Here is a 115,343-nt window from a genome sequence, read left to right on the forward strand (position 1 = left end):
TATTTGAAAACACCGGCAAGCTGATCCGAAACCGCTACACCAATACCTACAAAGATCAATATAAAAACCAATGATCTTAATTTGTAATTTTTGAATAAAAAATAACAGAAAATAATATAAAGCGGAATCCATATCCATGTACTGGAAATGAGCTGCCAAAACTGATCGAAAGACGAGTCTCCCAAGTTATTGAGAAACAAAAAAACTTTTTTATCTTCCTGAATGATCTCCTCCATCCTATCTGCTTACAGGACCTTCGTAGGTTTCGTCTTCAGAAGGTTTTGGTTTTGGAGGTTCATTGGATGCCTGAGATGTCTGAGGTTCGTTCAGGATGTCTTTCTCAACATCATTCATCGGATTGAAATCTTTTGCAGCATCTTTTACTTTCTCAATTTCGCGCTTGATCTCAGAAACAGGATTGTCTGTTTCTTTCATGATCTCGGTTTTGATGTCTTCCACTGCACCACGCATTTTTCGTACACCCGAACCCAAGTCGCGTGCAATCTGAGGAAGTTTATCCGGTCCGAATAATACAACGATTGCTATGGCAATCAGTGCCATTTCTCCAATGCTTAATTCCATACTGTAAAATTACGAAAGATATACGAAATTGGATGTTAAATATTAACTTTTAATAAAATATTAAGCTGTATTAAAAATTATTCAAATAATCAACTTTATGTAAATATAAGATAATTAAATAATTACATCACGAAAATATTGTTTTATATTATTGAAACTATGTAATAATTCTTTCTTTAAATGTAGACTACAGTTCTTCTTTTTTGATATTTTTTTTCCTAAAATTAATATAAGTAATAATCACGCTGATCGTCATTAAAATGAAAGCTAAGAAAAAAGGCGCACCCGAAAATTTAAAAGGAGCTTCGTCGTGGGTGAAAAAGTAAAATAAATTCGTCATCATCGGAGGACCAATAATTGAAGTGGCACTCATCAGACTTGTTAATGCACCCTGTAATTCCCCCTGTTCATTAGCAGGAACACTTTTCGTAATTACCGACTGCAAAGCCGGTCCGCAGATTCCTCCTAAACAATAAGGAACTAAAAATGCAAACATCATCCAGCCTTGTGTGGCAAATGCAAAGAGAAGCATCCCGAATGCATACAAAGCAAGACCGTAATAAATACTTTTTTCTTCTCCCAGTCTGGGCGTTGTCCATCGGATCAAGCCTCCCTGGACCAAACCGACAAGCAAACCAACCACTCCTAAAGAAATTCCTACCATTCTTTCATTCCAGTTGAATTTATACATGGTGAAGAAACTCCAGTTGCTTTGTACGGCGTGTCCTGAGATATAAATTAAGATCAAAGAAACAATTAAACCTGAGATTTCGGGATGTTTTCCCAAAAATTTAAAAGAACCGACAGGATTTGCTCTTTTCCAGTTGAATTCTCTTCTTTTATCTTTATCTAAACTTTCGGGAAGGATAAAATATCCGTAAAGGAAATTCAGCAGACATAATCCTGCAGCCGCATAAAAAGGAACTCTGGAACCATATTCTCCCAAAAGACCACCCAAAACGGGACCAATGATGAATCCCAGTCCAAAAGCAGCTCCAATGAGTCCGAAGTTTTTTGCACGGTCTTCATCTGTAGAAATATCCGCAATATAAGCACTCGCCGTAGTTACACTTGCGCCTGTAATTCCGGCAATAACGCGGCCTAAAAACAGCCAGACAATGGAAGGAGCCAAAGCAAGGAAAATATAATCTATTGAAAAACCGAAAAGCGAGATCAGAATAATAGGTCTGCGCCCGAATTTATCGCTGAGATTTCCTACAATCGGAGAGAAAATAAATTGCGTAAACGCATACGCAAAACCAAGCCAGCCACCATATTTTGCAGCCTCACTTATGTTACTATGAATAAGTTCTTCAATAAGTTTCGGAACCACCGGAATGATGATTCCCCACCCCGTAATATCAATCAGTAATGTAATAAAAATGAAGCCGATTGCGGCTTTTTTTCTAGAGTTTTCCATACACCTGCAAAATTAGAAAAATAATGATTTCAAATGATATTAATTATTTATTGAATACTATTTGTTGTTGTTGTAATTGGAAATTTCATGTTTTGCGTGACAGGAATTTTCCCGACTGCAACCCTAGTCCTGATTGCAGCATTTGTTTGAGCTCATTTTATAGTTTTGGCTTTGGGGGCGCGGCTTCGCCGCGCCCCCAAAGCCAAAACTATAAAATAGCGAGTGCGGAAAGCAGGAAATAACTCCTGATTAAATAAAGAATTTAAAAGAATAAAAATTCTAAGGAGAAGTTTTCAATATCCACAAAAAAAGCCTCCCGAAATCGGAAGACTTTTATTCTTATTTATTGTAGTATAAGTTATTTTGAAGCAAGTACTTCTTTGTTGGTTGTTGATTTACCATGTACTTCATCTTCTTTTCCTGTTTTCAGGAAGTCGTAGGCAATTGCGGATGCCACGAAGATGGATGAATACGTACCGAAACCAATACCGATTAACATGGCAAACATAAATCCTCTAAGATTATCTCCACCGAAAATGAAGATTGCCAGAATTACAAGAATTGTTGTAAATGAGGTGTTGAATGTTCTACCCAAAGTACTTGAAATAGAATCATCAAATAATCCTGCTAATGTTAATGATTTCTTCTCTCTTAAATATTCTCTGATTCTGTCGAAAATAATTACGGTATCGTTAATTGAATAACCCAGTACAGTAAGAATCGCAGCAATGAAGTCCTGATTGATCTCCATATTGAAAGGCATATACTTGTGAAGCAATGAATATGATCCCAAAATAATGATCGCATCGTGGAATAATGCAGCAACCGCACCCAAAGAGAACTGCCATTTTCTGAATCTTAGTAAAATGTAGATAAAGATAATTCCTAAAGCTCCTAAAACAGCGTAGATACCGTGAGTCTGAATATCATCAGCTACAGAAGGTCCAACTTTCTCAGAAGAAATAATTCCTGCATGCTCTTTATCTGCAGATTTGAAATCTTTCAACGTTGTTCCTGCAGGTAAGTTTGATTTTAAACCTTCATATAATTTTTGCTCAATTACCTGATCTGCTTTTAAAGATTCGTCTTCGATAAGGTAATCTGTAGAGATCTTTACCTGGTTGTTGCTTCCGAAAGTTTTAGCTTCAACAGAAGAGTTTTTACCGTCTTCCGTTTTGAATAAAGCGACTAATTTGTCTTCAACATCTTCCGCTTTTACATCTTTATCAAATCTTACCACATAGTTTCTACCACCTGTAAAGTCGATACCGTATTTGAAACCGTGTGTTGCAATTGAAATGATACAAGCAATCGTTAAAACAGCTGAGAAAATGTATGCATATTTTCTTTTCCCGATAAAATCGATCCATGTGTTTCTGAATAGATTTTTCGTTGCCGGAGTCCATACAGAAAGTCCTTTTCCTTTAGACAGCCTTGAGAAGATCATTACTCTTGAAAGCAATACGGACGTGAATAAGGTCATTGCAACCCCGATCATCAAGGTCAATGCAAAACCTTTGATAGGTCCTGTTCCGAAGAAGAACAATACAACAGCCGTTAAGAATGTAGTTGTGTGACCATCGATAATCGCATTCAATGCGTGTTTGAAACCATCTTTATATGCTTCAAGAATACTTTTTCCTGCGAATAATTCTTCTTTTGTTCTTTCGTAAATGATAACGTTTGTATCAACAGCAACTGCCATTGTTAAAACGATACCCGCGATACCCGGAAGCGTAAGCGTAAAGTCGCCCGAATCCATAATACCGAAAATATAGAATAAGTTGATGATCATGGCAATTACTGCATAAACACCTGCTCCACCGTAGTAGAAAATGATGTAAACGATAATAATCGCAAAGGCAATCATGAACGACATTAACCCTGCATCAATCGATTCCTGACCTAAAGACGGACCAACAACCGTAGCCTGAACTACTTTTGCTCCTGCCGGTAATTTACCCGCTCCTAAAACGTCAACCAGTTCTTTTGCTTCCTCCTGAGAGAAGTTCCCAGAAATCTGAGTTCTACCATTTGGAATAGCACCTACAACGTTCGGCGCAGTGTAAACTCTGCCATCAAGTGTTACAGCAACAGGTTTTCCAACGTTTTTCTCTGTTAATGTTTTCCATTCTTTAGCTCCTTTAGAATCCATCTGCATATCTACCACTACTCTGCTCAACTCATCATAGCCGATGTTTGCACTTTCTACAGCACCATCTACCGGAGCTTTCTGGTTGATATTTCCTCTGATGGCATATAATACTAAGCTTTCAGCATCGGAAGCTTCCGGCTTATATCCCCACATAAACTGGGTATATTTAATGTTTGCAGGACGTAAAGACTGTGCAACTTTGCTGTTTAAAATTTTGTTTACAACAGCGGTATCAGACAATTTTACGCTTCCTACAGCACTTTGGCTCATAGATTTTCCACCCTGCAAGATATTCATCAAGTTTACATTTTTTGCAACTCCCATAGAATCTCCTTTTGCAGCGATCATGGTAGCTAATGTCTGGAAATAAGGATAAACCTCAGGAGATTGCTGTACTTCCCAGAACTGAAGTTTTGCAGAAGTCTGAAGCATTTTCTTTACTTTATCGATATCCTTCATCCCCGGCATTTCAACAGAAATCCTTGCAGTTCCCGGAACTCTCTGAACGTTCGGCTGGATGGCTCCAAGCTTATCAATTCTGGTTCTGATTACCTCAAAAGCGGTTCCTACAGATGCATCGATCTTTCTTTTAACAATTGCTTTTACCTGATCATCAGGCGTGTTGTACTTCACTTCAGTAAGCGTTGTATTTCCGAAAAGTTCCGGATCTGCCAACTTCAGGTTTGTACCCTTGTTTTTGTTAATTGCATCGAACTGATCGAAGAAATTGTCGATGTAAGCTTTTGTAGAATTCTTCTGAACTTCATCTGTTTTGTTTAAAGCCTCAATAAGGATCGGATTTGTAGAATACCCTGTAAGATCATTCACAAGATCTCTCTGGTTGATTTCCAAAAGAACGTTGATCCCCCCTTTAAGGTCAAGACCAAGTTTCATTTCCTTGTCTTTGGCTTTTGTGTAATAAAGTTTAGTGAATCCCAGATTCAGAGTATCCTTAGAAAGTTTTGCAATTTCTTTCTGATACTTCTCCGGATTGTCTCCTGCAATAGCAGTCGCCTGCTTTTCAATTTTGCTGGCGTACCATGTTGGTAATAGCTCATTTAAGCAAATTAACCCTAGTACAATAGCAACAATTGTAATAAGTCCTTTTCCTTGCATTTTGTTATAACTACGTTAAATTAAGTCGGCAAATATAATCATTTTCTTGTATTTTATGAATTTTTAACAACAGAAATCGTTTATTTTCAGATATATCGGCATTCTTATTTTCATTTAAGATTTAATAATTATTTCGTGGTATTTTAATGAATTTTTCAATGGTTCATTGGTATGGAATTTTCATTCAGATTTAATACACTAAATATCAAAATATTATGAAAAAACTACTTTTTTACGCAGGTATTTTTTCTTCTCTCATCCTGAATGCCCAAAGCATTACTCTGGAAGAATTTGCGACCGGGTTTACGGCACCCGTAGAAATTGCCCACGCGAACGACAGCCGGATGTTTGTTGTTCAGCAAAACGGAATCATTAAAATCTTACAATCGGACGGAACAGTAAATTCTGCTAATTTTTTAAACATCAGCTCAAAAATCACTTACGGAGGCGAAAGAGGACTTCTCGGACTGGCCTTTCACCCGCAATACCCTTCAAACGGGTATTTTTTTGTGTATTACAATGATACCAGCGGAAATATTACCGTAGCCAGATATACCAGAAGTTCCACCGATCCTGATGTTGCCGATCCTGCAAGTGAAAAAATTATTCTGAATCTACCTAAACCTTTTGATAACCATAATGGCGGAAGTATTCATTTTGCACCGGACGGATATTTGTGGATCGTTACAGGCGATGGCGGAAGCGGCGGCGATCCAAATAATAATGCCCAGAATAAAAATTCTCTCTTGGGTAAATTACTGAGGTTGGATATTAATTCCACAGGAGCCTACAATATCCCTACCGGAAATCCTTTTGTAGGAATTGACGGAGCCGATGAAGTCTGGGCTTACGGATTAAGAAATGCATGGAAGTTTAATTTTGATACCGTTTCAGGTAATGTAATGATTGCGGATGTGGGACAGGGACAAATTGAAGAAATCAACAGAATGCCTTTAACACAGGCAGGAATTAATTACGGATGGCGGTGTTACGAAGGCAACAATACCTACAATACGACAGGATGCGCCGCACAATCAACAATGACTTTTCCAGTTGCAGCTTATGATCATTCGGGAGGAAAATGTTCGATAACGGGAGGTTATGTTTACAGAGGGACACAGTTTCCGGCGCTACAGGGAAGATATTTTTTTGCAGATTACTGCTCCACGCAGATCGGCAGTCTGAATTCCGATGATTCGATCACGTGGACTTCTGCTTTTTCAGGCAATAATTTTTCAACATTCGGCGTGAATAATCAGAATGAGCTTTTTGTAGCTGCTGTTACTAGCGGTAAGATTTTCAGAATTACGACTACCACTTTGGGAGTTCAGGAAAATGACCTTTCAAACCAAATCAAGGTTTACCCTAATCCTGCTTCGAAAAAGGTTTTCATCGAGGGTGTAAAAGATAAAAACACAACAGTTGAAATCATCAGTTTTGAAGGAAGAAAGGTTTTAGAACAGGGAAAAATTGAAAGTGACAACAGCGTCAATATTTCGGGGATTCCTGCAGGAGTTTATTTTATCAACTTAAATTCAGGAAATGAAAAATCTTACAGCAAAAAAATAATAATTAAATAAATTTCAGACAGCTAAAAAGCCTCACTTCAAAAATGGACTGAGGCTTTTTGATTTATTTAAAAAATATTATATCGTCATCGAGAAAATTCTCGTTTCCGGTTTGTTTCTCATCATTCTGAGATCAAAAACCATTGCTACATTTCTCGTAAAGGCTCTTCCTTTTTCTGTAATCTGGATATGATGACCGTTAATTTCCACCAACTCATCATTTTCCATTTCTTTCAGCATCTCAAATGCATTTTCAAGCTCCGGAAAAGAATTATTGATGTCAAAAGTGGTTTCCAACTGACACATCAGGTTCAGAATATGTCTTCTTACCGTAAGATCTTCATCATTCAGAATATGACCTTTCACGACAGGAATTTCTCCTTCTTCCACCATTTTCTGGTATTCTTCCACGGTTTTTATATTCTGGGCAAAAGCATACCATGAATCTGAAATAGCAGACATTCCCAAACCAACCATTAACTGAGTTTTACTTGAAGTATAACCCATGAAATTCCTGTGTAATTTCTTCTGAATCAGAGATTGGTACAAATCGTCATGTTCCAGAGAAAAATGATCCATTCCGACTTCGATATAGCCTAATTCTTCCAGTAATTTTTTACCGTCTTCGTACAAACGGCGTTTTTCTTCACCACTTGGCAAATCGTTTTCATCAAAACCTCTTTGTCCGACACCTTTCACCCACGGAACGTGCGCGTAAGAATAAAATGCCAATCGATCCGGTTTTAATTCCATCGTTTTGCGGATGGTGCTTTCCATAGCTTCCCAAGTCTGATGAGGAAGTCCAAAAACCAAATCATGACTGATTCCTCTGTAACCGATTTCTTTCGCCCACTCCGTTACTTCTCTTACTTTTTCGAAAGATTGAATTCTGTTGATCGCTTTCTGCACTTTCGGATCGTAATCCTGAACGCCAAAACTTACCCTTCTGAAGCCTAAATCGTATAAAGTCTGAAGATGTTCTTTCGTGGTATTATTCGGATGCCCTTCAAAAGAAAATTCCTGATGTTCGGCAATTTCTACGGTTTCAAAAATTCCTTCCAGTAAGGTTTTTAAGTTTTTCGGAGAGAAAAAAGTGGGAGTTCCGCCTCCCAAATGCAATTCCTTCAGTTTTGGTTTTTCATTAAACAGTTTAAGATAAAGCTGCCATTCTTTTAAAACACTTTCAAGATAAGGAATTTCAACGCTGTGTTGTTTTGTGATCCTTTTGTGACACGCGCAAAACGTACATAAAGCCTCGCAAAAAGGAAGGTGAATGTATATGGAAATCCCCTCTTCTGCATTACTTTCCTTGAATGTTCGGATGACACTCTGCTTCCACAATTCCGGAGTGAAAGAATTTTCATCCCAATAAGGAACGGTAGGATAAGAAGTGTAACGAGGTCCGGGAATATTATATTTATCGATTAAAGAATTCATTTTCTGTTTACAATTTTAAGGTGAACCAATATCTGGTCTCACAATGCAAAATTAACTATATCTGATGAATTTTGTATCATGAAATATATTAGTCGTTTTTATGAAATTTATAATGAGTCTAAATATTCAGAATTTAAATATGTTTAATCTAATTTCGGAATTAACCACAAAAGTGGCAAAAGACATCATACTGCATAATCAGAATATTCAAAGTGCTCAAAAGAATAAAAATCAAAGATTTTAAAAACTATTGTGAACTTTTTCATTTATAATTGTCAGCTTTAAATAAAAGTTTAGTTATCTTTTATATCTTTTGCGGTTAAATAAAAAGTTTAAACAGACTCCATATAAAAACATCAAAGATAAGTTCAAAAAAATAATCGTTTTTGGAATTTCTGAAGTTAAATTCTATTCTTTAGATTCAGAATTTCAATTTCATGACAGAAATTTTACCATTTCCTGCAAAAACAACAGTACTTTCATTGATCCACTGACAAACAAAAAAACCTTTCTCCTCCGAAATTTTCTTCCACGTTTTTCCGAAATCAGAAGAATAACTGATATGTTGATCTCCCACAGAAATAATCTCTTTTCCTTTGGAATTTGGTTTTATCTTCACACAGGTTGTGTATCCTGCATTTTGTCCGGAAGCCTGAATTTGCCATGTTTCGCCGCCGTCATTGGTTGTGGCGATATTGTTGATATTGGCTTCCTGTTTTTTGTAATCTCCGCCAACCGCGATCCCGAATGTATCGTCTAAGAAATCGATGGAGTAGATTCCCTGAGAAGATTCTCCCTGAATAATGGGAGTATTAAAAATTTTAAACTGATTATTCTTAAAATTAAATTTTAAAATTCTTGAAGCTTTTCCTCCTGTCGCAATCCATAAATAATTTTTGGTGGATGAAATATTGGTATTGCTCGCCGCAAAAGCTGCTTCTCCTTCATTTAATACAACATCATTTTTAAGCATAACCCACTTTCCGTTATCAAATTTGGCAAGTTTTAATTTACTGTCCTTATCTGCATCACTGAAGGTATAAGCCAGTTTATCATTCACAAAATGAAGCGCATCATAAAAAGCCGTTTTCACAGTATCTCTAAAAACCACTTCATATTTCAAGCTTTTTTTATCAATCTTAAAAAATTCAGCAGGACTTTCAATATTAATGGCATAAAACGATTTTTTATCCTGTCCCAATGTTCTAAACTGTAATTTCTTTTCAGACAGCCTGATCTGTTTTTGATTTTTTGAATTCTTTAAATCAACAAAACCAAATTTGGAGTCCGTTCCGCTATACCAGACTTTGTTATCGTAGATTTCAATAGCTCTGATGCTGATTTTATCGTTTAAAATAATCTTTGAACTTTCGATCTGTTGAGAAAATGTAAAAATCCCGGAGAATGACAGTAAAAATGGTAAAAGCTTTTTCATATTCACAAAAATAAAAAATCCACAGAATTCTGTGGATTTTATTTGATCTATTTATAAAATTTTAATCTAAATCAGGTTTTTCTAACGGCTCCTGCTCTGCTTTGAACGTTTCGCCATAACCCACTTTGTGAAGTTTACTGTTTCTTAAACTATAGGTAAAGTAAATGACTACACCAAGCGCTAACCAACCCATAGAAAGGTATTTTGCTTCGTGGCTTAAGTTCCAGATCAGATAAAGGTTGATGCAGATTCCTAATGTTGCGATTATAGGAAGTGCAGGAACTTTAAATGTTCTTGGCATATTCGGTTCTTTTTTTCTTAAGATCCAAACCGCTACGCAAACCATTGTAAATGCGAATAAAGTACCGAAACTCGTCATATCTGCCAGTTTACTAATTGGTGTAAATGCTGCTACGGTAGCAATGATGATTCCTAAAAGCATTAAACTTTTAGCCGGTGTTTTTCTTACCGGATGAACATCGCTGAACATTTTAGGGATAAGACCATCTTTAGACATTCCTAAGAAAATTCTGGATTGTCCCATAATCATTACCATCAATACGGAAATTAAACCTACAGTTGCTGCAATCGTGATGATGTATCCAGCCCAACCCTGTCCTGCGATTTCAAATGCATACGCTACAGGTGCTTTAATTGCATCCGGATAATTTCCATGAGGATCAAAGTCTGAATAGTGCATCATTCCTGTTAAAACAAGAGATACCAAAATATATAATCCTGTACAAACCAAAAGTGAAACAATGATCGCAAACGGAACATCTTTTTTCGGATTGATCGCTTCTCCCGCCTGTGTAGAAACGGCATCGAAACCTACATACGCAAAGAAAATTGCCGCCGCTCCGGAAATAACTCCCTGAATACCATACGCTTCCTTTACATTTTCACCTTCGTGAACCATTTTAGCAGCAGGAATGAAAGGATCCCAGTTATCTGCATTAATGAAGAATGCTCCTGCAATAATGACAAAAAGAACCGCAGAAACCTTCATGATTACGATAAGATTGTTCGCTTTTGCAGCTTCTTTAGTTCCTTTGATAAGAATAGAAATTACAAAAATTACGATAAGAAAAGCCGGTAAATTCATCGAAAAACCTTCTCCAGTATAACTTGCAGGATCTGAAGTAAGATAATCCGGAAGATGAAGACCGAACATTTTTAACAACTTATTAAAATATCCCGACCAGGAAACGGCTACTGTCATAGATCCCATCGCATACTCAAGGATGAGCCCCCAACCGATGATCCATGCAAATATTTCTCCCACAGTTCCGTACGCATAGGCATACGCTGAACCTTCAACAGGCAGGATAGATGCAAATTCTGAGTAACACAATGCTGCAAATACACAAGCAATTCCGGCAATAATGAAGGAAAGAGCCAATGCAGGTCCGGCATGATAATACGCTCCGGTTCCTGTAAGTACGAAAATTCCTCCACCAATAATAGCCCCGATTCCGATAGCTGTAAGACTCCATTTACCGAGTACTCTTTTGAGCTGACTGCTTTTCATATCATTTTCGAAAGCACTCATCGGTTTTTTGGTCCAAATTTTAGACATATTTTATTATTTATTAAAGATTTACGAAAATATAAAAAATTTAGAAACATTAACGTTTATTAATAATTTTTCCGTGTTAATTTTATATTCTGAAACTTAAAATTCTGATTTTCATAATATTTAAATCATTGCAAAGTAAGTGTTTTTTTACTTATTTTTGACCGCATGAATGTATACGATCTTTTCTTAAAACCCTATGAAACCTACTCTGCCACGCAGATTCTGCTGGAAGCATCCGCTACGGTATTCGGAATTTTAAGTGTTTATTTTTCCATAAAAAAAAATATCTGGGTTTATCCTACAGGAATTGTTTCAACTTTAATTTATGTGTATATTCTTTTCAATTTCGGGTTGCTCGGAGACTGTATGATTAATGTTTATTACACCATAATGAGCATTTACGGATGGATTCTTTGGGGAAAAAGTTCGCAGGATCATGTTCATGTGGAAGTAAGCTGGGCATCCAAAAAAGAATGGCTGTACGGAATTTTACTTTTTGTATTAAGCTTGGTTCTGGTAACTGTAGTATACTATTTCAAACCTTATATTGATAATCATTTTTCTATGAAAGGTGTAGATTTAGGTTTGTATCATTTAGACTGGGGAAACTGGCTGGATGTCATTACAACTTCTATTTTTCTTGTGGGGATGTGGTTTATGGCGAAAAGACGCATAGAGAACTGGATTTTCTGGATCATCGGAGACTTTATCTGCATTCCGATGATGATTTATAAGGAACTCGGAATCACTTCGGTTCAATATTTGGTATTTACTATTATGGCGATCCAGGGATACGCCAGTTGGAAAAAAAGTTATAAAGAAAAAAAGTACAATTAAAAACATGAAAAATTTATTTAAAATAGCGTTCAGCTTAATTACAATGGCAAGTTTAACCTCTTGTGCGATATATTCGGATCCATATGCCAACAATTATGGAGATCCTTATTATGATAACGGATATTACTATGCGCCTCAGGGATATTACGGAAACGGCGGATATTGGGGAAATGACGGATATTATTACAGAAACGACTACACATATTATTATGATAACGGGATGCCGTATTATTACCAGAACTATAATAATTCCAGAAGAAAAGTTTATGTTGAAAGAAGATCAGGATCAAACGGAACGACTTCCGCAAGACCAAACAATGGCTTCAGAGGCGGTGTAAATGACGGAACTTCAAACGGAAGCTTCAGACCGAACAACGGACAAAACACGAACCAGAGACCGAATAACGGATTCAGAAATCAACAACAGAATACGGTATCGCCACAGCCTCAGAATAACGGCGGATTCAGAAACAATTCCGGTAACGGTAATTCAAACAGCGGGTTCAGAAATAATTCCGGAAGCAATATGAATTCAAACAGCGGAGGATTCAGAAACAGTTCGGGAACTTCGACTCCTCAACCGCAGCAAACTTCTCCTCAGCCAACGAGAAGCGGAGGCGGATTCAGATAAAACCATTATAAATAAGGAAACGGACAGCTAACACTGTTCGTTTTCGTTTTAATTATAGTAATTTTGCAGTTTCAATTTTTAAAACAAACATTCTATTAAGAAATAAACATGGAATTTTATAAATATCAGGGTACAGGAAACGATTTTGTAATGATAGACAATCGTTCCGGAGAATGGGATGATCTTTCCATTGAAAATATTCAGAAGCTTTGTGACCGCCGTTTCGGGATCGGTGCAGACGGACTTATCAAAATAAACACAGTGAAAGGGTATGATTTTGAAGTCGATTATTACAACTCAGACGGCTCAAAAAGTTTTTGCGGAAACGGGGCGAGATGTTCTGTAGCTTTTTCTTTTTTTCTTGATATTTTTGAAGGCAGTTGTAAATTCACGGCTATTGACGGAGAACATATTGCCGAAATCCACAACGGAATCGTAAAGTTAAAAATGAGTGATGTACATACGATCTCCAATGACGGAGAGGATACGGTAATGGATACGGGTTCGCCACACTATGTGAAATATGTAGAAGATATCGTTAACTACAACGTTTTTGCGGAAGGAAACGGCATCAGAAATTCTGAAAATTATAGGGAAAAAGGCATCAACGTAAATTTTATGGAAAAAATTTCTGATGATGAGATTTTCGTAAGAACCTATGAACGAGGGGTTGAGGATGAAACCTACAGTTGCGGAACGGGAGTTACGGCTTCGGCTTTAACTTTTCTGCAAAATAACAATCTAATCTCTGTAAAAGTTAAAACTTTGGGCGGAAATCTGAAAGTATATGCTGAAAAAAACGGAGACACTTTTCAAAATATCTGGCTCGAAGGTCCTGCAAAGCAGGTTTTTAGAGGTAAAATAGACCTTATTTAAAAAAAATAAAACTTTTAATCACCATTTAAATGAAGAAAGCTATTCTTATCATCATCCTGCTTGTTTTTGTAGTAGGCGGATTTTTTGGATTTAAATTTTATAAAAAATATTACGGCAACAACATCAAAAAGGATGGATATGTTTTGATTCCTCATCAGGCAAATTTTAAACAAATCCTTGATTCTGCGGCAAAATACGTCGATAATAAAGAAGCTTTTGAAGCCGTTGCGAAAGAAAAGGATCTTGAAAAATATTTCAAACCGGGACGCTATCATTTCCAGAAAGGTTTAGGGAACGCGAATTTGGTTAATATGATTAAAGCAGGAAATCAGAGTGAAAACAGTTTCAGAATTGGTGATTTTGGGGATGTTTATCAGATGATCGGTAAAGTAACCAAAAAAACAGAACAGGATTCTTTACAGTTTGTAAACGAATTCAATTCAATTGCTGCCGAAAAAGGATATAACAATGCGGAAGATTTAAAAAAGTATTTTTTTATTGATACGTACAATTTTTTCTGGACGGTAACTCCGAAAGAATTTTTCAAAAAATTTGATGATCAGTACAATGAATTCTGGAACAGCGAAAGAAAGTCTAAAGAACAGCAATCCGGTTTAACGAGAGATCAGATTTATGCTTTGGCTTCTATTGTATACAAGGAATCGGGAGGAAAAAAGGATGAACAGAAAACGATTGCAGGATTATATCTTAACCGTTATAAAAAAGGGATGAAACTTCAGTCTGATCCCACAGTAATTTATGCAATCAACAAGCAGACAAATTTTAAGGAGCAGATCAAAAGAGTTTTTTATAAGCATCTGTCTACTCCATCGCCATACAACACGTATGCTAATAAAGGAATTCCTCCGGGACCTATTTGCGTAGTAGATAAAAATTCTGTGGATGCAGTGTTAAATGCAGAAAAGAACGATTATATTTTTATGTGTGCTGATCCTGCGAGATTCGGATACCACAAATTTACAGCAAGTGCAGAAGAACACGCTGTTAATGCTAAAGCTTATCAGGACTGGCTGAATTCAAAAAATATAAAATAATAATCATATTAACTTTTTTTTAACAATTCTATAACTAACATTTGGCTTTTTAGTCCGACATATACCTTACAAATAATAAATTAAACTTAATATTCTGAAATTTAAACAGATTAACAATTTCATAATATTAGGCAAAATCTTTTACGATTTTACACAAAAAATACCTTATGAATCAGACGGAAATCATTAACATTTTTACAAAGAAAACCTTAGGGCTTACTTTTGTACTTTCGGCAGCAGCATTGGCTTTTGCACAGGAGAAGGTCGGTATTTCCGGGTTGGTTGTCAGCAAGAATAACCAGCCCGTTCCTTACGCTTCTGTTACCTTCAGTAACAAGGCAAACAAACAGTTCAGTGATGCTACGCTTACCGACGAAAAAGGTCAGTACAAGCTTGATCTTGCTCCGGGAGCTTATGATATTACTATTGAAGCAATCGATTACCAGAAAAGTGTAGTTAACAAACAAATTACTGCGGCAGGAAACATTGGTGCTTTATCAATCGACCCTGAAAAAAGCGCTACCAATCTGAAAACCGGAGACATTCAGGGAGTTGTGATTACAGCTCAGGCTACGAAACCTTACAAGGTGGAACTGGATAAAAGAACATATGATCCGTCTCAGGATATTGTAAGTAAAGGGGGAAATCTTCAGGACGTCCTTTCCAACGTTCCTTCGGTTTCAGTAGACACAGACGGAACGGTTTCTATGAGGGGAAGCTCTAATGTAAAATTTTTAATCAACGGAAAACCTTCTGCTCTTCTGGGGATTGATGATGGAGCTAATGCTTTGCAGAGTATTCCGGCAGATCAGATTGAAAAAATTGAAGTAATTACCAACCCTTCATCAAAATTTGAAGCAAGCGGAACAGCAGGTATTTTGAATATTATTCTTAAGAAAAATAAGAAAACAGGCTTTAACGGAAGTGTTACCGGAACCGTTGGATATTTGCCGCAAACAAACCTTAATACCAATTTAAGCTGGAGAAAGGGAAACTTCTCATGGTTTCTTAATGGCGGAGGTGGTTATAGAGAATCTAAAAACACAAACAGAAGCGACGATTATTTCTCTAATGCTATTGCAGCAAGCGATTTTACGGAAAGACATCAAAATTCTGTAACAAACAGTAAGAATAACAATTACAACGCTTCAGCAGGAGTTGTATACGATATTTCTCCAAAAACTTCAATTAACGCCTCCGGTACGGTGAGAACTTTTGACAGCGAAAATGACGGAAATATTGACTACAGTTATTTTTATTTAAGTAATCCAAGTTCATCTTCTAACAGAAGAACTTTAGGCACAAATAACAATCTTGCTTTTCAGGGAGATTTTGGATTAGATCATAAATTTGACGATAAAGGTCAGAATTTATCCGTATCACTAAGTTTACAGAGCAACAGATCTTTTAATGATACCAATATTGATGAAACCAGAGATGGAATATTCAGTCTTAAGGATATTGTAAATCAGAACACTAAAAATAAAACGTTAATCGGTAAAGCAGATTACGAATTGCCGATTGGAGAATATTCCAAATTAGAGGCAGGATACAGAATAGACATCAATTCTAATGACTACAGCAATGATGTTCAGGAAAGTACAGCTTTAAATCCGACTTTATCATTTTTAAGACCTTACACCTATGACGCAACCTATAAAGAAACATTTAATGCTTTTTATTTGCAGTTTAAAAGTAAGATCGGAAAAATCAGCTATCAGTTAGGATTAAGAGATGAAATCTCTAATATCGATATTAATTATGCCAATTTATCTCCTAAGGATAAAACTATAATTACTACAAAAAATTATAACAATCTGTTTCCAAGTGTTTATTTAAGCTATGAATTCGCAAAAGACAATCAGCTTTTACTAAACTATGCGAGAAGAATTGATCGTCCAAGATCATTCTTTATGATTCCTAACCCGAATTATAGCGATAATCAAAATATTTTTGACGGAAATATTGATCTGAATCCTTCTTACGTAGATTCTTACGAGTTCGGTTACAGTATTTCTAAAAAGAAATTCACTATTAACCCGACTTTGTATTTCAGACATCAGACCGATGATACAAAAATGTTAGTTTATAATAAACTTGCAGAAGATGAAAATGGAAGCCTTATTATACCAAGACGTATTGAATCTCATACCAAGCCAATTAATTTGGGATCTGATGACCGTTACGGTTTAGATCTGAATTTTAACTGGGACGCAACTAGCTGGCTTAAATTTTTAGGTAATGTAGATTTATTCGGATATAATACCAAAGGCAGCACCTTGTATGACACATTCGACAAAAACGGAAATCCTATTCAGGCAGTTGCAGATTTTAACGGTAGTGGTTTTTCTACAAGAGCAAGACTTACCACAACTTTTAAAGTAGATAAAACTTTCAATTTCCAGATTCAAGGCTTCTACAGAGGAGGGCAGAAAACTGCTTATCAGGACAGAAAAGATATGTATGCCATTAACTTCGGAGCATCAAAAACGATTTGGGATGGTAATGGAACAATATCTTTCAATATTCAGGATATTTTCAATACGAGAGCAATGCAGGCTACAACATACACGGCAAACAGTATAAGAGATTCTTATATGCAGTGGCAGCCAAGACAATTTGCTTTATCTTTAACCTATAGATTCAAGCAAGGAAACGAAAAAGTAGAGCAGCCGAAACGTAAAAAAGACATCAACTCCAATGCAACCGGAGACGATCAGCAAGGAGGACCAATGTAATCCGCCTTTCATACAAACAGAAAATCCCGAAATTGAATTCGGGATTTTTTTATTTTGTAGCTTCTGCTTTTTCCAGTTTCTGAAGTTCGGCTTCGTAAATTCTTTTTCTTAAATCGCTGGAAGAAAACCTGTGATCTCTTTTGTTGTAGAAAATCTCAATTCCTTTTTCTTCACAGTATTTTTTACCGGTGAAATCTCTGTCAAGATAATCGTCCCCGATAATTCTCACATCAATTACAAAAGATTTTAAAATATCCAGAAGATCTTCCTCTGTATAATATGGAATAATCTCATCAACAGCATTTACTGCTTTTAACTGAATATATCTTTCTACGATGGTCTGAGTCGGTTTATTTTTGGTTGGGCGATCGTGAGAGGGATCAATCTGCAAACCTACAATAAGGTAGTCACATACGGTTTTTGCTTCTTCAAGCATTTTAATATGCCCTGCGTGAAGCAGGTCGAATGACGAAAACGTGATGCCTATTCTTTGTGTTTTCATATAAATATCGTCTTTTTTGTACAAATTGTTAAGTGTTTCTTGTTTCTAAATATTTCTGCCACTGCCAAACTGTCCGTAATGCTTCTTCTAAAGATGTTTCAGACTTCCAGTTAAGCTCTTTTTGGGCTTTATCTACGTTTGCATAAGCAATTGTAATATCTCCTTCTCTTCTGTCGCAGATCTGGTAAGGAACTTTCACGTCATTTGCTGTTTCGAAAGCTTTTACTACTTCCAGAACCGATGAACCTTTTCCTGTTCCTAAATTAAAAATATCAACAACTGCATGATCAGAATCGTCTGCCATTAATTTTTTCAATGCTGCAACATGGGCTTTAGCCAAATCTACAATATAAATATAATCACGGACAGCCGTTCCGTCTTCGGTAGGGTAATCATTTCCCCAAACATTTAGTTTTTCACGGATTCCTGCCGCAGTTTGCATCACGAAAGGTACTAAATTATTCGGAACTCCAATAGGTAACTCCCCTATTTTTGCTGAAGGATGTGCTCCGATCGGATTGAAATATCTTAATAAAGAAATTTTGCGGTGATATGCTTTTGCAAAGTCAATCAGGATCTCCTCTCCCATCTGCTTTGTCTTTCCGTAAACGCTTTCAGGCATTTTTAACGGAGTATTTTCGTGGATCGGCATTTCATCCGCCTGTCCGTAAACCGTGCAGGAAGAGCTGAAAATAAAGTTTGAAATTCCTCTTTCTTTAAATTCCTGTAAGATATTGATTAATGAAAACAAATTGTTCTCATAGTAATCAACAGGTTTTACCTGGCTTTCGCCCACTGCTTTAAATGCCGCAAAGTTGATACATCCGTCAATTTCATGAGCATCAAAAACCTGCGTTAAAAGTTCTTTTCTTTTTAGATCGAAAGGATAAAAAACAGGTTTCTTTCCTGCAATTTCCTCAATATTTTTTAATATAAATCTCTCGGAATGCGATAAATCATCCACAATAACAACCTCAAAATTGTTATTTAAAAGCTCAACAACTGTATGCGAGCCGATATATCCTAAACCTCCTGTTACGAGTATTGCCATTTTTTATTTTTAAATACTTTGTCAAAGTTAAAAATCTTTGACAAAGTTTAAGTTAATTTCTTTTAAGTGACACTGTATAAAATTTTCACGGTCACCAAATAGCTCCAAAACATCCTTACGCATAATGTTAGTTTCTGCATTGGAAATTATTGCGGGATAAGATGAAAACTTATAAGTATGAAAATTTTCTGGATTTTGATGAATATATACAATTAAATTTCTAAGATAATCATCAGAATCTATATGTATTCTTTTGAAAGGTGACTCAAAAATGGGTCCGCTTCTTTGATATACTTTATTAAAAGACTGAGTATAGCTGCTAATCAATTTGCCAATGGCTTTACTAAAAAAGCCATCTTCGGAATGGAGTCCACTCTTTTTTTCAGAAAAAGCTATTTCTTTGACAGACTTTACTTTGAGGAGAAAATGAAAATGATTTGGCATTAAACAATAAGCATAAATATCAAAATAAGGAACTAAATATACTTTAACTTTCTGAAGAAAATAATTATAATTTTCATTACTTAAGAAAGTGAGTTTAGAATTAATTCCTCTATTAAAAATATGATAAAACTTATCTATTTCCAAATGAGTTACCCTTATCTCCATGGTTATATTTTAACTTTGTCAAAGATTTAAACTTTGACAAAGTTCTCTTTTAATTACTGTGTTCCTATTTCTTCTATTTCGGAAAATTTCATTTTAAATTTATATTTATTATTAAAATAAATAAACGACATGAAAATTATTATAAATATTAAAATCATAATAACATAAATCTGTTTTGTGCTGTTATGATTTGATTTTGAATAATATTTTAGAAATTCATAAAAATTAATAGTCAAAGTAACCAAATAGGTTAGATTAAGATAAAATATCGCTCTTTTAGGCTTTAAGAAAAGTACTGCAATAGCAATCGTATATACAATTACGTATGCAGAATAAAGAGCTAATTGTTCAAATTTACTTTCCTGTACTAATTTATTATCATCATCTATAAATACTAATGCCAATAAACTTAAAAGTGTGAGAACTAAGAATCCGGAATTAAATATAAGATTTAATAAATATAAGATTTTGCTGCTAAAAATTTTCCTTTCCATTTTATCCCATAAACTCCAACACCGCATCCGTAATATACTTCAGCTGCTCATCATCAAGTTCCGTATGCATTGGAAGAGAAATTACCTGATCTAATAATTTATCCGTATTCACAAAATCGGCGTCGTTACTTTCCTGAAAATAGGCTTTTTGCTTTCTTAAAGCCACCGGATAATAGATCATTGCCGGAATTTCCTTTTCAGCTAAGAATTTTTGCAAATCATTACGCTTTCCGTTCAGAATTCTTAAAGTGTACTGGTGGAAAACATGAGTAGAATATTCCGCTCTTTTTGGTGTTAAAATATGTTCATGTCCGGCAAAAGCTTCATCATAATAATCTGCTGCTCTTCCTCTCGCTTCGTTATAGTTATCCAGATGCGGAAGTTTTTTTCTCAAAATAGCAGCCTGAACACTGTCTAATCTTGAATTTACACCCACCTCATCATGATAATATCTTTGGTACATTCCGTGATTTACAATTCCTCTTAAACGGTGCGCCAGATCATCATTATTCGTGAAAATTGCTCCACCGTCTCCATAGCATCCTAAATTTTTAGATGGAAAGAAAGAAGTCGTTCCAACCGTAGACATGGTTCCTGCTTTTTTTACAGTTCCGTCCGAAAATGTGAATTCAGAACCGATTGCCTGTGCATTGTCTTCAATTACATATAAATTATGTTCTTCAGCAATTTTTAAAATTTCTTCCATATTCGCGCACTGCCCAAAAATATGTACGGGAATAATGGCTTTTGTTTTAGGAGTAATAGCTTTTTTAATCGCCTCTGTTGAAATGGTGAAAGTATCATAATCCACATCCACCAAAACAGATTTAAGTTTAAGCAAATGAATAACTTCCACAGTTGCCGCAAAAGTAAAATCTGCCGTGATGATCTCATCACCTTCCTTCAGATCAAGACCCATCAAAGCAATCTGAAGTGCATCAGTTCCGTTTGCACAGGGAATAACATGTTTTACGTCCAGATAGGACTCTAATTCATTCTGGAAAGACTTTACTTCAGGACCATTGATAAAAGCCGCTGAATCCATTACATTTAAAACGGCATTATCCACATCATTTTTTATCTTGTAATACTGACTTTGTAAGTCAACCATTTGAATCTTTTTCATAAATAAATATTTCTGTAAAAATAAGGAATTTAAAATCCCTTCAAAAATTTTATTGATTTTGTTTTATCTTTATACAAAATAAATACATGAAAAAAACTTTACTTTTTTGTCTTTTAGCGGGTTACTCTGCCGGTTTTGCCCAGACGTCGCTTGTTTTTGTATTTTTTAAAGACAAACCGAACAAGGCTGCATTCTATGCAAATCCGTTATCAGAATTATCTCAAAAATCCCTTAACAGACGTACTTCGTTAGGAATTACGCTGAATGATCAGGATGCTCCGATAGAACAGACTTATATTACCAATATTCAGAATTTAGGATTCACCGTAACCGATTATTCAAAATGGCTGAATGGTGTCGCCGTGAATGCAACACCGGCTCAGATTACCATGCTTCAGGCGCAGAATTATGTACTGTCTGTAGAAAGTTTTGCAAGAAATTCGTCAGGAGGAACAAAAATGAGTCATCAGAATAAATGGGACAATCCAATCAACTTGGCTAATAAAAATTTAACCACTTTTGATTATGGTTCTGGTTCTGCACAGATCGACCAGATCAATCTCCGTCCGCTTCATTTGGCAGGTTACACAGGAACAGGAGTTACCATTGCTGTGATTGATTCCGGATTTCCTTACGTAAATACAGGTTCTGCCTATTCAAGATTGTGGACCAACGGGCACATCAAAGGCGGATATGATTTTGTCGCCAAAGGCTCAGACATTTACAATACTTCGCTTAACAATCACGGTTCTGCTGTTCTGGGTGCAATCGGAGGATATATTCAGGATACTTTTGTCGGCTCAGCTCCGGATGCGGATTTTTATCTGTACCGAAGCGAAAATGCAGCAATAGAAATTCCCGAAGAAGAACTGTACTGGATCGAAGCCGCCGAAGAAGCCGACCGTAAAGGAGTGGATATGATTACAACATCTCTGGGCTATGCTACTTTTGATGACCCCAAATACAACTATACTTACGCCAATATGAACGGAACCACTTCCTTTATCGCAAGAGGTGCAGAAATTGCCGTCAACAAAGGAATTCTAACTTTATTCGCAGCAGGAAATTCAGGAGCTCAGACGTGGCATTATATTTTAACTCCGGCAGATAACGCAAAAGTCTTTACCATCGGAGCCGTAGATTCTTCCGGAGCTTCTTCCACCTTCTCATCTTTCGGTCCGAATTCTGCGGGTGTTATAAAACCCGATGCGAGTGCAAGAGGAACCGCCGCAACAAGTGTTATCAATAATAATTCAACCATTTCAGTTAACGGAACATCCATTGCCACTCCCATTGCTGCGGGAGGAGTCGCCTGTCTTATTCAGGCTTTTCCTACCATGAACAGAGATTTAATGAGGGATAAATTAAGACAGAATGCATCACTTTATCCCAATCATACCGATCAGATGGGATTTGGAATTTTAAATTTCGGAGGTCTTTACAATAGCGTTTTAAGCACTTCGGAACTGGTAAAGAAAAACAATATTGCCATTTTCCCGAATCCTGTTAAAAACATTCTGAATGTGGCTTCAGAAAGTGATGTTTTATCTTTGGAAGTTTACGATAACTTAGGAAGATTCATTACAAAAACCAATAATCAAAAATCTGTAAAAGTCGAAGATTTTGCAAAAGGTGTTTATTACCTGAAAATTCAGACGAAGGATAAAATCTACTACGAAAAATTCATAAAAGAATAAACACAGAAAAACCTCTCGCATTGAGAGGTTTTCTTATTATTCCCGAAGGCCGAGCGAAGCCGAAGCCTGATGTCTAATTGCAAATCATCATTCAGTAAAAATCTAAGCAAAATGTTTAGATTCTTCATTCCGTTTCACTGCATTCAGAATGACACACGGATTATTTATTATTAAGCCGAATTTCTGCTCGCATTAATATTTCCGAATAAAGAACGCGTCACAAGTTTTCCGTATGCTTCCAGATCGCCTTCTCCTTTCTGAATTTTCATTAATGCATATTGCTGAATGCTCAACAAAGGCAAAACAATTCTCTCGCGGATTTTCACCGACTTTCTGGAAAGCGGATCTTCTTCCTGTAGCATTTTAAAGCCTGTTAATTCCAGCATGATATTTTTGGAAAGATTGTATTCATCAAACAAAACATTCCAGAATGCACCGAATTTCGGGTTGTTTTTAATATAATACGTCAAAGGAAAATAGGTCTTGTTCATACTCATCATTGAATTTAAAACCAACGTTTTAAAGAAATCCGAACCTCTGTACAATTCTCTTACCTCATCAAATCGTCCCTGTTCTTTCAACTGCTGCATTGCAAAACCGAATCCGAAGAATCCCGGAACATTCTGCTTCAACTGTGACCATGATCCTACAAACGGAATGGCTCTCAAATCCTCAAATTTCAGCTCACTTCCGCCTCCTCTTTTAGACGGACGGCTTCCGATATTTGTTTTTCCGTAATATTCAAGCGTACTCATTTCCTGCAAATAAGGAACAAACATAGGATGTGCTTTCAGATCTGAATATTTTTGATAACTGATTTCGGCCAGTTCGATGATTAACGTCCTTTCTTTTTCCGTTAGTTCTTTTTTCGCATTTTTGAAAACATCATTCTCCACTCCGGCTGTTAAAAGCTGTTCAAAATTATATTTTGCCTGTTCTTTATTTCCGAAAATACTCGTAATCGTCTGTCCCTGAATCGTTAATTCAATTTTATTATTTGCAATAGTTTTCCCCTGTGAGGCATAAAAATCGTGGGTTTTTCCGCCTCCTCTTGCGGGAGGTCCTCCTCGACCGTCGAAAAACACGACTTTAATTCCGTTTTGCTCGGAAAGTTTCGTTAACACTTCTTTGGCTTTATAAATTTCCCAGTTCGCTTTCAGGTAACCGCCATCTTTCGTTCCGTCCGAGAAACCTAACATAATGGTCTGCTGATTTCCTCTTTTTTCCAGATGCTTTTTATAAACAGGATTTTGGTACAATTCGTTCATTACATTCTCTGCGTTGGCAAGACCTTCCATTGTTTCGAAAAGCGGAACGATATCCATATTGATTTCGTCTTCCTGATAACCGCAGACTTTGAAAAACGCATACACATTCATCACATCTTTTACCGCATCGGAATTCGAAATAATATAACGGTTCATACCTCTCAATCCGTTGAGTTGCTGGATTTCTGAAATTTGGGAAACCGTAAGCAAAGTATCTTTTACAATATCTTCAAAATCATCAGGATTTACTTTTTCAGTAACCTGAATTAACTTATTGAATTTTTCTTCCTGTGTTGCATCATTGGCTCCAAATACTTTAGCAAAAACCTCATCAATTACTTTCTGATGGATTCTGCTGTCCTGTCGAACATCCAGAGTCGCAAAATGTGTCCCGAAAATCTTCACACGGTCTTTGAAATTCACCAACTGATCAAGGAACAATGAATTGTGCTGCTCCACAAGGATTTTTTCGGCTTCTTCCAGTCTTTTGATAATATCATCTGCCGTAATCTTTTCATTTCTGAAAATCGCGGAATACAGTTCGTTGCTCAGTTTTGTTAAAACTTCTGAAACACCTCTGAAACTCAGTCTTCTTCGAACCGATTTCAGGTTGTTGTAATAGGCTTTTAAAATTGCAGTATGCAGTTCTTCCGCTACTCTTTTCGTGACTTCTGCTGTTACAAAAGGATTTCCGTCGCGGTCACCTCCCGGCCAGAACCCAAGCTGGATCAGATCTTCATGTAAATGAAAATGATCGTTTTCAAATGTTGTTTTTATTTTCGTGAAAAGTTCTCCGATGGTATCGTAATATACATATCTCAGATAATAAATGATGCTCAACGCTTCATCAATCGGAGTTGGTTTTTCCTTATTGACGAACGGTGTTTTTCCCAACTGCTGCAAAAGCATATCGATATTCGTGATAGAATCGGTTGTAATGGCATTTCTGAGATCGTGAAGAATTCTCTGTACGGAATTCGGGTAAAACTGTGTCGGATGCGCCGTAAATACGATTTTAATGGCAAAATCTTTCAGTTTTTCACGCACTTTTTCCAATTTATGATCCTGAAGCGAACGTTCGTACATATTGGTTACCGTTCCGTTATCACTTTCGGAATGCAGGTTCGGAAATGCAGCATCTTCAATACTGTCAAACAAAACCACCTGTCTTTCAATATATTGGATTATTTTGAAAAGCAGTTCTGTCTTCTGTTCTTCAGTCTGCAGATCGGTATGATTTTTAAAGAATTCTTCAACGATTTCTTCAGGCGTTTTTCCGGCTTCATAGCCGATTTTGCTTTCTTCACAAAGAAACGGAAGCAGCATCCCGATATTCGTCATTTTATCATAAGGCAGGCTCATAAACAATGAATTGTAGATCTGGAACTTATTTTCCACGATCTGCCTGAATTTTTCTGCGCGTTGGTCGTGTATCATATAACAAATGTAGGGGATTTTTAAGAAATTCATTTTAATTCTATTTAAAAAATTCTTTTAAAAATGATAAATTGTCGTAATTTCGATTTATTATCATTAAATAACAAAATGCATCAAATCAAGAAAGAATATGACTTTTTTATAAGTCATGCATCAGAAGATAAAGAAACATTTGTAAGACCATTAGCCGAAGAACTATTGAAATTAGGTTTTAAAGTTTGGTATGACGAGCTAACATTAAAATTTGGAGATTCCCTATTTGAAGAAATTTCTAATGGAATTAAAAAATCAAATTATGGTCTAGTAATAATTAGTGAAAACTTCTTAAGAAAAGAATGGACTAAAAAAGAATTAAATGGATTAATTTCAAAAGAAATTTTCAATAAAGAAAAGACTATTTTACCTATTTGGTTAAATATTTCTTTTGACTCTATATATGATTTTTCACCTTTATTAGCTGATAAAGTATCAATTCAAGTCATAAATAATGAAATTGACAAAGTCGTAAAAAAAATTTTAGAATTAGAGAACACACGTATTATCGAATGTGACGAAGTAAAAAAAAAGTTCAATTTTTGATAAATTGTAATGAATTTGAACGTAAAAAATATATAATTGATACTGAAACTCGAATTAAAAATTTAGTTCATTTTGAGGAAGCATTTTTCGATTGGTATTGTTCTGATGAAAATTTAGAAGACGAATTTTTAGAAGAAAAGAAGAAACGAGAATTATTAAATCAATATAATTTACCGCTTAATATCACCTATAATCCAGAATTTACACCGTCTCGTGATATGAATTTAATGATTCGCCTAACAAAAAAGTGGATTTCAAAAAAAGCTTCGATTAAAGAAATTTATGAAATGATTTTTTTAATTGATTGGTATCATGAACTTGATTTACCGTATATTTTATGGGAATTTCCGAATGATTCTCTACATGATTCCGAAACATATGATTTTTGCTTTTGGGCTCCTTATCTTATAAATGAAAAGAAAAAAATATCCCACGAAACAATTCGAAAGGAAAGTGTAAAAGTGTGGAGTGAATATTTTGACAATGGTCTTAATCCCATTGTATTGAAAGAACTCAATATAGATCTTCACAGTTACCATTAATTATTTCTAAAGCTTAATCACCAATCTGAATCCCATGAGAAAAATACTCCTATTCTTACTTCCCCTTCTCCTTTTCTCCGCCTGTGGCGAAGACTGCTACAATGCGCCACAGCCGATTGCTTTTAAATTTGTGGATTCCAACGATGTGAATCTGATTACAGACGGAACGCTTACCAATTATTCGGTGAAGGAGGAAAACCAGACCAATATTCAGCTTACGAAAACCAATGATGATATGGTTATTCTGGAAAACGTGGGTGCTTACAACGGAACGAAAAATTATACTTTTACTTCCAATATTAAAAATTTCACTTTTACGATCCAGTCATCGGAGTTTAAAGGCGGCTGTAATGGTTTTCAGATCAACAAACTTACTTTTACTGGCATCGGAATTGATGTGAAAGACGAGAACGGCTACTACAAAATTATTTTCCAGTAAATTTCTGTTCGCTACATTTGCAAAAACAAAAGAATGAAAGTATTATTTCCGGTTTTACTGCTTTGCTCAGGTTGGATATTCAGCCAGAAAACCGTTCCTTCAGACTTCAAAAAAATTCCGGAAATCCTTGATAATACAGAACTGCTCTACCCTTTTATCGTTCCGGATAAAAAATACGAATACTGGAGTGTTCTCAGAAATAATCCCGATCCCGATAAAGCCATTGTTTACGAAAGCCAGATGCCCGATTTGATGACGTTGAATGATCCTGCTCCCGAAAAAGGATTTTTTCAGAAATGTCTCGGCGAAAATTGCTTTTCCTATATTTTAGCCTGTGAAAAAAGCCGTTCGAAATACTTTTCAAACGAACAGCAGCTAAGAGATTTTATCGGATTTGTAGACAATCTTCCGGAAGCTATTTTAATTGCGAATACTTTCGGATATTCGGTTGACAGTTCCAATCAACTAGGGAGTGCATATAAAATTGAAGATCAGCACATTTCACTGTATCTTTCAAAATCTAAAAACAATTCTGAAACTAAGGAATCTTTTTTCATTAAAATCAATAGAAAAACAGGAAAATTGGAGGTAAAAAGTAATGGAGCTTATTAAAGTTTTTTTGTCATTCTGAATGAAATTTTGCGAAGCATTATTCAATAATTAATCTATTGAAAATGAAATCTTAAATATTAAACACACATACTTTTTCAACCACAAAAGCCACAAAAGATTTTTAGGCTTAATTAAAGTTAACAATCATAATAGAGAAAGCACACAATAGTTTTTAAAAATCTCTGATTTTTATTCTTTTGAGAGCCTTTATTATTCTGAAATTTGGCTTTATCATCATCTTTTGTGACTTGTGTAGTTAACTTCCTCTGTCATTCTGAATGAAATTTTGCGAAGCATTATGCAATGAAGAATCTATCTTAATATGAGATTTTTCGACTCCACTTCGTTGCGCTCAAAATGACAGTATCGCACATTAAATACAAGAATTTTATTCGACACATAGTCACATAAGATTTTAAAATGCTTCTAAGCTTTATGTCAGAACACATTAGTTTTTGAAAATCTTTGATTTTCTTCTTATGTGATCTTTAAATGGTTATTCAACAAAATTCAATAGTTTTAATAAAAGAGAATCATTAAAATTTTAAAACTTTATTAACTTAGTTTTTGTGTGGTATTGCGTAATTTTGAATTCAAATAAATTTAAGAACAATGCTTAATTTCGAACTAAAAAATCCAACCAAAATACTTTTCGGAAAAGGTGAAATTGCTAAAATTTCAAAAGAAATTCCCGCAGATGCCAAAATTTTAATGATTTACGGAGGCGGAAGCATCAAAAACAACGGTGTTTACGATCAGGTAAAAGAAGCTTTAAAAGATCATGAAGTGCATGAATTCGGCGGAGTTCCAGCCAATCCGGAATATGAAGTATTAATTAATGCTTTAAGCTTTATCAAAGAAAATAATATTACTTTTCTCTTGGCTGTCGGAGGCGGATCTGTAATCGACGGAACGAAATTTCTTTCCGCTGCTGCAAATTACGATGGAGAACCGTGGGAAATCCTTACGAAACCTGTAAGAACTTTTGAAGGCGAAGGAATGCCTTTCGGAACTGTTCTTACGCTTCCTGCAACCGGTTCTGAGATGAATTCGGGGTACGTGATTTCGAGAAGAGAAACCAACGAAAAATTGTCTTCGGGAGGTCCCGGATTATTCCCGCAATTCTCGGTTCTGGATCCGGAAGTGGTGAGATCTATTCCGCAAAGACAGATCGTTAACGGTTTAACGGATGCTTATACTCACGTTCTGGAACAATATATGACGGCTCCTTCTTCTGCGGATCTTCAGGAAAGAATTGCAGAAAGTATTCTGATCAGTATACAGGAAACCGCTCCGAAAGTTCTGGCGGAGGAATTTGATTATGACGCAGCCGGAAATTTCATGTGGTGCTGTACAATGGCTCTTAACGGACTGATTCAGAAAGGTGTGATTACAGACTGGGCGGTTCACGCGATGGGACACGAACTGACGGCTTATTTCGGGATCGATCACGCAAGAACTTTAGCCATTATTGCGCCATCGCATTACCGTTATAATTTTGAAACCAAAAAAGGTAAACTGGCTCAGTACGCAGAAAGAGTCTGGGGAATTAAAGACGGAACACTGGAAGAAAAGGCAGAACTGGGAATCAAAAAGCTGGAAGAATTCTTCCACAGCCTTCATATTGATACGAAACTTTCTGATTACACAGAAGATTATAAAGGAACTGCTGAAAGAGTGGAAAAAACTTTTACAGAGAGAAACTGGCTTGGTTTGGGAGAATACAGAAAACTGACTCCTCAAGATGCTTCTAAAATTGTGGAAATGAGCTATTAAAAGCCGAAAGTTTCAGATCCGAAGAGGGAAGTTTATTGCTATGCTGTAAAAAATAAAACAGACAGGAATAAATTTTCACCTTACAATTTTTGTTCCAATTTGCTTTTTCTGTAATCAATCGTTTAAAAAACCTTAATTTCATTAGAGATATTTCAAATTTATTTATATTTTAGCATATTCTTAAATTTGTAAAAATGAAAAAACAATTACTTTTATTTGCCTTTTCAGCGTTAGCGCTTACTTCATGTAACGATGATGATATCCAGGGTTATGAAATGGATATGATGAAAGGTGATTGGAAGATCAGTAAAAAAGAAACGATATCAGGAAAAGACGATAAATTTGTAATCGGTACTTCAACGCCAACAGGATGTTCTGTGAATGACAAACTGGAGTTCAGAACAGATTATTATACCTCTTTTACAACGTATGGAGGAACTGGTACAAACTGTAATGTTGTGGCGAAAGTAGAAGGGAAATATGAGTACAATTCTGAAACAAAAGATTTAACGGTTACTTATACCAACACGAGCCCGGTGAAATACAGAATTGTAATTCTTACGAGCTCTGAGATGAGAATAAAGCAAATGTCCGGCAACATAGACCAAAACGGTGATACGATACCGGATGCGGAATATATTACCTACAAAAGATAAAAAAGAAAACTCTCGAAAATTTCGGGAGTTTTTTCTTGAAAAGAAATTTTAATATTCAACTAAAACTATTAAAACAATGAAGAAGATTTTTTCGGCATTTCTGATGCTGACTTTTGCCCTGTTTTTTGCACAGGAAAAACCGATGTTCTGGCAGGACATTCAAAATTTTAAGAAACTGAATCTGGAAAATCCTCCGGCTAAAAATGCAATTCTTTTAGTAGGAAGTTCGTCTTTCACAAAATGGACGGATATCGCGAATTACTTTCCGGATAAAACCATTATCAACAGAGGTTTCGGAGGTTCAAGATTAACGGATCTGAATGATTATGCAGATGATCTTTTAAATCCTTATCAGCCCAAACAGATCATCATTTACTGTGGTGAGAATGATTTTGCTGACAACGACAAATTGAAAGCTGATGTTGTAGTGGAAAGATTTAAAGCATTCTATAAAAAAATCCGCACAAAATTCCCGAAAATTGAAGTGGATTATATTTCCATCAAATATTCTCCGAGCCGCGAAAAACTTTGGCCACAAATGAAGGAAGCCAATAAAAAGATTGCCAATTTCATGAAAAAACAACCGAATTCAGCGTTTATTGACATCACAAAGGTAATGCAGGATGAAAACGGAAATGTAAGAAAAGACCTTTTTGTGGAAGATATGCTTCACATGACACCGGAAGGCTACAGATTATGGACTTCTGTGATGAATCCTTATATGAAATAAAATGAGAGAATCTACCCGAAACCTTCCGATTTTTAAAAAAGCACAGGAAATCTACGAAACTCTAAAAGTGATAACAGATTTATTTCCTGAGGATAATGATTATCTCCAGACACTGAAATCGCATCTTCTTGAAGACAGCATGATTATTCAGGCAAAAATATCCGGTGCGGAAGCCGTAAAACTGTATGACATTAAGATGGAAAATGCAGCGATCATAAGAAAAGCAGCAAGAAGCATTATGGTAAGCGGAAATACACTGGAAATGATGGGATTTACAGATGCAAAATATTACACAATTATAAGAAATCTTACCGAAGAATTCAGGCTTTTATTCGTCGACTGGGTTTCAGGATTTAATCCTAAACATTTTATTGTGGACAATTGGGGATTGTTTAATCCTCCGGGAATTTCGCATGATTATGTTCAGCGGGATGATGAACTGAATTTTCTTGATGAGGATGAAGAATAAAAAATGAGCTGTTTTAGTATTGAAGCAGCTTTTTTGTTGATAAATTAATTTAAACTTATAGCTGGAATATGGGTTTATTTAAAGTATTCAAACGTCTGCAAAGAAAAAAAACTTTGATTTTTTTTTAACTTATGTGCTCTTTTTTTCCACTTAAGTATTAAGCTTAAATAACTAATGTGTTAAAATCTTTTGCATCTTTTTGCGGTTAAAAAGCTTAAACAAACTCGATGATTATTTTATTGAAAGATTTTTTTTGTGTGAAAAGTTTTTTTCCTTTTCTTTGCAGCCTTAAAAATTAGTTTAAACCATGAAAAAAATCTTATTTCTTGCTGTTTCGGCAGGTTTTCTTTTCACAGCCTGCAAAAGTGATGATGACGATGTATATGCATCTGTTGTAGGAGTCTGGAAGCCTTCCAGAGAAATGGCAGTTTCCGGAAAAAACGGAAGTACTATTTATAATGATCCTTCTTCAAGCTGCTACAAAAAAAGTACGTTTGATTTTAAATCGAACAACACAATGGTAAGCAACATTTTTGATGAAGGAATGAGCGGAAATTGTGAAAATCTGGGAACAGATACTTCTTCTTATTCTTATGACCCGCTAAACAAGCAGATCGTTATAGACGGTGAATCCAGTGAAGTTCTAAAGCTTACCAATTATGAAATGCATATTGTTTCAGATTACAGTGATGAAGACGGAGACGGAATTGACGACAAAATAGTTCTTGTCCTGATCCGATAAAAATGCAAACTCCCGAAAAATTTCGGGAGTTTTTTTATTTCTTCTTTTTAGATTTAGAGATTGATTTCTGCTGTGCTCTGTTGGCTCCAAATTTTTTGGGTGCTTTTCTTTTGGAAGGTCCGCCCCAGTTTTCTTTGGTATTTTTCGCTTTCTTTTCATGAAAAGCTCCTCCTCCTTCATTTAGTTTTACCTTCACAGGATTTTTCATGATTACCGTTTCTTCCTCTGAAGCAATCTTTTTAGGATTTATTTTTACTTCTTGCGGGAAATCGATGTATTTCAGTTCCTTATCCATTAATAATTCTATGTCAAGAGCTAAAGTTTCTTCTTTTTTGGTGACGAAAGTTATGGCTTTACCATCTTTGTCCGCTCTACCCGTTCTACCGATTCTGTGAATATACTGTTCAGGAATATCCGGCGTTTCAAAATTGATAACATGGGTAATATCCGAAATATCAAGACCTCTTGCCATGACATCTGTCGTAATCAACCCTTTGATCTCTTCATTTTCAAAGCTTTTCATTGCTTTCAGTCTGTAATTCTGCGATTTATTGGAGTGGATCACATCAAACTGCTCAGGAAAAAGTTCATCAATTTTTGTAAATAAAAGATCTGCATTTCTTTTATTATTGGTGAAAATCAATACTTTGGACATATCGGTATCGGTTTTCAGCAAATGCTCCAATAGATTGATCTTGGTGTTGAAATTCTCTACTTTGTAAGCAGTCTGCTCAATTTTTTCAAGCGGCGTTCCGGATTTTGCCAGTGAAATTTCGACAGGGCTTGCAAAATATTCATCCAGCATTTCATCAACAGCTTCCGTCATGGTTGCAGAAAAAAGAATATTCTGTTTTTTCTCTTTCATCATTTCGAAAATATGCGTCAGCTGTGGTCTGAAACCAAGGTTCAGCATTTCGTCAAACTCATCAATAATCAGTTTCTGAACTTCCTTTAAAGAAATGGCATTATCGATCGCCAAATCCATTACTCTTCCGGGAGTTCCTACCAGAATATCACATCCGTTATCAAATAACAATTTCTGGGTATTGATGTTTTTTCCTCCGTAAATCCCGATTACTCTTGCAGTGGTATTTTCCGTCAGTTTTTCTACAATCTCTGCAACCTGTACCACCAATTCTCTCGTAGGAACAAGCACCAAAACCGTAGGATTCCCCGATCTATTGTATTTCCATGTTTTAAGAACAGGTAAAAGATACGCCAGAGTTTTTCCTGTTCCCGTCTGTGCAATTCCCATTACATCACGTCCGGAAAGTATGGGTTTTAAGCTCTTTTCCTGAATAGGAGTAGGTTCAAATAAATTAAGATCTGCTAAAACATCAAGAATTTTAACCGGAAGGTCAAAATCTGCAAAAGTGAGTTTTTCCATTTTGCAAAGATAGACAATTAATTTTTGAAGCCCTTATTTTGCATTCCTGCTTTCATTAATAATTTTCTCGCGGTGTTTTTTGCCCCAATCCTGAATATGAACCAATACAGGTTTTAATGTAAGACCATACTCCGTCATTTCATATTCTACCGTCACAGGAACAGTTGCAATAGCCGTTCTGGTTATCAGCCCGTTTATTTCCAAATCTTTTAGTTCAAGACTAAGCATTTTGGGCGTAATCTTTCCGATATCTCCCAATAAGTCTTTAAATCTCTTTTTTCCGCTGCATAAACTATATAAAATGGGAAACTTCCATTTTCCGCCAATAACTTCCAGTGCATCCATTACCGGCTGAATTTCTATTTTCTCTTGCATTGCCTATTATTTAAATAACTATATTAAAGTATACTAATATACATTTTATACACTTATTGCAAAAGTATAGTAAGCATTTTAATTTTGCAATACATATTTAAAATAACAAAACAAATGAATACAACAAAATTCACATCAGACAACACCGCTTTATTGCTTATAGATCACCAAGTGGGAACAATGAAACTCATCAAAAATATTCCTCTGGAAGAAGTTGAAAAGAAAACACTGGCTTTGGCAAAAATGGCAAAAGTTCTTAATATTCCTGTTATATTTACAGGCAGTCAGGAATATGCCGCACAAGGACCTTTAATGCCCGCATTAGCAGAAATTCTTCCTGAGGCATTCGAAAAAAGAATAAAAAGAGAAGGAATTGTAAACTGTTGGGAGCATACAGATTTTCGGGATGCAGTCTTGGCAACGGGAAAGAAAAATTTAATTATGGCAGGAGTAACAACGGATGTCTGTCTTGTTTATCCGGCTATCAGTGCTGTTGAAGAAGGTTTTAATGTACAGGCTGTAATGGATGCATCCGGTTCTCCGTTTGATTTAAGTGAAAAACTAAGCCAGCAGAGAATGGCAAAAGCAGGAGTTGTTTTAACTGCCACTAATACGCTTATGGCAGAAATTGCTGAAGACTGGGCAAGACCGGAAGGCGGAGAATTATTAGGTATCTTGTTTTCTGATGTTTTACCATCTATGGCATAAATTAAGAATAAATGGGTTCTCAATTTAAGGATTCATTTATTTTTTTTTTAATAACTTTTTTATGTTCACAATAAATAAAGCTTCTGAAAGACAAAAAGCCGGACACGGAGATTTTCATATTAATATTGTAATTCCCGGAAGAAATACGGCTGATCATGATCTTGGATTTTATAATTTAGGCAGATTTGATGATGCTCATCTTAAACCGGGCGCATTTGTAGGGATGCATCCTCACAAAAATGACGAAATACTTACGCTGATGCGAAGCGGTACAATGCTCCACAAAGACAGCACGGGTAAGGAAATCGCAGTAACACCGGAGAATTTAATGCTGATGAATGCAGGAAGCGGTATTTATCACGAAGAAAGTATTCCTGCTGAGAGATTTACAGAAGATGTACGGCTTTTGCAGATTTTTATAAGACCTGAGAACGAAGACGATCTGCCACAGGTACAGTTTGCCAATGCCGGAAAATTAAGCAAGAATGAATGGCGGCTCGTAGCAGGTGTAAAAGGCAGTAATGCATCGCTTGAAATCAAAAGCAATATTTTGGTGTATGATATGGAAGCGGAAAAAAACAACATCAGATTACCCGATTCGTATTTTGAAAACTCTGTATATTTTATTTATATTTTCGACGGAAAAGTGAATGTAAATGAAACTTTCTTGCAGCAAGGTGACAGCGTCATTCTTGATAATAAGTCCCAAATTTTATCTGTAGATGAAACCTGCATACTTGTTTGTTTTGAAATTGATAAAAACTCAAAGTTTACAAGAAACGGAATGTATAGCGGAATGAAAAGATAAACAAAAAGGCTGAAATTTTAAACTTCAGCCTTTTTTATAATTTATCTTTTCAAAATCTTAAAAGCCATATCTCTTCCGTAACCTTGCATAATGGCGAGATTGATCCACGAAAGTGCAAATTTTTCCAGCAGTTCTACTTTATCCGCTTTTCCAAAGTCTGTACAGGAAGCAAAACCACAATCCAAAGCAAGCCTTTTAGCGACTTCTTTTGCTTTTTCGCTGTCTCCTGCCATAAACATATCGATTCCTTCACCATTGTATATCGGATCGAGCATATTTTCAAAACCTGTTGTGTTAAAACATTTTACGATTTCTGCGTTGGTTTTATCTGCCAAAGCGTGATACACTGTTTTGTAAGGTTCCGGAGACTTCATTACTGCATTGGTAGCATCAATAATTACTTTTCCCGAAACATCGCCTAACTGTTCAATCACTTCAAAAATCGCCGTTGGAGGTGTTGCGATAAGAATTACTTCACACTGCTTCACCGCATTTTCGATCACCGCAAAGCGATCTTCCCCGATTTTTGTTGCAAGGGAAATATTTTTTTCACTTAAAGGAAATTGCGCGCCTATTAAAACAGTATGACCCGCTTTTATCCATTGTTGAGCCAAAGCTCCGCCAACATTTCCGGAGCCGATGATTGCTATATTCATACTTTTAGTTTAACGTGAAATTTACGGTAATTTTTGCATTCAGCAGTTTAGAAACCGGACAATTGGCTTCAGCATCTTTTACAAGCTCCTCAAATTTCTCAGCTTCAATTCCGGAAACTTTTGCTGCCAAAGTAATGTTAGACTGAGTAATGCTTCCATCTTCCAGAACGATTTCACAATCAGTTTTCAATTCATCTGCCGAAAAACCTGCAGCCTGTAAATTAAACGCCAGTTTCATACTGAAGCAACCGGCGTGAGCTGCAGCAATCAGTTCTTCAGGATTCGTTCCTATTCCGTCAGCAAAACGAGAATTAAAACCATATTGGGTTTCGTTTAAAACTGTACTTTGTGTTGTAAGATTTCCTTTTCCGTCTTTCCCGGTTCCGCTCCACACTGCGGTTGATTTTCTTTTGATCTGCATATATTTTATTTAATCCATCTTAAACCGTAATACATTATTTACTTAAAAGCGCTACAACTAATTCTGCAGCAGCCGCTCCCGAATTCTGCTGTTGTCCGGTAATTAAATTCCCGTCCTGAATAGCGTATGAACTAAACGGAGCCGCAACTTTAAATGTTGTTTCCTGTAATTTTCTAGCTTCTTCTTCAATTCTGTAAGGCTGAATTTTCATTCCGACCGCCTGATCTGCAAACTCTTCTTCTGCGTCAGCAAAACCGGTCCAGGTTTTTCCTTTTACTAATAATTCACCATTTGATTTTTTAGCTTCCAATAATAATGTTGTTGAATGGCAAACCGCTGCGCTTGGCTTTCCGCTTTCATAGAAACTCACAAATAATTGTTCCAGATCTTTATTTCCTCTGAAAGTGTACATCGGTCCCTGTCCGCCAACCAGAAAAACCGCATCATAATCTTTTGCATTAACTTCAGTCAGTTTTCTTGTATTTTCAAGCATCTCGTTAAAGTCAGTTTTCTGTATGTACCCTAAAGAAATTACATCATGTGTAGAATAACCGCTTTCGTCCAAAGGATTGGAATAGCCGTCCATTTCCAGTTTTCCTCCTTCTGTTGAAACCAGTTCCACTTCGTAACCTGCTTCCTGAAAGACTCTTAAAGGATGAGTTAATTCTGCTGCCCAGAAACCGATTGGCCAATTGGTCTGTTTACTCACACTCGGCGAGCTTGCCACCATCAGAATTTTACCTTTTACGGGAGCTCCGTGAAAATGAACATAACTATTTACTTCTTTTACTTTTTCCATTTTTTGTTTTTTTGATTTTAAAATCTCTAATTTTGATGAAACAAAGATAATTCTGAGTAGGAAAGAAAATCAATAATGGCTATCTTTGTAAGAAACACACAAAAATGTAAGTATGCCTGATTTTGTTTCGGATAAGCACCTTTTTCACAATCCTGTTGAATTTGCCATGAGCAAAATAGGCGGAACCTATAAAATGCCTATTCTCTGGCGTCTGAAAGACAAAGCATGGCGTTACTCGGAATTGGCTAACAGCATTCCTCATATTTCAGACAGGATGCTTTCTAAGAGTTTAAAAGAATTGCTGGAAGACGGCTTTATTTCCAAAGAAATATTTCCGGAAGTTCCTCCAAGAACTGAATACAATATTACAGAACGCGGTAAAAAAGCTGTAGAAATTATTTCAACTTTAAGAAATTACGGATTTGAGCTGATGAAAGATTTCGGAATTGAAGAAAAATAATTTAAGTCTATTACTTCATTTAAAGCAGCGCTATAATTTTATCAGCTTCCCGAATTCCGCTTAAGTAAGCACCGTGAGCGGTTGAAAAATAATCTGCTTCCGTGTGTTCTCCGGCAAAGAAAAGTCTATCGTTTACCTCTTCTGCCAAATCATCGAAATGAGACATTTCTGTACCGACTGCCGTATAGGAATAGGAACCGAAAGAATTTTCATTATTCTGCCATTTGGTACGCAGCAAATTTACCGGATTCGGAATGCTGTTTCCATAAATATCTTTCAGATGACTCATGATTTCTGAGATAACCTGAGAATCTGACATCGTCTCTGTCTGTCTTGCATAATCTGCGTAGGCAAAAGTCATTAAAGCATTTGCATTTGGACTGAATTTCTTTACATTCACAAAATAATTAAACTTATCTCTAATTTCAGGTGTGTAAGAAATATACTGTACATCATCCCAAAAAGCAGTGTTCCATATTAAAAGAAATTTATTTACACAGTTCATTCCCACTTTTTGGATAGCGTTTTGCTTTGCAGCAGGAAGTGAGGGAAGAAATTCAATTTTATTGGCTTTTAAAACCCCCAACGGAACACTTACAATTACATAATCTGCCTCTGAAATACTTCCGTTATGAGTTATCTTTATTTTGGCATTGCTGTAATCTATTTTGCTAACTCTTTCATTGAGTCTGATATTTAATCCGGAAGATAAAAAACTGGCAATCGTATCATAACCATTGGTTGCTATTTTTTCTACTCCTCCAAATTCTTCTCCTTCATCATAAAGCACGGAAGAAACCTTATCCAGATCTCCCCTGTCGAAAGTGAAGTAGGTAGAAAGAAAAAATTTCCATAGCCTGTTGTTGAATTTATCCGGATATAAATTTTGAAAAACGGTCTGAAAGCTTTGCGCCGGATTTCCGCTGTTTTTTAAAGTGGAAAGAATATTGTAATATTCGGTTTCCGTATTATCAAATACGGTATTACTCCGCAGAATTCCTCCAATATCGTAAGATTTTCTGCTGTCATCAACCGTTTCAAAAGTCTGCATTCCTGCCTGCTGCGCAAGATTTGTTATCGGATTGCCATTAATTCCGTGAATCCAGCTTGCTCCTTCATCAAAAGGAATTCCCAGACTTCTGTTGGTCTTTAATCTTCCTCCAACTTTCTCCTGAGCTTCTAAAACTGTAACCTCAAAGCCTTTTTCTTTCAATTTTTTGGCTGCAGCAAGACCGGAAATTCCAGCTCCAATAACGATGACAGATTTTCCGTTAGGAGTTTCAGTTTCATCTTCCGAAGAACATGAGTTTGCCAGCAAAGAAGGTGCTAAAAATATAAGGGGAAGACCTGCTAAAGTATTCTTAATAAATTTTCTGCGTTGCATTTGTATTTTTTGAAAAACAAATATATTCAATTTTAAATCTGTTTTTCACGGCACGTCAAAAATTTAATAAGCTCTGAATAGTTTTTCAGTTTTAAATTACTTTCTCGTAACCCTCAGTAAAATAACAATTACTAAAAATACAGAAAATATAAATCCTAAAACAGCTACCAAAGACAACTCCCCGATTCTCGGACCCGATTCTGAAGTAAATACAATTGCCGTTGCAATGATATTTGCGCCTAAAATCATTGCCAGAATAAGATTGATAATGCTTGATTTTATCAGCTGGTTTGTTTTTTCAATATTCTTTATTTCGCTGGAAACGGTGAATTTATTTTCGTCTAATTTCTGTAAAACAGAACGCAGTTCTTTGGGAATTTCATCTACACTGTCTGTAAACATGAGCATTCTGTCCATTCCTGTTTTTACAATATTTTTCGGACTTATTTTTTTAGTAAATATTTTTTTGGTGTAAGGATGAAGACTTTTTACCACATCCAAGTCCGGATTTATAGTTCTTCCCACTCCTTCAATAAGACTGATCCCTTTGAATAAAAGATAAAAGTAATCCGGCATATGAAGACGGTTGTCTTTCAGAACATCTTTCATTTTATTGATGATGACCTGTGCATTAATTTCTTTTAAGGATGAGCTGTGAACGAAATTCAGAATATCTTCCACATCATTTTCAAATCTTCTTTCATCCGGAATCTCATAACTGATAGCCATTTTCTTCAGATAACGTACAATTTTATGCGGATTTTTGGCTACAAAACTTACAATAAGATTTTCAAGGACTTCCTTGTCATTCGGAGGGATTTTTCCAACTGCACCGAAATCAATAAAAACTACTTTTCCGTCTTTTTTTACTAAAATATTTCCTGCGTGAGGATCTGCATGGAAAAATCCATAGTCTAAAATCTGAGAGACAAAAAGTCTGAGACCTGTTTCGGAAATGTTTACAGGATCAATATCGTATTGTAAAAGAGATGCAGTATCCGTCACTTTAATCCCATCAATAAATTCCATACAGAGAACATTATTGTTGGAAAATTCTTCATAAACCTTTGGAACGTAGGTTTCTTTGCTGTTTTTAAAATTTCTTCTGAACTGCAGGATGTTTTCCTTTTCATTAATCAGAGAAACTTCTTCCAGTAAAGATTTTTCAAAGGTGGAAATCGCCTGTTTCAGATTGAGCTTCTCTCCTATTTCGGAATAAGAAGAGACCAGCTTTTCCAGATCTTTGATGAGCAGTAAATCGTCTTCAATCACAGACTGAACATCTGATTTTCTAATTTTCAGAATAACCTCTGTTGCATCAATTAATGTTGCTTTATAAACCTGCGCAATCGATGCTGTTGCCAAAGGCTGTTTCTGAATATCCGCAAAATGATCTTTCACCGACATACTGAATTCGTTTTCCAGTATTTCTTCCACATTCATTTCAACCGTTTCCACTTTATCCTGAAGTTTCTGCAGTTCCTGAAGAAGTTCCGGCGGAAGAAGATCTTCTCTGTTGCTGAAAGACTGTCCGAGCTTTACAAAAGTTGGTCCCAGTTCTTCCAAAACGAGCCGGATTCTTTCGTAAACAGTTCCTTTTGATACGACTTCATCGGAATTGGCGGGAATTTCCTCTTTATTTCCCCCGTTCATTCTTGCCAACAGATCTTTGAAGCCGTATTTGCTTAACACGGAAATTAACCGGGCAGATCTTTTTAATTTTCTTTGCTGTTTATCGAACATAGTCTGAAATGTAGTTGCAATTTAATTCAAAAATTGTTCCTATTGATAATAATTAATTTTCTATTTTAAATCGCTTTTTTATAATTTCCCTTTCAGTTTGTTCTGATCGAGGCGCAACGCAGTGAATAATCTATTTCCTAAAACAAAGATCGCAAAGATTTTATTTAAAAAGGTTGAAAATATTTTTCGTTCGCAATGGCGTTCTGCTCAGCAAATGATAGCAGTGTAATGCAAGTTTTTATTATAGCAAATTTTTGAAGTAAATTTAATTAAATACGATATGTCATCCTGAAAGAAGCGCAGCAGATTGAAGAATCTATTTTCTAAAACAAAGATCACGAGGATTTTATTTAAAATGATTGAAAATATTTTTCGTTCGCAATGGCGTTTTACTCAGCAAATGATAGCAGTGTAATGCAAGTTTTTCTTATCGCAAATTTTTGAAGTAAATTTAATTAAATACGATATATCATCCTGAAAGAGGCGTAGCAGATTGAAGAATCTATTTTCTAAAACAAAGATCACGAGGATTTTATTTAAAAGGATTGAAAATATTTTTCGTTTGCAACGGCGTTTTACTACTTCGGATCTTCGATTTCACTCAGCAAATGATAATAAAGCTGTTCAATCTTTTCAATTTAGTTTGTCTTTTCACAGGAATCTAAACTTAGTATTAGAGAAATATAAGACTGAAAGATTTGCGCTTAGATTTCTAAGGATTGACAAACTCTGTGGTTATTTCCTAATGTTAATAAAGCAACTTCCAACCATAGCCCCGATAGAAACGACATCCTTTTTTGTTGCGGGCTAAGCGAAGCGGAGCCAGTAACAAAAAAGATACAGTGGATAGCGGGAAAAAGCTCTAAATGAATATTCTATCATTTTTTTCTTTAACTTTACCATGACAAAATATTTAAAACCAACGCTAAAAAATTATTAAAATGAAAAATTTAAAGAAAGTTTCAAGAGAACAAATGAAAAGTATCGCAGGAAGCGGATTTATCAGAAACTGCTCTAATAAGTGCTGTCCTGATGATGGAAGACCAAGATGTCCCGGATTAATCTGTCCGGCTGTTTTGTGCCCGAATTAGGATCTTTTTTGAAAGAATAAAAACGGAATGCAGAAATGCATTCCGTTTTTCTATTTTAGGTATGTTTCGTACAAATCTTTTCTTCTGTCTTTCATGACCTGAACTGAACCGTGATGATGCAGATCTTTCAGTAAATTTAAATCAACATCTACAATTAATGTCATTTCTGTGTTCGGGGTTGCCTCTCCTTTCACTGCATTGGACGGAAACGCAAAATCCGAAGGGGTAAAAACCGCCGCCTGACCAAACTGAATATCCATATTATTAACTCCGGGAAGGTTTCCTACGCAACCTGCAATTGCCACATAACATTCGTTCTCAATCGCTCTTGCCGCTGCGCAATGGCGAACACGCATATACGCATTCTGGGTATCTGTAAGGTAAGGCACAAAAAGAATTTTCATTCCCTGATCGGCTAAAATTCTTGGAAGCTCCGGAAATTCAACATCGTAACAGATCACTAAACCTATTTTTCCGCAGTCGGTATCGAAAACACGGATTTCGTTTCCACCTTTCATTCCGTAATATTTTTTCTCATTGGGCGTGATGTGGATCTTCCTGTATTCATCCACTCTGCCATCTCTGTGAAGAAGGTAACTTACATTATACAAATCATTATTTTCGAAAACCGGCATGCTTCCGGAAATGATATTGACATTATAACTGATCGCCAAATCTGAGATTTTCATCTTGATCTCTTCGGTTAATTTCGCCAGCTCAATCATACTGTCTCTTTCCGAAAGTTTATTGAAAGGAGCCAGCAAAGGGGTATTGAATAATTCCGGAAACAGAACGAAATCTGCTTTGTAATCTCCCATCACATCTACGAAAAATTCCACCTGTTCATAAAAAGCATCAATATCCTTAAAATGTCTCATCTGCCACTGAACCAATCCCAAACGAATGATACTGTCCTGCATCGTATTTGGTTTTTTGCTGTAGTAAATGTTGTTCCATTGGAGCAAAACCGCATTTTCTTTGGATGATTCGTCCTCCGGCAAATATTTCTTTAAAACTCTGATGGGTAAAAAGTTATTGGAAAGCTGAAAAGACAAAACCGGATCATAAATTTCTTTATCGCGGACTCTTCGGATGTATTCTCTTGGAGACAAATCGCTGTATTTATGATAATTGGGTATTCTTCCGCCTAAAACAATTGATCTTAGATTCAGTAATTCGCAGAGTTCTTTTCTTGCATCATACAATCTTCTTCCTAGGCGCAGTTCACGAAATTCCGGATCCACAAAGACTTCGATTCCGTACAGTACATTTCCGGTTGAAAGGTGGGTGTTAAAAGTATAATTTCCTGTAATATCGCTGTACGTATGATCGTCGCCAAATTCGTCATAGTTCACAATAATAGAAAGGGCAACTGCTGCGAGTTTTCCGTCTACCGTAATGCAGATTTGTCCTTTAGGAAATATCCGGGTAAGTTTTTCGATACTTTTTTTAGACCAGACGTATTCCGACATTTGGGGATAAGCTCTCTTCATGGTAACGACCAATTCATCATAATCCTGAACCGTTAATGGTCTTGTTTCTATTTGCATTTGATGTAATTTTATTTAAATTTAGGGAAAATTTTTATTTTTAATAATTTGCAGAAATAAAAAACATTTGTTATAAAAATTATGCTTGAAAATCTTTCTGATCAAAAGAAAATTAACCTATTCTTAATATTTTCTGCTTTATTTCTTATTTTTTTCATTTATCAACTTGCCAAACCGGACAATGGAAACGATAAATTTATAATTGCCGAAATTAAGACATCAATTGATGGAACGGTTATTAAAAAAGTTGCTGTAAGAAAAAATCTTTTTAGCCATGTTAAAATTTTCCGAAAAAATAAATTTGACACGTTAATTTTTCTCGGCGAGCATACTGATAGCGTAAATATTGGCGATAGAATTTTAAAACAAAAAAACTCACCTTTCTTTTATGTTTTAAATAAGGGAAAAGTTCCTAAGAAATATATTTTTACATTAATTTCTGAAAATACTTTAAATAACTATGGATTTCCAAAAGCATGGAAAGACAGTTGTAAAAGAAATTGGAAGAAAGTTTTAGTCAGAGACGAAAACGACTAGTATTGACCAATGAAATAAAAAAAACCACCAAAAAAGGGCAGTATTTATATTTTATCTTGAATAATCAGGCAAAGATAGCTCAGAAATATTACTCAATTCAATAGAATCTTTTGCCTCATTATATCTTACATACATTGTTCTCCACTTTTTTTTCATCGCTTCCTCTTTTGTAAAAGAATGTTCTTTTACAGTAAAGTGTTCTTTCATATGGTCAAAATCTTCATATTTAAGTTTAAAAATACTTTCAAGCTTCTGACTTACAAGAAACTCGTAATCTTTATATTTAAAATAACCGTATTTCTGACTTTTAATTTCATCATTTATCCTTGGTGAATTTTCATTAATAATGGTAGGTTTTTGATTCGTGAACAGTAAATCCAATTGCTTTTTTTCCGAATTTTCAAATCCTGACACAATTATAAATTTCACTTTTTTCTTTGCATTAGAATCTTCGATAAATTTATCAATCTCAGCAATTATTTTCTTCTGACCAATAACTTCGCTGATTTCAGGATTCTTATTACAGGCAGACAATATCAATAGAACAGCTATAACTAAAATATTTTTCATGGTAAAACTTCAAAAAATTTAAATGACAAAAATACTAAAACAAAAAATCCCGCCAAAAGGCAGGATTTATATGTAAAATTTCATTCAAAATTATTCCCACTCGATAGTTGCAGGCGGTTTGCTTGAAATATCGTAGGCTACTCTGTTGATTCCTCTTACTTCGTTGATGATTCTGCTGGAAACGGTATCTAAAAACTCGTAAGGAAGTCTGCTCCACGTTGCTGTCATAAAGTCGATGGTGTTTGCGGAACGAACGACTGCTGTGTATTCGTATGTTCTTTCATCGCCCATTACGCCTACAGATTTTACCGGAAGAAGCACCACGAAAGCCTGAGACACTTTTTCATACAGATCGTTTTTGTATAATTCTTCAATGAAAATATCGTCTGCTTCTTGTAGAATTCTTACTTTTTCTGCATCCACTGCTCCCAAAACTCTGATTCCCAATCCCGGACCCGGGAAAGGATGTCTGTGAACCAGATGATGAGGAATTCCCAATTCTTCGCCCACTTTTCTTACTTCATCTTTGAATAATTCTCTCAGAGGCTCAAGCAATTCGAATTCCATATCTTCAGGAAGTCCGCCAACGTTGTGGTGCGATTTAATTACCGCTGAAGGACCATTTACCGACTGACTTTCAATTACATCCGGATAAATTGTTCCCTGTGCTAAGAATTTAGCTCCTTCAATTTTATGAGATTCTTCATCAAAAACGTGAATAAACTCGTTTCCGATGATTTTTCTTTTCGCTTCAGGATCATCTACTCCGGCTAATTTTGATAAAAATCTTTCGGAAGCATCCACTAATTTAATGTTCATATGGAAATGCTCTCCATAATTATCCATTACTTTTTTGCCTTCGTCTTTTCTCAATAAACCTGTGTCTACGAAGATACACGTCAACTGGTCGCCAATTGCACGGTGAATTAAAACTGCCGCTACAGAAGAATCTACCCCCCCTGAAAGTCCAAGAATTACTTTCTGATCTCCGACTTTCTCACGGATTTCGGCAACTGTTTTTTCGATATAATTGGTCAGTTTCCAGTTTTTCTCTGCATTACAGATTCCGAAAACGAAATTTTCCAGCATTTTTCCTCCTTCTTCGGTGTGGGAAACTTCCGGGTGAAACTGTACGCAGTAGATTTTTTTATCTTCATTAGAAATTGAAGCAATTACACCTGATTTTGCATTCAGTTCAAATCCTTCAGGCAATTCTCCCACTTCATCGAAATGACTCATCCAAACCACAGAATTATTGGTAACGCCTTTTAATAAAGACGATTCTTTTACGATTTCAAGGTGTGCTTTTCCGTACTCTCCTTTTACGCCTTTATGAACTTTTCCGCCTAAAAGGTGTGCTGTTAACTGCATTCCGTAGCAAATTCCCAGAACAGGAATTCCCTGCTCGTATAATTCTTTTTCAACCAAATGGGCATTTTCTGCATTTACAGAACTTGGTCCGCCGGAAAGAATAATTCCTCTCGGCTGTTTCTCTAACAGTGTTTCTAATGGTGTATTGAATGGTAAAATTTCCGAATATACGCCCATCTCACGGATTCTTCTTCCGATAAGCTGGTTGTACTGTGATCCGAAATCTAATATGATAATACCGTTGTTCATTTTTTATAATTGATGAATAATGATTGATAAATGATTTTGTAAAATTGTCTGAAATTATAGCCCCGATTGCAGCGGCATCCTTTTTTGTTATTGCGATTGCTGAAAAGTTCCAAATATTGCTTCACTTTGTTCGCAATGACAAAAAAGATACAGCGGAAAGCGGGAAATAGCTTCTAACAAAAAAAGCCCCGAAAAATCAGGGCATTATTTTAAAACTTTCCGATGTCTTCTCTGTAGAAGCCGTAATCGAAATGCACATGGCTTGCATCTTCATACACTTTTTTGCGGGCATCTTCATACGTTGCTCCTGTAGCCACGATGTTCAGTACTCTTCCACCGTTAGAAACTACTTTATCTCCTTTTCTGATGGCTCCTGCGTATAAAAGTTTGCTGTATTTCAGTTTATCTTCGCCCACGATTTCGAAACCTGTTTCGATGTTTCTTGGGTAACCACCTGAACACATGACAAGACAAACTGCTTTTTCGTCTTTAAATTTAAGCTCGATGTCTTTTCCGTCCATACAATCCTGAATAACATCCAGAAGATTGTTTTCCATCAAAGCCATTAAAACCTGCGTTTCAGGATCTCCGAATCTCATGTTGTATTCTAAAAGATAAGTTCCGTTTTTCGTTACCATTAATCCGAAGAAAATGATTCCTTTGAAGCTGAAACCTTCTCCTTTAAGACCTTTAATGGTAGGTTCTAAGATATTTTTTTCGAAATCGGCGTAGTGTTCCTGAGTAAATTCGGGGCTTGGAGCTACGGTTCCCATACCTCCTGTATTGGGTCCTGTATCGCCATTTCCGGCTTTTTTATAATCTTTCGCCGCAATACAAGGGAATAATTTTTCCCCGTTTGAGAATGCGATGATAGAGGCTTCAAATCCTTCTAAATATTCTTCGATCACTAAACGGATTCCTGCATCTCCGTAGATTCTTCTGATCATAAAATCATGAATCGTTGCTTCAGCTTCTTCCAATGTATCGCAGATTACTACGCCTTTTCCGCCTGCTAAACCACTTGCTTTAACAACCAATGGAAACTTCTGCGTCTGCACATATTCTTTAGCTTCATTATAGGAATCGAATACTACTGCTTTTGCCGTTTTGATATCATAGGTCTGCATGAATTTCTTAGAGAAAGCCTTACTTCCTTCCAAACTTGCAACTTTCTGATTCGGACCAAAAACTTTAAGATCGTGTTTTTTGAATTCGTCCTTTAAACCTGCTACAAGCGGTGCTTCGGGACCAACGATCGTTAAGTCTACCTTTTCTTTGATGGCAAAATCTCTAAGTTCTTTAATCTCTGATAAATGAACATTTTTTCCAATAACATCAGTGGTAGCGTTTCCGTTGGCGAAAAACATTTTAGAAATTCTTGGGTCATTCTGAAGTTTTGCTGCCAAAGCAGATTCTCTTCCACCTTCACCTATGATTAATATTCTCATACTTTATTTAATTAACTAGTCTATAATTTACAAATATATAATTTTGGATGCTATAAATACAATCTCAAAATATAATTTACGGATGTATGCATTTAATCTCAATAAAAATTTTTAACGCAAAGTCCGCTAAGATATCTTTCATAACTGACTGCTTTTTAAGTTCGCAAAGGCGTTAACACTCAGCAAAGACAAGAAAGCAATCTATCCTAAATTACAGATTTTCTTCTATAATTTTAATTTAATTTTAATTAATGTAAAAAATGTCTAATTCCGGTAAACATCATCGGGATTTTGTGTTCGTTGGCAGCATCTATGCTGTCCTGATCTTTTACACTTCCTCCCGGCTGGATGATTGCCGTAATTCCTTCCTGAGCGCAGAAATCTACTACATCACGGAACGGGAAAAACGCATCTGAAGCCAATACTAAATCGCCGGAGAATTTTTCTTTGGCTCTTTCGATCGCCTGTTGAGTTGCCCAGATTCTGTTTACCTGTCCTCCTCCGATTCCGAAAGCCTGAATTCCGTTGGAAACGACAATCGCATTGGATTTTACATATTTTACCACTCTCTGAGAGAATAATAACGCTTTTTTCTGCTCTTCCGTAGGCTGTGTTTCTGTGACAACTTTGATGTCATCTGAAAAGATGCTGTCGTTGTCCTGAACCAAAATTCCTCCGTCAATTTTCACCCAAGTCTGTTTGTCTGAAACCGGATTGACAATTTTTATAATTCTTAAGTTTTTTTTCTTTCTTAAAATTTCAAGTGCTTCTTCATCAAATTCCGGAGCCATTACAATTTCAAGGAAGGTTTTGTTTAATTCTTCTGCGGTTGCCGCATCGATTTTGTAGTTCATAGCAACAATTCCGCCAAAGATGGAAACCGGATCGCATTCGAAAGTTTTCTGATAGGTTTCCAGAGCTGAAGTACCGATCGCCACTCCGCAAGGTGTAGAGTGTTTTACTGCACAACAAGCCATTTCTTCTTTGAATTCGGTCACCACTTTCCAGCAAAGATCCATATCCCGAAGATTGTTGAAAGACAATTCTTTACCTCCCAACTGTTCGAAATCTTTCATCGCTCCGTTTTCGAAAGTAGAAACGTAGTAAGCTGCAGTCTGATGAGGATTTTCTCCGTATCTCAGGTCAGAAACTTTTTTGTAAGAAGCATTGAGATAAGTAGGATATTCTTCTTCTAAAAGCATTCTTGAAATCGCAGCATCATAAGCTGAAGTAAGGTTGAATACTTTTCCTGCGAGTTTTTTACGGGTTTCGATGTACGTGTCACCGTTTTGCTCCATTTCGATTTTTACGGTTGCATAATCTTCAACATCCGTGATTACCGTAACAGAATCGAAGTTTTTCGCTGCAGAACGTAGCATTGAAGGTCCTCCGATGTCGATGAATTCTACCTTTTCGTGAAGAGAAATGTTTTTGTTTACATTTTCGAAGAAAGGATAAAGATTTACAATTACCATATCAATCAGTCCAATTCCGTGCTCCTGAACGGTATTCATGTGTTCTTCGTTGGAACGTACCGCCAACAAACCACCGTGAACTTTAGGGTGTAATGTTTTCACTCTTCCATCCAACATTTCCGGGAAATTGGTAACCTCATCAATCTGAATCGGATTTAAACCAGCGTCTTTCAAATGTTTGAACGTCCCTCCTGTAGAAATCAATTCATAATTTTGGGCTTCCAAAAACTGCGCGAATTCGGTTAATCCGCTTTTGTCAGAAACACTGATTAAAACTCTCTTTTTGCTCATTTTACTTTCGATTTTTTACTTTTTACAGCTATTTCAAACTGTAGACCGGTTCTTTCACCTCCGGTCTGTTTTATTTTTACTTAGATTTTTCTTGTTTTCGAAATAATAAAATCTAAATGTGTTTTTCATTAAAGAGATGATTTATTTCCTTCGACAAGCTCAGAATAAACTCTTGACTCAGCGCTACATCTCTAATACTAACTATTTTTCTGTTCTGTTTGTCATGCTGAAAGCATCTCAGCTAAGCTTAGATTCCTACGGAATGACAAACTGAGTGGCTAGATTTTGCGTTGTCAGGCTGAGCTTGTCGAAGCCTTTCGTTGTTGTTAGTTTTTTAACCACCCCGTCAAAAATTCTTTGAATTTTTGCCACCCCTCCAAAGGAGGGGAATTTTTGTATCGCTAATAATTAGCGTTATATATTATTTAATACTTTGTTTATCGCAATTGGGTAAATTTCATATTCTATTAAATGAACTTTTTCCGCGACGGTTTCGGGAGTATCGTCTTCTGTAATTTCGAATGATTTCTGAAGGATGGCTTCTCCTTCATCGATTCCTGAAGTTACGAAGTGTACGGTTGCTCCGCTTTCTTTTTCTTTTGCTTCAATTACGGCATTGTGAACATGATGTCCCCACATTCCTTTTCCTCCGAATTTCGGAAGCAGAGCCGGATGAATATTGATTATTTTTCCGTTCCAGTTTTCACAGAACTCAGGTTTCAGGATGGATAAAAATCCTGCTAAAACGATTAAGTCTGTATTTTGAGGAATTTTTTCAGCCAATTCTTTACTGAAGTTTTTTCCTCTTGGAATCAGAATGTTTTCTATGTTATGATTTTTCGCTCTTTCCAGTCCGTAACATTCTCTGTCGGCAATCACTAAAGATACTTTTGCATTCCGGATTTCTCCATTATCAATGGTATCGATGATTCTCTGAAGATTGGTTCCTGAACCTGAAACGAGTATGACAAGATTCTTCATAATGAGTCAATTTGAAAATTAGTTAATTTGAAAATGGAATACATTATCTAATTGGTAATTTTCAAGTTGATTTTTTCGCTTCCTTCTGTAATTTCTCCGATTTCGTAAGCATCGTCTAAAAGGTGCAATACTTTTTCGGCGTGTTGTGCATCCACTACAACGATCATTCCGACTCCCATATTGAATGTTCCGAACATTTCTTCACGGGCAATTCCTCCTCTTTTTTCCAATTCTAACATAATGCTTGGAATCTGGATTTTTGAAGCATCGATTGAAGCGCAAAGTCCGTCACCGATAATTCTTGGGATATTTTCGTACAAACCACCTCCTGTGATATGCGCGATCCCTGAAACTGCTACTTCTTCAAGAATTTTATGAATATCTTTATAATATAGTCTTGTTGGAACCAAAAGAGTTTCGTACAAAGGCTTTCCTTCGAATTCTTCGTTGAAATCAGGGAACACTTTTCTTACCAGAGAGAATCCGTTGGAATGGAATCCTGAACTTGGCAACGCAATAATTTTGTCTCCTGCTTTGATTTTTGAGCCATCAATAATCTGGTCTTTTTCAACGATTCCTACGCAGAATCCCGCAACATCGTAATCTCCCGGCTGATACATTCCCGGCATTTCTGCGGTTTCTCCGCCGATTAATGCACAGTTATTGTCTTTACAGGCTTCTACCATTCCTAAAACGATTTCAGCAGCAATTTCGGAGTCCAGTTTTCCGCAAGCCAGATAATCAAGGAAAAATAATGGTTTTGCACCATGACAAAGAATATCATTGGCACACATAGCAAAGCAGTCTACCCCGATAGAATCGTATTTTTTTGAGTCTAAAGCTACTTTAAGCTTTGTTCCTACTCCGTCTGTTCCGGAAACCAATACAGGATTTTTGTATCCTCCGATCTCATAGAATGCCCCAAAACTTCCCAAATGGTTCAACACATTGGAATTATGTGTTTCGCCGACCGCTTTCTTGATCTTATCAACGGTTTTGTATCCTTCTTCTTTGTCTACTCCTGCTGATTTGTACGTGTTGCTCATAGTATTTTAATAATCTAACAATGTATCAGTTTAGCAATGTAACAATGTTTTGAACTGGTAAATTCGTGCATTACTGAATTGGTACATTTTATTTTTACTTTTTATTCAAATTCAGAAAACAAAAAAGCCGACAATCTTGGTAGATTATCGGCCGTTGTCTTATCTCAGAATTTCAGAGTCCACAATATTCCCTTTCTTGGAGAAACATTCTTTAAAAGTGGTCTGAATTTTCATCTTTTTTCCTTTTTGCAAAGATATTAATTTTATATTAATTTTCAAATCTATTTTTCAAGAATAGATTCCAAGGCAGAAATTTTCTGAATTTTTTCTTTTAATTCACTGTCTTTCTCTTCGTTAGAAATTTTCTGAGCCGCTTTATCAAAATTATCATTAAAGAAAGGCAGTGTGAAGGTATCTACAATATTTCCGCCGTGAAGAGGAAAACGTTTTCCTGAAGCTTCCAAAACGCCTAAACCGCCTCTTGCTCCCGGAGCTGTTGCCATTAACAGCATTGGTTTCTCGTTCCAGACTGCTCTGTCTTTGATTCTTGATGTCCAGTCGAATACATTTTTGAATGCTGAAGAGTAAGTTCCGTTATGTTCTGCCAAAGAAACCAGTAAAACATCTGCTCCGTCGATTTTTGAGGCAAAGTCTTTTGCTTCCTGCGGAACTCCGCTTTCTACTTCACGCTGGTGTTTGTAGATCGGCATTTCAAAAGCATTCATGTCTACGATTTCCACGTCTGCGTTTGGAATTAATGATACTGCGTAAGTAACCAGCATTTTATTGATTGATGTATCGGAATTGCTTCCAGCTATTGCTAAAACTTTCATTGTTTTTTATCTATTTTAAAGTATGTTTTTGTTATTTTGTCCGAATTTTAACGCTAAGGTCGCAAAGATTTTCTTTATTGGCAAATCTCTATTTTTTCGTTCGCAAAGGCGTTTCACTCAGCAAAGATGAGAAGTCCGACTAAATTTTGCTTAACCACCCCGTCAAAAATTCATTCTGAATTTTTGCCACCCCTCCAAAGGCGGGGAATTTTCGTGGTGCAAAATTAAGGGTTTATTTGAGATATGACGGTAATTCCATCGGAACTTCCATTAATAATATTTCTGTGTCTTCTATGGCTTCAATGTTGAAACTTTGGGTATCCCAGATTCCTAATCCGTCTCTCTCATTTAAAATACGGTCTCCGATTTTCGCGCTTCCTTTCAGTACAAAAGCATAGACTCCGTTTCCTTTTTTGTTCAGCATGTAGTTTTTGCCGTTTCCTTTGGTAAAATTGGCAAGATTGAACCATGCATCCTGATGAATCCAAACGCCGTCGTCGTTTTTGTCGGGAGATAAGATCTGCTGGAAGCCGTTTATTTTTTCGCCTTCTTTAATGCTTTGCTGATCGTATCTTGGTTCTACTCCTACTTCTCTCGGGAATACCCAGATCTGTAAGAATTTTACTGCCTGATCTTTATTTTTGTTGTATTCGCTGTGCATTACTCCGGTTCCGGCACTCATTACCTGAATTTCTCCTTTTTTAATGACTGCTGTAGTTCCCATAGAGTCTTTATGCTCCAGATCTCCTTCCAACGGAATGGAAATAATTTCCATGTCTCTGTGTGGATGTGTTCCGAAACCCATTCCCTGCGTAACGGTATCGTCGTTCAATACTCTTAATACTCCGAAGTGTGTTCTTTCAGGATTCTGGTAATTGGCAAAACTGAAGGTGTGGTAAGAGTTTAACCATCCGTGATTGGCGTGACCTCTTGTGTCTGCTTTATGATATACTGTTTTCATAATGTTTTTATTTTATGATACAAATGTACAGGAGATAAACGGCTAAACTGTTGATGTAAGATAAGAACGACAAAATCCGCCTTTTCAGCGGATTTATTGTTTGTTTTTGATATTACACAAGCATATTGAGAACATCGGGATTTTCATTGAGATAGGACTCAAAATAATCCAGATTCTGCATTCTCTGTCTGAGTCCTTCGAAGTCTGATGGATCTGAAAGCTCGATTCCGACGATTGCCAGAGCTGTTTCTCTGGAGTTTTTCTTGGTGTATTCAAAATGGGTGATATCATCGTTTGCTCCCAATACATTAAGGACAAAATCTTTAAGAGCACCGGGACGCTGCGGAAATTTCACCATAAAGTAGTGCTTAAGACCATTGTAAAGCAAAGCGCGTTCTTTGATTTCCTCCATCCGGGTAATATCGTTATTGCTTCCGCTGACGATGCACACTACGCTTTTTCCTCTGATCTGCGTTTTATACTGCTCGAGTGCAGAGATTGATAATGCTCCCGCCGGTTCCAATACGATAGCCTCTTTATTGTAAAGCTGAAGAATGGTTTCACAAATTTTTCCCTCGTCTACGGAAATGCATCCGGAAAGTGTATTTCTGCAAATTTCAAATGTTAAATCTCCTACTTTTTTTACGGCTGCTCCGTCTACAAAGCTGTCAATTTCAGTAAGCTCGGTATTGATTTTGTTTTCTATGGATGTTTTCATGGAGGGCGCTCCTTTCGGTTCTACGCCTATGAGTTGGGTTTCTGCGGAAAGTTGTTTAAATACGGTGGAAATTCCGGAAGCGAGTCCTCCTCCGCCGATCGGAATAAAAACAAAATCTGTTGCTTCTTTTTTCTGTTCTAAAATTTCGAGTGCGACTGTTGCCTGTCCTTCAATGATCTGAATGTCATCAAAAGGATGAATAAAGGCAGCGCCGAAAGTTTCTGCAAAATCCAAAGCGGCTTTTTTGGATGCATCAAAGGTGTCTCCGAAGAGTTTAATGTCTACAAAATGACCGCCGAACATTTCTACCTGTTCCAGCTTTTGTTTCGGTGTGGTTACGGGCATGAAAATGGTTCCCTTTATCTGGAGATGCTTACATGAAAAAGCAACTCCCTGAGCATGATTTCCTGCACTTGCACAAACTATTCCTTCTAAAGTTCTGCCTTCGCTGAAAAGGGTTTTTATTTTATGATAAGCACCTCTTAATTTGTAGGATCGTACCGGCAGTAAGTCTTCTCTTTTAAGGTAAATATGAGCATCAAATTTTTCCGACAAACGGGCGTTGTATTGCAAAGGGGTGTAATTCACCACGTTTTCGATGCTTTTTCTTGCCTGTATGACGGATTCGAGTGTGGGAAGTGTGAGTGTTTTATTCATCTTCATTTATTTTACCGGTTTTTTATGGTCTTTATTTCCTGAAAGCGGAATATATCGCAGCCCGACCTGAGTGGAGCTCTTTTTCTTTTTCGAGAAAAGAAAAAAGCGGGAACGGAGGGCGGAAATAGCTGCCCCAAAAAATTTTTATACGGTTTTTATGGATTTCATTGCCGTCATTGCCTGACGAAGTTTTCTGCCGACCATTTCTACCGGATGGTTTCTGAGGGTGTCGTTAACGTGAACCAATTGCGCATTGTCTACGGACGCGTCTTTTCCTTCGTTGAAGTTTTTTCCTGCGAGGTCTGTGTCTACTTTCTTCATGAAGTCTGCCAGAAGGGGTTTGCAAGCCTGATCGAAGAGGTAACAGCCATATTCTGCGGTGTCAGAAATCACGCGGTTCATCTCGAATAGTTTTTTTCTTGCGATGGTATTGGCAATGAGAGGAGCTTCGTGCAGGGATTCGTAATAGGCAGATTCCGGTTTTATTCCTGCTTCCACCATGGTTTCGAAAGCGAGTTCTACGCCTGCTCTTATGAATGCGGACATGAGGAGATAATGATCGAAATATTCCTGTTCGGAGATTTTTACGTCTCCCGCCGGAGTTTTTTCAAAGGCTGTTTCGCCAGTTTCCGCGCGCCATTTCAAAAGGTTGGCATCTCCGTTTTCCCAATCCTGCATCATGGTTTTGGAGAATTCTCCGGAGATGATATCATCTTGATGTTTCTGGAAAAGCGGGCGCATGATGTGTTTCAATTCTTCGGAAAGTTCAAATGCTTTGATTTTTGCAGGATTGGAAAGCCGGTCCAGCATTCCGCTCACACCGCCGTGTTTCAGTGCTTCTGTGATCACCTCAACGCCGTACTGAACGAGCTTGGAAGCATATCCTGCATCAATGCCTTTTTCTACCATTTTGTCAAAGGAAAGAATGGAGCCGGTTTGTAAAAGCCCGCATAAAATGGTTTGTTCTCCCATTAGATCTGATTTTACTTCTGCCACAAAGGATGATTTTAACACGCCTGCTTTGTGTCCGCCAGTTGCCACACAATAGGCTTTTGCTTCTGCCCATCCTTTTCCCTGAGGATCATTTTCGGGATGTACGGCAATAAGTGTGGGTACTCCAAAACCTCGAAGGTATTCTGCACGGACTTCGGAACCGGGACATTTCGGAGCAACCATGATTACGGTGAGGTCTTTACGGATCTGCATTCCTTCTTCCACGATGTTGAATCCGTGGGAATAGGACAATGTAGCTCCTTCTTTCATGAGTGGCTGTACGGTGTTGATGACGGAAGTATGCTGTTTATCGGGGGTTAAATTGATGACTAAATCTGCTGTGGGAATGAGTTCCTGATATGTTCCTACGTGAAAGCCGTTTTCTGTGGCATTTTTCCATGAGTCTCTTTTTTCGTCGATGGCTTCTTTTCTGAGGGCGTAGGAAACATCGAGTCCGCTGTCTCTTAAGTTAAGCCCCTGATTAAGCCCCTGAGCACCACATCCTACGATTACTATTTTTTTTCCTTTTAAAGCTGCTACACCATCGGAAAATTGTGTACTTTCCATAAATTCTGCCTGTCCAAGCTGATGCAATTTTTCTCTTAGTGATAAGGTATTGAAGTAATTTGCCATATTTTTGGGTAAAATGTAAAAAGTATTAAGTAAAATGTTTACTGTAACTACTTTTCAGGATTAATATTTTTATTTTAGGTTTTGTTCTGAATATTTTTTGAAACAATAAAACATTGTATTCAAATTCAATTCAGAGTTGAATATTTTGATTAATGTGTTTACATTGTAAAAACATTATCCCGCTTATCGAGATATTCATTTTCTACAATATGCGGAGAGGGTTCACGGTTTTCAAACTGAAGTACTTTTTGGTGGATTCCCGCACTGTTTTTAATGATGGCGATTCTGGCACCGCGAACGAATTCTATAAGACCGTATTTGTTAAGTTCTTCGGTTAATCTGTCTATTTCTTCACGATGTCCTGCTGTTTCAAAAACGATATAATCCTGACGGATGACTACGGTTGATGCGCCATACTGCCGAAGCAGCCGCTCTACATATACTTTTTCGGTAACCACATCTGCGGGTACTTTGTAAAGTGCCTGTTCCTGCCATACAATTTCATCATCCGTATTGTAATAGGCTTTCATTACATCGATCTGCTTTTCCAATTGTCGGCAGAGTTTTCTCACTACTTCTTCGTTCTCCTGGATAACGATGGTGAATCTGTGAATGCCTTCTACTTCTGAAGGTGAGGTATTAAGACTCTCGATATTGATTTTTCTCCGTGAGAAGATTCCCGATATTCTGCCGATTAATCCCACTGAATTTTCGGTGTATAATGTGATGGTAAATTCCTGTTTTTCCATTTTTTTTTATTTTAGTCTGATCTCCGAAACTGAGGTTCCCTGTGCTACCATCGGAAATACATTGTTTTCTTTTCCTACCATCACTTCAAGAAGGTATGCTCCATCATGACTGAGCATTTTTTCGAGGGCAGCTTTTAAATCTTTTCTTTCGGATATTTTTTCACCTTCAATGTAATATCCTTTGGCAACTGCCACAAAATCAGGGCTTGTGATATTTACGAAGGAGTAACGTCTGTCGTGGAATAATTGCTGCCATTGTCTCACCATTCCCAAAAACTCGTTATTGAGGATGAGAATTTTAACTTTTGCCCCAAACTGCATAATGGTTCCCAACTCCTGAAGTGTCATCTGAAATCCGCCATCCCCGATGATTGCCACGACTGTTTTTTCGGGAGCGCCATACCATGCTCCGATAGCAGCAGGCAAACCAAATCCCATTGTTCCCAGTCCTCCGGAAGTGACACTGGATTTTGAATGGTTATATCGGGCGTATCGACAAGCAACCATCTGATGCTGACCAACATCTGTTGTAATAATGGCTTCTCCGTTGGTAAGCTCGTTTAATACTCTGATAACTTCTCCCATCGTCATGGCATCTGTGGTGGGATTCAGTTCATTATGTATGACTTCTTTTATTTCTTCTTTTTCCAGTTCGCGGAATTTCTCTACCCATTCTGAGTGGTCGTTTTCTTCGAGAAGTGCCGTCAGTAAAGGGAGTGTTTTTTTACAGTCGCCCCAAACAGGAACTGTTGTTTTTACATTTTTATCAATTTCTGCGGGATCAATATCAAGATGAATTACTTTTGCCTGTTTTGCATATTTATCGAGGCGTCCGGTAACGCGGTCATCAAACCGCATTCCTACAGCAATCAATACATCGCATTCATTTGTCATTACGTTGGGGGCATAATTTCCATGCATTCCCAACATTCCTACGTGTAACCTGTGATCAGTAGGCAGTGCGCTCAGTCCCATTACGGTAGACGCTGCCGGAAGACTGGCTTTCTCAATAAAAGACTTAAATTCGTCTTCGGCTTTTCCCAGAATCACTCCCTGTCCGAAAAGGACAAATGGCTTTTTGGCTTGATTAATGAGCTGTGCTGCTTTTTCAATATATTCTTTTCTGATCTCGGGTTCGGGACGATAACTTCGGATGTGAGTACATTTTTTATAGCCTAAATAATCGAATAACTGAAGCTGCGCATTTTTGGTAATATCAATTAAAACAGGACCGGGACGACCGGTGTTTGCAATGTAAAATGCTTTGGCAATGGCTTCAGGAATTTCTGTGGCATCGGTAACCTGATAGTTCCATTTGGTAACCGGTGTGGTGATATTGATAACATCGGTTTCCTGAAATGCATCTGTTCCCAACAAGTAAGCATAAACCTGCCCCGTAATGCAAACCAGCGGATTACTGTCGATCATGGCATCTGCAAGACCTGTCACCAGATTGGTAGCTCCGGGACCACTTGTCGCAAAGACAACGCCCGTTTTTCCTGATACTCTTGCAAATCCCTGTGCTGCATGAACTGCGCCCTGTTCGTGACGAACGAGAATGTGTTTCAGTTTTTCGGAATAATCGTATAAAGCATCATAAATAGGCATAATTGCTCCTCCGGGATATCCGAAAACAGTGTCTACATTTTCCTGCAATAAGGCTTCTAAAACTGCTTTGGAACCTGATATTTCGATGGCTTCCGCACTTCGGGTATCTTTCTGTTCATTTATTTCAAGTGTATTCATAATGTTTCAATTTTAATTGTGATTACAGGTCTGTTACGCAGCCCTGCGATGCATCTGCCACAGATTTGGCATATTTATAAAGAACTCCGCTTTTCACTTTGTATTCAGGCTGATGAAAACCGGCTTTTCTTTTTGCAATTTCTTCATCCGACAGCAATGCATTGATGGTATTTTTTTCTGCATCGAGCTCGATGAGGTCTCCGTCCTGTATAAGACCGATCAGTCCTCCTTCAAATGCTTCCGGTGTGATGTGTCCTACAACAAAACCGTGTGTTCCTCCGGAAAATCTTCCGTCTGTGATCAGTGCTACATTTTTACCTAAACCGGAACCCATTAAAGCGGAAGTTGGCTTCAGCATTTCGGGCATTCCGGGAGCGCCTTTCGGACCTTCGTTTTTGATAACGACAACGTTTCCTTCTTTGATTTTTTTGTCTTCAATTCCTTTGATGAATTCTTTTTCGCCATCAAATACAATGGCTGTTCCCCTGAAATAGTTTCCTTCTTTACCCGTAATTTTAGCTACTGATCCTTTTTCGGCAAGATTTCCATATAATATTCTGATATGTCCTGTTTCTTTGATGGGATTTGTTATATCGTGAATAATATCCTGCTCTCTCTCAATAATGGAAGTTACATGTTCGAGATTTTCTGCAATGGTTTTGCCTGTTACTGTAAGGCAGTCGCCGTGAAGAAGTCCCAGATCCAACAGGTATTTCATCACCGCCGGAACTCCTCCTACTTTATGAAGGTCCTCCATCAAATATTTTCCGCTGGGTTTGAGGTCTGCCAGAAACGGTGTTTCATCGCTGATCCGCTGAAAATCATCCAAAGTTAAATTGTATCCTATTGATTTTGCAATGGCAATAAAATGCAGTACAGCATTGGTACTTCCGCCTAAAATCATAATCAGTCTCAAAGCATTTTCAAAGGATTTTGGGGTCATGATATCGGAAGGTTTGATGTCTTTTTCCAAAAGAATTCTGATGTAATGTCCCGCAAATTGGCATTCTTCTTTTTTCTCGCGACTGAGCGCCGGATAGGAAGAAGAATACGGAAGACTCATTCCCAGAGCTTCAATAGCAGAAGCCATGGTATTTGCGGTGTACATTCCGCCACAGGCTCCTGCACTCGGACAGGAGTTTTGAATGACTCCCTGAAAGTCTTCTTCTGAAATTTTTCCGGCAATTTTATTTCCCAGCGCTTCAAAAGCTGAAACAATGTTCAGATCCTGACCTTTATAATGTCCGGGAGCAATACTTCCTCCATATACCATTATGGAAGGCCGGTTGAGTCTTGCCATGGCGATGAGGGAACCGGGCATATTTTTGTCACACCCGGGAACGGTGATGAGCCCGTCGTAATATTGCCCTGCGCATACAGTTTCTATGGAGTCTGCAATAATATCCCGGCTTACAAGGGAATAGCGCATTCCGTCTGTACCGTTGGTCATCCCGTCGCTTATTCCTATAGTATGAAACATTAAACCCACCAAATCCTTTTCTTTCACTCCTTTTTTCACGATTTCAGCAAGGCTGTTGAGATGCATATTGCAGGTGTTGCCATCGTATCCCATACTTGCAATTCCGATCTGGGCTTTATCGAAGTCTTCTTTCTGAAAACCAATACCGTAAAACATTGCCTGAGTTGCAGGCTGCGTCGGGTCTTTTGTAAGCGTTTTGGAATATTTGTTCAGTTCTGTATTACACATTTTGCAGGTTTGATTTCAGGTATGAATAATTTTCTTCTACGACCAAATGACGGTAAGCCTGCTGAATTTTAGCTGATAAACTGTCTTCCCAATTCATTCTGAAAGGAATATCATTCAAAGATTCCACAGCGACAATTTCTGCCGCTGTTCCACAGAAAAATGCGGCATCTGCCCCCTGCATTTCCTGCGGTGTAAATAATTTTTCTTCGTACGAAATCCCTAACTGATTACATATTTCAAAAACTGTAGCTCTGGTAATACCGGGCAAGATGTTTCCTTTTTGAGGAGTATATAGTTTTCCGTCTTTTTCATAGAATACATTTGCACCGGAGCTTTCTGCTACATTTCCATTTTCGTCCAGAACAAGTGCTTCATCAAATCCTTTGTCTTTCGCTTCCTGACTTGCCAGAATAGAATTTACGTAATGTCCGCTTACTTTAGCCTCTATTTTAAAAGCTTTCGGATTAGGACGCTGAAAGGAAGAGGTCATAATTCTCAGTTTGTTCGCCAGATAGCCATTATCCCAGTTCCATACTTCAATGACAAGGTAGCTTTTCTGTCCTTTTGAAAGGGACATATTGGGAGAGCAGATAACTAAAGGACGGATGTAAGCGTTACTCAAATTATTAATTTCCAGCAATTTATAAGTAGTCTCTATCATTTCCTCAGTAGAATAATGGAAAGGCATATGCATCGCTTCTGCTGATTTTCTCAGTCTGTCGTAATGTTCTTCTGCTTTAAAAATTTTGGTTCCATTAGCTGTTCTGTAGGATTTAATACCTTCAAAAACCGCATATCCGTAGTGTAATGATTGACCGTACAAATCGGTCTTTGCTTCTTTTGCTTTCACATATTCTCCATCAAAGAAGAGAACACTGTCGTCATTGTAATACATTCTATATTGTTTTAATTTTAATTTTTGGTGTTGTCTTTAAACAAAAAAACCATTCTCGTGATGAGAATGGTCTGTAGTATTTCAATTTCAAAAATTATCACAAGCCATTGCCCATCACCGAAAATCCGATAATGACAAAAATGACAAGAATAATAATTGAGTTACTCATTTGCTTGTATTTAACGATACAAATGTATAAACTAATTTTGATACGCAATTACTATTTCATAAAAATTCCTCCCAAAAATTATCAAAAATCTATAAAAAGCAGTGTTTTTTACGATATTCATTAAAAGAAAAATATTCTATAACCTACTGAATTTCAAATTTTAACGTCAGATAAAAATACGATGTCTAAAATTTGTCTAAAGACTGTCTATCGGGATTGTATTTTTTAAAGTTTTCCTGATTTTTTACCATAATTAAATAAAAAAATCTACCGGATCCGGTAGATTTAGAGTTATATTTTAACCTGAATTCGGGATAAGAGGTATTTAAATTTTGACTATCCTTAATTTAACGTGAATGAGTTAAGCTATTGTTTTTATATTTTATAATCTTTATTCCGAACTTGGGTAATTTTAGAAAATCAAATGCAGTTTTTTTCTTTTTTATCAGAAATGTACCTGCTGAATTTCTTTTTCAATTTCTTTTGGAGTATCATGTTCAGATTTAACGAAAATAAGAGTGAGAACAGCTCCTAAAACCATACAGATTCCGCCCACTACAATATAATCTATTGCCATTTTCCCGAAAATTCTGCTAACAATTGGTCCTCCAAAAACTCCGTTAATGATTTGAGGAATTACAATAAAAAAATTGAAAATCCCCATATAAACGCCCATTTTTTTCTGCGGAATAGAATCTATAAGCATCGCGTAAGGCATTGCCAGAATACTTGCCCATGCAAAACCTAATCCTACCATGGAAATCCACAGATAATTTATATCTTTAATAAAATACATGGAAATCAGTCCAAAACCTCCGCTCGCCAAAGCCAGCGCGTGAGTTTGCTTTTTACCGATAAATTTAGCAATCGGTGTTAATGCAAACGCAAAGAAAATGGCGTAGAAATTATAACTTCCGAAAAGACTTCCAGTTAAATCTCCGGCTTTATTAAATTCTGCTGAATGGGTATCTTCCGGAGAAAGTCCGAAATGATGGGTTGCCAAAGCACTGGTTGTAAAAACCCACATCGTAAATAAGGCAAACCACGAGAAGAACTGAACCACGCCCAGTTTTTTCATCTGGGACGGAACATTGGCAAAATCTCTGAAAATATCTGACATTCTGGATTTTTCTTCTACGATTTCCTTTCCGCCTTCAAAGGAAGCGAATTCTTCCGGGGAATATTCTTTGGTAGTAATAATTGTATATAAAATTGATAAAATAAGTACGGCTGCTCCGATATAAAAAGAATAGATGACATTATCTGCAACAAAACCTTTCGGAGCTTCATTAGAAATTCCCATTTTGGTAAGCCAGTTGGGTAAATCTGAACCAATAACTGCTCCGATTCCTATCAAAATCGTCTGAACCGAAAAGCCAATCGTCGCCTGATGTTTAGGCAGCATATCTCCCACCAAAGCACGGAAGGGTTCCATTGCCACATTAATGGAAGCATCCATCATGGCAAGGAAAATGACCGCCATCAGTAAAACATTTGCAGCCATCATCTGTGTTGCCGAAGCCGCATTGGGAAGCATTACCAAACCTATGGCGCATAAAACGGCTCCGATTAAAAAGTAAGGTTTTCTTCTTCCTAAAGGACTCCATGTATTGTCTCCCATATGACCGATGATGGGCTGAACGATTAATCCTGTTATCGGCGCAACGAGCCAGAACCATGATAATTCATGAACATCAGCTCCGAAATTGGCCAAAATTCTACTGGCATTTCCGTTTTGCAGACCAAAAGCCATCTGGATTCCCAAAAATCCCATGCTCATATTGATGATCTGAGCCATGGATAAATTCGGCTTTTTTACTTTTCCAAATTTTCCTGCATCTGCTTTTCCTATCATTTCTGCCATTATTTTTTCAGTTTTTGAATTAATACATCTTCTATTGGAGTCTTTTCTGCCACTACTTTATCTACCACTTCATTGGGAACCGTTACGGAAAGTACGTATTGCTTTACTTTCCATGCTCCGTTGATTTTTTCCACCACTCCTGAGCCGCGGCAGATTTTCATCTGGGTATCCAAGAGTTCATCAAACCAAGCCAGGTTTCCATCTTTGCTGAAGTAAATATTTCTTTTCAGGGAAGTAAAATTCCAGGTTTTCTTTTTATCGAAATAGGGTTTTGCCCAAATCATAAAGGCTTTTTTGTCCCATACTTCTGTAGCATCTGTCCCGATAAAAACAGATTCGTCGGCAAAATAATTAAAGTAATTGTTAAAATCTGCTTTTGCTGCCGCAACATTAAATCCGTCGAGCATGGTTCCTATTTCTGTTTTTTCTTTATCAAATTTTGACTGAGCAGAAATAGATGTAAAACTCAATACAAATAGGATGAATGTAAAGAATATTGTTGTTTTTTTCATTTTTAATTATAAACCTTTAATTTTATTTTTTAACGCAAAGAGCTCAAAGTTTTCTTTTTAACTACTAACTGTCTTTAAGTTCGCAAAGGTACTTCGACAAGCTCAGCATAAACTATTCACTTAGGTAAGATCACAAAGATTTTAATTGTGAAACCTAGTTTTAATTTAATTCAATAACCATTGATGATTTTGCAGGGATTTTAAAATTGTCCTTTACCGAAAATTCTTTGCCGGAAATAATGTCTTTCCCTTTTGAAAAACCGTTCAGGGATTCTGCGAAATGCTTCACATCGATCGTCTGTTCCGCATCATTATTATTTAAAATGACCATTACGCTTTCTTTTTCGTTGTATCTAAAATACACAAAAACATTGTTCTGTGGAACGAAATTTTTGGTTTTTCCTGTATGAATAACTCCTTTTCCTTTTCTCCAGTTCAGCAACTTCTGGGTAAAATCGTAAAATTCTTTTTGTTCAGGAGTCTGAGACGAAGGATTGAAAGCATTGATTTTATCTGATTTCCAGCCGCCCGGAAAATCTCTCCTGATGTCTGCATCGCCGCCTTTGTTTTTGTCGCCGCGCATTCCTATTTCAGAGCCGTAATACAACTGTGGAATTCCCCGAATTGTCGAGATCAAGGTCATGGCAAGTTTATAATCTGCTGGATTTCCGTTGAAAACTTCGTTGAATCTTTCGGTATCGTGATTTTCAAAAAAAACAAGAATATTATTGATGTTAGAATATAAAAAATCACTTGTAAAAACATCGTATACTTTTACCATTCCGGAATTCCAGCTGCCTTTTTCTTTTAATGCTTTCGGAAGGTTAGAATAAAGCATGAAATCCATTACAGAAGGAAGGTTTGAATTATAGCCTGCTAATTCTGCAATTTTAGAATCTTTTTGCCATACTGCGATATGTGCACTGGAATACAGCCATGCTTCTCCTACAATATTGAAGTTCGGATATTCATCTGTAATGGCTTTTGCCCATTTTGCCATTGCTTCCTTGTCGTTGTAAGGATAAGTATCTACACGAAGGCCTCCCAGTTCGGCATATTCGATCCACCAGATCGCATTCTGGGTTAAATATTTTAGAACCAAAGGATTTTTCTGATTAATGTCGGGCATCGTCGTATCAAACCATCCATCCAAAGCCAACCTTTTATCTATCTCTGAAGCATTTGTATCAAACTGAGTGGTTGTTTTATAGTTAGAACGTTTAAAACCATTTTCACCATCGCTGAACCAGTGAATCCAGTCTTTTGTGGGTAAATCTTTGATCATCCAGTGCGAAACTCCCCAATGATTGGTTACATAATCCATCACGAGCTTCATTTTTCTTTGATTTAATTTCTGAGAAAGTTCTTTATATTCTTCGTTGGTTCCGTAACGCTGATCGATTTTGTATAAATCTGTCTGTGCATATCCGTGGTAAGAATATACTTTTTCGTTGTCCTCATTAACCGGAGTGAGCCAGACTGCTGTTGCTCCAAGGTTCTGAATATAATCTAAATTGTTGATGACTCCACGCAGATCTCCTCCGTGCCTGCCGTTAGGAAGATTTCGGTTTGCTTTTTCGGTTAAATTGGGGCTGGAGTCGTTTTTTTCATCCCCGTTGGCAAAACGGTCCGGCATGATGAGATACATCACGTCTTTGGAAGAATAGGATTCTCTGTCTGCTGAATTTGGATTTCTCTGCCTCAGTTCATACGTGTAAGAACCTAAATTTTTCTTTCCGCTTTTTACATTGATGTTAAATTTCGGAACGTTAATTTCATTGGTATTAACGGTTACGAAAATATAGTTCGGATTTTCAACTTTCTGAATATCTTTGATCTGAACTCCGTCTGAAAGCTCTATTTCGTTTTTAGCAATATCTTTTCCGTATACCAGAATCTGAAGTTCGGGGTTTTTCATTCCTTTCCACCAGAATGCAGGTTCTACTTTCTGAATCTGCGAAAAAAATAAAGACGATGCGCAAAGCGTTGTTATATAAAAAAGTTTATGACGCATATTTTTTAATGTAATATGAATGATTTCAGTATTTATTTATGTTGATTAAAAACTGCTTTGTACTGTGTAATTCCCGAATTATTAAACTCAATTCTACGGTTGGGCATATTCTGAAGCTCATATTCTCCGTTGCGGGTAAATTTTACCTCTGTAAATTTATATCCTGTAAGATAAGTGACTTTTACCTGATAAACCCCTTTATCATTGATTTTTTTAAGCTCAGTATCCTGATCCCAATTCAACGGTTTGTCTTTTCCTCTGATTCCTACAGACGTAATCCCTTCAGAATCGGGAATTTCGACTGTATAAATTACAGTCTGCTTATACGCTTTCTGAACACAGCTGAACATCAAGAAACAAGAGATTATAAGAAATACTATCTTTTTCATCGGGTCAATTTTTTAGCAATTATGTAATCTAAACCAAATCTTCCGGAGCCTAAAATGATATAAAATAAGCTCACCCACATAATTCCCATTGCAGGCAGCATATTCCATACTCCCTGATTCATCTGCTGAAAAAATACAGCGACAAACATGGTAATGAAAACAAGTACTGCAAAAGGTCTTGTAAACAATCCTAACAATAAAAAAACTCCTCCTACCGCTTCACTAAAAGCTCCCATCCAAGCAAAAAATGCAGGAAACATGGCAAAAACACCACCATATTCTGCGACATCATTCGGAAACCAGAAAGCCACTTCAAAAAATTTCAAATTATTGTCTGCGGGAGACCAAGGCAAGCCGAATTTTGCAGCACCGAAGTCGCTCGTCAGTAAATATCCGCAAACTATTCGCGGAATGGCAAAAAGCAGATCCTGCCACCAAAATGGCATCTGAATGGGGGTAAAAATTCTTTTTATCATAGGAATATGTATTAAAAAACCCTACAGAAAATCTGTAAGGTTTTTGGTTAATTCACAATTATTTTACAGGCTTGATAGAGATAGCAAAACCTCCGCTTCGTACCATTTTAAAATTGATCTTAGATTTGCTTGTGATTTCTTTTTTGTAGATGTTATAGCTTTGAGGATTGTTAATATAATCCGCATCTTTTCCATCTTCATAAATCACAGCTTCATATTTTTTGCCTTTATCTAAGAAAGAAAAATCTACAGTGTAATCACGTTTGTTTTCATCGGTAATTCCGCCCACAAACCAGTTTTCAGTTCCTTTTGCTTTTCTTGCCGTAATGATGTAATCTCCCGGCTCTGCCGATAAGATTTTCGTATCGTCCCAGTCTGCTGCTACATCTTTTATAAACTGGAAGGCATCCATGTGCTTTTTGTAGTTTTCCGGTAAGTCTGCCGCCATCTGAAGAGGCATATACATTACCACATAAAGCGCTAACTGTTTTACCAAAGTTGTTTTTACAAAACGTTTGTCTCCGGGGAAATAGTAATCCAGTTTTGTCTGGAAAATTCCCGGCGTGTAATCCATCGAACCTCCCATCCATCTTGTAAACGGAAGAATGGTCTGATGATCAGGATTATTCCCTCCGAAAGCTTCATATTCTGTTCCACGAGCAGCTTCCGCAGAGATATAGTTTGGATACGTTCTGCTTTCTCCTGTAGGGCGGACAGATTCATGGGAATTCACCATAATTTTATATTCGTTGGCTTTTTCAGCAATTCTGTAGAAATGGTTGATTGTCCATTGAGAATAATGATGTTCCCCTCTTGGGATCATATCTCCTACGTACCCTGTTTTCACGGCATCATAACCGTATTTATTCATTAACTGATATGCTTTATCCGCCCATCTTTCATAGTTCGTTGCTGAACCTGAAGTTTCATGGTGCATGATTAATTTGATTCCTTTGGAATGCGCATAATCGTTTAACATTTTGATGTCGAAATCAGGATAAGGAGTGATGAAATCGAAAACAAATTCTTTTGAGTGGCCAAACCAGTCTTCCCAACCAACATTCCAGCCTTCAATCAAAAGTCCCTGAAAACCGTTTTCTGCCGCGAAATCGATATATTCTTTCACTTTTGTATTGTTGGCTCCGTGTTTTCCGTTAGGCGTAAGTTTAGAGAAATCTGTTACTCCAAGACGCACATTAGATTCCGGCTGTCCGTAAGCCCACTGAGATTTACCAATGATCATCTCCCACCATACTCCCATATATTTTGTCGGGTGAATGTAAGAAGTATCGGTATATTTTGTAGGTTCATTAAGATTGAAAAGCATTTTAGAATCCATCACCTCTTCTGCTTTCGGAGCCACAATAATTGTTCTCCAAGGGGTAACGGAAGGAGTCTGAATATATCCTTTTGCACCCTGTCTGTCTGCTGTAAGATGTGTTTTGAATTTGAAATTCTGAGCATCTACTTCAAGATGAGAAGCAGGATAGTCTAAAACAGCAGCTTCCGCAACGTTGATGTATAATGGTTCTTTTCCTTCCTGCTTTAGCATTACCGGAGACTGAACCGCGTTTCTGATCAAAGTTTGTGAAGCGTTTGCATCTGCAGCTTTCGGCCATCTTGCAGGGATTTCAGAAAGTTTTGTTTCCTGATATTGGTATTCCTGAGAGTCGTAATCTGCAACGATCCACCAAGCTTTCATGTCAGTTGGAAAATCAATTTCAGAATCTTCCTCCCTGATGACGAAGTAATTAAGGTTTTTCTGCTGCGGAAATTCATATCTGAAACCTAACCCATCATTAAACAGTCTGAATTTCACCACAATATTTCTGTCTGTTGAGGTCTGGTTAAGCGTTACCGCCAATTCATTGTAATGATTGATATAATTTTTCTTTTCCCCTAAAACCGGCTGCCAAGTTTCGTTTTTAGCGTCACGCTTTTCATCTATTTTAGTAAAACCGTTATTAAGATCAAATTTTACATCTTCCGGTTTTGCAATTTCTGAGGCAAATTTTATTGAAGTATCTTTAAATAATCTGAGTCCCAATTTGGAATCTTCGACGATCGTTTTTCCGTTATATTTAAGATTGTAATAAGGTACGCCCTGTTTCAACTGAAAGTCCATTTCGAACTTTCCATCCGGCGATTTTAAAGATTGTGCATTAACACCCGCAAACATCATAGAGAGCATCATTGCTCCTGTTGTAATTTTCTTCATATTAGATTATATAAGCTTTAAAAATAAAAAAACTGCTGCCAAAACACAACAGTTTTATATAAATGTCAGAGAATAGATTATAACTTCACAGCGGTATAAACCAGATTCACTTCATCAAACGTAATTTTATACGTTCCTGGTAAGCTAATAGGAATGTTGGCTCCACCAGCGTCTAAGGTTCCGTTATTTCCATCATCTCCAAAGTTTGTTCCCCAATCATTATTAAGTCTAAACTTAATTTCACCGACTGTTAAAACAACAGTAACTTCCCACTTTTCAGTTGTGCTATTCCAAACCAAATCAGTATCTGGGTCGTTCCAGCCATTTGGCGTAGCAGAACCAATAACAGCCCAAGAATATGGACTTAAAGTAAATTTATTTGTATTTGTATTAACAGTTAATTTTTGACTTCCCGCATTTGCTGCCTTCAGGTTACCACCTCCATCATATATTAAATCTACATTATTATTGGTACCATAACTATGATCCCAGTTTTTCATTGGTGTAATTTTAAATTCAGAGTTTGGTGATGTGAAATTAATATACCCAATATAGATTCCGTTACTCGTTGCAGATTTCAACGCTTGCGCTGTTGGCGGATTCCATCCCTGATAAGCTCCAGGAGCGTACATATAAGAAACAAGAGCATAAGGAGTTACTGAAATCTTTTGTATCTGTGAATATACGGGTGATCCTTTGCCCACTGTAGTTTTTAATCTCACATCTATACTTGAAGCGACACCCGTTGGCAATCCAAGATTTAACATTAAAGCATTAAATTCTATTACTGTATAAGATTTGGATAATACTCCACTGCTTAAACCTGCCTCTTTCACCGAAGCAAAATTAGTCCCAGTTACTGCGAACTGTAACACATTTGTAACTTCCACTGCTGGAGTATATTCTGCAGGGGTTATTGTGAAAGTAACCGCATTATTATTCGCATTTGCGCTAGTTAAAGATAGAGTATTTGTACTAGCCTTCAGATTAGGCTCAGATTTTAATGATAAAACAGCCTGATCTTCATCTTTCTCGCAAGACCAAACCATCATAATAGCAATAGTCGCGAAAAGAAATTTTATTATATTTTTCATTATTATAACTTTTAAAAATTAGTACCCAGGATTTTGAGATAAGTTGGAATTCAAATTCAAATACTTATTAGGAATTGGAAATAGAGTTTTAGTAGAAGCTATCGAAGATCCATTTTGAATACCTCCTTTCCATTGCCAAGTGTAGCCCGAAACATAATGATTTAATCTTATTAAATCCTGCCTTCTTGTGCCTTCCCAGTATAATTCTTTAGCTCTCTCGTTCAAAATAAATACTTCTTTGGCATCTGTAGTAGTAAGAGCATTAATATCAGACATTGTAATATTTGCAACACCGGCTCTTGTTCTTAAGGCGTTAATATAATTTAAAGCAGTAGCGGTGCTTCCTTTTCCGTTAACAATTGCTAGTTCTGCGTACATTAAATATGCATCACCCATTCTGAATAAAGCAAAATCCGCATCTGCAAAAGTACCGTCACTTCCATTCGTACCTCCTACTTTTTTATTAGAAAACTTAATTAATTTTACTCCTTCTTCAAATTTAGAGTAATCCGAAATCGAAGCAGGATCTGTATTTCCAGGTACTTTCATAACTCTAGCATCTGTACCAATAGACTGAATAAATTCCTGCCTAGCTCTAAAACCTGCCCAACCGGCATCAACTCCTAATGTAGCTCCTACTGCATTATTACAGCTAGCGTGTATTAAAAATGTTGTGCCTCCATAAGTTTTTGTTTTAATTCCGTCAAAAGTAATAGGAAAAATAGCTTCATCCTGTGCTCCGTTAATATTATTATCCGCTTTGAATAAATTTGCATAAGGTATAGTTGCTATTTTATAAGGTGAACCAATAACTTTTGTAATTTCTGTTAAAGCTTCAGTACTTTTATCAACTCCTGTATAAACTTTAGCATTTTGATATAATTTGGCTTTTAACATCCATGCAGCTGCTTTATCTGCTCTACCATATTCGTTTGTTTTTGGAGCTACTAAATCTGCATCTATACTATTTAATTCTTCAATAATATAATTGAATACATACTCTCTTGATTGCATTGGTGGTTTCACTCCAGAACCAATGATATTGTCTTCGGTAGCAAAAGGTACTTTTCCATAAATATCTATTGCATGATAGTAAGATAATGCTCTTAAGAATCTTGCCTCAGCACGAAAAATTTTTATTTGGGCCTTTAAATCTGCTGAAACACCTCTAGAAGATAACTTTTCATCTGTCGTTTCTCTTAAAAATTCATTTACCAAACCTACTTGAAAAAATATTCTTGCAAAAAAAGCCTCGTTAAATTTGTTATCTGCATTCCAAGTATTGAAGTTCAGATCTCTAATCCCCGGATTATCAGACTCTCCCCATGCAATAATTGCCTCATCAGTCGTTAGCTCCTGCAGTTGCCAATATCCTCTGATGTATTGTGAAAACCCCTCGTTAGGTCCTCCATCTGCTTCTGCTCCTAAATCTGAATTCCCGTTAGGAGAAGTTTGTCCTGTTACCGCTAAACCAGCATAAATTTTTGCTAAAAATTGTTTATATGACTCCGGATTCGCATAAAATTGCTCAGAAGTATATAATTCATCATCATTTACTTTAACATCCAAATCATTGAGACAAGAAGTCATTGATAAAATAAATGCACTGGCAATGGCTAAGTTTCTTAATTTTAATATATTTAATTTCATTTTTCCTACATTTAAAAGTTAGCATTAATTCCAAAAGTAAACATTCTGGCTCTAGGATATATTGAATTATCAATTCCGTTATTAAATACCTCTGGATCTAAATTTTTGTACTTTGTTATGATCAGCACATTATTTATACCTGTGTATAATCTAATCGATCCGTTATTCTTTAATAGCTTATTAAATGTGTAACCTAACGTTACATTATCCAATTTTACAAAGCTTCCATTTTTTACGTAATAGTCAGACTCTTTACGTGTTTGTGAAAAACCTGTATCACTAAAGTCGACAGGAGCATTATTAATTGTACCATCTACTGTATTATTAATATTACCCAACTGAGCCCGGTCTGCTGAAATTCTATCATAAACATAGTTTCCTATACTTGCTCTCCAAGCCATTGAGAAGTCAATATGTTTTCCAAAAGTAGCATTGGTCATAAAGCCCATTGTTACATCGGCCTGTGGCTTTTTATAAATATATTTATCTGCAGAAGTTATTACTCCATCATTATTTCTGTCCACATAAGCTCCTTCTATTGGCTTACCATTACTGTCATAAACCTGTTGATAAACATTAAATGCATAAGGAGAATATCCTGTAGCGAATGTTTGAATAAAAGCCCCTAAACCAACACCTCCTTTATCTATATTATCAAGTTCTAGTTCTTTTATCTTTATAGTATTATAGGTTAAGTTATAATTGAAGTTTAAGGTAAAATTTTCCTTTTTTACAGCTTTAATGTCCAAGCCTAAGTCAATACCTTTTGACTGTAATCTCCCAATATTTTTTGGGCCTATAATTCTTAAGTTTTCTAAAGGTCCCTCAGGAACAATAGATAATAAATCTTTAGTGTCTGCTAAATAAAAGTCTAACGTTCCTGTTATTCTATTATTTGCGAATCCAAAATCTAATCCTACATTATATTTGAAGCTCTCTTCCCATTTTAGATTTTCATTATATCCATTTGCTTTAGCAATCTGATAAAATGTATTTCCAAACTGATAAAATAAAGTTGAAGAAATATTATACGTCTTAAAATAGTCAAATCTATAATCTCCAATATCTTGTTGACCTGTTTTTCCTATACTTGCTCTTAACTTTAGATCAGATATTGCAGAATTGCCTTTTAAAAAATTTTCTTCCGAAATTTTCCAAGCTGCAGCTACACCTCCGAAATTACCCCATCTATTGTCTTTACTAAAACGGGAAGACCCATCCCTTCTATAGTTTAAAGTAATCAAATACTTACCTGCATATCCTAAATTTAATCTACCAAAAAAAGCCTGCAAATTAACATCAGGTTTAGAATCAGGATTATAGAAATTATTGGCTGGATCTAATGAATATAAGAAAACATTACCTGTTGCAAAACTTGTTTTATGATAATTTTGGTATTCATACCCCCCCATAATATCAAAATTAAATTTGCCAAAAGTCTTCGCATAATCTAACTGTACATTAGCATTTTTATTCAATAGGCTTTCTCCAGAAAACGATTCAGATCCATAATAAGCAAATGTATTTTTTACAGAATAATAGCCATTTCTGGAATATTTATTTGTGGTAACGTGACCATCGAGCTCTTTGCTATCTAAACCTGCATTTGCAATTAACCTCAATTCCGGCAAAAAATGGAATTTATATTCCATATTCACATTTCCAAAAAATCTTTTAAAATTTTGAATATCATGTTTGTTTTTTAACTGAGCCACAGGATTAGCTACTCCATTAGGATTGTATGTTCCTGTCGTAGCATTAAAATTTCCACCTTTATTCTCATAATAACCATCTCCGTAGATAGAACTACTATCATAAACAGATTGTGTCGGGTTCATAGAAAGTGCATTTCCGATAGCACCTTCATCAGCATTATTCTTAAAAGTATAAGAATAAGTACCTGTAATATTAAATTTTAAATGATCATCAAAAAAGCTTGGACTTATGGCAATATTACCTGTCGTTCTTTTAAAACCAGAAGTAATTAATAACCCTGTATTGTCTAAATGATCTACTGAAAAACGAGTTGGAACTTTACCAAATAAACTTCCTGAAACTGAAGCATTAATATCATTAGTCACAGAAGTTTTAAAAATTTCATCTTGCCAATCCGTATTAGCTGCACCTAATTGAGCAACTTTTCCAGGTACATACTGGTTAATTAAAGATCTAAATTCATCACCATTGTATACTTTAATTTTTTTAGCTAAAGTATTAACCGTTGTAAAAGCATTTAATGATACTCTTAATTTTTTACCTCCTTTTTTAGTCGTGATTAATAAAACCCCATTAGATCCTCTGGATCCATAAATAGCTGTAGATGCAGCATCTTTCAATATAGAAAAAGATTCTATATCATTTGGATTAATTGTTGATAAAGAAACACCGTCCAAAGGCAGTCCATCAACAACAAGTAAAGGCTCGTTACTGGCATTTAAGGAAGAGCCTCCCCTAACTCTAATTACAGGCTCACTCCCCGGTGTTCCGGACTGGGTAATCACAACTCCGGAAGCACGTCCGTTAATAAGTCCTTCTGCAGTTGCTACAGCACCTTTATTAAAATCAGCTGATGATAGTGCTGTAATAGATCCTGTGAGATCTGTTTTCTTTTTAGCTCCATACCCAATCAAAACAACCTCTTCTATCTTTTTTTCTTTCGTAGCAGAGTCTTTTGTTTGAGCATGAATCATTGTACTTGCTAATAAAAATGCAGGCGCAATTTTTAATACCGTTGTAAAGTTTTTCACAATAATTTCTTTTATATAGTTTCGTTCTTGTTAAATAAGCATCACTGCTTGTGTTGCAATTTATAAAAAAATTATAATTATCATAATTTTATTTAAAATTAACATAAATTTATGTATATTAAACGATCTTTTTAACTTAAATCACTTTATATCAAAATATTATACTAAAATATGCAGCGCATAATATAGTTCCTAAATTCACAAAAAGTTAAACATTAGTTTAACTAAATGTAATATTTCAACCCTCGAAAACACTCACTAGTCTTCAAAATTCGTAGAATATTCGATTTTCACGGATAATCATTATCTTTGTAGCTTAAAACTTTACTATAAATGTCAAACAGAAAGATGATTACGGCAGCTTTGCCTTATGCAAACGGACCGGTTCATATAGGACATTTAGCAGGTGTCTATATTCCTGCTGATGTATATGCGAGATTTCAGAGAAGATTAGGGAAAGATGTAGCGTTTATCTGCGGAAGCGATGAGCATGGAATTCCTATTACCATAAGAGCAAAAAAAGAAGGGGTAACGCCACAGGATATTGTAGACAAATACCACGAAATCATTAAAAAATCTTTTTCGGATTTGGGGATTTCTTTTGACGAATACTCCAGAACAACCTCTCCAAAACACTACGAGACTAGTCAGGATTTCTTTAAGGTTCTTTACGAAAAAGGAAAGTTTACGGAAGAAATGTCTGAGCAGTATTTCGACAAACAGGCAGGAGAATTTTTAGCAGACCGATACATCGTCGGAACCTGTCCTAACTGTGGTAATGAAAACGCTTACGGAGACCAGTGTGAAAAATGCGGTACTACCCTTTCACCCTCGGAACTGATTAATCCGAAATCCATGTTAAGCGGAAACGTTCCTATTCTGAAAGACACAAAAAACTGGTACTTACCATTAAATGAATATGAGGATTTCCTGAATGAATGGATTATTGAAGGTCATAAAGACGACTGGAAACCGAATGTTTACGGACAGGTGAAATCATGGTTAAATGATGGGTTAAAACCTCGTGCAATGACCAGAGACCTGAACTGGGGTGTTCCGGTTCCTCTTCCGAATGCGGAAGGAAAGGTATTGTACGTTTGGTTCGATGCGCCAATCGGATATATCTCTTTCACAAAAGAATGGGCGGAGAAAAACGGAAAAAACTGGAAAGATTACTGGCAAAGCGAGGAAAGTGATTTGGTTCACTTTATTGGAAAGGATAATATTGTATTCCACTGTATTATTTTCCCTGCGATGATGAAGGCTCACGGAGATTATATCATGCCTAAAAATGTTCCTGCTTTTGAGTTTTTAAATCTTGAGAACGATAAAATTTCCACCTCGAGAAACTGGGCGGTTTGGGCGCACGAATATGTGGAAGATTTCCCGGGACAACAGGATGTTTTAAGATATGCCTTACTTTCATCCGCTCCTGAAACAAAAGATAACAATTTTACGTGGAAGGATTTCCAGACGAAAAATAATTCTGAACTGGTTGGAATTTTCGGAAATTTCATCAACAGAGTTGCTGTGTTAATTCATAAATATTATGATGGGGTTGTTCCTCAAGGTGATGTAAACACTCCTGAGCTAAAAGAAATTAACAAATCAGCAAAAGAAATTTCAGGATTTTTAGAAAACTATGAATTCAGAAATTCTTTAACAGCTTTAATGAATTTGGCACGTTTCGGAAACCAGTATCTTCAGACAGAAGAGCCATGGAAAACAATAAAAGATAACCCTGAAAAAGCGGCACATTCTTTATTTGTAGGAGCTCAGATTGCAGTTGCTTTAGCACAGTTGTGTGAACCGTTTATGCCTTTCAGCTCTGAGAAATTGTTGAATATGTTTAATGTTCAAAAATCTGATTGGAATACTATTGAAACTAAATCTGTTTTAATTGAAACAGGTCATAAAATCAACGAAGCATCTCTTCTTTTCTCAAAAATTGAAGATAATGTTATCGAAGCTCAAATCCAGAAATTGGAAGACACCAAGCAAAACAATAAAAAAACAAATCCTAACGCAAAACCTATGAAAGAAGAAATCACTTTTGATGATTTTATGAAAATCGACTTAAGAACAGCCACTATTTTAGAAGCTGAAAAAGTTGAGAAAGCAGATAAACTACTGAAACTAACTGTTGATACAGGAGTGGACGTAAGAACCGTTGTTTCAGGGATTGCAGAAAGCTTTACCCCGGAAGAAGTTGTTGGAAAGCAGGTTATGATTTTATTGAATCTTGCCCCAAGAAAAATCAGAGGAATTGAATCTCAGGGAATGTTGCTTTTAACTACAAAACCGGACGGAAAATTATCTTTCGTAACGCCGGATGACAGCAATGTTGAAAACGGTATTGAGATCGGATAATCCGATATTGAGATAAAAAATAAATCCACGTGAACTAAAAATCATGTGGATTTTTTATTTGTCATTGCGAGGAGCAAAGCGACGAAGCAATCTTTTATTAATCTTAACAATATAAATAAATCTTAATGTTTCAAATTTTAACCATTAAGATTCTGTTAAGGATTTAAGAAAAGTTAAGTCTGAATGTTATTTTTTAAGTTTGAGATTGCTTCGTCGCTTTGCTTCTCGAAATGACAAAAACTAATTATTTCTTAGTCAGCCTCGCCAGATAAGAATCCTCTTCCTGCAACACTTTTTCTATTTTAAAACCATTATTCTCTGCTGCATTTTTTAAGGTATTAAAATCCAGATACAGCCATTTTATCGGATCTTCAGATTCTCCTTTATAATGAACAATATAATCGAGTTCGCCGTAATATCCTTCCGCAGGAATATAAACTCCGCCATCCTCATCTTCATCAAACATATACAGAATATCTGTGCTGTCGATTAAAATCTGACCGTTCGGATTCAAAAGCGAATAAAGTTTTTTCAGATAAATATCAATCACATGAAGACTTTGGAAAATGCCTGTTCCGTTCATCAGCAAAAGAATCGTATCAAATGTTTCTCCGGAAAAATGAAGCATATTTTCAGCAACTGCTTTCTTTATTCCTCTTAACTGGCAGACTTCAATGGATTTCGGAGAAATATCCAATGCGGTAACATCAAGATATTTTTCATTCTGAAGATACAAAGCATGAGAACCCGCTCCTGCTCCAATGTCTAACGTTTTTCCTTTTGCAAGTTGCAGAGCTTTTTGCTCAATTGTATTCATTCCGTCAAAATCGCGGAACAGATATTTTACAGGAAGTTCATCCAGTTCGGAAATAGAAGTTTCGGTCTGCAGATCTTCAGGATTTTCGTTGTGATAAAAATCCCAAATGGCTTTCCCCATTAAATCTTTCATAGTTTGATATATGGTACAAAGATAAGTTTTTGAAATTTTTAAATGAACATCTGTTGTGAAAAACGCACTTAACCATAAGTCTGTTTAAACTTTATTTAACCACAAAAGGTGCAAAAGATCTACTAAATTTTTTATTTAAAGTTGATCATTATAAATGAAAAGGGTCACAATAGTTTTTAAAAATCTTTGATTTTTATTTTTTTGAGCACTTTGATTATTCTGGAAATTCGCTTTAACATTATCTTTTGTCCCTTTTGTGGTTAATTCTGAAATTAGTTTATCACAAGTTTTAATTCTAAAATTAACATTCGAAATTTTTGACTTTAAATTTTTAAACCATAAGTCTGTTTAAACTTTATTTAACCGCAAAAGGTGCAAAAGATCTACTAAATTTTTTATTTCAAGTTGATGAAAAAGGTCACAATAGTTTTTAAAAATCTTTGATTTTTATTCTTTTGAGCACTTTGATTATTCTGGAAATTCTCTTTAACATTATCTTTTGTCCCTTTTGCGGTTAATTCTGAAATTAGTTTAAACAAGTTTCATTCTCAAAACGCAAAGCCCCACTTTACAATTAAAATGGAGCTTTGACTCAGTAAATGAAAAACAAGGTTCTTTACATCGCAGGACCTGCTGCGTCTTTTATTTCTTCGGATAATCTTTTTCTTTCCAAAAGTCTTCTTCTGGCAATTACAGATTTTCCGCTTAACACTTTTATAAATCTTGTCGATACAAAACGCTCTCTTCCAAAATGATGCGTAAGAATATATCCTAAAATTCCGAAACCGGCAATAACGATATACCCGAAAATCTTTTTATTGGCAGCAATAATCGCATTGAGCTGAATACCTTTCAGATTGGCAGCCACACTTTGTGAACTCACCGTTAATCCATCCATATAAACCGCCAGATTCCCTAAACTTTCCACCTGAAAACGGTACTGAAACCATGAAAATACCGCCGAAAAGAAACCGATCGTAAGAAAAGTTCTCCAGACCAAAGCCAGTCCGATGGCAGCCATCATATCATCAAGTTCAAGCTTATCCAGCGTGTAATACCAAACGGAAATAAAAAGCACCGTCATCCCAAAACCTTTCAGGAATAAAGGAAGATACCAGTTGTCATAATTAAACTCCAAAACCATAGAGAAATACATAATAACCGAATATCCCAACATCGCTGCAAATCCGGAAAAAATATACATTTTCACAGGTTTGTCCCTTTTAAACCAGATAATCGCCACAATTCCGGCAGCTACAATTCCGGGAATCATCAGAAGATTAAGTTTCGCATTCGTTATTTGGTCGTATCCCAAAACTCCGACGGCAAAAATATTCTGTAATGTTGCCGTTGCCATAAACATTCCCAGACAAAGAAGCATAAACAATCCGTGAAGAACATTGCTTTTTGAAAAAACCTTGAATGATAAATAAGGTCTTTTCAGATGCGTCTGTCTGGTCACCAGAAGCGCAAAACTTACAAAAGCACCAATCCCTGCATTGATGATATTTTTAGAATTCAGCCAATCCTGCTGTTTTCCGAAAGCAAAAACATACGCCGAAAACATAAACGTTGCCACAAAAAGCACAATACTCAGCCAGTCAATATAATGAAGCGGAACTTTCAGCGCAAAATACTGATCGTGCATAAAAATCCACTGCAAAACAGCCAGTCCGAAACACAAAATCGAAATAAGGACGAAAAATTGCTGCCAGTTATACAAAACCGAAACTTCTACGGCATAATATCCCACAATCTGGTTCATAATCAGGATAAATGAATAAAAAACACCGTAAAAAACACCACGGTTCCCGATCATTGCCATAACAGGTAAAAATAATTCGATCGCAACAATCATTTTAAAGAAACCGATCAGAAGAGAACTTCCGATGATTACAGAAGGCTGAAGTGTGGTTGCATTAATGTAATTTAAAATTCCCAAAAGAACCAGAACAACCGTAATTTTATCCCTGATCTTAAACCGCATTTTTAGTCTCAGAACAATCGGCATTGCCGCTCCCATTCCGATCGTGGAAGCATAATTCGCAAAAATATAATTTTCCGAAAGCGCACCGGTTCCGCCCACCATATAACTGATGTTTCCTGTGTAAACGCCGCCCAAAGGCATTACGATCGCCAGTAAAAGCACGATCAGTAAAAGCTGAACAGGTTTCGGTACCCAATCTCGGTATAATCCTTTGTTGTACATATTTTAAAATTTGATTTGAAGGCTGAAAGTCTGAAGATGTATGATTTAAAATACATTAACCTCGGTTTTCCTCATCCTTCTTTCTACCCTCCTTATTTTTTAATCACAATATTCATATTCATTCCTGCACTCAGCTTTTCGATGTCTTCTTTTTTATTGGAAGGCGTAAACTCAATTCTTACAGGAATTCTCTGCTGAACTTTAATGAAATTTCCGGTAGAATTATCCGTTGGAATATTAGAATATCTTGAACCTGTAGCCGCAGAAATTGCTGTAACTACTCCTTCAAATTGTTGTCCGCCCAATGCATCGGCTGTCATCATCATTTTTTCTCCTGTCTTTACATTCGGCATCTGACTTTCCAGAAAATTGGCAGTCACCCATTTCTGACCGTTCAAAACAATCGTTGCCACCTGTTGTCCCGGCTGAATCAACTGTCCTTCAGAAATCGTTCTTCTCCCCATCACTCCGTCATAAGGTGCAGTAATTACCGTGTACGAAAGATTAATTTTCGCCATATCTAATGCGGATTTTGCTCGTTTAATTTCTGCATCAATGATCCCGAATTTGCTTTTCACTTCTACAGTTGAAAGATTTGCCGACTGTTTCTGGTTGATTAAAGTCTGATACGCCGCTTTTTGTGCATCGTACTCCGTTTTTACCTGATCGTACTGCTGTCTCGTCACCGCCTCGGAAGCCAGAAGGTTTTTGTAACGGTTTAAATTCTGCTCCGCATTCCAGAGTCTTGCTTTTGCTCCCGCAATATTAGATTCCATCACATTCACGTTATTGGAAACCGTATTCACCGATGAACTTGTTGCCGCTCTTTGCGCCAAAGCATTCTGATACGCTGCTTCCGCCTGTCCGATCTGGGTTAAAATTTCGCGGTCATCCAATACAACAAGTGTATCTCCTTTTTTAACCTTTTGATGCTCAATGAATTTTATTTCTTTGATATAAGCTGAAACTCTTGTGTTGATAGGATTGATAAATTCCTCAACCTGAGCCGCTTCCGTGTATGTTTTATCACCGATGTGAAAATATTGCGCAATCAGCCAGTACAATCCGAAACCAATCACGGCAAAAACCAAGATATTGGAAATGATAGCTTTGATTCTGTTTTTCTTTCGTTCTTTCTTATTGGCTGCAGCTCCTGAATTGGCAGGAGCCTGAGTTGTATTTTGTGTATTTTGTTCCTTGTTTTCCATTTTGATTTTCAAATTTTAAATATTAAAGTGTTCCGGTAGATTTTAAAAGATTGTAATACTGATACAGCACATTGATTTCTCCATTTGCATAATCAAGCTCCGACTGTAATTTTTGATTCTGCGCGTCGATCATTTCTGCCTGTACCGCCAACTGATTCAGATATTTAGCTTCCGTAATTTTATAGTTTTCTTCCGCTAATTTTTTAGCATCATTTAAAATTTCCGCCTGCTGAATAGATTCCTGATATTTGGTATATGCCGCATTTACAGCCATATCAATATTCTGCTGCGTTAAAGTCATCGCATCATTTGCCTGCGTTTTCTGCAGTTCTCCCAGCTTCACTTTTTCTTTGGTTTTAAAAAGATTATCAATATTGTAACTTAATGAAATCCCCGTTTGCCAACCACCGGAATACATATCCAGAACAGGATTTCTTGTAGTAATCGGTCTTTGCAGAGAATATCCTCCGAAACCTGAAATCGTAGGCATTCTGTCGGTTTTAATAATTTCAATATTTTTATCGGCAACATCAATGTTTGTTTTCGCAGATTTCAGCAAAGGATTGCTGTCATGAGCAAGATTTACATAATATTCGATACCAATTCCCGATTCTTTGTTCTGCAAACTTTCTACAGGAACAATTTCCGTATCAGTGGGTAATCCTAAAGCAATACTTAAATTGTAATTCAGAATTTTTTTATTGTTTTTTAACGTTAAAACACCCTGATCTAAATTTTTGATTGCCAGTTCACCTCGAATGACCTCGTTTCTCGTCACCATTCCCTGCTGATAAAATTTCTGAATGTTTTTCAGTCTTTCCTGAGCCAGTTTTTTATTGTTCTGAAAAACAGCTTCCTGATTTAAAATTTTATAAATATCCAGATAATTTGAAATGACCAGAAGTTTTACGTCCTGTTTGTTCTTTTCCAGATCCAGTTTAGAAAGTTGCTCACGAAGTCCCGCCATTTCAATAGACTTGTTCACCAATCCACCTTTAAAAATAAGCTGGGTTGCCTGAACCGCATACGAACTTCCATAGTGCGGCATCGGAACATTTGTGGAATTTGAGAAATCTTTATCGATAGCAACGGCATCGCCTAAGTAGAACTGACTGGTAGAAGCCGTAATGTTCGGCAGTTTCTGTAGTTTTACCACTTCCGTATTCTGTCTGGCAATGTTGATATTCTGTACCGAAACTTTCAGTTGCTGATGATTCTGCACCGCGAGTTCGGCAACTTCGTCTGCGGTGAGCTGTTTTATTTCCTGCGAAAAAAAAAGCGCAGGAAATAAGGCTATCACGAGTGATAGCGCTGTTTTTATGTTCTTAACCATTTTACCTTGTTTTACGGATACAAAGGTACGGCAGCAACAAACTCAAACAAATGTTTAAGAATTGGAAAAAGATGTTCAGATGTAAGATTTTAGTTTTCGAACTGATTTCTGTACTGGGAAGGACTTTCGCCCAAATGCTTTTTAAAAAAGTGCGAAAAAGAATAAGGATCGCTAAATCCGAGAATACCGGAAATCTCCGAAACAGGCTTATTTGATGAGTTCAGCAGCACTTTTGCTTCGTTCATCACAATCAGTGAAATAATCTGGCTTGCCGACTTTCCCGTGATGTCTTTCACCACCGCCGAAAGATGTCTGGTTGTAATCGACTGGTGCTGCGCATAGAACTCTACGCTTCGCTCATGGGTGTGGTGTTGCGCAAGATCGTTCAGGAAAATAAAAACAATTTCTTCCTGTCTGGACATCTGACTCATGGAATTGCTGTCTTCCTTGGAAATAATTCCCGCCATCTGATAACAGAAAACGGAAAAAAGATGTTCAACAATTTCTTTCTTGTAGGTCATTTCTGTCTCAGAATCGAGAATGTATTTGAGGAAATTAACACTTTTCCAGACCACTTCCAATTCATCCGGTTCGAAAGGAACACCGATGTTCATCTGCTGCCTGAAATAACGGTACGTAATTAATCTGTTGAATTTCAAAGATAAAGCCGAAATAAATTCACGTTTGTACGAAACCATTCTCGATTGAAAATCATCGCTGATGGAGATCATTTCGTACACCGTCTGAGGATCCGTCACCATAAACATATTGGCAGAAAGCTCAAGATCGCGGAAGTGCTGTTTCAGCTTAATGCTTCCTGTTTTCACAAAGATAAACGCAGGATTATCAGGACGGAATGGTTTATCGACAGAAATTCTCTCGAAAATATTATGTTGCGTAAAAATTTCAACTCCGAATTTTTCTAAGACAGACATAGTACAAATATAAAGCAATCTCTTGAGCGGTCACAAAAATTTATTATTTTAGTGTTTTCCAAATTAGAGATATGAGAAAAATCGATTTGCTATTTGCAGAATACGCCGAAAGCCACAGAAACTCGACCAATAAGCTGATCCACTGGATCTGTGTTCCTTTAATTTTCTGGACGATTTTAGGATTTATTTCTTTCATTCCTTCAAAATCAATTGGCTTCAGATATATTGGCGAAATCAGCTATGTAAGTTTTGCAGCCATTGCTCTGGTAACTGTTTTTTATACCAGACTTTCTTTTTTAATCGGTCTGATTATGTTTTTCGTGATGATTTTAATGGAAAGTTTCGCTTACGGAATCAATATCCGTTTTGAAGAAAAATCATGGATGGTTTATCTCGCTGTTTTTATAATAACATGGATTTTTCAGTTTGTAGGACACAAGATTGAAGGCAAAAAACCTTCTTTCCTGAAAGATTTACAGTTTCTTTTGGTAGGACCGATTTGGCTGTTGAGTTTTATTCTTAAAAAACTGGGAATCAGATATTAATCTTAATGATTGGTAAATGATGATTGATGATTGATGATTGAAGATGGAAGTTGATTTTCAGGCTATACAACTTCCCTCTTCCGGCATCAAACTTCTAACCTGATTAATCTTCAAGAGCATAAACGGCAAAACTTGCGAGCCAATGATCTCCCCCATAATTTCCCTGAAAAAGCAATGGCAATCCGTTGTTTAAAAATACATTGGCTGTTTTCTCAAATTTCTGTTTCAAAGAATGATTTACAGGAAGCGATTTAGCGATTCCTTTCATGCACCACGCCTTCGAAAAAGATAAACCGACCAAATGAACAGTCTGATAATCTGAAAGATCACTCACCACCGGAATTTTTTCAATATTTTCCAGACTTCGTTTTTCATAGAAATTATTTAACCACACGACAAATTCTTTTTGGGGTAAAACGCGTCGCATCAGATCTGCAATTTCGAGACTTGGCGAAAAGAAATCCGATCCGTCCGGTTCAAGATAAGCGGGTGTTTTCGTATTGTTCAGATAAAAATATTTTGCCTTTTCAATGAGCTGATTTTCAAAATCTTTATCTCCGGTCGCTCTTGCCCAATCGAGTGCAAAAACCATTGCAAAAGCCGTATTGGGATGAACTCCCGTTCTGTTAGGATAAGTTTGTTTAGGCAAAAAAGTCTTCCACGAAGCTAAAATTTTATCAGTAAGAGGTTTCAGATTCTCTTGCCATATTTTTGCTTTCGGATGATTCCATGTTGCCAGTTCTTCGTCTAATTTCAATAACCAAGCCCATCCGTATGTTCTTTCGAATGTTCCGGTTAGCTGATATTTGGTGAAATAATCGGCTTCTGTCTGTAGATTTTCTTTTCTAAAAGAGTTATCCAAAATCTTTTCAATATCTTTTGCCACGGAAAGATTCGGTTTTGTTTTCAGCAGCCGAAGCAGCATCCAATGTCCGTGAACAGAGCTGTGCCAATCGAAGCAGCCATAAAAACTGGGATGAAGATCTTTAGGACTTAAAAGAACTTCTTTTTCGTTATTGATAATATGGGCTGTTTTGTTCGGATATTCCTGATTGATACAGTGAAGCGGCTTTTCAGATAATCTCACTGCCATTTCATCGGTAAGTTTCGGAATTTCCTGACCAAACATCAGAAACGGTAAAAAAATGATGGCTAAAAGACTCTTTTTCATTCATTAAAAATATAAAATAAATTCAATCTTTCATTTGTAATCAGGCTAAAAATAGAAATTCATAAATTATCTTTATCTGTTTTGAATATTTATTAAAGCTTTTACTTATCCTTAATTAATTCTAGTGCTAAATTTTAACGAAAAGTTTACAATATTTTTAAAATACTTACCGATTTTAAGCTTAATCTATAAAAAATATTGAAGAAATTCATTACAAGCAATTGCAGATTTATTTGAAAATTTCAGATAAAAGACTCGGATTATTGATTAATTTTAATACTATGAATATTTTAGATGGAATTAAAAGAGTGGTCAATAAGTTATAATTATCTCTCCCGCAGATTGCAAATTAAGCAGATCAAATTAAAAAAATCTGCATGATCAGTAAAATCCGCGGGAGATTATAAAACCGTCTCTATTTTCCCAAAACAAACACCGCCGGAATTTTATGGAGTTCCGGTTTCTGCTTCTGCCACTCTTTTATGGTTTTTGTTTTAATAAATTCCTGTTCAGGATCGTTGATATTGGCGGCGATGCACAATTTTGTGTTTGGTGATAAAAATTTCGTAAGATCTTCAAAAAGTGCGTTATTTCTGTAAGGCGTTTCCATAAAAATCTGCGAATATCCTGTCTTCTGAACAAGACTTTCGAGCTGAAGAATCTGCTTTTTCTTTTCACTTTTATCAATCGGAAGATAGCCGTTGAAGGTGAATTCCTGTCCGTTAAAACCACTGGAAATTAGTGCTAAAATAATCGATGAAGGTCCTGAAATCGGGATAACACGGATATTTTTCTCATGACACCATTTTACCATCAGATTTCCCGGATCTGCAATGCACGGAAGTCCCGCTTCAGAAAGTAATCCGAAATCCTGACCTTTTAGCATCAGTTGCTGCGCTTCTTTAATATCTGCGTTTTCTGTGTATTTATCCAGCAAAAAAAGTTTCAGATCCGACTGTTTTTTTTCGGGAGCGAAAAATTTAACCACTTTTCTGGCGGTTTTTTCATTTTCCACGAAGAAGTAATCGGTCTGCATGATATACTCTTTAATTACTGGTGAAAAATGCGTGATAGAGGTATTTTCCGAAAGATAAGCAGGAAGTAAAAAAAGCATGATTTTATTTTTTTGTTCTTTCTTTTAAAGAAGGTTGTGGGTAATATTTTGTAAGATCCATGGAAAAAGACACGGAAGTAATTTTCCATTTTCCGTCGGTTTTCATTAAAGTCCAGATTTCTTTACCCCAGTTCAGCATTTTACCGTCATGCCAAAAACTGTAATCGAAATTAGCGGAAGCAATCGATCCGTCCTGAATAATTTTTACGTTGTAGAATTTTTCTTCCGATTTATTGTCTTTAAAACTTTTAATGAAGGCTTTGTAATTATCTGTAAAATAGATTTTTTCGTCGGGATATTCTGTCACAACTTTTTTGTAAGTACGATCTGTATACACTCCAGTCCAGAGAACCGGATCCTGAAAAAGCGAGACAAATTTTGCCTCATCTCTGGTTTTAATGCAGTTCATAAAATCATCCATTATGGTACGGATGGCGATTTCATCTTTTGTCTGAGCGAAAGCAAAGCTGCCGCAAATAAGAAAAAGAATTAAAAATTTTTTCATCTTTATTTTAAATTTTATTTAGCATAGCATCACAACCACGATCTAAAAGCTGATAGACCTCTTCAAATTCATTCAGATCTCCCCAATACGGATCGGGAACTTCAGCATTTTCATGATCGCCTAAAACTTCAAGAAATAAAGACACTTTCTTTCGCTGTTCTTCATTTTTAGCTTTGGAAATAACATCAGCCAAAACGTCAACATCCATGCAGTAGATTTTATCAAATGTTTCAAAATCCGAGTGTGTTATAGGTCTGGATTTCTGTTTCGAGATATCAATTCCGTGGTTTGAAGCGGTTTTAATGGCTCTTTTGTCGGGATGATTTCCTTCGTGCATGGAAATGGTTCCGGCAGAATCTATTACAAAATTTTCAGGAGCTTTTGCTTTCATGATCCCTTCTGCTAAAGGACTTCTGCAAATGTTTCCCAGACAGACCATTAATATTTTCATCTCAGTTTCAGGTTTTAATGTTTCAGGTAACAAAACTAAATAAAAAATGAAGAATAAAATTATTCTCCATTTTCTTTATTTAAATTGAATTATTTCTTACTGTTTAATTCTTTCTCCCAATTCCTTCACATACTTTTTAACCTCTTTGTCGATCTTGGAAACATCTTTAATGGTATCACAAGCGTACATTACTGTAGAGTGGTCTTTTCCGCCCATTTCTTCCCCGATTTTGGTAAAGGTAGCATTGGTCAACTCTTTAGAAAAATACATCGCCAATTGTCTTGGAAGCGCAATTTCTCTTTTTCTAGTTTTGGATAAAAGCTGCTCTTTTTTGATTCCGAAATAATCGCAAACCACTTCCTGAATATAAGGAATATTGATGACTTTTTTCTGGTTGGATGCAATTTTATTAATGGTATCCTTCAGTAAAGTTAAGCTAAGATCCTGTTTATAAATGGTAGAGTATGCAATAACCGAATTGATGATTCCGATAAGCTCTCTTACGTTTGTTTTTGCTTCCGCAGCAAGGAAATCCAGCATATCATCCGGAAGAACGATACCGTCTCTGCTTAGTTTATCGATGATGATCTGTTTTCTTGTTGAAATATCCGGAGATTTGATCTCTGCAGAAAGTCCCCATTTGAATCGGGAAACAATCCTGTCCTGAATATCCAGAATATCTGCAGGAGCTTTATCTGAAGTAAGGATGATCTGTTTTCCGTTCTGATGCAAATGATCGAAAATGTGGAAGAAGCTGTCCTGTGTTGCAGATTTACCGGAAAGGAACTGAATATCATCAATGATTAAAACATCAACCATCTGATAAAAATTCGCAAACTCAGTCTGCTTATGTGCTTTTGCAGCCGAAATAAACTGCTGAATGAATTTTTCGGAAGACAGATATAAAACTACTTTATCCGGAAACTGATTTTTTACTTCCAGTCCTACAGCCTGTCCTAAGTGCGTTTTCCCAACACCGTAACCTCCGTATAAAAATAATGGATTAAAAGCTGTTGCTCCCGGTCTTTTAGCGATAGATCTTGCAACTGTCGCTGCAAATTTGTTACTCTCTCCTTCTACATAATTATCGAAAGAGAAGTCAGATTTTAAGTTGGAATCAATATTTACCTTCCTGATTCCCGGAACCACAAACGGATTCACGATATTGGCAGAAAAGCCCTGAGGCATCGTTTCCTGCACTTTCGGAGTCGGTACAGATTTACCTTTTATATTCATGGTAACCGGTCTTTCCAAACCGGCAGGTTTGTTTTCCATTACAGAATACCATAATTTCACTCCTTTTCCTATATTTTTTTTCAGGGCAGCAGAAAGCAGGGACAGGTAATTGTCCTCAATATATTCCTTGTAAAAATCACTCGGAACCATAAGCGTAAGATTATTCTCAACCAATGAAATTGGCTGAACCTTATCGAATAGCAAATCGAAAGATTTTTCAAGTTTTTTAAGATCAGAATTATCTTCAGCTGCGTTGAGATTATCGCGCATGAACTGAAGGCACTTCTGCCATATCATCATTAAATTTTCATCCATAATTGATGCCCCGATTAATTCTTAGTTGTTAGTAATTTTTGGAAGGACGACAAAGGTCTAATTTTTTTATTTTAAAAAAAAATATTGTGGATATTGATTATTTAAAAATATATTTGTATGTATATAAAGAAGCTTAAAATGATACACACAAAACACTCATTAAGAGTGCGTTACGGAGAAACAGACCCCATGAAATATGTTTATTACGGTAACTATGCAGAGTATCTGGAAATTGGCAGAGTGGAGCTTTTCCGGAGCATAGGAATGTCGTATAATGAGATTGAAAATCAAGGAATTTGGCTGCCTGTTTCCGAGTATAAAATTAAGTATTTACGCCCTGCTTTTTATGACGAAAAATTAGAAATTCATACCTATGTAAAAAAAATTCCGGGAGTGAGAATTGAATTTGAATATGAAATTTTCAACGAAGAAAATATAAAGATCACAGAAGCTTCCACTACTCTTTTCTTTCTGGATGCCAAAACCAATAAAGTTGTAAAATGTCCGGATTATCTTTTGAAACTGATTGAAGAAAACTGGAAGGAATAATTTTAATAAAACATAGAAACAAAACATTAGTTTACAAAGCTATTTTTAGAATACAGGTTTTAGCGGGGTTTTATAAATTTCGCTATATTTAAATAATAATAAAAGAGATATAATGAAGATCGCATTTTTGGGACCGCAGGCAAGTTTTACCCAGCTTGCTGCTACCCAGCTTTTTCCCAATGAAGAACTTTTACCACACGCCAATATTTTAGACTGTTTTACCGCTGTAGAAAACGGAGAAGTTGATAAAGCCGTTGTTCCTCTGGAAAATTCCATTGAAGGGACGGTTTCCATGACACTGGATTATCTTTATAAAACGCCTTTTATAGCAGTAGAAGCCGAAGCAGTAATGCCCATCGCACATCATCTTATGATACATCCAAACTGTGATGAAGGAAATATTGAAAAAATATATTCTCATCCGCAGGCTTTAGCACAAAGCTTTCATTTTCTGGATTCGAAGTTTAAAAATGTTCCTAAACAGGATTTTTCTTCTACCGCTGCCGCAGCAAAACACGTTTCTGAAAACATGAACAGGAATCTGGCGGCTGTGGCTAATCAGTTTGCAGCAAATTTGTACGGATTGAAGATTATCCATCGAAATATTCAGGATTTTGAGCAGAATCATACAAGGTTCATTATCATTTCGAAAAAACACAATGCTTACAGTAATGAAAATCTGGAAGTTTTGGGAGAAAAATCCGGTCTGCTGATCACCCTGCCTGAAGATCATGCGGGAAGGCTTCATCAGGTTCTGTCGGTTTTTGCATGGCGAAAGATGAACCTCAGCAAAATAGAATCCAGAACCCTGAAAACAGGACTCGGAAATTATTTTTTCTTCATCAATGTAGCCGGAAGCTGGGAATCGGCACTTTATCAAAATGCACTTGAAGAATTAAAAGCACTGAATGTAGAAGTAGATTTTCTCGGCAACTATAAAGAATTTTTTCTAAAAAGCTAATTAATATTTATTTACAAAAGGATATACCAATTAATATATTTCATCTCAAAGAGATTTATTTAGTTATTTTCTTGGTTTTGAAAATAAGAAGAAATTTTTCTACTTAGTTGTTACCTGCAAACTATTGATTAATAGAATTTTCAAATATTCATAAGGAAAAAATCAATTATATCCAAATTAACATAATTTGCATATAATTGATTTTTTATGATAATTTTCCATTAAATATTGAAAAATTACCATAAATAAAGTATTTATTGCATGATATTTGATGCGATTATAACAACTGACTGAGACTAAAACCATTAACTAATTTAAATTTTGCAGCATGAAAACTAAAATTTGTAGCTTACTTTTGGCTATGATGTCAGCCTCAACTTTTGCTCAAAGTGGATGGGTTGGCATTAACACTCCGAACCCTCAAGCCAATCTCGACATTAATGGAACAATGAAAATCAGGCAGACTCCCGCCGCTTCTACTCTTTCAGGATACCAGATGCTGGCTGTCAACCAAAATACCGGTGGAGACTCACAGGTTGTGCAGGTAGCTCCACAGGTTATTGCAGATTACATAATGACTTCGGGAGCTAATACTTCTGTTTATTCCGCGAAAAAATCTTCAGGTATTACTTTGATCAATGTGGGAATTTTACCAAACGGTTTCAGACCGGTAAATTTTTTAACCACAGAAAGAACTACAGGTACGGCGTCTTTGTTCTCTGATTCTGATAATACGTATACAGCACCTTCTACAGGTATTTATGCAATCGGATTTAGTTTCAGGTATGGTACAGGTATTCAATCCGGAGTTCTTACAACAACACCAAGCATTGCCATTTTAAGAAACCGCGCAGGAACTTCTACCATCATCGACACGAGTGATTTCAGCGGAGTCAATCTTGGATTGGTTAGTTTAACAATCTCTGAGGGAAGTATTAATTCATTATATTCTCTTCAGGCAGGAGATAAAATATCTTTCGGTCTTACCAACAACACTGTACTGGATTTGGGATTACTCGGTTCAAGCACAGGCTCTTTCTATATTTACAAAGTATCTAATTAATTTTTATAGTTCAAATATTACTTTTAGATTAATCCGCCATATAATTTGCTTATTGGCGGATTAATTATTTGCTATTAAGTTTATTGTTATATTTGATACTCCCAAAAGAACAAAGATGATTTATGCAATTGTTATTTTCCTCATTCTGTTTATATTCATCATTTATAATAATCTGAGCAGTAAGATCAGCAGATTAGAACAAAAGGTTTCAGAACTGAGTTCAAAACTGAATCCTGAAATTCCGGAAAGAAAAGAAGAAGAAAAAGAATGGCAGAAAATTCCGCACCCGACAGAACATGAAGTTCTTCCTCAGGAAGAGAAAAATATTCAGCAAGAAATTATTCCTGAAAAAGAAGGAAAAGACTGGATGAATATTATCTTCGAATTTCTGAAACAGAATGCTTTAACCATTATCGGGATTTTTACTTTGGTTTTGGGAATCGGTTATTTTGTAAAGTATGCCATTGATAAAAACTGGATCGGAGAAACCCCAAGAGTCGGAATCGGATTCTTTCTGGGAGCAGTCATTATTTTACTTGGTCATTTTTTAAGGAAAAACTATTCGGTCTTTTCTTCCATTATTACAGGAGGCGGGATTGCTGTATTGTACTTTACGGTTACTATTGCTTTTCGGGAATATCATTTGTTTTCGCAAAACATTGCTTTTTCTGTTACCTGCCTGATTACTTTGATATGCATCGCACTCTCCTATTATTATAAAAGTGAAATTCTGATTATTTTCTCTTTATTCGGAGGTTTTTTAGCACCATTGATGGTTAGTTCTGGACACAGCAACTATCCGTTTTTGTTTACTTACATTACGGTTCTGAATCTGGGAATGCTCACCATTGCCTTTCTTAAAAACTGGAAAAGTATCGGATGGATTGCGTTCATATTCACATATGTTTATCTTTTGTACTGGACTTTTGAAACTACTCAGCTTACAAGCATTTATTTCTATATTTCAGGATACATTATCTTCTATTCTTTTGCCTTAAAAAATTATTTCCGGAAAGAAGTAATGTCTTCACCGGATATTCTGATGCTTGTTTTAATTAATTTTACCAACATCATCGGACTGGTTTATATTTTTAATCAGCTTGGCTATGAACCTGTGATTATTTTTCCGCTGATTTTTGCTTTGGTGAATTCATTTTTGCTTTTCAGAGAATATTCTCAAAAGAATTTTGGAATTAACTACTCTGTTTTTGCAGCTATTACGGTGGGTCTTTTAACATTAGCCGTTGCATTGCAGTTCAAAACCCATCTCATTACGAGTGTCTGGGCAATTGAAGCAACGCTCCTTTTATATATCTGGAAGAAAACCGGCCTGCCGATTTTCAGAAAATGTTTCTATGTTCTTTTTCCTTTGGTAATTGCTGCACAAGTAATTACCTGGACAGAATATATTGATGCCAAAAATCTGAATATTATTTTCAATCCTGTGTTTTTAACAAGCTTGGTAACTTTGATAACAACATTTTTCAGTTTATTTTTACTGAGAAAACATCCCGATCACGATGAAAAATTCAATGCTTTTCTCGAATATTTATTTTCGATATTAAGCTATGGTGTTATCTATTTCGCTATTCTGCTGGAAATCATGTATCACATTTCCTCACAACCGTGGATTGTAATTTTCAGTGTCGGAATTATTTTTACACTTTATTATATTTTCGCAATTCTTTTGTTCCGAAAAAAACTGGAAATTCCTCAAGCTTCAGCAACCCAATTTATTTATCTGTTTTGTGTATTGATTATTATTGATACTGCTGTTTCTGGGACAGGAATTGTTTCTAATTATTTGTTGGATAAAATATCACTTGGTTTTTACGGGCTTTATCTTTTATATTGGATTCCTTTTATATATACCATTCTCCAGATTCTGCCCAAATCCAATTTTTTCAAAATAAAACTATCGTACTGGCTGATTTCTGTAACCTTTATAACTGCACTCAGCTTTGAACTGTACAACATTTATATATTACTGAATGCTGAAAACATTTCCGGCATGAAAGTTTTAAGTAAACATTTTGGGCTTCTTTATCTTTCAATGATCTGGGCTGTGCTTTCATCCGTATTAATTTATAAAGGGCTAAAAAATAATATTCCGGAATACAGCAAGATTGGCTTTGCATTAATAGCAGTCACCATACTGAAGCTTTATCTGTATGATGTATGGGAAATGGACAATATATCGAGAATCATTGCATTTATTATACTGGGAATCATTTTGTTACTAAGTTCATTCCTGTTTCAGAGGCTCAAAAAAATCATTAAAAATTTAGTGGAAAACAAAGAAGAAAAGCCGGAAACTGAGAATTTATAACTTCGTAAAAGCTTTTATTGATAAACGATTGTTAAAATATTATGAATTTTTATTTACATTCTATAAAAAATACCTATATTTATCACGTTTTTAATAGTCATTTATTCCGGAAACATTATGAAAAAAATTCTCCACTCTTTTTTATTATTATCTTCTGCTACGCTGTTTGCTCAGAAGAATACAGCTACAAAATTTGCAGTGGCAAATGATATTGTAGGAACGGTAGATATGTTTAATACTCATTACAAAGGTTCTGTACAAAGCTCAAAAGCATACAAATCTGCAGCAGAACTTCCTCAGAATTTAAAAAAATTCGATTATATTGCTGATAACGGATTGGTAGAATATAAACTGAAAAGCAATCAGGGCGTAATCGACAGAATGCCTGTAAATGAACTGAACGCACAGTACGGACTTCCTGCAGATACACCGGTACTTATTGACGGATACGAGTTTACCAATACAAAAACTATGGTATACGGAGACATCATCAATAACGCGCAGGTTGTTACCAGCAACGGTAAGAAAATGGTATCTGTAACGACTTCTAAAAAGTAATTTCTCAGATCATATTTAAACAGAAGGATGCCCAATTTGAGCATCCTTTTTCAGTAATATTGCTTAAAGCTTTTCTTTTGAGAACTTTGAATATTCTTATTATTTATGATGTTTGTCTTTTGGAACTTTTGCGGTTAATAAAGAGTTTCAGTATTTATTGTTCCATTTTTTCTTTAATTCTTCGTAAATCTTCTTTTCAGTGGCATTGTTTCCCGGTTCGTACAATTTTACCTCTTTAATTTCTTCCGGCAGAAAACTCTGATCTACAAAGTTGCCTTCATAAGAATGTGCATATTTGTACTCCTTTCCGTAATCCAGATCTTTCATCAATTTCGTAGGCGCATTTCTTAAATGTAAAGGAACAGGAAGATTTCCCGTTTTTTTAACCAATGCCAAAGCTTCATTAATCGCCATGTACGTTGAATTGCTTTTTGGCGAAACCGCAAGATAAACCGCCGTTTCGCTCAGGATAATTCGTGCTTCAGGATTTCCGATCACGTTCACCGCCTGAAAACAGTTGTTGGCAATCACCAATGCATTCGGATTGGCAAGACCAATATCTTCGGAAGCTAAGATCAGCATTCTTCTCGCAATAAATTTAATATCTTCTCCTCCTGCAATCATTCTTGCCAGCCAATACACCGCACCGTTCGGATCGCTTCCGCGCATGGATTTAATGAAAGCAGAAATAATATCGTAATGCTGTTCTCCGTTCTTATCGTAAAGTGCCATCGTCTCCTGCAAAACTTCAAGCACATCTTCATTTTTAATTTCTGATTTTTTGGAATTTTTATATTGATTTAGAACCAACTCCACAGAATTAATCAGCTTTCTTGCATCACCACCGGAATATTGAATAAAAGCTTCTTTCTCAATGATTTTGAAAGATGTTTTTTCATCCTGATTGCACCGTTCCGAAGCCGTATCAATCAATTCTTCCAGCTTTTCATAGCTCAATGCCTTTAAAACATAAACCTGACTTCTTGAAAGCAAAGCCGAAACCACCTCAAAGCTTGGGTTTTCGGTTGTCGCACCAATCAGAACAATCCAGCCTTTTTCTACGGCATGAAGAAGAGAATCCTGCTGAGATTTATTGAAACGGTGAATTTCATCAATAAATAAAATCGGCGATTTTCCGGAAAAGAGATTCTGCTTTTTGGCATCTTCAATTACATCTCTTACATCTTTCACTCCCGAAGAAACCGCAGAAAGCTTATAGAATTTCCTTCCCGACTTTTCAGAAATAATTTCCGCCAGAGTGGTTTTTCCCGTTCCGGGAGGTCCCCAGAAAATCAGGGAATTCAGGGAATTGTTTTCCAGCATTTTCCGGATCGTCCCTTTTTCTCCGGTTAAATGTTCCTGCCCGAGAACATCATCCAGTGTTTTGGGTCTTAATTTTTCAGCTAATGGAATATTTTGGTTCAAAATTTAATGTATTGTTTATATCAACTTCTTTTAGTACATATTAAATCTGTTTAAACTTTTTTATTGAACCGCAAAAGTGACAAAAGATGGCTAAACTTTTTATTTAAAGTTGATGATTATCAATGAAAAACTTACCATAGTTTTTAGAAATCTTTGATTTTTATACTTTTAAGTGCTTTCATTATTATAGAAAATCGCTTTAACATTGTCTTCTGTGCCTTTTGTGGTTAATTCTGAAATTAGTTTAAAGTTTAATACAACGTAAAGATAAGAATATGTTTTCTCAATTAAAAAACCCGTCGGTATAGACGGGCTAAAATTATTGTAAAGGAGGATTTTCATTTTTTTGCTGTACGGCTCCGGTTTCTTTTCTGTTTACAAGAAGTATATTGTACTGGTCTGTAAGCGCATTGAGCTGATTAATGACCGTAATATAAGGAGACGGAGGTGTTTCTACCAAAAGATGAAGCGCATCGATCCTGTCTCTTAAAGCATAATAAGCCGCATTGGTTTCTTCTCTTTTTCCTTTAATGGTTTCGGGACTTGCGTCTCCATATTCCTGTGTACGGGAAAGATAAGTGGTATTGAAGAGGTCGTTAGCCGCTTTCATTTCATCTACCCATGCCGAAAGGGAAAAAAAGGCGACAGCATTGGTAAGTTCTGGTTTGTTTTCCCAGTCTCTCATGAGATTATTAAGCGTTGCGGTTTCTGCCTGATAATTGAGCCGTGCAATACCACTTCCGTACAAAGCCATATTATCGAGAAGAAGCTGTGCTTTTTGTTTCTTATCCGCTTCATAGTGATAAGACTGCGACAGCAGAAAATAATAAATTCCGTTGATGGCATTATCTCTTCGTTCGTCCAGAAGCAGAAGTTCCTGAGTTTTGTCACTCGCCAGAGCTTTTTTATAAAGCGCTTCCAGTTCGGAAATTTTTGTATTGAAAGCAGAAAGCTTGGTTTCTATCCCTAAAGATTCAGGGTTGTTCAAGTTAATGATTCCTGTAAAGTCTTTTACATATTGCAGATATTCTGCATTACGAAGTAATCTTAATTCTATTGCATTCATATTTTTAAAAATGTTTCTTGTGTTTTTTCCGGGAAAGTTTCTTACTGGGGTGCAGGAAGGTTTCCCGCCTTCGGGAAAGTTTGTCGCAGGGGTGCAACAGACTTTCCCGGTTACCGGAAGAGCTGTTGCAGGGGTGCAGGAAGCTTTCCGGAAGACGTATTGGTTATTTCTGATTGCTGGCTTTATTTTTCCAGAAGTCAATCTGGTCTTTCAGCTCCCGATTTCTTTCCTGAAGCTCTTTGATGCGCTCTTCGTATTGCTCGATGAGTTTTTCTGAAGCATTATAATTATTGGTCTGATTTTGAATCATTCCGCTCCCACTATCATTTGTTTGGTCATTATTATTATTTACCTGAACATATCCTTCGTCTTTCAGTAGATTATAGATATCTGTTTCATAGAATTCAGAGATTTTCAGCAGATTGTCAATTCCCGGTTTGGTCTGGTCGCTTTCCCATTTCCCGTATGCAGTCTGGGAAACATCCAACTCCATGGCTACCTGTGTCTGCGATAAATTTCTTCCTGTTCTCAGCTCCCTGAGTTTGGTTCCTAAAGACATATTCTGATAATTTTCAGCTAATTTACTGTTTTTTATATTTCAAAATTAAAACTTTTGTGGTGGATTTTAAAACTTTTGTTGTAGGCAGAAGTGAAATTACGTATTAGATTTGTCCCTGTTCATATATAGATCGATTTTTTTTTAATACATCTTGTGCAACCAAAACAAAAAAATGCATCTTATAATAAAAAGAATTATATTTAACCCGAAAAAAAACTAAAATGACTATGACGAAAAAAATGATTTCGTGGCTGTCTCTTGTGGCAGTGTTTCTTTTTCTTCTACACTCCTGTGTGCACGATGAGATCTATTCTTCTTCCGATCCTGCATCCGAATCCTATCATTCTAAAAGTTTATGGAAAGAAGATGAAAAGTACATTAAAAATGTAATGAAAATTTACTCCGAACACGAGGACAACATCAAGAAATTTTCCGGGACTCCAGACTGGGATTATGCCATGAGTATGGGAAAATATGATGAATCTTTTATGGTGGTTCCCATCATAGAAAATGGTAAAGTAGTAAATACATTGGCTTGCGCAAGGTTCGATAAAAAAGTTTACTTCCGTTACGAAAATTCTGAAACCAATAAAGCTTTTTTCCAGAACATCATCTATGGAAAATATACCCGATACAAGACAGATGCGAATAACACCAAAACAAATACACAGAAAGGGATAGTTTGTATAACCAAAACGATTTCCATGTGGTATCCTGATAACGAGTCTAATCCTAATGCGGGAGGACACTGGGAAACCAATTATTACACCAATTGCTATAACTATTTAGATTACTCCAGTCCGGGATGGGAAGATAATGGTGGCGGAGGCTACGACTACGGCGGTGGTGGCGGAAGTGGAAATAACAACCCAAATAATCCCAATAACCAGACGCCCTGCGAGAAAACGAAAAATATTGTAACCGATCCTAAATTAAAGCCTAAAATTGACAGCCTCAAGCAATATTCTTTAACGGCTGTAGCGAATGAAAAAGGCTATCAGCAGGATAAAGCTGGAAATGTAACGCCTGCAACTGTAAACGGAGTACATCATGTAGATTTTATTATTGGTACCAATTCTTTAGGCGGAATTCATTGCCATACACTTAATGGAACCCATATGTTTTCTCCAAAAGATATCTTAACTCTTTTAAGTTTTGCAGGAGTACAAAACCAAACCTTGCCAATAGGTAGCACTGTCGACAATACAGGAAATGCTTATTTAGGAATGATTGCCCAGTCTGGCAGTTATTTTATTACCTTTAATGGCGGAAGTGGAGATTTGCCTCCACCAATGACCGATGCAGAAGAAGAGGCTTTTGAATTAGAGATGAATAAAATTTACAAAAAAACAGTTGAAGATTTACTAAAAGCAGAAGGAAAAAGTAAAAATGATGATCTATCAGATGCAGGACTTCAAAAATTATTTTTTAGCATAATCAAAGAGATGGGTTTAGATGGCAAAATTAACCTTATTAAAGAAAATAACGGTAATACTTCTACCATACAACAAAACCCAGACGGAACCATAAAAGCTCCAATACCTTGTTAACTTATTAAAACAATTATTATGAAAAATATATTTTTATTATCAATTATACTGTTGTCTTTTTCTTGTAGGGCACAACAGATCTACCCATTAGCTACAAGTTTTTCTACAATTCCTGACAACGCATACTTAAAAGATATAAATAATGAATTATTGCCTTTTGTTGGAATATGGAAAGCTAATTTCAATAACAAAGAAATCACCATTAAGATAGACAAGATTGACCATCATTATATGAAATTAGGTACACACATGTATTATCAAGATATGCTATTTATTCGCTATAGTATAAAAAATTCTCAAGGCACAATAATAAAAAGTACAATGAATTTGAATATTGAGAATTCTAATATCGAAAGTAGCACAATTTTTCCAAATCAGTTGATTTCATTTATTTATTCAGGAGGCGATTGTAGATTTGGCTGGGGAGATGTTGATTTACAGTTGATAGATTCTACACACATAAAATGGAGATATCAACCAGAAGGTGTTATTCTCACCAATCTAAACTGTCCTAACGGGGCAGATACAACAATCTATTTACCTGAAACAAACAATTTAGTATTTACCAAACAGTAATAAAAGCCTCTTCGGAGGCATTATTTCTAAATACAAATTATAATGCAACAATTATTATATTTTTTAATTCTCACATCTTCTCTTTTACAGTCTCAAGTTATAAAAGACAGTGTTCTAGGAAATCCAAAATATGTAAAAGAATATGTAGTTTTTCTAAATGATTCCGGTCCGTTTACTTTTATGAAAGGTGATAATGAATATGGTCATGCTACAAGAATGGTTCCTAAAATTCTGAGAAGAAGTATGTCGGGATCCTGGTTTGAAACCGATTTTTGCAGATATATCAACAATGAAACTTATTATGATAAAAACCGTAATATTACAAAAGAAACATGGTATTATAAATCGGGAGAAATTGTTGATGATTATACATATACATACGATAGTTTGGGAAGATTAATTAATGAAAAGACTAATGACAAATACTCTACAACCAATAAAAAATATATTTATAAAGGTTTAAGTAAAAAATTAAAATTTACAGAATATCGTTCAAAATGGGAAAATGAACCGGAGAAAACCTATTTTAATAATCGTGAATATAATGCTCCATTTATAGTAACAAGATTTGATACTTTATCGAAAACCGACAGTGTTTTTGCCGTAACAGATTTCGTATGGAAGAAGGTAGGAGAAAATTCTTTTCAAGAAGGGAATGATTCTATCTTCCGAAAAAAACTTTGTCAGGTTAATTTTTATGATGACGACTTCCAAATTAAAGAATCTAAGTTCTTTGATTATAAAATTGACCATTATAATAAAAAACTTTTTCAAAGCGGGTACACAAAATACGAACGTGATTCATTAGGAAGAATTAAAAAAGAAACACAAATTCAGGATGACAAGTATCATTATTTTGTACCGGAAAAGAACGGAAAATATCGTGAGGAAATAAAAGATGGAGGTTATGCAAGTACATCAGCAATGGCTTACGAGTATTATGATGATGGCAACCTTAAAACAAGAACACACTTTTATCAAGGAAATATATCAAATAGAATTCAGTTTGTATATAAAAATAATCGAATAGAAAAGATTTTTTACTTAGATACTTGGGGAAAAGATAAAAACAACTTAAAACCAACTGAAATTATTTTCAAATACAAATTCGATAAACAAAAGAACTGGACGGAAATTATTAAAAACATAGATGGAAAAGACCTGTATAAATGGGTAAGAGAAATTAAATACTATGAATAGAAGCTGTTTCAAAAAGAAACATCTTCTTTTTTAGGTTATATAATTATGAGATTCTGTTTTATTAAAGATCTTTATATTACACTTTACGAAATATTGCCTATAAAGAAAATAAACAATAGCAAACGAAAACCACCTTTCTTTGGTGGTTTTACTTTTTTATTATACAGATCAGCTATTCTTTTCTTGATTTAAATCTTACAAAATCCATTAAATCGACAAACACCAAAATTTCTCCGACGAATGCGCTTTTTCTGTCCCGAAACTTCTAACAAATTTAAACTAATTTTCAATTTTTTACCCTATTTTTGCATTGTTTTGAAACTTACATTCAATAAAATCATCACTTTTCCTTTGGTAATTCTCATCAGATTTTACCAGTGGTTTATTTCGCCCCTGCTTCCCAAAAACTGCCGTTATGAGCCTACCTGTTCGCATTATATGGTGAAAGCGCTTCAGGTTCATGGTATTTTTAAAGGATTCTGGCTGGGTGCAAAAAGAATTTCAAGATGTCATCCGTGGGGAGGAAGCGGATATGATCCTGTACCGCCAAAAAAGTAAAATTTAAAATAAACAACTACTAAAAAAATAACAATGAGTAATATTTTTTTCAGAATGTATCTCGTCATTTTTGCGTTCATTACCCAGTGTCTTGTTGCGCAGAATTATCCGGACGGAATGTCCGACGGAACTTTAAAAGTAAACTCTACCAATGTTCCGGTAAAAATTTATTCGACCACCGAAGTTCAGGATCTGAATGAATTTGCAGACAAACCTATTAAAGAAAATGTACTTGTTATTCTGAATGAGTCTAATTTCGAACCTGTTTATGTAAATTACAGTATTGCGACATTGGCGAAATACAAGCTTGTTCATTATCAGCTTTTAGACAAGGATTTTAAAGTGATTGATGCGGCGGCAACGAAGGAAAATATCAATACCTTTAAGTATGCCGTTAAAACTGCAAAACCTCTTACCGAATCAGACAACATCAGTCTGGAAACTCCTTTTAAGATCTGGGATCCTACAAAAGGAATTCAGTTGGGACCTATTACACTTCATTTTTATAGTCTGATGTTCATTTTTGCATTCGGTTTCGGGTATATTTTAATGAACAGAATCTTTAAAATCGATAATGTAAACCAGAAATATTTGGAACCACTTTTCACATGGACTTTACTGGGAACCATTCTGGGAGCAAGAATGGGACACGTTATTTTTTATCAGCCCGAACTTTTCAAAGAAGATTTCTGGAGTGTATTTTTACCGATCAGTACGAAAAACGGCTTGAAGTTCACCGGATTTTCAGGATTGGCAAGTCATGGTGCAACGATTGCTTTAATTTTTACAACCCTTTATTATTCATTTAAAATCATCAGAAAAAATCCTTTCTGGGTATATGACAGATTAGGAATTGTGGTTGCTTTGGGCGGTGCTTTTGTAAGAATGGGAAATTTCTTCAACTCTGAAATCATCGGAAAACCTGTTGATCCCAACTCTCCTTTCGCAATACTTTTTCCACAGCAAAGCAGTGAATACGGAGTGACGGTTCCGCGTTATCCTTCTCAGTTATTTGAAGCTTTCGGATATGTCTGTCTTTTTGTTTTACTGTGGATTCTGTACAGAAAAACCAACAAAAAATATCAGCAGGGATGGCTATTCGGATTGTTTTTCATTATTCTCTGGGCAATCAGATTCTTTGTAGAATTCCTGAAAGAACCGCAGGGTGATGAATTTATCCATTTCGGAGGATTAAATACGGGACAGATTTTATCCATTCCGTTTATGATAGCAGGAGTTATTATTATGATCGTTTCAAAAAGATTCAAAATTACTCAGGCTGAAAACGAAAAACCTGAATAAGCGAAACATTTAAAATAAACTTTAAACTAATTTCAGAATTAACTGCAAAAGATAATGATAAAGCTAATTTCAAGAGTAATCAAAGTGCTCAAATCAATAAAAATCAAAGATTTTTAAAAACTATTGTGATCTTTTCATTTATAATCACCAACTTTAAATAAATGATTAGTTCATCTTTTGCGACTAAATAAAAAGTTTAAACAGATAATATAAAAAGGCAAGTTTGTGATCAGACTTGCCTTTATTTTTTATCACTAAAATATCTTTAAATTATAATGCTCTTTCCACTTTTGCATTCAGTTCTTTGAAAACAGTTCCGAATTCCTCAATAACATCTGTAGGAAGCATAGACTCTTTGGAATGCTTTTCAGAAGCAAATTCTGCAGCTCTTCCGTGAAACCAGACTCCTAAAATTGCAGCCTCTTTTTCTGAGTAATTCTGTGCCAGAAAAGAAGTTATTATTCCGGTTAAAATATCTCCGCTTCCGCCTTTCGCCAGTCCTGAGTTTCCTGTAATATTGTAAAAAACATCTCCTTCCGGCGTTACAATCTGAGTATGATGATCTTTTAAAACAATATAAATTCCCAGTTCTTTGGCTTTATTTTTTGCCAGTTTTACTCTTTCAAATGAATTTTCAGTGGTTCCGAATAGTCTTTCAAACTCTTTCGGATGAGGTGTTATAATGGAATTTTCAGGAATTATCTTTAAATTTTTCGAATCCTGTGAAATGATATTCAATGCATCTGCATCCAAAATCAAAGGTTTAGAATGATTTTTTAAAAAGGTAAGAAAACTTTTCACGGTCTTTTCGTTTGTTCCTAAACCGGGGCCAATTCCGTAAACTGCATTATCATCCTTTTCAAAATGATCTATGAAATCATTTCCGCCTTCGATAAACATGGCTTCCGGATTCGAGGTCTGCAAAACTTCATAACCGCATTTCGGAGCCAGTGTAAAAGTAAGTCCGGTTCCTGATTTCAGAGCTGATTTTGTAGAAAGAACGGCTGCTCCTATTTTTCCATAGCTTCCTCCTGCAATAATTACTTTTCCGTAAGTTCCTTTGTGCGAAAATTCATCTCTTGGCCTGAAAAGATCCTTAATCTTATCTTCGTTGATGACAAAATCTTCGGTTTTTGTTTCTGTAATATATTCCTGATGTAATTCAATATCCAAAACCTTCACTTTCCCTGCATATTTTCCGGTTTCGGGATGAAGGAAAGCTTTTTTCCAGAACTGAAAGCTCAAAGTGAAATCGGCTTTAAAAATTGCAGCATTTTCAGAAGAAACAGTGTCTGCAAAAAGTCCGGAAGGAATATCAATAGAAATTTTAAGATTATTCTTTAAATTCAGAAAATCAATCAGCTCTTTAAACTCTCCTTCAATATTTTTTGATAACTCGGTTCCGAAAAGTGCATCTATAATAACTGTTCTGTTGTCAAACCGATACTCTTTTACTTCCTTGAATTCTTTAACGGAAACTCCGGAAAACTCTTTTAATTCTCTGAAATTATTTCCTGCATCCGCAGAAAATTTTGCTTTGGTACTGGTAAAAACATCTACATCAAAACCTTTCAGATGAAGCATTCTGGCAATAGCAAAACCGTCGCCGCCATTATTTCCTTTCCCGCAGAAAACCGCAAAATTTCTGTGATTTTTACAATTCTCAAAAATCCAGTCAACACAAGCCTGCGCTGCTCTTTCCATCAACTGTCCGGAAGATATCGGCTCATTTTTTATCGTATATTCATCACAATTGCGAATCTGCTCTGCTGTGAAAATTTTCATATTTAAAGTAACATTTTGGTATTAATAGCAATTTACGAAAAAGAATTTTTAATTGGTTTGAAAAGAATTATATGAATCTGTTAATTATAAAATTTTTACACTTTAAAATAATTGGTTAATATTTAATTATAAAATACGAAAATTATATTTTTTTTTGTAATTTAAACCCATGTTTTATTAAAATAATACTTAAAAAAATATAAATTATGGGATTTGTAAAAGAATTTAAAGAGTTTGCGATTAAAGGTAATGCTTTCGATCTTGCTGTAGGTGTCATCATCGGCGGAGCTTTCGGAAAAATTGTAACGAGCGTTATCGATGATTTAATTATGCCAATTGTTGCTGCACTGGTAGGGAAGCCGGATTTCAGCAGCATTTATTATGCTATGGGAAAAGGTGCAGAAAATATTCCGGCCGGAGCTACGCTTGCCAAAGCTAAAGAAATTGCTCCTGATGCTGCTATTTTTGCATACGGTAACTTCATTACGGTTGCCATTAATTTCCTTTTACTGGCACTTGTTGTATTTATTATGGTAAAAGCAATCAACAAAATGAAGAAAGAAGAAGCTGCCGCTCCGGAAGCTCCTGCTGCTCCTACTGCAACAGAACAACTGCTTGCGGAAATTCGCGATGAGCTGAAAAAGAAGAATTAAAAAAATTCGTTATAAAACAAGACTCCGGCGCAACGAAGTTGCGCCGGGGTTTTTTATAGTATCAGAAAATTACTGAATCTGTAGAATACTTGAAATCTGTTCTGCCAGAGAAAGCCCGATTCTGTCCTGCGCTTCCAGTGTAGATGCACCTGTATGCGGCGTCATGGAAATTTTCGGATGATTTAAAATTTCCTTTGAAGGAGTTGGTTCGTTGATGAACACATCCAAACCTGCAAACTTCACCTTTCCGGAATTCAACGCGTCAATTAAAGCAGTCTCGTCAATCACTCCGCCTCTTGAACAATTTACGACAGCTACACCGTCCTTCATTATTTCGAACTCATTTTTCCCGATCATATAACCGTCTTTCTGAGCCGGAACGTGAAGGGTGATAAAATCTGAATGTTTCAGAACATCCTGAAGCGGTTCTGTTTCAATATCAACATTAATGAACTGGTTGTTATAAAACTTAACTTTAATACTTGCTTTACCTACATTATTATCTGCAGCAATCACTCTCATGCCAAGACCTAAAGCAATTTTAGCCACTTCCTGCCCGATTCTTCCCATTCCTACAATACCGATGGTTTTTCCTTTCAGCTCGATTCCGGCAGCATAAGCTTTTTTAAGACCTGCAAATTCGGTGTCTCCCACCAAAGGCATTTTTCTATTGGAATCCTGTAAAAATCTTGCCCCTGAAAACAGGTGCGCAAAAACCAGCTCGGCAACCGATTCTGAAGATGCAGAAGGGGTATTGATCACATGAATTCCTTTTTCTCTTGCATAGTCTACATCAATATTATCCATTCCTACTCCACCTCTTCCGATGATTTCGATGGAAGGGCAATTATCGATAATATCTTTTCTCACCTGTGTTGCGCTGCGTACCAAAATTGTACGGATCTGGTGTTCATTAATATAATCTACCAACTGTTCCTGCGGAACTTTCGTAGTAATTACTTCAAAACCTTTCTCTTTCAATGCATCAATACCGGATTGATCCAAACCGTCGTTTGCTAAAACTTTCATAAAACTTTTATAGATTTAATAATTGGGAAAATTAAAAGGATTAAAAACTATTTATCATAATATTTAATCGTTTAATCTTTTTCCTTAATTTTTTTATTCGTCTTCTTTGAAAACTTCAATAGTAACCTGTTTTTCAACCAGATCTGTAAATCTTCCTTTGTATCTTGTTGCTCTTACCAGATGATTATCAATCCAGTGATAATTTCCGCCTCTTGGTTTTCCGCATAAAACACTGTGATATTTGAAACCGTGCTTATCTAACCAGTCTATGGTAATCTGCTTTAAGTTTTCTGTTCTTGACGTGAAAAAACAAATCTGGTGACCTTCGTCATACCATTTGTTGATGGTTTCCAAAGCATCCGGAAAAGGCTCACAGGTAACCATTCTTTCAGGTTCTTCGTTTGGAACGTCTTCTGTAATGGTTCCGTCAATATCAATTAAATAGTTTTTTACGCCGTCCTTAAGAATCGGACTAATGTGTTCTATGTACTCTAATTCCATCATAAAAATTTGAAGTGCAAAGTTACTGTTTTTGCATCAAAAAGACTTATTAAACTTGCTTTATATTAAATATTTACAGCAAAAACATTTATTTAATGAATAATATCAATAACTAATTTGCTTTTTATACAATTTTAATTAAAATTTTCCTCTTTAGTGAAACTTTAACCCGTTGTATTAATTGATGAAAAAACCGAAGTAAGCTGAAAACCAAAAAATATGATGTTTCACCAAAAATTTCCAAAATACATTTATTACACTTACATTTGTAGAAATGGAAGAATTCGTAGTTTTAGTAAATCCTGAAGACAAAGTTCTTGGCTTGATGGAAAAGCAGCAGGCGCACATCAACGGCTTACTGCATCGTGCTTTTTCAGTTTTTTTATTCAACAGCAATGGCGAAATGCTTTTGCAGAAAAGAGCTTCCGGAAAATATCATTCTCCTCTGAAATGGACCAATGCAGTCTGTTCGCATCCAAGAAATGAAGAAACTTATCTTGAAGGAGCCAAAAGAAGGGTAAAAGAAGAGTTGGGAATTGATGTGGAGCTTTCAGAGAAATTTAATTTCATCTACAAAGCCGACGTGGGAAACGGACTTTGGGAACACGAGCTTGACCATGTTTTTACAGGAACTTTTGAAGGCGAATTCTATTTAAATAAAGAGGAAGTGGAAGAAGTACGCTATATTTCTCTCGAAAATCTCAACAAAGAAATTTCTGAAAATCCTGATAACTTTACAGAATGGTTTAAAATCATTCTCGAAGAATATAAACACAATCTGCACTGATGAAAAAGTTTTTTCTTATCATGTCTTTGGTAACCGCATCTTTATTTTCTGCACAGTCTGTCCCAAAGAAAGTGTATGAAAATGATAACTACTCCATCACGCTTCCGGAAGGCTGGAAAGTAACCAACGACAGCGAAATCATCAATATTTTTCCGGGCAACGAGATTGGAGCCATTACGATTTCAGAATATCACGATCTTAATCTGCCGGAAAAAGAAACCAAAAAATTTATTCTCGCGCTTTACAAATCTTCGGATGACGAAAAGAAAATAAAAAGCAAAAGCGGAAAAAAAGGATACACAGAATATTTTTACGAATACGATGATGAACACGAAAAACTCCACTGGATCACCAGAGTTTTTCAGAAAGACAAAGATTTGTTTCTCGTTACTATCAACTGCACACAGAAATACTGGAACGGAAATTATATGAAGCTTTTCAACGAGGCTTTCGACAGTTTTAAAATAAAGAAATAGAAATAAAAATTAAATATGAAGAAAACAGCATTGTACGACAAACACGTTTCTTTAGGAGCTAAAATCGTACCTTTCGCAGGCTTTGAAATGCCTGTACAATATTCTGGAGTTACTGAAGAACATTTTGCCGTAAGAGAAAAGGCAGGTTTGTTCGATGTGTCTCACATGGGACAGTTTTTCATTGAAGGGGCGGGTTCCAAAGAACTTCTCCAATACGTTACCACCAACAATGTAGATGCTCTGGAAAACGGAAAAGCTCAGTATTCTTGTCTTCCGAACGAAAACGGAGGAATTGTAGACGATCTTATCGTTTATAAAATGGAAGACGACAAATATTTCGTGGTTGTCAATGCTTCAAATATTGATAAAGACTGGGATCATATCTCCAAATACAATACTTTCGGAGCAAAGATGACGAATGCTTCAGACGAAATGTCTTTATTGGCAGTTCAGGGACCGAAAGCGACTGAAATTCTTCAGAAATTAACCGAAACTAACCTTTCTGAAATTCCTTACTACCATTTTACAGTAGGTTCTATGGCGGGAGTAAGTGATGTGATTATTTCCAACACAGGCTATACCGGAAGCGGAGGTTTTGAGATCTATTTTAAAAACGAATCTGCCGAAAAACTTTGGGATGCTATTATCGAAGCAGGTGCAGAAGAAGGAATTATCCCTTGCGGACTGGCTTCCAGAGATACTTTGAGACTGGAAAAAGGATTCTGCCTTTATGGAAACGATATTGACGATACCACTTCGCCAATTGAAGCAGGCTTAGGATGGATCACAAAATTCGATAAAGATTTTGTGTCTAAAGAAACGTTTGCCAAGCAAAAAGAAGAAGGCGTTACCAGAAAATTAGTAGGTTTTGAATTAACGGACAAAGGAGTTCCAAGACACGACTACCCTGTTGTAGACGCAGAAGGAAACGTCATCGGAAAAGTAACTTCGGGAACGCAATCGCCGATGAAAAAAATAGGTTTAGGTCTTGCGTACGTAGATAAACCTCACTTCAAATTAGGTTCTGAAATCTTCATTCAGGTAAGAAACAAAAACATTCCTGCTAAAGTAGTAAAAGCTCCTTTTGTATAACTGATTGTTTTTTAACGAATATAAAACCGCCTCACAAATTCTGCAAGGCGGTTATTTTTTGGGAGCTGTTTCCGGCTATCCACTTTATCTTTATTTTTTGCCGGAGCTTCGCTCCGGCAAAAAAATAAAGGATGCCGTTTCTATCCGGGCTAAATAATTATATTGCAATACATTTTTTCGTACTATTGCAGAAATTTTTTCTGATGAAAAAAATGGTATTTCTCTGTATCATCATACTTATTGTAGTTTACATTTTCTATCCTGTTTTTGACAGTTAAGGAATTTCTTATCTCATTATTTTCATCTGCTTTGTAACACTCTGTTTTACCATTGCAAAAATAATGACGGGAAATTTTCCAACAGATTATGAATCAACAGAAAAAGAGATGAACAGACTTTATTCAGAAGACGGAATTTTCAGTTATAACGCAGAAGGTTTTTATTTCAAAAAAGAATCAAAACCCCAACAATACATTAAATATTCAGATATTATAGAAGTAAATTCGTTTTCTATTCGTTTTATGCAAGATCAAATTCAATCCGGTCTTGAAATAATTACGGTCAATGAAAAATATGAATTTCTAGATCAATACTGTACAGGAATGGAGAAATTCACCGAAAAACTTTCCGAAAACCTTCCTTTTCATCAGAATGACGAATTAAAAATGATGAATAATAATGGTCTAAAAAAAAGAAATTTATTTTTAAGATCATACGAAAATCGCTTTACAGAATTACATAACAGTTAATTTTTGAAAGTGATTTGTTTAAGACTTCCTTCAGTTGAAGTTTGCTTCCCGCAAATTGTTTGAGACTTTCTGCAATTGTTGGTAATGCCGAAAAAAACCTCACAGGTTTTTAAAACCTGTGAGGTTTAAGTTATAAAGAGAATATAAGATGAGTTTAACTCTTCTTTATAAAATTTACTTTAAATAACAAGAATAAAGATGATATCAAGAATGGAATTCCGCTGATTAAAGAGAATTTATCTAGGTCCGATCTTGAAAAATCCTGAACTAAAACAAAAAATATCAATAGGAGAAGAAGTGAAAAAATTGTTATTAAAGTTCTCTTCAGCCGCCCTGCTTTTATTCTCAGACAAATTAAAAGTAATATCTGAAAAATTAAAGACAAAAAGGATACCGGCATCAATCTTTCGTCATAGTGACTCCAGTTAAAAGCAGGGAAATCCGTAAAGATAAAGTTTAGGCTTAAAATTTCATAGACGAATAAAAAACCAAATCCATGACCGGCTCCGATTAATATAAATGCATTTAAAATAACTGTAGTTATTACCGGAAAATTTAACTTTTTATCCATAAGTCTACTCTTTTACATTCCCAAAAAACCTCACAGGTTTTAAAAACCTGTGAGGTTTGAACCTTAAAAATATTTAAAATAGTCGTTACAATTACAAGAAATTAAGGTTTTTCATTAAGTATATCTTACTACTCTACTCCAAAAAACTCCCGTAAAGCTTCCACATTCTTCTTTTCATTTCCAACAAAAATACTATCATCGGTAATGAAAACGGGACGTTTCAAAAAAGAATAATGATCCAGCAGCAAATCTTTAAAACCATTTTCCGAAAGAGATTTTACATCTATCTCTCTTTGCTTGATCTGGGTAGATTTTTTACTGAACAGCGCTTCATAAGACTTTGTTTTTTCATACATTTCTGCAAGTTCTTCTTTGGTAACGGGAGTTTTTTTTATTTCACGCAGTTCCCAGTCTTTAAGATCAAATTCAGCCATTATTTTTTTACATGTACCACAGGTATTCAGGTAAAATACTTTTTTCATTGAGAGATTTATTTTGATGGTTAATAGAAAATTTTAACATTTTCATTCTTCAAAAGTAAGATTTAATCCAAAATTTTAAAAATTATAAATACCTTTATTCAAATTTTAAAAAGAATGGACAACAAACCGATCACTTTTCAGTTTATTTCAGAACCTTCAGATGTCAACTACGGTGGAAATGTACATGGAGGGAGCGTCATGAAATGGATTGATCAGGCTGGTTACGCCTGCGCAACAACGTGGAGCGGAAATTACTCCGTAACAGTATATGTTGGCGGAATCCGTTTCTACGAACCCATCAAAATCGGAGAAATTGTAAAAGTGGAAGCGCAGGTTATTTACACGGGTTCATCGAGTATGCATATTTCCATCAATGTATTTTCCAGAAACCTGAAACAACCGAATTTCGATAAAAAAACACACTGCATCATTGTATTTGTTGCCGTAGACGAAAACGGAAAAAAACTTCCCGTTCCGAAATGGATTCCGGAAACAGAAGAGGAAAAGCAGAAAGAACAGTATGCAATTCGATTAATGGAACTAAGAACTCAGATTGAGGATGAAATGAAGCCTTTTCTGTAGAAAATTTTGAGGCTCTGCATACAGAGATTTGAAGGCGGAAATTACATTCTGAAAAATGATTTATAATTTTTATCTTTGCAGTACAAAAGGAAATGGTGTTCTTCCTTATCCAACCGCTTTTCAAAAGCTGATGACGCCTGATTAAAAGATTATTAACAGTAATTGATCAGGAAAATTATGTCTCAACATCAACGAACTTTAAACCGTACAATAAAATTTCACACTGGTTTTTTCTTCAGAAAATATCCGGCTTTGCCTTATATCCTGAAATGGCTTTTTATCAGTAGTATTATCGGAATTTTGGTAGGAAGTGCTTCTGCCGGATTTTTAAAATCATTGCAATGGGCAACCGATTTCCGGGAAAATCATCTCTGGCTGATTGCGTTTTTGCCTTTAGGTGGATTTTTAACGGGACTTTTGTATTATTATTTTGGAAAAGATGTGGAAGCAGGAAACAATTTGCTTCTGGAAAATATTCAGGAACCGAAGGAAATTATTCCTTTTAAAATGGCACCTTTTGTTTATTTAGGAACGATGGTCACTCATTTTTTCGGAGGTTCTGCAGGTCGTGAAGGAACTGCTCTTCAAATGGCGGGAGCGATTTCCGATCAACTGACAAAAATCCTGAAACTTGATAAAAATGACAGAAAAATTTTGCTGATCTCGTCTATTGCCGCGGGTTTTGGTTCTGTTTTCGGAACTCCTTTAGCGGGAGCGGTTTTTGGACTTGAAGTTTTTCTGATGGGACGAATTCGTTATAATGCTATTTTTCCCGCTTTTACTTCTGCGGTTCTGGCTGATCTTGTTACCAATCTCTGGAAAGCAAAACATACGCACTATCATATCGAACTTATTCCAAAACTTGAATTTTTACCGATTTTATACAGTGTTTTGGCAGGAATTTTATTTGGAATCTGCGCAGCAGCTTTCAGCAGGATGATCCATTTTACGGGCTCTGTTTTCAAATCTAACATAAAATTTCCTCCGTTTCGTCCGGTTGTGGGCGGAATCATTGTTGCTGTTGCCGTTTTTGCAATGGGAACTACAAGATATATCGGATTGGGGATTCCGACCATTGTAGAATCTTTTGAAAAACAGCTTCCGCTTTATGATTTTGCCTTCAAAATGATTTTTACCATCGTTACGCTTTCTGCAGGATTTAAAGGCGGTGAAGTGACTCCCCTTTTCTTTATCGGAGCAGCTTTAGGAAGTGCATTGTCATTATTTATTCCGCTTCCGTTTGGTTTGCTCGCCGGAATGGGATTTGTGGCTGTTTTTGCAGGTGCAACCAATACTCCTCTTGCATGTATGCTTATGGGAATTGAATTGTTTGGAGCTGAATGTGGAATCTATGTGGCAATTGCATGCATTGTTTCTTACTTATTTTCAGGAAATAACAGTATTTATACAAAACAAAAGATCGGTGAAGCCAAAAACAGCAGATTTGAGCATCTTGAGGATAAAAATTTCTCGGATTTGTAAAGTCGTTGATGTTGTTGATTGATTGTTATCAGCTATTAATGCTGTAATTCTATTATAATTAAAAACGATCAACCGTCAACTAAAAACCAATAACCACAATGTTTGATTACAGATTAAAAGTTTATCGGATATTTTATTCTGGCTATTTTGCTGAACACTTATTTTCCTTTTGTTGGTGAACTTAGTTCCTCCATTACTTTTTTAGCGAAGTCCGGATTAAATTTAACGTTGTTTTTTATTGGTTCTACTCTTTCTGTTGAAACTTTGAAAACCATCGGTTTTAAGCCTCTTGCTTTTGCTGTTTTTCTATGGATTTTCATCAGTACCGGAAGTCTGCTGTATATTTTAAATTTTAACTGATGGACGTAAGAGATCCTGTCATCTAGCCTCGATTGGAGCAATTGTCTGAGCTCATTTTCATTATTTGGGCTGCGGCAGCTTCGCTGCCGCAGCCCAAATAATGAAAATAGCGAGTGCGGAAAGCGAGATAAAGCTCCAAATTATTTTTTGCTTCATAACAGACATCTATTAATTACAAAAACCTTTTGGAAGGTCCCAAAAGGCTTTTGCGTATTAAATGTGGAAATGTTTATTTCTAATTGAAATAATTTCTTATATAGCGTCGTTGCAGGTATAAACCTGCGGACAAGCGATGTACTGAACGCAGTAAAACGGTCCTGTTACAGATCCTGAACAACTGCATCCGCATTTTGAAAGATCCGGTGTTCCGCTTACGCCTCCTGTAATGTTTTTAAGATCGGCTTTTTTTAATTTTGTTGCTTTTTTTAAAAAATTTTGCATTGTGATGTGGTTTTTGATATTAAACGTTAGTTTTAGTTGCGTGCCAAAGTTAAACAAATATTCATTATTCAGAGCATAATTTACTATTATTTTTGATAATTTATTTATTCTCTTAAACTTATTAAAACTGATAACGAAAATTTGAGATTATTATTTCTTAAACAGCAGAAATTATTCTGTAAATTCAAGATCTTTGTCGTGGGTTTCTGAAACCGTTAATGAAGAGTAGAAAGCCAGTCCGAAAACAATAATTCCCACAATTGCCGCACTTACAATTACCGAAAAATCTTTCTTAAAAAGATCAAAGGCGAAGATCATTACGGGAACCAATCCGCGAACCATATTCGGAACGGTGGTAGTTGCCGTATTTCTGATATTGGTTCCAAACTGTTCGGCTGCCAGTGTAACGAACATTGCCCAATATCCTGTTCCCAATCCTAGCCATACGCAGAAGATGTAATATTTTGTTTCGGTATTGGTATTTCCGAAAAGCATCAGTACAACTCCAATAATGGTAAAAATCAGCATATAGAAAATCGCCATTTTTCTGGATTTTAAAAAGTGGGAAATAAAACCGCTTGCCAGATCTCCGGCAGAAATTCCAACGTAAGCCCACATAATTGCTTTTCCGGGATTAAGGTCTTTAATTCCGAGTTCCGGTGCAAACTGATTGGCTAAAACAGCTAGAATCCCGATGCAAAACCACGTGGGTAAACCAATTGCAATACATTTTAAATAGCGTACTAAACGGTCCTTATTGGTGAAAAACGACAGGAAATTTCCTTTGGAAACCGACCGGTGTTCCATTGTTTTATAAATTCCGGATTCGGAAACACTGATTCTGAGAAATAAAAGCATAATTCCTAAAATTCCACCGATGATGTAAGAAATATTCCACCCTCCTGCTAATTCTACCGTTAACTGAGCCACAACCGCCCCCATTAATCCGAAACCTGCAACCACAGACGTTCCGATCGCTCTTAAATTCTTTGGCAGACTTTCAGAAACAAGGGTAATTCCGGCTCCGAGTTCTCCGGCAAGTCCAATTCCCGCGATAAATCTTAAACCCGCATATTGGTACACCAGATGCTCTTTTGGAAAATAGGGTAAAAATCCACATGCAATATTTGCCAAAGAATAGACTAAAATAGAACCGAACAAAACAGAAAGCCTTCCTTTTTTGTCACCGAAAATTCCCCAGAAAATTCCGCCCAAAAGTAAACCAATCATCTGTGCATTTAAAATAAATGTTCCGTCGACATCAGGATTCAATCCTAAAGCTTTTAAACTCGGAATTCTTACGATCCCGAATAAAAGTAAGTCGTAGATATCTACAAAGTAGCCTAATGCGGAAATGATAACAGGAATGGAAAAAATGTACTTCAGTTTTGAAGATGTGGAAAGTTCTTGCATTTTGGAGTTTTAAATTTTGCTAAAAATAAAAAACCTTCCAATTTCTTGAAAGGTTTTTATGAATTATCTTTTTCTGATTCTTATCTCGCAATATTTACAGCTCTCGTTTCTCTGATTACTGTTACTTTTACCTGTCCAGGATACGTAAGTTCGTTCTGGATCTTTTCTGAGATGTCGTAAGATAACTGAGAAGCTACTTCATCGTTTACTTTTCCGCTTTCTACCATTACTCTTAACTCTCTACCTGCCTGAATGGCATAAGCTGAAGAAACTCCGTCGAAACTTAATGCTGCAGATTCAAGATCTTTTAATCTCTGGATGTAAGATTCAAGAACCTGTCTTCTTGCTCCTGGTCTTGCTCCTGAGATT

Annotated in this window: 106 protein-coding genes and 1 riboswitch (2 of these 107 cut by a window edge); of the genes, 41 read left to right on the forward strand and 65 right to left on the reverse strand. The window is 36.1% G+C overall.

The genetic code is table 11. The features are described 5' to 3' along the window. The 4 genes from AC52CF_RS12875 to secD all read right to left on the reverse strand — a co-directional run. Positions 1 to 236, reverse strand: partial view of a phosphatase PAP2 family protein gene (locus tag AC52CF_RS12875; protein ID WP_375181550.1) — the 5' portion only. The gene continues 331 nt to the left of window position 1, outside the view; 236 of the gene's 567 nt are visible here — the first part of the coding sequence; the start codon lies at positions 234 to 236; the stop codon falls past the left edge of the window. 1 nt (position 237) lies between these two features. Continuing rightward, positions 238 to 582: a Sec-independent protein translocase subunit TatA/TatB gene (locus AC52CF_RS12880; protein ID WP_375181549.1), complete on the reverse strand. Its 345-nt coding sequence runs from the start codon at positions 580 to 582 to the stop codon at positions 238 to 240. Between the two features lie 187 nt (positions 583 to 769). Beyond that, positions 770 to 2,002: a TCR/Tet family MFS transporter gene (locus AC52CF_RS12885; RefSeq protein ID WP_375181548.1), complete on the reverse strand. Its 1,233-nt coding sequence runs from the start codon at positions 2,000 to 2,002 to the stop codon at positions 770 to 772. Between the two features lie 358 nt (positions 2,003 to 2,360). Beyond that, positions 2,361 to 5,273, reverse strand: coding sequence for a protein translocase subunit SecD (secD, locus tag AC52CF_RS12890; RefSeq protein WP_214589327.1), 2,913 nt, complete (start codon positions 5,271 to 5,273; stop codon positions 2,361 to 2,363). Positions 5,274 to 5,488: 215 nt separating this feature from the next. Here secD and AC52CF_RS12895 point away from each other — a divergent pair, with 215 nt between their 5' ends. Continuing rightward, on the forward strand, positions 5,489 to 6,853 hold the full coding sequence (locus tag AC52CF_RS12895) for a PQQ-dependent sugar dehydrogenase (protein ID WP_214589326.1): 1,365 nt from the start codon (positions 5,489 to 5,491) through the stop codon (positions 6,851 to 6,853). Between the two features lie 66 nt (positions 6,854 to 6,919). Here the strand turns inward: AC52CF_RS12895 and hemN are convergent, their stop codons facing one another. The 3 genes from hemN to AC52CF_RS12910 all read right to left on the reverse strand — a co-directional run bounded on the left by hemN (position 6,920) and on the right by AC52CF_RS12910 (position 11,292). Further along, positions 6,920 to 8,278, reverse strand: coding sequence for an oxygen-independent coproporphyrinogen III oxidase (hemN, locus tag AC52CF_RS12900; protein WP_076393548.1), 1,359 nt, complete (start codon positions 8,276 to 8,278; stop codon positions 6,920 to 6,922). Positions 8,279 to 8,699: 421 nt separating this feature from the next. Further along, the gene (locus AC52CF_RS12905) at positions 8,700 to 9,713 is read right to left on the reverse strand and encodes a WD40/YVTN/BNR-like repeat-containing protein (RefSeq protein WP_496517232.1); all 1,014 of its coding nucleotides are present in this window, start codon (positions 9,711 to 9,713) and stop codon (positions 8,700 to 8,702) included. 61 nt (positions 9,714 to 9,774) lie between these two features. Then, entirely contained in the window at positions 9,775 to 11,292 is a 1,518-nt protein-coding gene (locus AC52CF_RS12910) for an APC family permease (RefSeq protein ID WP_214589324.1), read from the reverse strand. 165 nt (positions 11,293 to 11,457) lie between these two features. On the opposite strand from AC52CF_RS12910, the gene pnuC reads away from it, so the two are divergent. The 5 genes from pnuC (at position 11,458) to AC52CF_RS12935 (ending at position 17,429) form a co-directional block, all read left to right on the forward strand. Then, positions 11,458 to 12,129: a nicotinamide riboside transporter PnuC gene (gene pnuC, locus AC52CF_RS12915; RefSeq protein ID WP_214589323.1), complete on the forward strand. Its 672-nt coding sequence runs from the start codon at positions 11,458 to 11,460 to the stop codon at positions 12,127 to 12,129. A 4-nt stretch (positions 12,130 to 12,133) separates the two neighbouring features. After that, positions 12,134 to 12,760, forward strand: a complete 627-nt coding sequence (locus tag AC52CF_RS12920; RefSeq protein ID WP_250902122.1) for a hypothetical protein — start codon at positions 12,134 to 12,136, stop codon at positions 12,758 to 12,760. Between the two features lie 108 nt (positions 12,761 to 12,868). Further along, a complete protein-coding gene (gene dapF, locus AC52CF_RS12925; protein ID WP_496517233.1) occupies positions 12,869 to 13,636 on the forward strand; it encodes a diaminopimelate epimerase in 768 nt (255 codons plus the stop codon). A 29-nt stretch (positions 13,637 to 13,665) separates the two neighbouring features. Then, positions 13,666 to 14,691 (forward strand): endolytic transglycosylase MltG, encoded by a 1,026-nt coding sequence (mltG, locus tag AC52CF_RS12930; protein ID WP_290265749.1) that lies wholly within the window; start codon positions 13,666 to 13,668, stop codon positions 14,689 to 14,691. 167 nt (positions 14,692 to 14,858) lie between these two features. Then, the gene (locus AC52CF_RS12935) at positions 14,859 to 17,429 is read left to right on the forward strand and encodes a TonB-dependent receptor domain-containing protein (protein ID WP_496517234.1); all 2,571 of its coding nucleotides are present in this window, start codon (positions 14,859 to 14,861) and stop codon (positions 17,427 to 17,429) included. Between the two features lie 49 nt (positions 17,430 to 17,478). On the opposite strand, the gene AC52CF_RS12940 is transcribed toward AC52CF_RS12935, so the two are convergent. Genes AC52CF_RS12940 through AC52CF_RS12960 form a run of 5 tightly spaced genes read right to left on the reverse strand, consistent with a single transcriptional unit; the run spans position 17,479 to position 21,211 of the window. Then, complete coding sequence (locus tag AC52CF_RS12940) at positions 17,479 to 17,931, reverse strand: adenylyltransferase/cytidyltransferase family protein (RefSeq protein ID WP_290265753.1); 453 nt, start codon at positions 17,929 to 17,931, stop codon at positions 17,479 to 17,481. A 28-nt stretch (positions 17,932 to 17,959) separates the two neighbouring features. Further along, entirely contained in the window at positions 17,960 to 18,982 is a 1,023-nt protein-coding gene (gene galE, locus AC52CF_RS12945; RefSeq protein WP_214589319.1) for a UDP-glucose 4-epimerase GalE, read from the reverse strand. A gap of 27 nt (positions 18,983 to 19,009) precedes the next feature. Further along, positions 19,010 to 19,591 carry a transposase gene (locus AC52CF_RS12950; RefSeq protein WP_375181765.1) on the reverse strand — a complete coding sequence of 194 codons (582 nt, stop codon included), beginning with the start codon at positions 19,589 to 19,591 and terminating at the stop codon, positions 19,010 to 19,012. A gap of 53 nt (positions 19,592 to 19,644) precedes the next feature. Further along, positions 19,645 to 20,085, reverse strand: a complete 441-nt coding sequence (locus AC52CF_RS12955) for a hypothetical protein (RefSeq protein WP_214589317.1) — start codon at positions 20,083 to 20,085, stop codon at positions 19,645 to 19,647. A gap of 1 nt (position 20,086) precedes the next feature. Beyond that, a complete protein-coding gene (locus AC52CF_RS12960; protein WP_214589316.1) occupies positions 20,087 to 21,211 on the reverse strand; it encodes a DegT/DnrJ/EryC1/StrS family aminotransferase in 1,125 nt (374 codons plus the stop codon). An 86-nt stretch (positions 21,212 to 21,297) separates the two neighbouring features. Between AC52CF_RS12960 and AC52CF_RS12965 the strand changes: the two genes are divergently transcribed. Then, positions 21,298 to 22,908: a S8 family peptidase gene (locus AC52CF_RS12965; protein ID WP_496517235.1), complete on the forward strand. Its 1,611-nt coding sequence runs from the start codon at positions 21,298 to 21,300 to the stop codon at positions 22,906 to 22,908. 170 nt (positions 22,909 to 23,078) lie between these two features. On the opposite strand, the gene AC52CF_RS12970 is transcribed toward AC52CF_RS12965, so the two are convergent. Next, complete coding sequence (locus AC52CF_RS12970) at positions 23,079 to 25,613, reverse strand: phosphoenolpyruvate carboxylase (protein ID WP_496517236.1); 2,535 nt, start codon at positions 25,611 to 25,613, stop codon at positions 23,079 to 23,081. 108 nt (positions 25,614 to 25,721) lie between these two features. Here AC52CF_RS12970 and AC52CF_RS12975 point away from each other — a divergent pair, with 108 nt between their 5' ends. The 9 genes from AC52CF_RS12975 (at position 25,722) to AC52CF_RS13015 (ending at position 32,158) form a co-directional block, all read left to right on the forward strand. Continuing rightward, positions 25,722 to 26,192, forward strand: coding sequence for a toll/interleukin-1 receptor domain-containing protein (locus AC52CF_RS12975; protein WP_271161002.1), 471 nt, complete (start codon positions 25,722 to 25,724; stop codon positions 26,190 to 26,192). Continuing rightward, the gene (locus AC52CF_RS12980) at positions 26,189 to 26,734 is read left to right on the forward strand and encodes a hypothetical protein (protein ID WP_271161001.1); all 546 of its coding nucleotides are present in this window, start codon (positions 26,189 to 26,191) and stop codon (positions 26,732 to 26,734) included. Before AC52CF_RS12975 ends, AC52CF_RS12980 begins: the two co-directional genes overlap by 4 nt. A gap of 34 nt (positions 26,735 to 26,768) precedes the next feature. After that, on the forward strand, positions 26,769 to 27,173 hold the full coding sequence (locus AC52CF_RS12985) for a hypothetical protein (RefSeq protein WP_375182266.1): 405 nt from the start codon (positions 26,769 to 26,771) through the stop codon (positions 27,171 to 27,173). A gap of 33 nt (positions 27,174 to 27,206) precedes the next feature. Then, positions 27,207 to 27,785 (forward strand): hypothetical protein, encoded by a 579-nt coding sequence (locus tag AC52CF_RS12990; protein ID WP_375182267.1) that lies wholly within the window; start codon positions 27,207 to 27,209, stop codon positions 27,783 to 27,785. Positions 27,786 to 28,397: 612 nt separating this feature from the next. Further along, positions 28,398 to 29,561: an iron-containing alcohol dehydrogenase gene (locus AC52CF_RS12995; RefSeq protein ID WP_214589309.1), complete on the forward strand. Its 1,164-nt coding sequence runs from the start codon at positions 28,398 to 28,400 to the stop codon at positions 29,559 to 29,561. A gap of 194 nt (positions 29,562 to 29,755) precedes the next feature. Continuing rightward, a complete protein-coding gene (locus AC52CF_RS13000) occupies positions 29,756 to 30,217 on the forward strand; it encodes a lipocalin-like domain-containing protein (protein WP_214589308.1) in 462 nt (153 codons plus the stop codon). Between the two features lie 76 nt (positions 30,218 to 30,293). Further along, entirely contained in the window at positions 30,294 to 30,947 is a 654-nt protein-coding gene (locus tag AC52CF_RS13005; protein WP_214589307.1) for a GDSL-type esterase/lipase family protein, read from the forward strand. A 1-nt stretch (position 30,948) separates the two neighbouring features. Next, positions 30,949 to 31,416: a hypothetical protein gene (locus tag AC52CF_RS13010; RefSeq protein WP_076393506.1), complete on the forward strand. Its 468-nt coding sequence runs from the start codon at positions 30,949 to 30,951 to the stop codon at positions 31,414 to 31,416. Positions 31,417 to 31,723: 307 nt separating this feature from the next. Next, positions 31,724 to 32,158, forward strand: coding sequence for a lipocalin family protein (locus AC52CF_RS13015; RefSeq protein ID WP_214589306.1), 435 nt, complete (start codon positions 31,724 to 31,726; stop codon positions 32,156 to 32,158). 34 nt (positions 32,159 to 32,192) lie between these two features. Here AC52CF_RS13015 and AC52CF_RS13020 read toward each other — a convergent pair whose 3' ends face one another. Beyond that, the gene (locus tag AC52CF_RS13020) at positions 32,193 to 33,545 is read right to left on the reverse strand and encodes a DEAD/DEAH box helicase (RefSeq protein WP_214589305.1); all 1,353 of its coding nucleotides are present in this window, start codon (positions 33,543 to 33,545) and stop codon (positions 32,193 to 32,195) included. Between the two features lie 33 nt (positions 33,546 to 33,578). Further along, the gene (locus AC52CF_RS13025) at positions 33,579 to 33,920 is read right to left on the reverse strand and encodes a winged helix-turn-helix transcriptional regulator (RefSeq protein ID WP_214589304.1); all 342 of its coding nucleotides are present in this window, start codon (positions 33,918 to 33,920) and stop codon (positions 33,579 to 33,581) included. 114 nt (positions 33,921 to 34,034) lie between these two features. Between AC52CF_RS13025 and AC52CF_RS13030 the strand changes: the two genes are divergently transcribed. Both AC52CF_RS13030 and AC52CF_RS13035 read left to right on the forward strand, forming a co-directional pair. Beyond that, positions 34,035 to 34,628, forward strand: coding sequence for an isochorismatase family protein (locus AC52CF_RS13030; protein ID WP_214589303.1), 594 nt, complete (start codon positions 34,035 to 34,037; stop codon positions 34,626 to 34,628). A gap of 61 nt (positions 34,629 to 34,689) precedes the next feature. Further along, positions 34,690 to 35,436 carry a pirin family protein gene (locus AC52CF_RS13035; protein ID WP_214589302.1) on the forward strand — a complete coding sequence of 249 codons (747 nt, stop codon included), beginning with the start codon at positions 34,690 to 34,692 and terminating at the stop codon, positions 35,434 to 35,436. Positions 35,437 to 35,477: 41 nt separating this feature from the next. Here AC52CF_RS13035 and AC52CF_RS13040 read toward each other — a convergent pair whose 3' ends face one another. Genes AC52CF_RS13040 through AC52CF_RS13050 form a run of 3 tightly spaced genes read right to left on the reverse strand, consistent with a single transcriptional unit; the run spans position 35,478 to position 37,312 of the window. Beyond that, positions 35,478 to 36,092 carry an NADPH-dependent F420 reductase gene (locus AC52CF_RS13040; RefSeq protein WP_214589301.1) on the reverse strand — a complete coding sequence of 205 codons (615 nt, stop codon included), beginning with the start codon at positions 36,090 to 36,092 and terminating at the stop codon, positions 35,478 to 35,480. Positions 36,093 to 36,096: 4 nt separating this feature from the next. After that, positions 36,097 to 36,507 (reverse strand): OsmC family protein, encoded by a 411-nt coding sequence (locus AC52CF_RS13045; RefSeq protein WP_214591061.1) that lies wholly within the window; start codon positions 36,505 to 36,507, stop codon positions 36,097 to 36,099. A gap of 40 nt (positions 36,508 to 36,547) precedes the next feature. Beyond that, entirely contained in the window at positions 36,548 to 37,312 is a 765-nt protein-coding gene (locus tag AC52CF_RS13050; protein ID WP_214589300.1) for a type 1 glutamine amidotransferase domain-containing protein, read from the reverse strand. A 112-nt stretch (positions 37,313 to 37,424) separates the two neighbouring features. Here AC52CF_RS13050 and AC52CF_RS13055 point away from each other — a divergent pair, with 112 nt between their 5' ends. Then, positions 37,425 to 37,772 (forward strand): winged helix-turn-helix transcriptional regulator, encoded by a 348-nt coding sequence (locus AC52CF_RS13055; RefSeq protein WP_214589299.1) that lies wholly within the window; start codon positions 37,425 to 37,427, stop codon positions 37,770 to 37,772. Positions 37,773 to 37,791: 19 nt separating this feature from the next. On the opposite strand, the gene AC52CF_RS13060 is transcribed toward AC52CF_RS13055, so the two are convergent. Both AC52CF_RS13060 and AC52CF_RS13065 read right to left on the reverse strand, forming a co-directional pair. Beyond that, positions 37,792 to 39,156: a flavin monoamine oxidase family protein gene (locus AC52CF_RS13060; RefSeq protein WP_214589298.1), complete on the reverse strand. Its 1,365-nt coding sequence runs from the start codon at positions 39,154 to 39,156 to the stop codon at positions 37,792 to 37,794. A gap of 96 nt (positions 39,157 to 39,252) precedes the next feature. Next, positions 39,253 to 40,899 (reverse strand): ABC1 kinase family protein, encoded by a 1,647-nt coding sequence (locus AC52CF_RS13065; RefSeq protein WP_214589297.1) that lies wholly within the window; start codon positions 40,897 to 40,899, stop codon positions 39,253 to 39,255. 941 nt (positions 40,900 to 41,840) lie between these two features. On the opposite strand from AC52CF_RS13065, the gene AC52CF_RS13070 reads away from it, so the two are divergent. Next, the gene (locus tag AC52CF_RS13070) at positions 41,841 to 41,990 is read left to right on the forward strand and encodes a bacteriocin-like protein (RefSeq protein ID WP_214589296.1); all 150 of its coding nucleotides are present in this window, start codon (positions 41,841 to 41,843) and stop codon (positions 41,988 to 41,990) included. 50 nt (positions 41,991 to 42,040) lie between these two features. Here AC52CF_RS13070 and AC52CF_RS13075 read toward each other — a convergent pair whose 3' ends face one another. After that, entirely contained in the window at positions 42,041 to 43,540 is a 1,500-nt protein-coding gene (locus AC52CF_RS13075) for a carbon-nitrogen hydrolase family protein (RefSeq protein WP_496517237.1), read from the reverse strand. Between the two features lie 81 nt (positions 43,541 to 43,621). On the opposite strand from AC52CF_RS13075, the gene AC52CF_RS13080 reads away from it, so the two are divergent. Continuing rightward, positions 43,622 to 44,077: a hypothetical protein gene (locus AC52CF_RS13080; protein ID WP_496517238.1), complete on the forward strand. Its 456-nt coding sequence runs from the start codon at positions 43,622 to 43,624 to the stop codon at positions 44,075 to 44,077. Positions 44,078 to 44,128: 51 nt separating this feature from the next. Here AC52CF_RS13080 and AC52CF_RS13085 read toward each other — a convergent pair whose 3' ends face one another. From AC52CF_RS13085 to AC52CF_RS13195, 23 genes are all read right to left on the reverse strand, one after another. Beyond that, positions 44,129 to 44,647 carry a hypothetical protein gene (locus AC52CF_RS13085; protein WP_496517239.1) on the reverse strand — a complete coding sequence of 173 codons (519 nt, stop codon included), beginning with the start codon at positions 44,645 to 44,647 and terminating at the stop codon, positions 44,129 to 44,131. Between the two features lie 90 nt (positions 44,648 to 44,737). After that, the gene (guaA, locus tag AC52CF_RS13090) at positions 44,738 to 46,267 is read right to left on the reverse strand and encodes a glutamine-hydrolyzing GMP synthase (protein WP_496517240.1); all 1,530 of its coding nucleotides are present in this window, start codon (positions 46,265 to 46,267) and stop codon (positions 44,738 to 44,740) included. Between the two features lie 209 nt (positions 46,268 to 46,476). Beyond that, positions 46,477 to 47,715, reverse strand: coding sequence for a phosphoribosylamine--glycine ligase (purD, locus tag AC52CF_RS13095; protein ID WP_076393473.1), 1,239 nt, complete (start codon positions 47,713 to 47,715; stop codon positions 46,477 to 46,479). 248 nt (positions 47,716 to 47,963) lie between these two features. After that, a complete protein-coding gene (gene purH / locus AC52CF_RS13100) occupies positions 47,964 to 49,481 on the reverse strand; it encodes a bifunctional phosphoribosylaminoimidazolecarboxamide formyltransferase/IMP cyclohydrolase (RefSeq protein ID WP_076393472.1) in 1,518 nt (505 codons plus the stop codon). A gap of 414 nt (positions 49,482 to 49,895) precedes the next feature. Further along, positions 49,896 to 50,462 (reverse strand): phosphoribosylglycinamide formyltransferase, encoded by a 567-nt coding sequence (gene purN / locus AC52CF_RS13105; RefSeq protein ID WP_375181133.1) that lies wholly within the window; start codon positions 50,460 to 50,462, stop codon positions 49,896 to 49,898. Between the two features lie 47 nt (positions 50,463 to 50,509). Then, entirely contained in the window at positions 50,510 to 51,508 is a 999-nt protein-coding gene (gene purM, locus AC52CF_RS13110; RefSeq protein WP_375181132.1) for a phosphoribosylformylglycinamidine cyclo-ligase, read from the reverse strand. A gap of 281 nt (positions 51,509 to 51,789) precedes the next feature. After that, entirely contained in the window at positions 51,790 to 52,341 is a 552-nt protein-coding gene (locus AC52CF_RS13115) for an NADPH-dependent FMN reductase (protein WP_375181131.1), read from the reverse strand. Between the two features lie 232 nt (positions 52,342 to 52,573). Next, positions 52,574 to 53,302, reverse strand: a complete 729-nt coding sequence (locus AC52CF_RS13120) for a pirin family protein (protein ID WP_076393464.1) — start codon at positions 53,300 to 53,302, stop codon at positions 52,574 to 52,576. Positions 53,303 to 53,414: 112 nt separating this feature from the next. Next, positions 53,415 to 54,683, reverse strand: a complete 1,269-nt coding sequence (ilvA, locus tag AC52CF_RS13125; RefSeq protein ID WP_375181130.1) for a threonine ammonia-lyase IlvA — start codon at positions 54,681 to 54,683, stop codon at positions 53,415 to 53,417. Between the two features lie 138 nt (positions 54,684 to 54,821). Next, on the reverse strand, positions 54,822 to 56,303 hold the full coding sequence (gene ilvC / locus AC52CF_RS13130) for a ketol-acid reductoisomerase (protein WP_375181129.1): 1,482 nt from the start codon (positions 56,301 to 56,303) through the stop codon (positions 54,822 to 54,824). Positions 56,304 to 56,461: 158 nt separating this feature from the next. Further along, the gene (gene ilvN / locus AC52CF_RS13135) at positions 56,462 to 57,052 is read right to left on the reverse strand and encodes an acetolactate synthase small subunit (protein WP_375181128.1); all 591 of its coding nucleotides are present in this window, start codon (positions 57,050 to 57,052) and stop codon (positions 56,462 to 56,464) included. Positions 57,053 to 57,058: 6 nt separating this feature from the next. Next, positions 57,059 to 58,798 carry a biosynthetic-type acetolactate synthase large subunit gene (gene ilvB, locus AC52CF_RS13140; protein WP_496517241.1) on the reverse strand — a complete coding sequence of 580 codons (1,740 nt, stop codon included), beginning with the start codon at positions 58,796 to 58,798 and terminating at the stop codon, positions 57,059 to 57,061. Between the two features lie 22 nt (positions 58,799 to 58,820). After that, complete coding sequence (gene ilvD / locus AC52CF_RS13145) at positions 58,821 to 60,506, reverse strand: dihydroxy-acid dehydratase (RefSeq protein ID WP_496517242.1); 1,686 nt, start codon at positions 60,504 to 60,506, stop codon at positions 58,821 to 58,823. Continuing rightward, the gene (locus AC52CF_RS13150) at positions 60,499 to 61,401 is read right to left on the reverse strand and encodes a branched-chain amino acid transaminase (RefSeq protein ID WP_496517243.1); all 903 of its coding nucleotides are present in this window, start codon (positions 61,399 to 61,401) and stop codon (positions 60,499 to 60,501) included. The genes ilvD and AC52CF_RS13150 overlap by 8 nt, the downstream gene beginning before the upstream one ends. A gap of 614 nt (positions 61,402 to 62,015) precedes the next feature. Further along, positions 62,016 to 63,434, reverse strand: coding sequence for an MFS transporter (locus tag AC52CF_RS13155; protein ID WP_496517244.1), 1,419 nt, complete (start codon positions 63,432 to 63,434; stop codon positions 62,016 to 62,018). After that, the gene (locus tag AC52CF_RS13160) at positions 63,434 to 63,946 is read right to left on the reverse strand and encodes a nuclear transport factor 2 family protein (RefSeq protein ID WP_496517245.1); all 513 of its coding nucleotides are present in this window, start codon (positions 63,944 to 63,946) and stop codon (positions 63,434 to 63,436) included. Before AC52CF_RS13160 ends, AC52CF_RS13155 begins: the two co-directional genes overlap by 1 nt. A gap of 160 nt (positions 63,947 to 64,106) precedes the next feature. After that, on the reverse strand, positions 64,107 to 65,960 hold the full coding sequence (locus AC52CF_RS13165; RefSeq protein WP_496517246.1) for a glycoside hydrolase family 13 protein: 1,854 nt from the start codon (positions 65,958 to 65,960) through the stop codon (positions 64,107 to 64,109). Positions 65,961 to 65,992: 32 nt separating this feature from the next. Next, on the reverse strand, positions 65,993 to 66,349 hold the full coding sequence (locus AC52CF_RS13170; RefSeq protein WP_214589278.1) for a hypothetical protein: 357 nt from the start codon (positions 66,347 to 66,349) through the stop codon (positions 65,993 to 65,995). Further along, entirely contained in the window at positions 66,346 to 66,825 is a 480-nt protein-coding gene (locus AC52CF_RS13175) for a DoxX family protein (protein WP_214589277.1), read from the reverse strand. The genes AC52CF_RS13170 and AC52CF_RS13175 overlap by 4 nt, the downstream gene beginning before the upstream one ends. Positions 66,826 to 66,883: 58 nt before the next feature. Beyond that, positions 66,884 to 69,043, reverse strand: coding sequence for a glycoside hydrolase family 97 protein (locus AC52CF_RS13180; protein ID WP_214589276.1), 2,160 nt, complete (start codon positions 69,041 to 69,043; stop codon positions 66,884 to 66,886). A 77-nt stretch (positions 69,044 to 69,120) separates the two neighbouring features. Continuing rightward, positions 69,121 to 70,137, reverse strand: a complete 1,017-nt coding sequence (locus tag AC52CF_RS13185) for a SusE domain-containing protein (protein WP_214589275.1) — start codon at positions 70,135 to 70,137, stop codon at positions 69,121 to 69,123. 18 nt (positions 70,138 to 70,155) lie between these two features. Further along, the gene (locus AC52CF_RS13190; RefSeq protein ID WP_214589274.1) at positions 70,156 to 71,787 is read right to left on the reverse strand and encodes a RagB/SusD family nutrient uptake outer membrane protein; all 1,632 of its coding nucleotides are present in this window, start codon (positions 71,785 to 71,787) and stop codon (positions 70,156 to 70,158) included. An 11-nt stretch (positions 71,788 to 71,798) separates the two neighbouring features. Beyond that, positions 71,799 to 74,534: a SusC/RagA family TonB-linked outer membrane protein gene (locus tag AC52CF_RS13195; protein WP_214589273.1), complete on the reverse strand. Its 2,736-nt coding sequence runs from the start codon at positions 74,532 to 74,534 to the stop codon at positions 71,799 to 71,801. 333 nt (positions 74,535 to 74,867) lie between these two features. Here AC52CF_RS13195 and metG point away from each other — a divergent pair, with 333 nt between their 5' ends. Then, positions 74,868 to 76,904 carry a methionine--tRNA ligase gene (gene metG, locus AC52CF_RS13200; RefSeq protein WP_214589272.1) on the forward strand — a complete coding sequence of 679 codons (2,037 nt, stop codon included), beginning with the start codon at positions 74,868 to 74,870 and terminating at the stop codon, positions 76,902 to 76,904. Between the two features lie 244 nt (positions 76,905 to 77,148). Here the strand turns inward: metG and AC52CF_RS13205 are convergent, their stop codons facing one another. The 5 genes from AC52CF_RS13205 to AC52CF_RS13225 form a co-directional block, all read right to left on the reverse strand. Continuing rightward, on the reverse strand, positions 77,149 to 77,853 hold the full coding sequence (locus AC52CF_RS13205) for a class I SAM-dependent methyltransferase (protein WP_214589271.1): 705 nt from the start codon (positions 77,851 to 77,853) through the stop codon (positions 77,149 to 77,151). A gap of 616 nt (positions 77,854 to 78,469) precedes the next feature. Further along, positions 78,470 to 80,062, reverse strand: a complete 1,593-nt coding sequence (locus AC52CF_RS13210) for an MFS transporter (RefSeq protein WP_290265786.1) — start codon at positions 80,060 to 80,062, stop codon at positions 78,470 to 78,472. A 92-nt stretch (positions 80,063 to 80,154) separates the two neighbouring features. Further along, complete coding sequence (locus tag AC52CF_RS13215; RefSeq protein ID WP_214589269.1) at positions 80,155 to 81,270, reverse strand: HlyD family secretion protein; 1,116 nt, start codon at positions 81,268 to 81,270, stop codon at positions 80,155 to 80,157. 22 nt (positions 81,271 to 81,292) lie between these two features. Then, positions 81,293 to 82,603: a TolC family protein gene (locus AC52CF_RS13220; protein ID WP_375180959.1), complete on the reverse strand. Its 1,311-nt coding sequence runs from the start codon at positions 82,601 to 82,603 to the stop codon at positions 81,293 to 81,295. An 89-nt stretch (positions 82,604 to 82,692) separates the two neighbouring features. Further along, the gene (locus AC52CF_RS13225; protein ID WP_375180958.1) at positions 82,693 to 83,538 is read right to left on the reverse strand and encodes a helix-turn-helix domain-containing protein; all 846 of its coding nucleotides are present in this window, start codon (positions 83,536 to 83,538) and stop codon (positions 82,693 to 82,695) included. A 71-nt stretch (positions 83,539 to 83,609) separates the two neighbouring features. Here AC52CF_RS13225 and AC52CF_RS13230 point away from each other — a divergent pair, with 71 nt between their 5' ends. Continuing rightward, positions 83,610 to 84,083: an Mpo1 family 2-hydroxy fatty acid dioxygenase gene (locus AC52CF_RS13230; RefSeq protein ID WP_214589267.1), complete on the forward strand. Its 474-nt coding sequence runs from the start codon at positions 83,610 to 83,612 to the stop codon at positions 84,081 to 84,083. Positions 84,084 to 84,186: 103 nt separating this feature from the next. Here AC52CF_RS13230 and AC52CF_RS13235 read toward each other — a convergent pair whose 3' ends face one another. Further along, on the reverse strand, positions 84,187 to 85,254 hold the full coding sequence (locus AC52CF_RS13235) for a DUF2891 domain-containing protein (RefSeq protein WP_496517247.1): 1,068 nt from the start codon (positions 85,252 to 85,254) through the stop codon (positions 84,187 to 84,189). Between the two features lie 233 nt (positions 85,255 to 85,487). Between AC52CF_RS13235 and AC52CF_RS13240 the strand changes: the two genes are divergently transcribed. Beyond that, on the forward strand, positions 85,488 to 85,580 hold the full coding sequence (locus AC52CF_RS13240; protein WP_496517248.1) for a hypothetical protein: 93 nt from the start codon (positions 85,488 to 85,490) through the stop codon (positions 85,578 to 85,580). Positions 85,581 to 85,669: 89 nt separating this feature from the next. On the opposite strand, the gene AC52CF_RS13245 is transcribed toward AC52CF_RS13240, so the two are convergent. From AC52CF_RS13245 to dnaA, 4 genes are all read right to left on the reverse strand, one after another. Next, on the reverse strand, positions 85,670 to 86,368 hold the full coding sequence (locus AC52CF_RS13245; RefSeq protein WP_185205922.1) for an SAM-dependent methyltransferase: 699 nt from the start codon (positions 86,366 to 86,368) through the stop codon (positions 85,670 to 85,672). 4 nt (positions 86,369 to 86,372) lie between these two features. After that, complete coding sequence (locus AC52CF_RS13250; protein WP_290265792.1) at positions 86,373 to 86,873, reverse strand: nuclear transport factor 2 family protein; 501 nt, start codon at positions 86,871 to 86,873, stop codon at positions 86,373 to 86,375. A 7-nt stretch (positions 86,874 to 86,880) separates the two neighbouring features. Continuing rightward, positions 86,881 to 87,324: a low molecular weight protein-tyrosine-phosphatase gene (locus tag AC52CF_RS13255; protein ID WP_214589263.1), complete on the reverse strand. Its 444-nt coding sequence runs from the start codon at positions 87,322 to 87,324 to the stop codon at positions 86,881 to 86,883. A 96-nt stretch (positions 87,325 to 87,420) separates the two neighbouring features. After that, entirely contained in the window at positions 87,421 to 88,875 is a 1,455-nt protein-coding gene (gene dnaA, locus AC52CF_RS13260; RefSeq protein ID WP_214589262.1) for a chromosomal replication initiator protein DnaA, read from the reverse strand. Positions 88,876 to 89,013: 138 nt separating this feature from the next. On the opposite strand from dnaA, the gene AC52CF_RS13265 reads away from it, so the two are divergent. From AC52CF_RS13265 to AC52CF_RS13285, 5 genes are all read left to right on the forward strand, one after another. Next, entirely contained in the window at positions 89,014 to 89,424 is a 411-nt protein-coding gene (locus tag AC52CF_RS13265) for an acyl-CoA thioesterase (protein WP_235131169.1), read from the forward strand. A 112-nt stretch (positions 89,425 to 89,536) separates the two neighbouring features. Then, positions 89,537 to 90,385, forward strand: a complete 849-nt coding sequence (pheA, locus tag AC52CF_RS13270) for a prephenate dehydratase (protein WP_496517249.1) — start codon at positions 89,537 to 89,539, stop codon at positions 90,383 to 90,385. 328 nt (positions 90,386 to 90,713) lie between these two features. Then, entirely contained in the window at positions 90,714 to 91,448 is a 735-nt protein-coding gene (locus tag AC52CF_RS13275; protein ID WP_214589259.1) for a hypothetical protein, read from the forward strand. 115 nt (positions 91,449 to 91,563) lie between these two features. Further along, positions 91,564 to 93,777: a DUF2339 domain-containing protein gene (locus AC52CF_RS13280; protein WP_496517250.1), complete on the forward strand. Its 2,214-nt coding sequence runs from the start codon at positions 91,564 to 91,566 to the stop codon at positions 93,775 to 93,777. Between the two features lie 117 nt (positions 93,778 to 93,894). Then, positions 93,895 to 94,335 carry a hypothetical protein gene (locus tag AC52CF_RS13285; RefSeq protein ID WP_496517251.1) on the forward strand — a complete coding sequence of 147 codons (441 nt, stop codon included), beginning with the start codon at positions 93,895 to 93,897 and terminating at the stop codon, positions 94,333 to 94,335. Positions 94,336 to 94,482: 147 nt separating this feature from the next. Here the strand turns inward: AC52CF_RS13285 and AC52CF_RS13290 are convergent, their stop codons facing one another. The 3 genes from AC52CF_RS13290 to AC52CF_RS13300 form a co-directional block, all read right to left on the reverse strand. Beyond that, positions 94,483 to 95,760: a replication-associated recombination protein A gene (locus AC52CF_RS13290; protein ID WP_496517252.1), complete on the reverse strand. Its 1,278-nt coding sequence runs from the start codon at positions 95,758 to 95,760 to the stop codon at positions 94,483 to 94,485. 319 nt (positions 95,761 to 96,079) lie between these two features. Continuing rightward, a complete protein-coding gene (locus AC52CF_RS13295; RefSeq protein ID WP_496517253.1) occupies positions 96,080 to 96,826 on the reverse strand; it encodes a DUF6261 family protein in 747 nt (248 codons plus the stop codon). Positions 96,827 to 96,989: 163 nt separating this feature from the next. Further along, a complete protein-coding gene (locus AC52CF_RS13300) occupies positions 96,990 to 97,385 on the reverse strand; it encodes a helix-turn-helix domain-containing protein (RefSeq protein ID WP_496517254.1) in 396 nt (131 codons plus the stop codon). Between the two features lie 221 nt (positions 97,386 to 97,606). Here AC52CF_RS13300 and AC52CF_RS13305 point away from each other — a divergent pair, with 221 nt between their 5' ends. The 5 genes from AC52CF_RS13305 (at position 97,607) to lgt (ending at position 102,571) form a co-directional block, all read left to right on the forward strand. Then, entirely contained in the window at positions 97,607 to 98,935 is a 1,329-nt protein-coding gene (locus AC52CF_RS13305) for a hypothetical protein (protein ID WP_496517255.1), read from the forward strand. A gap of 18 nt (positions 98,936 to 98,953) precedes the next feature. Further along, positions 98,954 to 99,511: a DUF6705 family protein gene (locus AC52CF_RS13310; protein WP_496517256.1), complete on the forward strand. Its 558-nt coding sequence runs from the start codon at positions 98,954 to 98,956 to the stop codon at positions 99,509 to 99,511. Positions 99,512 to 99,553: 42 nt separating this feature from the next. Next, on the forward strand, positions 99,554 to 100,711 hold the full coding sequence (locus AC52CF_RS13315; protein WP_496517257.1) for a hypothetical protein: 1,158 nt from the start codon (positions 99,554 to 99,556) through the stop codon (positions 100,709 to 100,711). Positions 100,712 to 101,026: 315 nt separating this feature from the next. Then, a complete protein-coding gene (gene yidD, locus AC52CF_RS13320) occupies positions 101,027 to 101,269 on the forward strand; it encodes a membrane protein insertion efficiency factor YidD (protein WP_076393366.1) in 243 nt (80 codons plus the stop codon). A gap of 513 nt (positions 101,270 to 101,782) precedes the next feature. Next, the gene (lgt, locus tag AC52CF_RS13325) at positions 101,783 to 102,571 is read left to right on the forward strand and encodes a prolipoprotein diacylglyceryl transferase (protein WP_496518220.1); all 789 of its coding nucleotides are present in this window, start codon (positions 101,783 to 101,785) and stop codon (positions 102,569 to 102,571) included. Between the two features lie 270 nt (positions 102,572 to 102,841). Here lgt and AC52CF_RS13330 read toward each other — a convergent pair whose 3' ends face one another. Further along, positions 102,842 to 104,356, reverse strand: coding sequence for an NAD(P)H-hydrate dehydratase (locus AC52CF_RS13330; RefSeq protein ID WP_496517258.1), 1,515 nt, complete (start codon positions 104,354 to 104,356; stop codon positions 102,842 to 102,844). 206 nt (positions 104,357 to 104,562) lie between these two features. Here AC52CF_RS13330 and mscL point away from each other — a divergent pair, with 206 nt between their 5' ends. Beyond that, positions 104,563 to 105,009, forward strand: a complete 447-nt coding sequence (mscL, locus tag AC52CF_RS13335; protein ID WP_076393362.1) for a large conductance mechanosensitive channel protein MscL — start codon at positions 104,563 to 104,565, stop codon at positions 105,007 to 105,009. A gap of 69 nt (positions 105,010 to 105,078) precedes the next feature. Here the strand turns inward: mscL and AC52CF_RS13340 are convergent, their stop codons facing one another. Both AC52CF_RS13340 and AC52CF_RS13345 read right to left on the reverse strand, forming a co-directional pair. After that, the gene (locus tag AC52CF_RS13340) at positions 105,079 to 106,038 is read right to left on the reverse strand and encodes a D-2-hydroxyacid dehydrogenase (RefSeq protein ID WP_496517259.1); all 960 of its coding nucleotides are present in this window, start codon (positions 106,036 to 106,038) and stop codon (positions 105,079 to 105,081) included. A gap of 93 nt (positions 106,039 to 106,131) precedes the next feature. Next, the gene (locus AC52CF_RS13345) at positions 106,132 to 106,539 is read right to left on the reverse strand and encodes an LNS2 domain-containing protein (protein ID WP_076393358.1); all 408 of its coding nucleotides are present in this window, start codon (positions 106,537 to 106,539) and stop codon (positions 106,132 to 106,134) included. Between the two features lie 274 nt (positions 106,540 to 106,813). On the opposite strand from AC52CF_RS13345, the gene idi reads away from it, so the two are divergent. From idi to AC52CF_RS13365, 4 genes are all read left to right on the forward strand, one after another. Next, the gene (gene idi, locus AC52CF_RS13350; RefSeq protein WP_214589253.1) at positions 106,814 to 107,326 is read left to right on the forward strand and encodes an isopentenyl-diphosphate Delta-isomerase; all 513 of its coding nucleotides are present in this window, start codon (positions 106,814 to 106,816) and stop codon (positions 107,324 to 107,326) included. Further along, the gene (locus tag AC52CF_RS13355; RefSeq protein ID WP_214589252.1) at positions 107,326 to 107,802 is read left to right on the forward strand and encodes a hypothetical protein; all 477 of its coding nucleotides are present in this window, start codon (positions 107,326 to 107,328) and stop codon (positions 107,800 to 107,802) included. Before idi ends, AC52CF_RS13355 begins: the two co-directional genes overlap by 1 nt. Before the next feature lie 15 nt (positions 107,803 to 107,817). Further along, positions 107,818 to 108,894 (forward strand): glycine cleavage system aminomethyltransferase GcvT, encoded by a 1,077-nt coding sequence (gene gcvT, locus AC52CF_RS13360; protein ID WP_214589251.1) that lies wholly within the window; start codon positions 107,818 to 107,820, stop codon positions 108,892 to 108,894. A 341-nt stretch (positions 108,895 to 109,235) separates the two neighbouring features. Beyond that, the gene (locus tag AC52CF_RS13365) at positions 109,236 to 109,643 is read left to right on the forward strand and encodes a hypothetical protein (RefSeq protein ID WP_214589250.1); all 408 of its coding nucleotides are present in this window, start codon (positions 109,236 to 109,238) and stop codon (positions 109,641 to 109,643) included. A 699-nt stretch (positions 109,644 to 110,342) separates the two neighbouring features. Here the strand turns inward: AC52CF_RS13365 and AC52CF_RS13370 are convergent. Beyond that, the gene (locus tag AC52CF_RS13370; RefSeq protein ID WP_214589248.1) at positions 110,343 to 110,696 is read right to left on the reverse strand and encodes an arsenate reductase family protein; all 354 of its coding nucleotides are present in this window, start codon (positions 110,694 to 110,696) and stop codon (positions 110,343 to 110,345) included. Positions 110,697 to 110,810: 114 nt separating this feature from the next. Between AC52CF_RS13370 and AC52CF_RS13375 the strand changes: the two genes are divergently transcribed. Then, the gene (locus tag AC52CF_RS13375) at positions 110,811 to 111,278 is read left to right on the forward strand and encodes an acyl-CoA thioesterase (RefSeq protein WP_214589247.1); all 468 of its coding nucleotides are present in this window, start codon (positions 110,811 to 110,813) and stop codon (positions 111,276 to 111,278) included. Between the two features lie 79 nt (positions 111,279 to 111,357). Continuing rightward, a riboswitch (Fluoride riboswitch) is annotated at positions 111,358 to 111,425 on the forward strand. Between the two features lie 30 nt (positions 111,426 to 111,455). Then, the gene (locus AC52CF_RS13380) at positions 111,456 to 112,760 is read left to right on the forward strand and encodes a voltage-gated chloride channel family protein (protein ID WP_214589246.1); all 1,305 of its coding nucleotides are present in this window, start codon (positions 111,456 to 111,458) and stop codon (positions 112,758 to 112,760) included. A gap of 158 nt (positions 112,761 to 112,918) precedes the next feature. On the opposite strand, the gene AC52CF_RS13385 is transcribed toward AC52CF_RS13380, so the two are convergent. From AC52CF_RS13385 to rny, 4 genes are all read right to left on the reverse strand, one after another. Further along, entirely contained in the window at positions 112,919 to 113,080 is a 162-nt protein-coding gene (locus AC52CF_RS13385) for a hypothetical protein (RefSeq protein WP_214589245.1), read from the reverse strand. A 292-nt stretch (positions 113,081 to 113,372) separates the two neighbouring features. After that, positions 113,373 to 113,561, reverse strand: coding sequence for a hypothetical protein (locus AC52CF_RS13390; protein WP_214589244.1), 189 nt, complete (start codon positions 113,559 to 113,561; stop codon positions 113,373 to 113,375). 171 nt (positions 113,562 to 113,732) lie between these two features. Then, positions 113,733 to 114,974, reverse strand: a complete 1,242-nt coding sequence (locus AC52CF_RS13395; protein WP_375190970.1) for an MFS transporter — start codon at positions 114,972 to 114,974, stop codon at positions 113,733 to 113,735. Positions 114,975 to 115,054: 80 nt separating this feature from the next. Continuing rightward, on the reverse strand, positions 115,055 to 115,343 hold the 3' end of the coding sequence (rny, locus tag AC52CF_RS13400; RefSeq protein ID WP_214589242.1) for a ribonuclease Y. Its footprint extends 1,280 nt past the window's final position; only the last 289 of its 1,569 coding nucleotides appear in the window; its start codon lies off the right edge, out of view — the gene reads right to left on this strand; it ends in the stop codon at positions 115,055 to 115,057.

The sequence above is a fragment of the Chryseobacterium sp. 2P genome, from assembly GCF_059579425.1.

What these genes read in the sequence shown, in the direction of transcription:
- AC52CF_RS13310 (WP_496517256.1), top strand. Translation starts at nt 98,954, where the DNA reads ATGAAAAATATATTTTTATTATCAATTATACTGTTGTCTTTTTCTTGT.
- AC52CF_RS13170 (WP_214589278.1), bottom strand. Translation starts at nt 66,349, where the DNA reads ATGAAAAAGATAGTATTTCTTATAATCTCTTGTTTCTTGATGTTCAGC.
- AC52CF_RS13010 (WP_076393506.1), top strand. Translation starts at nt 30,949, where the DNA reads ATGAGAGAATCTACCCGAAACCTTCCGATTTTTAAAAAAGCACAGGAA.
- AC52CF_RS13000 (WP_214589308.1), top strand. Translation starts at nt 29,756, where the DNA reads ATGAAAAAACAATTACTTTTATTTGCCTTTTCAGCGTTAGCGCTTACT.
- purD (WP_076393473.1), bottom strand. Translation starts at nt 47,715, where the DNA reads ATGAGAATATTAATCATAGGTGAAGGTGGAAGAGAATCTGCTTTGGCA.
- AC52CF_RS13180 (WP_214589276.1), bottom strand. Translation starts at nt 69,043, where the DNA reads ATGAAGAAAATTACAACAGGAGCAATGATGCTCTCTATGATGTTTGCG.
- AC52CF_RS13165 (WP_496517246.1), bottom strand. Translation starts at nt 65,960, where the DNA reads ATGCGTCATAAACTTTTTTATATAACAACGCTTTGCGCATCGTCTTTA.
- AC52CF_RS13255 (WP_214589263.1), bottom strand. Translation starts at nt 87,324, where the DNA reads ATGAAAATATTAATGGTCTGTCTGGGAAACATTTGCAGAAGTCCTTTA.
- AC52CF_RS13155 (WP_496517244.1), bottom strand. Translation starts at nt 63,434, where the DNA reads ATGGCAGAAATGATAGGAAAAGCAGATGCAGGAAAATTTGGAAAAGTA.
- AC52CF_RS13300 (WP_496517254.1), bottom strand. Translation starts at nt 97,385, where the DNA reads ATGTCTTTAGGAACCAAACTCAGGGAGCTGAGAACAGGAAGAAATTTA.
- AC52CF_RS13190 (WP_214589274.1), bottom strand. Translation starts at nt 71,787, where the DNA reads ATGAAATTAAATATATTAAAATTAAGAAACTTAGCCATTGCCAGTGCA.
- AC52CF_RS13380 (WP_214589246.1), top strand. Translation starts at nt 111,456, where the DNA reads ATGTCTCAACATCAACGAACTTTAAACCGTACAATAAAATTTCACACT.
- AC52CF_RS12905 (WP_496517232.1), bottom strand. Translation starts at nt 9,713, where the DNA reads ATGAAAAAGCTTTTACCATTTTTACTGTCATTCTCCGGGATTTTTACA.
- AC52CF_RS13160 (WP_496517245.1), bottom strand. Translation starts at nt 63,946, where the DNA reads ATGAAAAAAACAACAATATTCTTTACATTCATCCTATTTGTATTGAGT.
- AC52CF_RS13050 (WP_214589300.1), bottom strand. Translation starts at nt 37,312, where the DNA reads ATGGAAAAAGTAAAAGAAGTAAATAGTTATGTTCATTTTCACGGAGCT.
- AC52CF_RS12920 (WP_250902122.1), top strand. Translation starts at nt 12,134, where the DNA reads ATGAAAAATTTATTTAAAATAGCGTTCAGCTTAATTACAATGGCAAGT.
- AC52CF_RS12970 (WP_496517236.1), bottom strand. Translation starts at nt 25,613, where the DNA reads ATGATACACGACCAACGCGCAGAAAAATTCAGGCAGATCGTGGAAAAT.
- AC52CF_RS13085 (WP_496517239.1), bottom strand. Translation starts at nt 44,647, where the DNA reads ATGAAAAATATTTTAGTTATAGCTGTTCTATTGATATTGTCTGCCTGT.
- AC52CF_RS12885 (WP_375181548.1), bottom strand. Translation starts at nt 2,002, where the DNA reads ATGGAAAACTCTAGAAAAAAAGCCGCAATCGGCTTCATTTTTATTACA.
- AC52CF_RS12955 (WP_214589317.1), bottom strand. Translation starts at nt 20,085, where the DNA reads ATGGAAAGGAAAATTTTTAGCAGCAAAATCTTATATTTATTAAATCTT.
- AC52CF_RS13225 (WP_375180958.1), bottom strand. Translation starts at nt 83,538, where the DNA reads ATGTCTGTCTTAGAAAAATTCGGAGTTGAAATTTTTACGCAACATAAT.
- AC52CF_RS13115 (WP_375181131.1), bottom strand. Translation starts at nt 52,341, where the DNA reads ATGAAAGTTTTAGCAATAGCTGGAAGCAATTCCGATACATCAATCAAT.
- mltG (WP_290265749.1), top strand. Translation starts at nt 13,666, where the DNA reads ATGAAGAAAGCTATTCTTATCATCATCCTGCTTGTTTTTGTAGTAGGC.
- AC52CF_RS13060 (WP_214589298.1), bottom strand. Translation starts at nt 39,156, where the DNA reads ATGCAACGCAGAAAATTTATTAAGAATACTTTAGCAGGTCTTCCCCTT.
- dnaA (WP_214589262.1), bottom strand. Translation starts at nt 88,875, where the DNA reads ATGGATGAAAATTTAATGATGATATGGCAGAAGTGCCTTCAGTTCATG.
- AC52CF_RS13305 (WP_496517255.1), top strand. Translation starts at nt 97,607, where the DNA reads ATGACTATGACGAAAAAAATGATTTCGTGGCTGTCTCTTGTGGCAGTG.
- AC52CF_RS13005 (WP_214589307.1), top strand. Translation starts at nt 30,294, where the DNA reads ATGAAGAAGATTTTTTCGGCATTTCTGATGCTGACTTTTGCCCTGTTT.
- AC52CF_RS13355 (WP_214589252.1), top strand. Translation starts at nt 107,326, where the DNA reads ATGAAAAAGTTTTTTCTTATCATGTCTTTGGTAACCGCATCTTTATTT.
- AC52CF_RS13055 (WP_214589299.1), top strand. Translation starts at nt 37,425, where the DNA reads ATGCCTGATTTTGTTTCGGATAAGCACCTTTTTCACAATCCTGTTGAA.
- AC52CF_RS13185 (WP_214589275.1), bottom strand. Translation starts at nt 70,137, where the DNA reads ATGAAAAATATAATAAAATTTCTTTTCGCGACTATTGCTATTATGATG.
- ilvD (WP_496517242.1), bottom strand. Translation starts at nt 60,506, where the DNA reads ATGTGTAATACAGAACTGAACAAATATTCCAAAACGCTTACAAAAGAC.
- AC52CF_RS13120 (WP_076393464.1), bottom strand. Translation starts at nt 53,302, where the DNA reads ATGAAAACAGTATATCATAAAGCAGACACAAGAGGTCACGCCAATCAC.
- AC52CF_RS13075 (WP_496517237.1), bottom strand. Translation starts at nt 43,540, where the DNA reads ATGCAAATAGAAACAAGACCATTAACGGTTCAGGATTATGATGAATTG.
- AC52CF_RS13315 (WP_496517257.1), top strand. Translation starts at nt 99,554, where the DNA reads ATGCAACAATTATTATATTTTTTAATTCTCACATCTTCTCTTTTACAG.
- AC52CF_RS13015 (WP_214589306.1), top strand. Translation starts at nt 31,724, where the DNA reads ATGAAAAAAATCTTATTTCTTGCTGTTTCGGCAGGTTTTCTTTTCACA.
- galE (WP_214589319.1), bottom strand. Translation starts at nt 18,982, where the DNA reads ATGGCAATACTCGTAACAGGAGGTTTAGGATATATCGGCTCGCATACA.
- ilvB (WP_496517241.1), bottom strand. Translation starts at nt 58,798, where the DNA reads ATGAATACACTTGAAATAAATGAACAGAAAGATACCCGAAGTGCGGAA.
- AC52CF_RS12910 (WP_214589324.1), bottom strand. Translation starts at nt 11,292, where the DNA reads ATGTCTAAAATTTGGACCAAAAAACCGATGAGTGCTTTCGAAAATGAT.
- AC52CF_RS12990 (WP_375182267.1), top strand. Translation starts at nt 27,207, where the DNA reads ATGAAAGTATTATTTCCGGTTTTACTGCTTTGCTCAGGTTGGATATTC.
- AC52CF_RS12940 (WP_290265753.1), bottom strand. Translation starts at nt 17,931, where the DNA reads ATGAAAACACAAAGAATAGGCATCACGTTTTCGTCATTCGACCTGCTT.
- guaA (WP_496517240.1), bottom strand. Translation starts at nt 46,267, where the DNA reads ATGAACAACGGTATTATCATATTAGATTTCGGATCACAGTACAACCAG.
- metG (WP_214589272.1), top strand. Translation starts at nt 74,868, where the DNA reads ATGTCAAACAGAAAGATGATTACGGCAGCTTTGCCTTATGCAAACGGA.
- AC52CF_RS12895 (WP_214589326.1), top strand. Translation starts at nt 5,489, where the DNA reads ATGAAAAAACTACTTTTTTACGCAGGTATTTTTTCTTCTCTCATCCTG.
- ilvC (WP_375181129.1), bottom strand. Translation starts at nt 56,303, where the DNA reads ATGGCAAATTACTTCAATACCTTATCACTAAGAGAAAAATTGCATCAG.
- AC52CF_RS13330 (WP_496517258.1), bottom strand. Translation starts at nt 104,356, where the DNA reads ATGAAAATTTTCACAGCAGAGCAGATTCGCAATTGTGATGAATATACG.
- AC52CF_RS13385 (WP_214589245.1), bottom strand. Translation starts at nt 113,080, where the DNA reads ATGAAAATCCATAGAAAAACAGCAAAAGCAAGAGGCTTAAAACCGATG.
- AC52CF_RS12935 (WP_496517234.1), top strand. Translation starts at nt 14,859, where the DNA reads ATGAATCAGACGGAAATCATTAACATTTTTACAAAGAAAACCTTAGGG.
- AC52CF_RS13030 (WP_214589303.1), top strand. Translation starts at nt 34,035, where the DNA reads ATGAATACAACAAAATTCACATCAGACAACACCGCTTTATTGCTTATA.
- AC52CF_RS13210 (WP_290265786.1), bottom strand. Translation starts at nt 80,062, where the DNA reads ATGTACAACAAAGGATTATACCGAGATTGGGTACCGAAACCTGTTCAG.
- AC52CF_RS13230 (WP_214589267.1), top strand. Translation starts at nt 83,610, where the DNA reads ATGAGAAAAATCGATTTGCTATTTGCAGAATACGCCGAAAGCCACAGA.
- AC52CF_RS13175 (WP_214589277.1), bottom strand. Translation starts at nt 66,825, where the DNA reads ATGATAAAAAGAATTTTTACCCCCATTCAGATGCCATTTTGGTGGCAG.
- AC52CF_RS13275 (WP_214589259.1), top strand. Translation starts at nt 90,714, where the DNA reads ATGAAAACTAAAATTTGTAGCTTACTTTTGGCTATGATGTCAGCCTCA.
- pheA (WP_496517249.1), top strand. Translation starts at nt 89,537, where the DNA reads ATGAAGATCGCATTTTTGGGACCGCAGGCAAGTTTTACCCAGCTTGCT.
- AC52CF_RS13390 (WP_214589244.1), bottom strand. Translation starts at nt 113,561, where the DNA reads ATGCAAAATTTTTTAAAAAAAGCAACAAAATTAAAAAAAGCCGATCTT.
- AC52CF_RS13370 (WP_214589248.1), bottom strand. Translation starts at nt 110,696, where the DNA reads ATGAAAAAAGTATTTTACCTGAATACCTGTGGTACATGTAAAAAAATA.
- AC52CF_RS13285 (WP_496517251.1), top strand. Translation starts at nt 93,895, where the DNA reads ATGAAAAAAATTCTCCACTCTTTTTTATTATTATCTTCTGCTACGCTG.
- AC52CF_RS13040 (WP_214589301.1), bottom strand. Translation starts at nt 36,092, where the DNA reads ATGAATATAGCAATCATCGGCTCCGGAAATGTTGGCGGAGCTTTGGCT.
- AC52CF_RS12975 (WP_271161002.1), top strand. Translation starts at nt 25,722, where the DNA reads ATGCATCAAATCAAGAAAGAATATGACTTTTTTATAAGTCATGCATCA.
- AC52CF_RS13295 (WP_496517253.1), bottom strand. Translation starts at nt 96,826, where the DNA reads ATGAATGCAATAGAATTAAGATTACTTCGTAATGCAGAATATCTGCAA.
- ilvA (WP_375181130.1), bottom strand. Translation starts at nt 54,683, where the DNA reads ATGAAGATGAATAAAACACTCACACTTCCCACACTCGAATCCGTCATA.
- AC52CF_RS13395 (WP_375190970.1), bottom strand. Translation starts at nt 114,974, where the DNA reads ATGCAAGAACTTTCCACATCTTCAAAACTGAAGTACATTTTTTCCATT.
- AC52CF_RS13220 (WP_375180959.1), bottom strand. Translation starts at nt 82,603, where the DNA reads ATGGTTAAGAACATAAAAACAGCGCTATCACTCGTGATAGCCTTATTT.
- AC52CF_RS13345 (WP_076393358.1), bottom strand. Translation starts at nt 106,539, where the DNA reads ATGGAATTAGAGTACATAGAACACATTAGTCCGATTCTTAAGGACGGC.
- AC52CF_RS13215 (WP_214589269.1), bottom strand. Translation starts at nt 81,270, where the DNA reads ATGGAAAACAAGGAACAAAATACACAAAATACAACTCAGGCTCCTGCC.
- AC52CF_RS13375 (WP_214589247.1), top strand. Translation starts at nt 110,811, where the DNA reads ATGGACAACAAACCGATCACTTTTCAGTTTATTTCAGAACCTTCAGAT.
- ilvN (WP_375181128.1), bottom strand. Translation starts at nt 57,052, where the DNA reads ATGGAAAAACAGGAATTTACCATCACATTATACACCGAAAATTCAGTG.
- AC52CF_RS13035 (WP_214589302.1), top strand. Translation starts at nt 34,690, where the DNA reads ATGTTCACAATAAATAAAGCTTCTGAAAGACAAAAAGCCGGACACGGA.
- AC52CF_RS13245 (WP_185205922.1), bottom strand. Translation starts at nt 86,368, where the DNA reads ATGCTTTTTTTACTTCCTGCTTATCTTTCGGAAAATACCTCTATCACG.
- purN (WP_375181133.1), bottom strand. Translation starts at nt 50,462, where the DNA reads ATGAAGAATCTTGTCATACTCGTTTCAGGTTCAGGAACCAATCTTCAG.
- AC52CF_RS13205 (WP_214589271.1), bottom strand. Translation starts at nt 77,853, where the DNA reads ATGAAAGATTTAATGGGGAAAGCCATTTGGGATTTTTATCACAACGAA.
- AC52CF_RS12960 (WP_214589316.1), bottom strand. Translation starts at nt 21,211, where the DNA reads ATGAAAAAGATTCAAATGGTTGACTTACAAAGTCAGTATTACAAGATA.
- AC52CF_RS13340 (WP_496517259.1), bottom strand. Translation starts at nt 106,038, where the DNA reads ATGAAAGTTTTAGCAAACGACGGTTTGGATCAATCCGGTATTGATGCA.
- AC52CF_RS13080 (WP_496517238.1), top strand. Translation starts at nt 43,622, where the DNA reads ATGCTTGAAAATCTTTCTGATCAAAAGAAAATTAACCTATTCTTAATA.
- AC52CF_RS13365 (WP_214589250.1), top strand. Translation starts at nt 109,236, where the DNA reads ATGACGGGAAATTTTCCAACAGATTATGAATCAACAGAAAAAGAGATG.
- purH (WP_076393472.1), bottom strand. Translation starts at nt 49,481, where the DNA reads ATGAGCAAAAAGAGAGTTTTAATCAGTGTTTCTGACAAAAGCGGATTA.
- lgt (WP_496518220.1), top strand. Translation starts at nt 101,783, where the DNA reads ATGTTCATTTTTGCATTCGGTTTCGGGTATATTTTAATGAACAGAATC.
- AC52CF_RS12950 (WP_375181765.1), bottom strand. Translation starts at nt 19,591, where the DNA reads ATGGAGATAAGGGTAACTCATTTGGAAATAGATAAGTTTTATCATATT.
- AC52CF_RS12995 (WP_214589309.1), top strand. Translation starts at nt 28,398, where the DNA reads ATGCTTAATTTCGAACTAAAAAATCCAACCAAAATACTTTTCGGAAAA.
- hemN (WP_076393548.1), bottom strand. Translation starts at nt 8,278, where the DNA reads ATGAATTCTTTAATCGATAAATATAATATTCCCGGACCTCGTTACACT.
- AC52CF_RS12985 (WP_375182266.1), top strand. Translation starts at nt 26,769, where the DNA reads ATGAGAAAAATACTCCTATTCTTACTTCCCCTTCTCCTTTTCTCCGCC.
- mscL (WP_076393362.1), top strand. Translation starts at nt 104,563, where the DNA reads ATGGGATTTGTAAAAGAATTTAAAGAGTTTGCGATTAAAGGTAATGCT.
- dapF (WP_496517233.1), top strand. Translation starts at nt 12,869, where the DNA reads ATGGAATTTTATAAATATCAGGGTACAGGAAACGATTTTGTAATGATA.
- AC52CF_RS12965 (WP_496517235.1), top strand. Translation starts at nt 21,298, where the DNA reads ATGAAAAAAACTTTACTTTTTTGTCTTTTAGCGGGTTACTCTGCCGGT.
- pnuC (WP_214589323.1), top strand. Translation starts at nt 11,458, where the DNA reads ATGAATGTATACGATCTTTTCTTAAAACCCTATGAAACCTACTCTGCC.
- AC52CF_RS13280 (WP_496517250.1), top strand. Translation starts at nt 91,564, where the DNA reads ATGATTTATGCAATTGTTATTTTCCTCATTCTGTTTATATTCATCATT.
- AC52CF_RS13235 (WP_496517247.1), bottom strand. Translation starts at nt 85,254, where the DNA reads ATGAAAAAGAGTCTTTTAGCCATCATTTTTTTACCGTTTCTGATGTTT.
- AC52CF_RS12880 (WP_375181549.1), bottom strand. Translation starts at nt 582, where the DNA reads ATGGAATTAAGCATTGGAGAAATGGCACTGATTGCCATAGCAATCGTT.
- idi (WP_214589253.1), top strand. Translation starts at nt 106,814, where the DNA reads ATGGAAGAATTCGTAGTTTTAGTAAATCCTGAAGACAAAGTTCTTGGC.
- AC52CF_RS13025 (WP_214589304.1), bottom strand. Translation starts at nt 33,920, where the DNA reads ATGCAAGAGAAAATAGAAATTCAGCCGGTAATGGATGCACTGGAAGTT.
- gcvT (WP_214589251.1), top strand. Translation starts at nt 107,818, where the DNA reads ATGAAGAAAACAGCATTGTACGACAAACACGTTTCTTTAGGAGCTAAA.
- AC52CF_RS13250 (WP_290265792.1), bottom strand. Translation starts at nt 86,873, where the DNA reads ATGAAAAAATTTTTAATTCTTTTTCTTATTTGCGGCAGCTTTGCTTTC.
- AC52CF_RS13065 (WP_214589297.1), bottom strand. Translation starts at nt 40,899, where the DNA reads ATGTTCGATAAACAGCAAAGAAAATTAAAAAGATCTGCCCGGTTAATT.
- AC52CF_RS13020 (WP_214589305.1), bottom strand. Translation starts at nt 33,545, where the DNA reads ATGGAAAAACTCACTTTTGCAGATTTTGACCTTCCGGTTAAAATTCTT.
- AC52CF_RS13265 (WP_235131169.1), top strand. Translation starts at nt 89,014, where the DNA reads ATGATACACACAAAACACTCATTAAGAGTGCGTTACGGAGAAACAGAC.
- purM (WP_375181132.1), bottom strand. Translation starts at nt 51,508, where the DNA reads ATGAGCAACACGTACAAATCAGCAGGAGTAGACAAAGAAGAAGGATAC.
- AC52CF_RS13150 (WP_496517243.1), bottom strand. Translation starts at nt 61,401, where the DNA reads ATGTATTACAATGACGACAGTGTTCTCTTCTTTGATGGAGAATATGTG.
- secD (WP_214589327.1), bottom strand. Translation starts at nt 5,273, where the DNA reads ATGCAAGGAAAAGGACTTATTACAATTGTTGCTATTGTACTAGGGTTA.
- AC52CF_RS13070 (WP_214589296.1), top strand. Translation starts at nt 41,841, where the DNA reads ATGAAAAATTTAAAGAAAGTTTCAAGAGAACAAATGAAAAGTATCGCA.